Source organism: Pseudomonas putida (assembly GCF_050989985.1).
GTDB classification, from domain to species: domain Bacteria; phylum Pseudomonadota; class Gammaproteobacteria; order Pseudomonadales; family Pseudomonadaceae; genus Aquipseudomonas; species Aquipseudomonas putida_AI.
On the sequence record NZ_CP158815.1, the window covers coordinates 4,558,564 to 4,671,452 of the forward strand.

Annotated in this window: 106 protein-coding genes and 3 pseudogenes (2 of these 109 only partly in view); 26 read left to right on the forward strand and 83 right to left on the reverse strand. The window is 60.3% G+C overall.

Features of this window, described 5'->3' with window-relative positions:
• From ABTV29_RS20775 to ABTV29_RS20785, 3 genes are all read right to left on the reverse strand, one after another.
• Positions 1 to 604: the 5' portion of an SCO family protein gene (locus tag ABTV29_RS20775; protein WP_433766556.1), read on the reverse strand. 533 nt of this gene lie to the left of the window's left edge; only the first 604 of its 1,137 coding nucleotides appear in the window; it begins with the start codon at positions 602 to 604; the stop codon falls past the left edge of the window.
• Between the two features lie 17 nt (positions 605 to 621).
• Positions 622 to 3,420 carry a multicopper oxidase domain-containing protein gene (locus tag ABTV29_RS20780; RefSeq protein ID WP_433766557.1) on the reverse strand — a complete coding sequence of 933 codons (2,799 nt, stop codon included), beginning with the start codon at positions 3,418 to 3,420 and terminating at the stop codon, positions 622 to 624.
• Positions 3,421 to 3,618: 198 nt separating this feature from the next.
• Positions 3,619 to 5,067: a sensor histidine kinase gene (locus ABTV29_RS20785; RefSeq protein ID WP_433766558.1), complete on the reverse strand. Its 1,449-nt coding sequence runs from the start codon at positions 5,065 to 5,067 to the stop codon at positions 3,619 to 3,621.
• Positions 5,068 to 5,378: 311 nt separating this feature from the next.
• On the opposite strand from ABTV29_RS20785, the gene ABTV29_RS20790 reads away from it, so the two are divergent.
• Genes ABTV29_RS20790 through ABTV29_RS20805 form a run of 4 tightly spaced genes read left to right on the forward strand, consistent with a single transcriptional unit; the run spans position 5,379 to position 11,016 of the window.
• Complete coding sequence (locus ABTV29_RS20790) at positions 5,379 to 6,734, forward strand: hypothetical protein (RefSeq protein WP_433766559.1); 1,356 nt, start codon at positions 5,379 to 5,381, stop codon at positions 6,732 to 6,734.
• A gap of 35 nt (positions 6,735 to 6,769) precedes the next feature.
• Positions 6,770 to 9,019: an Ig-like domain-containing protein gene (locus tag ABTV29_RS20795; protein ID WP_433766560.1), complete on the forward strand. Its 2,250-nt coding sequence runs from the start codon at positions 6,770 to 6,772 to the stop codon at positions 9,017 to 9,019.
• Between the two features lie 59 nt (positions 9,020 to 9,078).
• Positions 9,079 to 9,540 (forward strand): curlin, encoded by a 462-nt coding sequence (locus ABTV29_RS20800; RefSeq protein ID WP_433766561.1) that lies wholly within the window; start codon positions 9,079 to 9,081, stop codon positions 9,538 to 9,540.
• Between the two features lie 27 nt (positions 9,541 to 9,567).
• On the forward strand, positions 9,568 to 11,016 hold the full coding sequence (locus ABTV29_RS20805) for a curlin (protein WP_433766562.1): 1,449 nt from the start codon (positions 9,568 to 9,570) through the stop codon (positions 11,014 to 11,016).
• A 567-nt stretch (positions 11,017 to 11,583) separates the two neighbouring features.
• On the opposite strand, the gene ABTV29_RS20810 is transcribed toward ABTV29_RS20805, so the two are convergent.
• From ABTV29_RS20810 to ABTV29_RS20915, 22 genes are all read right to left on the reverse strand, one after another.
• Entirely contained in the window at positions 11,584 to 11,901 is a 318-nt protein-coding gene (locus ABTV29_RS20810) for a DUF6124 family protein (RefSeq protein ID WP_433766563.1), read from the reverse strand.
• A 455-nt stretch (positions 11,902 to 12,356) separates the two neighbouring features.
• Positions 12,357 to 12,674 (reverse strand): DUF6124 family protein, encoded by a 318-nt coding sequence (locus ABTV29_RS20815; RefSeq protein ID WP_433766564.1) that lies wholly within the window; start codon positions 12,672 to 12,674, stop codon positions 12,357 to 12,359.
• Positions 12,675 to 13,772: 1,098 nt separating this feature from the next.
• On the reverse strand, positions 13,773 to 14,633 hold the full coding sequence (locus ABTV29_RS20820) for a CsgG/HfaB family protein (RefSeq protein ID WP_433766565.1): 861 nt from the start codon (positions 14,631 to 14,633) through the stop codon (positions 13,773 to 13,775).
• Between the two features lie 31 nt (positions 14,634 to 14,664).
• Entirely contained in the window at positions 14,665 to 15,081 is a 417-nt protein-coding gene (locus ABTV29_RS20825; protein ID WP_433766566.1) for a curli assembly protein CsgF, read from the reverse strand.
• On the reverse strand, positions 15,078 to 15,467 hold the full coding sequence (gene csgE, locus ABTV29_RS20830) for a curli production assembly/transport protein CsgE (protein WP_433766567.1): 390 nt from the start codon (positions 15,465 to 15,467) through the stop codon (positions 15,078 to 15,080). Before csgE ends, ABTV29_RS20825 begins: the two co-directional genes overlap by 4 nt.
• The gene (locus ABTV29_RS20835; protein WP_433766568.1) at positions 15,464 to 16,003 is read right to left on the reverse strand and encodes a type II secretion system protein; all 540 of its coding nucleotides are present in this window, start codon (positions 16,001 to 16,003) and stop codon (positions 15,464 to 15,466) included. Before ABTV29_RS20835 ends, csgE begins: the two co-directional genes overlap by 4 nt.
• Entirely contained in the window at positions 15,978 to 16,352 is a 375-nt protein-coding gene (locus ABTV29_RS20840; protein ID WP_433766569.1) for a type II secretion system protein, read from the reverse strand. Before ABTV29_RS20840 ends, ABTV29_RS20835 begins: the two co-directional genes overlap by 26 nt.
• A 4-nt stretch (positions 16,353 to 16,356) precedes the next feature.
• Positions 16,357 to 16,830: a type II secretion system protein gene (locus tag ABTV29_RS20845; RefSeq protein WP_433766570.1), complete on the reverse strand. Its 474-nt coding sequence runs from the start codon at positions 16,828 to 16,830 to the stop codon at positions 16,357 to 16,359.
• Positions 16,831 to 16,832: 2 nt separating this feature from the next.
• Positions 16,833 to 18,689, reverse strand: coding sequence for a secretin N-terminal domain-containing protein (locus tag ABTV29_RS20850; protein WP_433766571.1), 1,857 nt, complete (start codon positions 18,687 to 18,689; stop codon positions 16,833 to 16,835).
• Positions 18,686 to 19,204, reverse strand: a complete 519-nt coding sequence (locus tag ABTV29_RS20855) for a hypothetical protein (RefSeq protein WP_433766572.1) — start codon at positions 19,202 to 19,204, stop codon at positions 18,686 to 18,688. The genes ABTV29_RS20850 and ABTV29_RS20855 overlap by 4 nt, the downstream gene beginning before the upstream one ends.
• Complete coding sequence (locus ABTV29_RS20860; protein ID WP_433766573.1) at positions 19,204 to 19,752, reverse strand: GspMb/PilO family protein; 549 nt, start codon at positions 19,750 to 19,752, stop codon at positions 19,204 to 19,206. Before ABTV29_RS20860 ends, ABTV29_RS20855 begins: the two co-directional genes overlap by 1 nt.
• Complete coding sequence (locus ABTV29_RS20865) at positions 19,739 to 20,290, reverse strand: PilN domain-containing protein (protein WP_433766574.1); 552 nt, start codon at positions 20,288 to 20,290, stop codon at positions 19,739 to 19,741. Before ABTV29_RS20865 ends, ABTV29_RS20860 begins: the two co-directional genes overlap by 14 nt.
• A gap of 1 nt (position 20,291) precedes the next feature.
• Entirely contained in the window at positions 20,292 to 21,095 is an 804-nt protein-coding gene (locus ABTV29_RS20870) for a hypothetical protein (protein WP_433766575.1), read from the reverse strand.
• Complete coding sequence (locus ABTV29_RS20875; protein WP_433766576.1) at positions 21,076 to 22,782, reverse strand: GspE/PulE family protein; 1,707 nt, start codon at positions 22,780 to 22,782, stop codon at positions 21,076 to 21,078. Before ABTV29_RS20875 ends, ABTV29_RS20870 begins: the two co-directional genes overlap by 20 nt.
• Positions 22,783 to 22,866: 84 nt before the next feature.
• A complete protein-coding gene (locus tag ABTV29_RS20880) occupies positions 22,867 to 23,403 on the reverse strand; it encodes a response regulator (RefSeq protein ID WP_433766577.1) in 537 nt (178 codons plus the stop codon).
• A gap of 224 nt (positions 23,404 to 23,627) precedes the next feature.
• Entirely contained in the window at positions 23,628 to 24,611 is a 984-nt protein-coding gene (locus ABTV29_RS20885; protein WP_433766578.1) for a peptidylprolyl isomerase, read from the reverse strand.
• 13 nt (positions 24,612 to 24,624) lie between these two features.
• Entirely contained in the window at positions 24,625 to 26,175 is a 1,551-nt protein-coding gene (locus tag ABTV29_RS20890) for a cytochrome c/ABC transporter substrate-binding protein (protein WP_433766579.1), read from the reverse strand.
• Positions 26,176 to 26,184: 9 nt separating this feature from the next.
• Positions 26,185 to 26,814: an SCO family protein gene (locus tag ABTV29_RS20895; protein WP_433766580.1), complete on the reverse strand. Its 630-nt coding sequence runs from the start codon at positions 26,812 to 26,814 to the stop codon at positions 26,185 to 26,187.
• Positions 26,811 to 27,467, reverse strand: coding sequence for an SCO family protein (locus ABTV29_RS20900; protein ID WP_433766581.1), 657 nt, complete (start codon positions 27,465 to 27,467; stop codon positions 26,811 to 26,813). The genes ABTV29_RS20895 and ABTV29_RS20900 overlap by 4 nt, the downstream gene beginning before the upstream one ends.
• Before the next feature lie 13 nt (positions 27,468 to 27,480).
• Positions 27,481 to 29,433, reverse strand: a complete 1,953-nt coding sequence (locus ABTV29_RS20905; protein ID WP_433766582.1) for a cytochrome D1 domain-containing protein — start codon at positions 29,431 to 29,433, stop codon at positions 27,481 to 27,483.
• A 178-nt stretch (positions 29,434 to 29,611) separates the two neighbouring features.
• Positions 29,612 to 35,437 carry a manganese-oxidizing multicopper oxidase MnxG gene (gene mnxG, locus ABTV29_RS20910; RefSeq protein ID WP_433766583.1) on the reverse strand — a complete coding sequence of 1,942 codons (5,826 nt, stop codon included), beginning with the start codon at positions 35,435 to 35,437 and terminating at the stop codon, positions 29,612 to 29,614.
• 205 nt (positions 35,438 to 35,642) lie between these two features.
• Positions 35,643 to 36,251 (reverse strand): lytic transglycosylase domain-containing protein, encoded by a 609-nt coding sequence (locus ABTV29_RS20915; protein ID WP_433766584.1) that lies wholly within the window; start codon positions 36,249 to 36,251, stop codon positions 35,643 to 35,645.
• A gap of 221 nt (positions 36,252 to 36,472) precedes the next feature.
• Between ABTV29_RS20915 and gspG the strand changes: the two genes are divergently transcribed.
• The 3 genes from gspG to ABTV29_RS20930 all read left to right on the forward strand — a co-directional run bounded on the left by gspG (position 36,473) and on the right by ABTV29_RS20930 (position 38,833).
• Positions 36,473 to 36,922: a type II secretion system major pseudopilin GspG gene (gene gspG, locus ABTV29_RS20920; protein WP_433766585.1), complete on the forward strand. Its 450-nt coding sequence runs from the start codon at positions 36,473 to 36,475 to the stop codon at positions 36,920 to 36,922.
• 14 nt (positions 36,923 to 36,936) lie between these two features.
• Complete coding sequence (locus ABTV29_RS20925) at positions 36,937 to 38,124, forward strand: type II secretion system F family protein (protein WP_433766586.1); 1,188 nt, start codon at positions 36,937 to 36,939, stop codon at positions 38,122 to 38,124.
• 91 nt (positions 38,125 to 38,215) lie between these two features.
• Positions 38,216 to 38,833, forward strand: a complete 618-nt coding sequence (locus tag ABTV29_RS20930) for a hypothetical protein (RefSeq protein WP_433766587.1) — start codon at positions 38,216 to 38,218, stop codon at positions 38,831 to 38,833.
• A gap of 190 nt (positions 38,834 to 39,023) precedes the next feature.
• On the opposite strand, the gene ABTV29_RS20935 is transcribed toward ABTV29_RS20930, so the two are convergent.
• The gene (locus ABTV29_RS20935) at positions 39,024 to 39,908 is read right to left on the reverse strand and encodes a LysR family transcriptional regulator (protein WP_433766588.1); all 885 of its coding nucleotides are present in this window, start codon (positions 39,906 to 39,908) and stop codon (positions 39,024 to 39,026) included.
• A 225-nt stretch (positions 39,909 to 40,133) separates the two neighbouring features.
• Here ABTV29_RS20935 and ABTV29_RS20940 point away from each other — a divergent pair, with 225 nt between their 5' ends.
• Positions 40,134 to 41,153 (forward strand): alpha/beta hydrolase, encoded by a 1,020-nt coding sequence (locus ABTV29_RS20940; protein ID WP_433766589.1) that lies wholly within the window; start codon positions 40,134 to 40,136, stop codon positions 41,151 to 41,153.
• A gap of 234 nt (positions 41,154 to 41,387) precedes the next feature.
• Here ABTV29_RS20940 and ycaC read toward each other — a convergent pair whose 3' ends face one another.
• From ycaC to ABTV29_RS20960, 4 genes are all read right to left on the reverse strand, one after another.
• Complete coding sequence (gene ycaC, locus ABTV29_RS20945; RefSeq protein WP_433766590.1) at positions 41,388 to 42,014, reverse strand: isochorismate family cysteine hydrolase YcaC; 627 nt, start codon at positions 42,012 to 42,014, stop codon at positions 41,388 to 41,390.
• Between the two features lie 85 nt (positions 42,015 to 42,099).
• Positions 42,100 to 43,938: an amidohydrolase gene (locus ABTV29_RS20950; RefSeq protein WP_433766591.1), complete on the reverse strand. Its 1,839-nt coding sequence runs from the start codon at positions 43,936 to 43,938 to the stop codon at positions 42,100 to 42,102.
• 24 nt (positions 43,939 to 43,962) lie between these two features.
• Positions 43,963 to 44,574 (reverse strand): antibiotic biosynthesis monooxygenase, encoded by a 612-nt coding sequence (locus ABTV29_RS20955; protein ID WP_433766592.1) that lies wholly within the window; start codon positions 44,572 to 44,574, stop codon positions 43,963 to 43,965.
• 528 nt (positions 44,575 to 45,102) lie between these two features.
• On the reverse strand, positions 45,103 to 46,029 hold the full coding sequence (locus ABTV29_RS20960) for a LysR substrate-binding domain-containing protein (protein WP_433766593.1): 927 nt from the start codon (positions 46,027 to 46,029) through the stop codon (positions 45,103 to 45,105).
• 157 nt (positions 46,030 to 46,186) lie between these two features.
• Between ABTV29_RS20960 and ABTV29_RS20965 the strand changes: the two genes are divergently transcribed.
• Positions 46,187 to 46,654: a helix-turn-helix domain-containing protein gene (locus ABTV29_RS20965; RefSeq protein ID WP_433766594.1), complete on the forward strand. Its 468-nt coding sequence runs from the start codon at positions 46,187 to 46,189 to the stop codon at positions 46,652 to 46,654.
• 114 nt (positions 46,655 to 46,768) lie between these two features.
• Here ABTV29_RS20965 and ABTV29_RS20970 read toward each other — a convergent pair whose 3' ends face one another.
• Positions 46,769 to 47,341, reverse strand: coding sequence for a flavodoxin family protein (locus ABTV29_RS20970; protein WP_433766595.1), 573 nt, complete (start codon positions 47,339 to 47,341; stop codon positions 46,769 to 46,771).
• Between the two features lie 355 nt (positions 47,342 to 47,696).
• On the opposite strand from ABTV29_RS20970, the gene ABTV29_RS20975 reads away from it, so the two are divergent.
• Positions 47,697 to 50,501 carry an ATP-binding protein gene (locus tag ABTV29_RS20975; protein ID WP_433766596.1) on the forward strand — a complete coding sequence of 935 codons (2,805 nt, stop codon included), beginning with the start codon at positions 47,697 to 47,699 and terminating at the stop codon, positions 50,499 to 50,501.
• A gap of 158 nt (positions 50,502 to 50,659) precedes the next feature.
• Here ABTV29_RS20975 and ABTV29_RS20980 read toward each other — a convergent pair whose 3' ends face one another.
• Positions 50,660 to 52,054, reverse strand: coding sequence for an ATP-binding protein (locus ABTV29_RS20980; RefSeq protein ID WP_433766597.1), 1,395 nt, complete (start codon positions 52,052 to 52,054; stop codon positions 50,660 to 50,662).
• A gap of 183 nt (positions 52,055 to 52,237) precedes the next feature.
• Complete coding sequence (locus tag ABTV29_RS20985; protein WP_433766598.1) at positions 52,238 to 53,188, reverse strand: GlxA family transcriptional regulator; 951 nt, start codon at positions 53,186 to 53,188, stop codon at positions 52,238 to 52,240.
• Between the two features lie 314 nt (positions 53,189 to 53,502).
• Here ABTV29_RS20985 and ABTV29_RS20990 point away from each other — a divergent pair, with 314 nt between their 5' ends.
• Positions 53,503 to 54,225, forward strand: coding sequence for a pirin family protein (locus ABTV29_RS20990; protein ID WP_433766599.1), 723 nt, complete (start codon positions 53,503 to 53,505; stop codon positions 54,223 to 54,225).
• Between the two features lie 97 nt (positions 54,226 to 54,322).
• Here ABTV29_RS20990 and ABTV29_RS20995 read toward each other — a convergent pair whose 3' ends face one another.
• Positions 54,323 to 55,198, reverse strand: a complete 876-nt coding sequence (locus ABTV29_RS20995) for a LysR family transcriptional regulator (protein ID WP_433766600.1) — start codon at positions 55,196 to 55,198, stop codon at positions 54,323 to 54,325.
• Between the two features lie 111 nt (positions 55,199 to 55,309).
• Here ABTV29_RS20995 and ABTV29_RS21000 point away from each other — a divergent pair, with 111 nt between their 5' ends.
• The 3 genes from ABTV29_RS21000 (at position 55,310) to ABTV29_RS21010 (ending at position 58,760) form a co-directional block, all read left to right on the forward strand.
• Entirely contained in the window at positions 55,310 to 56,539 is a 1,230-nt protein-coding gene (locus ABTV29_RS21000) for a YbfB/YjiJ family MFS transporter (protein WP_433766601.1), read from the forward strand.
• A 48-nt stretch (positions 56,540 to 56,587) separates the two neighbouring features.
• Positions 56,588 to 57,586 carry an NAD(P)H-quinone oxidoreductase gene (locus ABTV29_RS21005; RefSeq protein ID WP_433766602.1) on the forward strand — a complete coding sequence of 333 codons (999 nt, stop codon included), beginning with the start codon at positions 56,588 to 56,590 and terminating at the stop codon, positions 57,584 to 57,586.
• Between the two features lie 217 nt (positions 57,587 to 57,803).
• On the forward strand, positions 57,804 to 58,760 hold the full coding sequence (locus ABTV29_RS21010; RefSeq protein ID WP_433766603.1) for an alpha/beta hydrolase: 957 nt from the start codon (positions 57,804 to 57,806) through the stop codon (positions 58,758 to 58,760).
• Here the strand turns inward: ABTV29_RS21010 and ABTV29_RS21015 are convergent.
• Positions 58,737 to 59,777 carry an AraC family transcriptional regulator gene (locus ABTV29_RS21015; protein ID WP_433766604.1) on the reverse strand — a complete coding sequence of 347 codons (1,041 nt, stop codon included), beginning with the start codon at positions 59,775 to 59,777 and terminating at the stop codon, positions 58,737 to 58,739. The genes ABTV29_RS21010 and ABTV29_RS21015 overlap by 24 nt on opposite strands.
• Before the next feature lie 166 nt (positions 59,778 to 59,943).
• On the opposite strand from ABTV29_RS21015, the gene ABTV29_RS21020 reads away from it, so the two are divergent.
• From ABTV29_RS21020 to ABTV29_RS21035, 4 genes are all read left to right on the forward strand, one after another.
• Complete coding sequence (locus ABTV29_RS21020; RefSeq protein ID WP_433766605.1) at positions 59,944 to 60,795, forward strand: 3-hydroxybutyryl-CoA dehydrogenase; 852 nt, start codon at positions 59,944 to 59,946, stop codon at positions 60,793 to 60,795.
• On the forward strand, positions 60,782 to 61,411 hold the full coding sequence (locus ABTV29_RS21025; RefSeq protein ID WP_433766606.1) for a TetR/AcrR family transcriptional regulator: 630 nt from the start codon (positions 60,782 to 60,784) through the stop codon (positions 61,409 to 61,411). Before ABTV29_RS21020 ends, ABTV29_RS21025 begins: the two co-directional genes overlap by 14 nt.
• Before the next feature lie 130 nt (positions 61,412 to 61,541).
• Positions 61,542 to 61,955, forward strand: coding sequence for a VOC family protein (locus ABTV29_RS21030; protein WP_433766607.1), 414 nt, complete (start codon positions 61,542 to 61,544; stop codon positions 61,953 to 61,955).
• Positions 61,956 to 62,096: 141 nt separating this feature from the next.
• Positions 62,097 to 62,534 (forward strand): hypothetical protein, encoded by a 438-nt coding sequence (locus ABTV29_RS21035; RefSeq protein ID WP_433766608.1) that lies wholly within the window; start codon positions 62,097 to 62,099, stop codon positions 62,532 to 62,534.
• Positions 62,535 to 62,660: 126 nt separating this feature from the next.
• Here the strand turns inward: ABTV29_RS21035 and ABTV29_RS21040 are convergent, their stop codons facing one another.
• The 4 genes from ABTV29_RS21040 to ABTV29_RS21055 form a co-directional block, all read right to left on the reverse strand.
• On the reverse strand, positions 62,661 to 63,437 hold the full coding sequence (locus ABTV29_RS21040; RefSeq protein ID WP_433766609.1) for a hypothetical protein: 777 nt from the start codon (positions 63,435 to 63,437) through the stop codon (positions 62,661 to 62,663).
• A 33-nt stretch (positions 63,438 to 63,470) separates the two neighbouring features.
• A complete protein-coding gene (locus tag ABTV29_RS21045; protein WP_433766610.1) occupies positions 63,471 to 64,361 on the reverse strand; it encodes a hypothetical protein in 891 nt (296 codons plus the stop codon).
• Positions 64,362 to 64,386: 25 nt separating this feature from the next.
• On the reverse strand, positions 64,387 to 65,820 hold the full coding sequence (locus tag ABTV29_RS21050) for an MBL fold metallo-hydrolase (RefSeq protein WP_433766611.1): 1,434 nt from the start codon (positions 65,818 to 65,820) through the stop codon (positions 64,387 to 64,389).
• A gap of 164 nt (positions 65,821 to 65,984) precedes the next feature.
• Positions 65,985 to 67,442, reverse strand: coding sequence for a hypothetical protein (locus ABTV29_RS21055; protein WP_433766612.1), 1,458 nt, complete (start codon positions 67,440 to 67,442; stop codon positions 65,985 to 65,987).
• A gap of 411 nt (positions 67,443 to 67,853) precedes the next feature.
• On the opposite strand from ABTV29_RS21055, the gene ABTV29_RS21060 reads away from it, so the two are divergent.
• The 4 genes from ABTV29_RS21060 (at position 67,854) to ABTV29_RS21075 (ending at position 72,951) form a co-directional block, all read left to right on the forward strand.
• Positions 67,854 to 69,080, forward strand: a complete 1,227-nt coding sequence (locus ABTV29_RS21060) for a hypothetical protein (protein WP_433766613.1) — start codon at positions 67,854 to 67,856, stop codon at positions 69,078 to 69,080.
• 202 nt (positions 69,081 to 69,282) lie between these two features.
• Entirely contained in the window at positions 69,283 to 69,489 is a 207-nt protein-coding gene (locus tag ABTV29_RS21065; protein ID WP_433766614.1) for a hypothetical protein, read from the forward strand.
• Between the two features lie 149 nt (positions 69,490 to 69,638).
• Positions 69,639 to 70,169 (forward strand): DUF3016 domain-containing protein, encoded by a 531-nt coding sequence (locus ABTV29_RS21070; RefSeq protein ID WP_433766615.1) that lies wholly within the window; start codon positions 69,639 to 69,641, stop codon positions 70,167 to 70,169.
• Positions 70,170 to 70,641: 472 nt separating this feature from the next.
• Entirely contained in the window at positions 70,642 to 72,951 is a 2,310-nt protein-coding gene (locus ABTV29_RS21075) for a class I SAM-dependent methyltransferase (protein WP_433766616.1), read from the forward strand.
• 41 nt (positions 72,952 to 72,992) lie between these two features.
• Here ABTV29_RS21075 and ABTV29_RS21080 read toward each other — a convergent pair whose 3' ends face one another.
• The 3 genes and pseudogenes from ABTV29_RS21080 to ABTV29_RS21090 all read right to left on the reverse strand — a co-directional run.
• On the reverse strand, positions 72,993 to 73,931 hold the full coding sequence (locus ABTV29_RS21080) for an NAD-dependent epimerase/dehydratase family protein (RefSeq protein ID WP_433766617.1): 939 nt from the start codon (positions 73,929 to 73,931) through the stop codon (positions 72,993 to 72,995).
• Positions 73,932 to 73,937: 6 nt separating this feature from the next.
• On the reverse strand, positions 73,938 to 76,985 hold the full coding sequence (locus ABTV29_RS21085; RefSeq protein ID WP_433766618.1) for a glycosyltransferase: 3,048 nt from the start codon (positions 76,983 to 76,985) through the stop codon (positions 73,938 to 73,940).
• A 99-nt stretch (positions 76,986 to 77,084) separates the two neighbouring features.
• A pseudogene (locus tag ABTV29_RS21090) lies at positions 77,085 to 77,240 on the reverse strand (helix-turn-helix domain-containing protein); the annotation flags it as partial.
• 1,258 nt (positions 77,241 to 78,498) lie between these two features.
• On the opposite strand from ABTV29_RS21090, the gene ABTV29_RS21095 reads away from it, so the two are divergent.
• The gene (locus ABTV29_RS21095) at positions 78,499 to 79,611 is read left to right on the forward strand and encodes an acyltransferase family protein (RefSeq protein WP_433766619.1); all 1,113 of its coding nucleotides are present in this window, start codon (positions 78,499 to 78,501) and stop codon (positions 79,609 to 79,611) included.
• A 113-nt stretch (positions 79,612 to 79,724) separates the two neighbouring features.
• Here ABTV29_RS21095 and ABTV29_RS21100 read toward each other — a convergent pair.
• From ABTV29_RS21100 to ABTV29_RS21115, 4 genes and pseudogenes are all read right to left on the reverse strand, one after another.
• Positions 79,725 to 80,322 (reverse strand): annotated as a pseudogene (locus ABTV29_RS21100) (glycoside hydrolase family 19 protein).
• A gap of 61 nt (positions 80,323 to 80,383) precedes the next feature.
• Positions 80,384 to 81,550, reverse strand: a complete 1,167-nt coding sequence (locus tag ABTV29_RS21105; RefSeq protein WP_433766620.1) for an acyltransferase family protein — start codon at positions 81,548 to 81,550, stop codon at positions 80,384 to 80,386.
• A gap of 75 nt (positions 81,551 to 81,625) precedes the next feature.
• Entirely contained in the window at positions 81,626 to 82,009 is a 384-nt protein-coding gene (locus tag ABTV29_RS21110; RefSeq protein ID WP_433766621.1) for a hypothetical protein, read from the reverse strand.
• A complete protein-coding gene (locus tag ABTV29_RS21115) occupies positions 82,006 to 82,776 on the reverse strand; it encodes a hypothetical protein (RefSeq protein WP_433766622.1) in 771 nt (256 codons plus the stop codon). The genes ABTV29_RS21110 and ABTV29_RS21115 overlap by 4 nt, the downstream gene beginning before the upstream one ends.
• A 184-nt stretch (positions 82,777 to 82,960) precedes the next feature.
• Between ABTV29_RS21115 and ABTV29_RS21120 the strand changes: the two are divergent.
• Positions 82,961 to 84,139, forward strand: a pseudogene (locus ABTV29_RS21120) (tyrosine-type recombinase/integrase).
• Between the two features lie 374 nt (positions 84,140 to 84,513).
• Positions 84,514 to 84,885: a hypothetical protein gene (locus ABTV29_RS21125; protein ID WP_433766623.1), complete on the forward strand. Its 372-nt coding sequence runs from the start codon at positions 84,514 to 84,516 to the stop codon at positions 84,883 to 84,885.
• Here the strand turns inward: ABTV29_RS21125 and ABTV29_RS21130 are convergent.
• The 10 genes from ABTV29_RS21130 to ABTV29_RS21175 are packed head-to-tail and all read right to left on the reverse strand — an operon-like array spanning position 84,813 to position 93,539.
• Positions 84,813 to 85,376 carry a DUF2514 domain-containing protein gene (locus ABTV29_RS21130; RefSeq protein WP_433766624.1) on the reverse strand — a complete coding sequence of 188 codons (564 nt, stop codon included), beginning with the start codon at positions 85,374 to 85,376 and terminating at the stop codon, positions 84,813 to 84,815. The two genes, ABTV29_RS21125 and ABTV29_RS21130, sit on opposite strands and share 73 nt — an antisense overlap.
• Positions 85,373 to 85,906 (reverse strand): glycoside hydrolase family 19 protein, encoded by a 534-nt coding sequence (locus tag ABTV29_RS21135; RefSeq protein WP_433766625.1) that lies wholly within the window; start codon positions 85,904 to 85,906, stop codon positions 85,373 to 85,375. The genes ABTV29_RS21130 and ABTV29_RS21135 overlap by 4 nt, the downstream gene beginning before the upstream one ends.
• A gap of 57 nt (positions 85,907 to 85,963) precedes the next feature.
• Positions 85,964 to 86,239, reverse strand: a complete 276-nt coding sequence (locus ABTV29_RS21140) for a tail fiber assembly protein (protein ID WP_433766626.1) — start codon at positions 86,237 to 86,239, stop codon at positions 85,964 to 85,966.
• Positions 86,236 to 86,565, reverse strand: a complete 330-nt coding sequence (locus tag ABTV29_RS21145; RefSeq protein WP_433766627.1) for a hypothetical protein — start codon at positions 86,563 to 86,565, stop codon at positions 86,236 to 86,238. Before ABTV29_RS21145 ends, ABTV29_RS21140 begins: the two co-directional genes overlap by 4 nt.
• A complete protein-coding gene (locus ABTV29_RS21150; protein WP_433766628.1) occupies positions 86,565 to 87,776 on the reverse strand; it encodes a phage tail protein in 1,212 nt (403 codons plus the stop codon). Before ABTV29_RS21150 ends, ABTV29_RS21145 begins: the two co-directional genes overlap by 1 nt.
• A gap of 21 nt (positions 87,777 to 87,797) precedes the next feature.
• Entirely contained in the window at positions 87,798 to 88,457 is a 660-nt protein-coding gene (locus ABTV29_RS21155; protein ID WP_433766629.1) for a hypothetical protein, read from the reverse strand.
• Complete coding sequence (locus ABTV29_RS21160) at positions 88,454 to 88,810, reverse strand: hypothetical protein (RefSeq protein ID WP_433766630.1); 357 nt, start codon at positions 88,808 to 88,810, stop codon at positions 88,454 to 88,456. The genes ABTV29_RS21155 and ABTV29_RS21160 overlap by 4 nt, the downstream gene beginning before the upstream one ends.
• Positions 88,811 to 88,813: 3 nt before the next feature.
• Entirely contained in the window at positions 88,814 to 92,398 is a 3,585-nt protein-coding gene (locus ABTV29_RS21165) for a host specificity protein J (RefSeq protein WP_433766631.1), read from the reverse strand.
• A gap of 57 nt (positions 92,399 to 92,455) precedes the next feature.
• The gene (locus ABTV29_RS21170) at positions 92,456 to 93,064 is read right to left on the reverse strand and encodes a tail assembly protein (protein ID WP_433766632.1); all 609 of its coding nucleotides are present in this window, start codon (positions 93,062 to 93,064) and stop codon (positions 92,456 to 92,458) included.
• 43 nt (positions 93,065 to 93,107) lie between these two features.
• Positions 93,108 to 93,539 (reverse strand): hypothetical protein, encoded by a 432-nt coding sequence (locus ABTV29_RS21175; protein WP_433766633.1) that lies wholly within the window; start codon positions 93,537 to 93,539, stop codon positions 93,108 to 93,110.
• Between the two features lie 123 nt (positions 93,540 to 93,662).
• Between ABTV29_RS21175 and ABTV29_RS21180 the strand changes: the two genes are divergently transcribed.
• A complete protein-coding gene (locus ABTV29_RS21180; RefSeq protein ID WP_433766634.1) occupies positions 93,663 to 94,211 on the forward strand; it encodes a hypothetical protein in 549 nt (182 codons plus the stop codon).
• 35 nt (positions 94,212 to 94,246) lie between these two features.
• Here ABTV29_RS21180 and ABTV29_RS21185 read toward each other — a convergent pair whose 3' ends face one another.
• The 27 genes from ABTV29_RS21185 to ABTV29_RS21315 form a co-directional block, all read right to left on the reverse strand.
• A complete protein-coding gene (locus tag ABTV29_RS21185; RefSeq protein WP_433766635.1) occupies positions 94,247 to 95,011 on the reverse strand; it encodes a C40 family peptidase in 765 nt (254 codons plus the stop codon).
• A 2-nt stretch (positions 95,012 to 95,013) separates the two neighbouring features.
• Positions 95,014 to 95,763, reverse strand: coding sequence for a phage minor tail protein L (locus tag ABTV29_RS21190; protein WP_433766636.1), 750 nt, complete (start codon positions 95,761 to 95,763; stop codon positions 95,014 to 95,016).
• Positions 95,764 to 95,773: 10 nt separating this feature from the next.
• Positions 95,774 to 96,112 carry a phage tail protein gene (locus ABTV29_RS21195; RefSeq protein ID WP_433766637.1) on the reverse strand — a complete coding sequence of 113 codons (339 nt, stop codon included), beginning with the start codon at positions 96,110 to 96,112 and terminating at the stop codon, positions 95,774 to 95,776.
• Complete coding sequence (locus ABTV29_RS21200; protein WP_433766638.1) at positions 96,102 to 98,795, reverse strand: phage tail tape measure protein; 2,694 nt, start codon at positions 98,793 to 98,795, stop codon at positions 96,102 to 96,104. The genes ABTV29_RS21195 and ABTV29_RS21200 overlap by 11 nt, the downstream gene beginning before the upstream one ends.
• Before the next feature lie 24 nt (positions 98,796 to 98,819).
• A complete protein-coding gene (locus tag ABTV29_RS21205; protein WP_433766639.1) occupies positions 98,820 to 99,074 on the reverse strand; it encodes a phage tail assembly protein T in 255 nt (84 codons plus the stop codon).
• Between the two features lie 29 nt (positions 99,075 to 99,103).
• A complete protein-coding gene (locus ABTV29_RS21210; protein ID WP_433766640.1) occupies positions 99,104 to 99,451 on the reverse strand; it encodes a phage tail assembly chaperone family protein, TAC in 348 nt (115 codons plus the stop codon).
• A 9-nt stretch (positions 99,452 to 99,460) separates the two neighbouring features.
• Entirely contained in the window at positions 99,461 to 99,949 is a 489-nt protein-coding gene (locus tag ABTV29_RS21215) for a phage tail tube protein (protein WP_433766641.1), read from the reverse strand.
• 59 nt (positions 99,950 to 100,008) lie between these two features.
• Positions 100,009 to 100,377 carry a DUF3168 domain-containing protein gene (locus ABTV29_RS21220; protein ID WP_433766642.1) on the reverse strand — a complete coding sequence of 123 codons (369 nt, stop codon included), beginning with the start codon at positions 100,375 to 100,377 and terminating at the stop codon, positions 100,009 to 100,011.
• Positions 100,377 to 100,862 (reverse strand): HK97-gp10 family putative phage morphogenesis protein, encoded by a 486-nt coding sequence (locus ABTV29_RS21225; protein WP_433771959.1) that lies wholly within the window; start codon positions 100,860 to 100,862, stop codon positions 100,377 to 100,379. The genes ABTV29_RS21220 and ABTV29_RS21225 overlap by 1 nt, the downstream gene beginning before the upstream one ends.
• Entirely contained in the window at positions 100,855 to 101,193 is a 339-nt protein-coding gene (locus ABTV29_RS21230; RefSeq protein ID WP_433766643.1) for a phage head closure protein, read from the reverse strand. The genes ABTV29_RS21225 and ABTV29_RS21230 overlap by 8 nt, the downstream gene beginning before the upstream one ends.
• Positions 101,193 to 101,669, reverse strand: a complete 477-nt coding sequence (locus ABTV29_RS21235) for a head-tail connector protein (protein WP_433766644.1) — start codon at positions 101,667 to 101,669, stop codon at positions 101,193 to 101,195. The genes ABTV29_RS21230 and ABTV29_RS21235 overlap by 1 nt, the downstream gene beginning before the upstream one ends.
• A 3-nt stretch (positions 101,670 to 101,672) precedes the next feature.
• Positions 101,673 to 102,062, reverse strand: coding sequence for a hypothetical protein (locus tag ABTV29_RS21240; RefSeq protein ID WP_433766645.1), 390 nt, complete (start codon positions 102,060 to 102,062; stop codon positions 101,673 to 101,675).
• Positions 102,063 to 102,107: 45 nt separating this feature from the next.
• A complete protein-coding gene (locus ABTV29_RS21245; RefSeq protein ID WP_433766646.1) occupies positions 102,108 to 103,322 on the reverse strand; it encodes a phage major capsid protein in 1,215 nt (404 codons plus the stop codon).
• Positions 103,323 to 103,336: 14 nt separating this feature from the next.
• The gene (locus ABTV29_RS21250) at positions 103,337 to 104,212 is read right to left on the reverse strand and encodes a head maturation protease, ClpP-related (protein ID WP_433766647.1); all 876 of its coding nucleotides are present in this window, start codon (positions 104,210 to 104,212) and stop codon (positions 103,337 to 103,339) included.
• 13 nt (positions 104,213 to 104,225) lie between these two features.
• Entirely contained in the window at positions 104,226 to 105,626 is a 1,401-nt protein-coding gene (locus ABTV29_RS21255) for a phage portal protein (protein ID WP_433766648.1), read from the reverse strand.
• Positions 105,626 to 107,350, reverse strand: coding sequence for a terminase large subunit (locus tag ABTV29_RS21260; RefSeq protein WP_433766649.1), 1,725 nt, complete (start codon positions 107,348 to 107,350; stop codon positions 105,626 to 105,628). Before ABTV29_RS21260 ends, ABTV29_RS21255 begins: the two co-directional genes overlap by 1 nt.
• Positions 107,351 to 107,836, reverse strand: a complete 486-nt coding sequence (locus ABTV29_RS21265) for a phage terminase small subunit P27 family (RefSeq protein ID WP_433766650.1) — start codon at positions 107,834 to 107,836, stop codon at positions 107,351 to 107,353.
• Between the two features lie 142 nt (positions 107,837 to 107,978).
• Positions 107,979 to 108,371 (reverse strand): HNH endonuclease, encoded by a 393-nt coding sequence (locus ABTV29_RS21270; RefSeq protein WP_433766651.1) that lies wholly within the window; start codon positions 108,369 to 108,371, stop codon positions 107,979 to 107,981.
• 230 nt (positions 108,372 to 108,601) lie between these two features.
• Positions 108,602 to 108,925, reverse strand: a complete 324-nt coding sequence (locus tag ABTV29_RS21275; RefSeq protein WP_433766652.1) for a phage holin, lambda family — start codon at positions 108,923 to 108,925, stop codon at positions 108,602 to 108,604.
• A 230-nt stretch (positions 108,926 to 109,155) separates the two neighbouring features.
• Entirely contained in the window at positions 109,156 to 109,539 is a 384-nt protein-coding gene (locus tag ABTV29_RS21280; RefSeq protein ID WP_433766653.1) for a hypothetical protein, read from the reverse strand.
• Positions 109,540 to 109,589: 50 nt separating this feature from the next.
• Entirely contained in the window at positions 109,590 to 109,943 is a 354-nt protein-coding gene (locus ABTV29_RS21285) for an antiterminator Q family protein (RefSeq protein WP_433766654.1), read from the reverse strand.
• Between the two features lie 3 nt (positions 109,944 to 109,946).
• Positions 109,947 to 110,261 (reverse strand): hypothetical protein, encoded by a 315-nt coding sequence (locus tag ABTV29_RS21290; RefSeq protein WP_433766655.1) that lies wholly within the window; start codon positions 110,259 to 110,261, stop codon positions 109,947 to 109,949.
• 2 nt (positions 110,262 to 110,263) lie between these two features.
• Positions 110,264 to 111,550, reverse strand: coding sequence for a tyrosine-type recombinase/integrase (locus ABTV29_RS21295; protein WP_433766656.1), 1,287 nt, complete (start codon positions 111,548 to 111,550; stop codon positions 110,264 to 110,266).
• Positions 111,547 to 111,978 (reverse strand): VRR-NUC domain-containing protein, encoded by a 432-nt coding sequence (locus ABTV29_RS21300; RefSeq protein WP_433766657.1) that lies wholly within the window; start codon positions 111,976 to 111,978, stop codon positions 111,547 to 111,549. Before ABTV29_RS21300 ends, ABTV29_RS21295 begins: the two co-directional genes overlap by 4 nt.
• Before the next feature lie 112 nt (positions 111,979 to 112,090).
• The gene (locus ABTV29_RS21305) at positions 112,091 to 112,393 is read right to left on the reverse strand and encodes a nuclease domain-containing protein (RefSeq protein ID WP_433766658.1); all 303 of its coding nucleotides are present in this window, start codon (positions 112,391 to 112,393) and stop codon (positions 112,091 to 112,093) included.
• Positions 112,384 to 112,593: a hypothetical protein gene (locus tag ABTV29_RS21310; RefSeq protein WP_433766659.1), complete on the reverse strand. Its 210-nt coding sequence runs from the start codon at positions 112,591 to 112,593 to the stop codon at positions 112,384 to 112,386. The genes ABTV29_RS21305 and ABTV29_RS21310 overlap by 10 nt, the downstream gene beginning before the upstream one ends.
• On the reverse strand, positions 112,586 to 112,889 hold the final stretch of the coding sequence (locus ABTV29_RS21315) for a replication protein P (RefSeq protein ID WP_433766660.1). Its footprint extends 356 nt past the window's final position; the window shows 304 of its 660 coding nt (coding positions 357–660); its start codon lies beyond the right edge, outside the window; it ends in the stop codon at positions 112,586 to 112,588. Before ABTV29_RS21315 ends, ABTV29_RS21310 begins: the two co-directional genes overlap by 8 nt.

Here is a 112,889-nt window from a genome sequence, read left to right on the forward strand (position 1 = left end):
CGGTTTGCTGGTTGCCGACGATCAGGCTCAGGTTGTGGTCCTTGCTGCGGCCGTTGTCGACGCCTTCGATGAACAGCCCGAGCTTTTTGCGCAGCTCCGTGACATCGGCGAACTCCCCGGTGAGGAACAACCAGCCAGGTCCCACCTGGAAGCGCTGCGAATAGGCCTTGAGCACTTCGGGGGTGTCACTCAGGGGGTCGATGCTGATGGAGTAGAAAAAGATGTCCTTGCCGACCCGGTCGCCGAGCAGTTTCTGCACCTGGCGCAACCGCGCGGTTTCCAGCGGGCAGGAGTCGCTGCAGGAGGTGAAGATGAAGTTGATCACCACCACCTTGCCCTTGATCAGGTCATCGAAAAAATGCACCTGCCGACCGTTCTGGTCGGTCAGCAAGGTGTTGGGGAAATAGTCGCCACCCCACGGGGTGGCGGATTCAGTGTCGGCGGGTTTTTCCGCCGGTACGGCGACAATGGCCTCGGTGGATGTGGGGGCGGGTGCCGACGGCGCCTGGTTGGCAACCAGCAGTTGGCTGGCCAGTAAGCCGGTCACCAACACCAGTATCAAATGCATGCCCAAGGCGCGTGTGCGTGGTGTATGCAACTTCATGTCGACACCCTCCCGTTTCATTGTTTGACAGTCACTTGTGGACCCATGCCGTCGCCATTGCGGAAGGTTGGCAGTGCGGCAGAGTTCACGTAGCGCACACCATCCCAGCTGGGCAGCGGTGTCGGCATCAACTGGAACTGACCTGGATGCTCGATATCCCAACGCAGCAGCATCGAGTTGTCCTCATGCTGGGTGTTGTGACAGTGCTCCATGTAGGTCCCGGCAAACTCGCGGAAGTTGATCGCCATTTCGATGTTGTCCAGGCCATCGTTTTCCGAACCGATGCGGTACACATCCTTGCGTGCCCATTTTTCCCATTCCGGTGGTGCCTTGCCGCCACGGCTGAGAATGATCCCTTCCTCGAAGTGCACATGTACCGGGTGGCTCCAGCCCTTGCCGCCCAGCTGGATTTTCCACACTTCCAGGGTGCCGAAGCCGGTGGTGCCAGCATCGGTAGGACCGGTTTTCAGCTGGGTGGCCGCGCTCAGACGACGAGGGTCCATGTTGTAGCCGAAGCCGCCATCGCTCTTGACTGTCCACGGTGCCTCATCAGTGCCGTCGGAACGACCGAAGATGAAGGACCGGTGACGGGCGTTGGCCAGCAGCGCCTTGTCGGCTGCGTTGTCGCGGTGAATCTTCAGCGGAATCATCACCAGGCCTTCAGCCTTGCCCGGTTTGGCCGGTTCATACTTCGACGGATCCATGGACAGGTCCTGACCGGAATAGGCCTTGACGTTCAGTTGCAACACCTTGCCTACCGCCGGATCGCCCCTGTCCCATTGTGGACCGTTGCTGGTCTGCTTGATCACCGCCAGGTATTTTTCCGACAGCACGTCAGCCAGAGGGATAGGCTCTTTCGGGCCTTTGCCGTCGTCGTGGGCCAGCAGGTTGACGAAGAAGATCTTGTCCCCCGGCTTGATGCCGTTCTTGGCGAAGTTGACGACGATGTCGAAGCGCTCGGCGATGCCCTGGGTTGGCAGGATGGCGTTGTGGTTCTGCTTGTCGCCATCGTTGTCCAGATCCATGGTGCCGTCGAACGGTACGGCGTGTTCCATGATGTTGCCGTCGTTGGCGATCATGTGGAACGGCACCCGGGCATAGGACACGCCTGAGCCTTTGGGTCCCTGGAACTCACCGCTGGTGCCCTTGATTTCCCGTACCAGGGCGAACTTGTAGTAGCGCGATACCGAACCGTTGAGCATGCGGAACCGATAGCTGCGGGCACGCACGTCCAGGGTCGGTTTCCAGCCCCAGTTGACCACCACCTGGTCACCGAGGAAGCCGTCGGTGTTGAACGGGTTGAACCACAGCTGGCCGTTCTTATCCCAGGCCTTGTCGGCGAACAACAGGTTGACGTCGTAGTCGCGGTTACCCCACGGCAAGGCGCTGCCGCTGGGGAAACGCAGGTTGACGCCGTCATCGACCGACTCGTTGCCACGGTCCAGGGCGCTGTAGTAATTCATCATCGCCGCGTTGCCCTTGTAGACGTTCTGCGCGGTGAAATCGAGCATGTGGTCGTGGAACCAGTGGGTGCTCATGGTTTCGCGCCAGTCGCCACGGATCTTGATCGTGCCGTGATCGCACGTCTTGAGGCCCGGGCTCATGTCGTTGGTCCACAGGGTTTCGCCCGGCGAGCAAGGGAACGCCGCGCGCGGGTCTTCAGCCTTGGTGTTGATGCTGTCGTAACCGGCGAGCTGCACCGGCCAGCGATAGTCGTAGTACTGCCCCGGGAAGAAGAACGCGTTGGCATAGCCGTCGCTTTCCGCCGGTGCGTGCCCATTGTGTTCATGGGTGGTGATGGTGTGCAGGCCAAAGCCCATGTTGGCTGAAGGGTCGATAGGCAAGCCGTTGTAGTGGCGCATTAGAAGCGGTTGGCCATAACGCACCATCAGCAGTTTTGGCGGCAGGGTGCCGTCGAAGGTCCACACCGAATTGTGGTTCTGCACTGGCATGAGCGGGTGCAGGCGCGGTTCGACGCCCTTGGAAGTGCCGTCCGTTGCCGGAATGCCGGCGACGTTGTGATACAGGCCGCCAGGGCCGAACTCACCCACGGCGTAGTGGTGCATTTGCCGATCGTCACGCAAGCCGCCGTTGGTCCGGATACCGGTCTGCACCGTCTTGTAGGCGTTCTGCGGGTAGAACTCGTTCCAGCGCTGGTGGGACCAACCCTTTCCTGGTGGACGGCCCTCGGCAGACGAGCCGATATGGCGGTTGAGGAATTGCTCGATCTGCGCCTGCCACGGGTTGCGGTCCACCGCGTTGGAGAACTGACTGGGGAATGGCGTCAGCCCCGGTTGGCGCAGAAAGTTATCCAGCGCCAGGCTTGGCGGTGCACTGCGGGCAGCGCTGTTGGGATCCTGGGCCGGCAACGGACCGATCCCCGGCGGTGGAAACGGCAACTGCCCCGCCGGCGTGGTGGGGTCGAGTTTTTCCGGTCCGAATTCCTCGAACAGCATCATTTGCTGGGTAAATGGCTGAGCCCCGAACAACGGGCTGGGCTTGCCATTGGTGGGGTAGTTGAAACTGGTTTGCTGTGACGGTGGCAGTTGGTTTTCCACGCGCTCGGTGTCGCGGGAGCCCTTGACGCCATTGGGCAAATCGAAGGCATCTTCGTTGGCCTTCGGCATGGTCAGGATGGCATTCAACCCTGCTGGCTCAGCCGGTTCGTCGTAGTAGGCCGAAGGGTCGGATGGCTCCGGCTGTCGCTCATCGTCGATTGGGCTGGCGCGCAGCATCCCTGTGCTTATCGTCATTGATAGAACGACGCTCAAAGGCGTCAACAACCATTTGAAGGGGTACCGCGCTTTTTTGTCCATCACCTGCCGCCTCGTATGTGTGAAGGGGGTGATGGGGGTTTTGCAAATCCCTCGCCAAATTTGTAACTAATTTATACAAAGATGGGAAAGCTTGGAAAACAATGGCTTATCAACATCAAACTGCCATGACTGGGGAAATACGACTGGGGAATGACACCCGGTAGCGGGGAAAGTTCGCACCCACTCTGTGGGAAAAGCTCAGGGAACCAACTTGAACGACAGACGGACAGACGTGCCCTCGCCTTCACGGCTGTCGAGGGTCACGGCACCGCCAAAACGCTCCATGATTCGTTTGACCAGGACCAGCCCGACGCCGAGCCCGCCCTGCTTGGTGGTGAAAAACGGCCGGAAGGCCATTTTGCGTTGCTCTTCGGTCATGCCCTTGCCGGTGTCGCTGACCACGACCACCACGCCCTGGGCATCGGCCGGCGTCATGCTGATGGTCAGCGTGCCGCCTTCGTCCATGGCCTCCAGCGCATTGGCCAGCAAGCTGTTGAGGATCTGTGTCAGCTGCACCTGCTGGCTGAGCACCATGGGCGTCTCTTTGGGCTCGAACACCACATTGATCCGTCCGTTGGCGATCTGTTGTTCGAAGGCCATGAGGCTGTCGTACAGCGAGGCCACCAGATTCACGGCTTCGGCATCGTCATTGAGTGGGCGCAACGATTGCAGCAACTCGCGTACCCACTTCGACATGCGATCGACCTGGCCGATGATGTCCTTGATGTTCTTGTGCGCCGCGCCGCTGTCGAACTCCAGGGCCAATTCGGCACTGGAGCGAATGGTCGCCAGCGGATTGCGCAAGCTGTGGGCCACCGCCGATGACATCTCGCCCAGAGCGACGAAGGTTTCGTTGGTGATCAGTTGTTTCTGCTGGGTCGCCAGCAAAATCGCCGCGCGCCGGACGATCCAGTACAGCCCGAAATAAATCAGCGCACCGCCCAGGGCCGTGGCCACCCAGATCAGCACGAGCCCGCGCTCCATGCGATTGATCAGGTCCTTGGGCTCCTTGTAGATCTCGACCATCGCCGTGACGTTCTTGCCCTCGGCGTCGAACAGCGGAATGTAGTTTTCGATGAAGATGTATTCCGGCTGCGTGATGAACTTCTGCTCCATGCGTGACTTGTCGACATCGTGATAGCTGGCCGACACCGGGGTCTTGTTGGCGAAGGCCTTGTCGAGGTCTTCATCGGCATGGATCGTGGTGCCCATCAGGGCCGGGTTGGTGGACCAGATCACCATGCGATCGGGTGCATATATATTGGCCAGGATCACGTCCGGCAGGTGTTCGATGTGATCGAGAAATTCGCCACGGGCGTTGGCCCTGGCCATCGGGTCGACGTCGGCAAAGTCCCGATCCTTGCGCGGATCGAGCAGCTCGCCCATGGTCCGCACATTGGGTACCGCCACATGGCGCAGCTCGGCCGAGGCGATCGCCTGAATGAACTGCGAGGTCAGCAACGCATCGCGCTGAACGCTTTCGGTAATCACGAATTTGGTCGACACCGACCCCAGTGCCACCGCCACGGTACCGATCACCGCCATGCTGATCAGGGAAAACCAGCGCAGCAGATTGAAAGGTTGTTTGCGATTGCTCAAGCGGATATCGCCCTTGTCGGATTGAAGTGTCTTGGCCAGCGTGGTCATGAATACGCCATCCCCCGGATGCGGCGCGAATGCCCCCTATAGGTTTATAGCCCACCGATGGCAGTTTGCCCGACTGCGGGTAATTTTCCCCATTTCCCCCATTTTTTCCCCCACCCAATCCTGTTGCCCCATCTACCCCCAATCCTGGGGAAAAAGGCCCGTTCTCAAATTAGGGAATCTTTCCCAATTATTCGCTCAACGCCTTTGTGCCGGGCCTCTCATAGCCGTTTTTGCCAATTGGCATGGGAGTTGCCGAAGACCTGCCAACTGACCCATCCCAAGGGGCAGGTACTTTGATAGAGGGAATACTCATGCACCCTTTACTGTCCAAAACCGCGATTGCACTGGCTGTGACCGCTCTGGCCCAAGGCGTCGCCCACGCGGCGCTGTTTGCTGTAGATCCCGGAGATGCCGGCGTTTACCTTCCAGCCAACGGCAACTTCGCCTCTTGGTATCAGGACACCCACGGAAGGACCCTTGACTTGTGCCTATCAAAGGCTGTCAGTTCCAGGGTTGCCGGCGCACCCGGCGCACCTGCCTACATGTGCCTTCTGAACCCGAATCCAGGTATTTTCGACGACACCCAACCCATCGTTTTCCCAACCAACTTTCCCGATGAAGCGTTCTGGTTCACTGGCGACGGGGCCATCACCGATGCGGCGCGGGGCATCGACCTGACCTATGTCAGCGCCGTTGAAGCGGCCTTCAGCGGTGGCGACCCGCTCGACGGCGACCAGATCAGTTTCGCCCGCATCCGGATCCGGGTCGACGTCCCCACCGCCGGTACCTATGTGATCACCCACCCCTACGGTGTCGATGTGTTCAACGTCGACACCCCCGGGCGCAAGGCGATCAACATGACCCGCGACATCGGGATCGGCTCGCCGAAAACCTACGATGGCGCCCTCAAGGGTGACGTCGGTCCGTTCCTGCGCAGCCTCAATGGTCCCTACACCGAGACCAACCCGGTCAACGGTGCGACCGAGCAATTCGTTGGCGATCCGAACCTGGAAGAAGCCTTCACAGGCAGCCCGTTCAACACCAACTACATCCGCATCGAAGGCCCTGGTGGAATTGACCTGCGCACGACGGTGATGGCCATTTCCGGCAAGTTGTCGACGGTGGCTCGACCCACCCCGATCATTGCCCAGCGCAGCACTTACTCGCGCAAAGCCGGGACAAGCGCCCCGGTGGCCCAGCAGGACGTGTTCGTGATGGCCCCGCCACCACCGGCCACCGTGACCCTGGACAGCAACACCCCGGCGCTGAAACTCACCGAGGCTGACACCACGGGGCACTGGTACGCCCAGTCCGCGACCAACCCGACGTTGCCCAACAGCCTGTTGGTGACTGCCGACAACCACCTGGCCATTCCCACCAGTTCGCCGACCCCCTTGTCCATGCCCCTGACCGACCTGGTGGTGATCTCGCGGGCCGAATACAACACAACCAACGGACAACTCACCATCGTTGCCTCCACCAGCGATGAAACATCGCCACCGAGCCTCGTCGCCACGACGGGCACTGGTGTTGCCATCGGGTCCCTCAGCGGCAGCGGCGCGGAGAAAACCCTGTCGACAGGCATCACGCCGATTCCACCGGCCAAGGTTCAAGTGACGTCATCCAATGGCGGCACTGACATCGAAGAAGTGGTCATCGTGCAATGAACGCACTCATGCCCAGATCCGTACCAGGAGGCATCATGAACAAGTGGCCACGCTTCGCACTCAACGCGCTCGGGCTGACTATCTCGCTGTCCGGCAGTGCGTTCGCGCAACTCGCCGCCGTCGATACCGGCCCCTACACCTTCGCCACGGGGAAATTCCCCATGTGGTATCAGGACAACAATCTGCTGCAGCTGGAACTGTGCCAGTCACGGGCTACCAGCACACGGGCACCCGGTGCCCCTGGCGCTCCCGCCTACATGTGCATCCTGAATCCGGAACCCGGGATCTTCGACGACACCCAGCCGATCGTATTCCCCGATAACTGGCCTCCGGAAGCGTTCTGGTTCCTCGCCGAGACCACCATCCCCAATAACGCCGCCGGCTATGGCGTGGACGCCTACGTGGCCGGGGTCGAAGCGGCATTCGCGTCCGAAAACCCTATCGATGGCGACCAGCAAAGCTTCGCCCGGATTCGCATGCGGGTGAACATTCCCGTCGCCGGGGTCTACACCATCACCCACCCGTACGGTGTGGAAACGGTCAACGTCACCACACCGGGCCGTCGGGCGATCAACATCACCCGTGACGTCGGCATCGGTGCACCGGGCAACTTCAGCGGCGCACTCAACGGCGCGATCGGGCCGTTCCTGCGCAGTGCCAACGGTCCTTACACCGAGGTCAATCCGGACACCGGCGCCCTCGAGAAATTCGTCGGTGACCCGAACATCCCCGAGCCTGTCCTCGGCAGCCCGTTCAACACCAACGTGCTGCGTATCCAGGGTCCGGCCGGGTCCATCGAGACCAACCTGTTCACCGTCTCCGGCAAGATGCTGGACAGTCGCGCCCAAACCCAGGTGGACATTAGCCGCGCCACTTACCGCCGCACGTCTACAGGTCCCGGTTCCAGCAGTACCCGGGTGGAAGTATTTGGCAGTGCGGACACCAGTTCGAGCCTGTGCTTCCGTGAAACGGTCGCCCTCTTTCCAGGCCCACCGGCATCACCGTGCCAGATCGGCATGCTCGGCAGTGCCGGCCAGTTCTTCGGCAGCGATGTAATCACAGGCCCCGTGCCTCCGGTCGTGGTGGTCACCGCCATCAACCCGGCCGGCACAACCCAGCCAACCGCCGTATCGCGCAAGCTCACCGACGTGGTGAAAATCCAGACCGCACGCTACAACTGGAGCAACCACAGCCTGCTGATCGAAGCCACCTCGTCTGACGAAGTGGTGGTGCCGGACATGGTCACCCAGGGCTACGGGCGGCTGACCAAGGCGGGGATCGTGCAAAGCGTGACCGTCTCCGACCTGCCGCAGCCACCGGCCACCGTCACCGTCAAATCCGCCGCTGGCGGCAGCGATACCGAGGCTGTCGTAGTGGTCGGCACCGCACCGGATAGCGGTGAGAACCAGGCGCCGATCGCCCGTGCCGATGCCGGCAGCACCAGCTTCGGGGTGCCAATCACCCTCAGCCCGCTGGCCAACGACACCGACCCGGACGGCAACAATCCACTGACCATCACCGCGCTGACCCAACCGCCTACCGGCCAGGGCACCGTGGCGTTGAACGGCACTACAGCGGTTGTCTACACCCCACCGGCAGTGGTCAACACACTGCTGACCACCTCCTTCACCTACAAGGCGCAAGACGCCAAGGGCCTGGCCTCGACCACTCCGGCGACCGTGACCATCACCGTGGCGCCTAACCAGGCACCAACGGCTGTCTCAGACGCCGCTACGACCCTGGGCGTGGCCATTCCGATCAACGTGCTGGTCAACGACACCGATCCGGAGAACAACCTGCCGCTGGCGATCAACAGCTTTACCCAGCCACCAACCGGTCGCGGCATCGTCTCCAGCAATGGCACGGCCCTGACCTACACCCCACCGGCCTCGATCCCGGCGGCCTTCACCACGACCTTCAGCTACTTCGTTCGGGACAGCTTCGGTGCTGTGTCGGCAACCCCGGCGACGGTCACGGTGCAAGTCTCGCCACGGCCTGCTGCGGAAACCTTCGCGGTGACCACGGCGACGGTGTCGGCCCGCTCCAATAACCGCTTCACCTGGGACTTTGCAGGGACCTCGTCGGTGACCACAGGCAACACGATCACCATCCAGGTCACCACCCCGACCGGGCTGCAGACCCTGGGCACCACCACAGTGCCGGTGACCGGTCGCTGGAGGTTCACGGCCAACAACATCACCAACGTGATTCCGTCGGCGAACCCGCAAGCCACCATCACCTCGTCCCAAGGCACCGTGCGCACGGTTCAGGTGATCTCCAACTGAGCCCACTCCCCCTCCACTCGATGAGTGGAGGGGCCAACTTCTTGCGAAAGGAAGACGCCATGAAAAAGTCGACCGCCGCCCTGCTCTGCCTGCTCCTGCTTTGCGGCAGTGCCGGAGCGCGGGCCGACGATTTAATGGAGAACGATGACCTGGCGCCTGGCGCCGATCTCGGCGAGTTGCCACCTCCGGTGGGCCAGCACGCACTGATCGACCAGAACGGCCAGGCCAACATCGCACTGGTGCAACAGAACGGCCAGTCGCTGCTCGGCCAGATCGTGCAGCAAGGGAGCAATCAGGAAGCGTACATCCTGCAACAAGGCAGCGACCTGATGGCATTGATCAACCAGCAAGGCTCTGGCAACGCCGCGTCAATCACCCAGACCGGCAGCCACAACCGCGCACAGATATCCCAGAACGGCAACAACAACGACGCCAACATCGTCCAGGCTGGCACGGGACAGCAGAGTGCTGTGACCCAGGCAGGAAATGGAATGAGCGTTTCGGTCACCCAATATCGCTAAAGCACTGCACTTCTTGGAGGTTTCATCATGTTCAAATTGACGCCCCTTACCGCCGCTATCCTGGTTGTTGTCAGTGTCCAGGCATTGGCCGATGAAAGCATTTCCACCCAGGACCAGTTTGGTACGGCCAACATCGCCAATGTGAAGCAGACCAACGCGCCCGCCAGCACCGCGACCCAACTGCAGATCGGCACAGGCAACGACGCGGCCTCCGTTCAGGACTCCGCCACCAGCACCATTACCCAGAACCAGACCGGCGACTACAACGCCGGCTACGCCGAGCAACTGTTCGAAGACAACAGCACCATCACCCAGAACCAGATCGGCTCCCTCAACACCGCCCATGCCAGTCAATCCATCGGCGTCGGTGCCGGCGAGGTACTGCAACAGCAGGAAGGCAACGGCAACTTCTCGTTCGTCTACCAGGACAGCCAGGAAGGTACCTCCGGCAAGACCTACCAGTATGGCGACAGCAACGAAGCCAACATCGAACAGATCCAGCTGGGTGGCGGCAACAGCGCCGTGATCATCCAGTACGGCGACACCAACTACGCCACCGCCGAACAGATCAACCAGATGGGCGGCACGATCGGCATCAACCAGTCCGGCAGCACCAACTACGCCTACGGCGACCAGCGTTACGGAGCAGACAGCACCCTGACCGTCAACCAGTCAGGCGACAACAACGGCACCGAAGTCTGGCAAGACACCCAGACCGCCAGCCAGGCCACCATCAACCAGTTCGGCAGCACCAACGAAACCATCGTCGACCAGAGCTTTGGCGAAAACAACGCGGCCAACGTGATGCAAATCGGCAACGCCAACGCCATCTATGCCGACCAGTTCGAGTCTGTCGGTTCCACCGTCGGGATTTACCAACTGGGCGACAACAACGTCCACTACACCTACCAGAGCGGCGACAGCCACGTGCTCAGCACCAACTCGGTGGGTAACGACAACAAGGTCTACGCCAGCAACTGGAAAGGCCCGCAACTGGGCGGCCAATTCGGCAGCAGCCAGAGTGCCACCGTCAACCAGACCGGCGACGGCAACATCGCCAGCTTCAAGCAAGACGGTGTGGGCCACATCATGACCACCAACCAGACCGGTTATGGCAACAAGACCACGGTCAGCCAGGCCGAGAACTACAACGAGCTGTACTTTGAGCAGAACGGTACCGACAACATCCTGATCTCCGACCAGCGCGGCACCACCAACCTGGCCCAGGGCAGCACCTACGGCACCGGCAACAGCACCGAGTTCAACCAGGACGGTACCGGCAACCAGGCGTACACCCAACAGGTGTATGGCGAGGACAACATGATCACCGTCAAACAGGCTGACACCATGAACGTGGCCTATGTCACCCAGGGCGGCACAGGCAACATCACCAGCGTCGACCAAAGCGGCAGCTACCAGACCGCCAACGTTCAACAATACGGCGACGCCAACCAGGCAACAGTGTTGCAAAGATAATCGCGCGGCACGAAAAACCGCGACTCTTGGGGGAGGGTCGCGGTTTTTTTATGGCTGAAGGCATGCTTTTTTTGTAGGAGCGAGCTCGCTCGCGATGGCGGCCTGGCAGCCGGCCATGCCCTTTCAGGTGTACATATCCATTGCTGCGGTAACGGCCGCTTAAGGTTCCGCCCTTACGGCGGGTTACTTGGAAAAGCGCCAAGTAACCAAGCGCTTTTATCCCCTGACGTACGGCCCTTCGCTTAGGCTCAGGGTTCCCTCGCTCCGGTATTCATCCGGGGGCATCGCCTCCGGTTTGCTGCGCTGCACCTCCTCTCGATGTGTGCGGCTTCGCCGCACGGCGCTACGCGCCTACCCCCCGGATGAACACCTCCACTCGGCCTTCCGACGGGGCAGATCAAAATCAAAAGCAGGCGAGGCGAGCTACCGCTCGGCCTGATGGTTGGCGCAGTTCCCTGTAGGAGCGAGCCTGCTCGCGATGGACGACGGAACACCGCGGGGTGTCAGGCTGCCAGCGTTATCGTTGACGACCATCGCGAGCAGGCTCGCTCCTACAGGTGACCGGGGTCAGCCCGGCGGATCGAGATTATCCAGCGCCCGATTCACCGCCAGATCCGCCAGCATGATCACCTGCTGGATGCCCAGCATCGTGCTGCGCTGCGGGCCGTCGAGACAGGTGGCGAAGTCGCTGGCCATGACGCTGGCTGAAGCGAGGGACTCACAGGCGTGGGCCAGCAGGTCTTCGGTTCGGATGTCGGCAGTGATGGCGAACATTGTGCTGGGGTTGTGCGCGGTGGTGGATTTCAGGAGGGCGGGTTTGAGGTGGAGTTCGCGGGCGGGGGTTTCGGTTGGGGACTCTGGGGGATTTGGTGATGGTTTAACCATGGTGAAGCTCCTTGATCATCAATGGAGCCGCCACACATCGCTGCTAAACGATGAGGTGGCAGCTGTACGCGGGTTAGCAGACCAGGGATCAAGGAACTCGGCGCACCGAAGTGCCCCACGCACAGCCACCATAACGAGGTGACACTGGCGCGCCTTGATTTTGGCCGGGCTGCTAAACCCGATCGCTGAACTTTCAGCGACGCACAAACCATAGAGACCAGGGCCAAGGCACACAAGCCGGCGGATTCTGGCGTAGGTGTAGGCGACGACGCAAGGCGATGTAGCCTCGCTCCGAGTCCTACAGACATCCCAAAGATGTAAGTATTTTTCTGTAGGAGCAGCCGGTTGGCGCTCGAATGCTCGCGATCGAGGTCAGAGCACCGCGGGGTGTCAGGCTGCCAGCGTTATGGTTGACGACCATCGCGAGCAGGCTCGCTCCTACAGGTGACCCGGGGTCAGCCCTGCGGATCGAGATTATCCAAAGCCCGATTCACCGCCAGATCCGCCAGCATGATCACCTGCTGAATGCCCAGCATCGTGCTGCGCTGCGGGCCGTCGAGACAGGTGGCGAAATCGCTGGCCATGACACTGGCTGAAGCGAGGGACTCACAGGCGTGGGCCAGCAGGTCTTCGGTTCGGATGTCCTCGGTGATGGTGAACATTGTGCTGGGGTTGTGCGCGGTGGTGGATTTCAGGAGGGCGGGCTTGAGGTGGAGTTCGCGGGCGGGGGTTTCGGTTGGGGACTCTGGGGGATTTGGGGATGGTTTAACCATGGTGAAGCTCCTTGATTGATGGAGCCGCCACTGTTCGCTGCGAAACGAAGAAGGTGACAGCTGTACGCAGGTTCGCAGACCGGGAATCAAGGAACCCGGCAGACTCGAAAGTCTCCCGCGCACAGCCGCCATAACGCATTTCAACAGACGAAAAAAACGCCAACTGAAAGGAAACGGTGGCGCTGAGCGCCTTGATTGATCCGGGCTGCGAAACCCGATCGCTGAATTGGCAGCGACAGGGAAACCATAGAGACCAGGGCCAAGGCACACAAGCCGGCGGATTCTGGCGTAGGTGTAGGCGGCGACGCAAGGCGATGTAGCCTCGCTCCGAGTCCTACAGACATCCCAAAGATGTAAGTATTTTTCTGTAGGAGCAGCCGGTTGGCGCTCGAATGCTCGCGATGCAGGCCAGAGCACCGAGGGGTGTCAGGCTGCCAGCGTTATCGTTGACGACCATCGCGAACAGGCTCGCTCCTACAGGGGATTGGGTACATCCGCAGACTTGTAGGAGCTGTCGAGTGAAACGAGGCTGCGATCTTTTGATTTTCAAAAGCAAGATCAAAGGATCGCAGCCTTCGGCAGCTCCTACAGGGAACCGCGCCAACAATCAGGTCGAGTGTCAGCTCGCCTCGGCAGCTTTTGATCTAGATTCACCCGCCCCTTCGGCAGGCTGAGTGGAGGCGTTCATCCGGGGGGAAGGCGCGTAGCGCCGTGCGGCGCAGCCGCACACATCGAGAGGAGGTGCAGCGAAGCAAACCGGAGGCGATGCCCCCGGATGAATGCCGCAGCGAAGGAACCCCGAGCCTCAGCGAGGGGCCGGACGCTGGGGCGAGACCTTTGCTTCCTTTGGGGCGTTTGCCAAAGGGAGTCGACCGTCAGGGCGAAACCATAAGTGGCCGTTACCGCAGCAATGGATATGTACACCATCAAAAAATACGTCGCCTGACGCGAAGCCATCGCGAGCAGGCTCGCTCCCACAAGGGATTGAGTACACCCGCTAAATCACGTCGCCTGACACGAAGCCTTCGCGGGCAAGCCCGCTCCCACAGGATTGGTGTACTTACAGAGCCCCAAGGTCGGCCCGTAGGCCGCCTCGGCTCACTCTTCCTCAGGCTCCACCTTGTTCTGGGTCAGGTACCGATCCAGCGTTTCATTCTGCTCGGACACGGAAGTATCCCCGGCCACCTGCCACAAGTGCCGCTCGATCCCCTGCGCCAGCAGATGCCCCACCGCCGCTTCGATCGCCGACAGCACACACAGTTGCGCCGGTTCGTTGGTGGTGTAGCCGGCTTCGGCCTCCAGCAGTTTCTTGAACTCGATGAACTTGAAAATACCGGCACTGCGGGCCACGGAGTAGATGGTCTTGCTGGTCATCACGTTGGCCAGCACCTGGCCGCTGCGCACATCCACAGCCCGCAGGTTGACGGTGACCTGGTCCACGCGGTATTCCCGGGAGATGTCGATGCCCAGGTAACGCGCCCCTTCCCCGCCGCTCTTGACGTTGGTGTCGTAGGCGATGATCCCGCCCTCGAGCATCATGTTCGCCGCTTGCAGCGGTGGCAGTTCGGCCTGGATGTTCACCGGCGTATTGGGTTTCTTTTGCGAGGCGCGGATGATCTTGCGTTCGGTCAACAGGTTCTGCAGCCCTTCACGCTCCAGCACCACAAACCAGCCGCTGGCCTGCATGGCGTCCATCAGCATGCTCGCCGCGCCCTGGGTGACGCTGGTGGAAAACGAGCTGGCCGGGGTCGGCTTGTACTGGCCGGTCTGGTCGCGGAAGCCATACACCACTGCCATCAAGCGTCCCTTTGGCCGTGGCATGTTGATCAGGTCGTAGTAGGTCGAGGCCCTGGGGGTCAGGGTCGGGATTTTCGGGTCCTGCTCGGCCGACAAAGGCTCGCGCAGTGCACACCCTTGTAGTGCCGCCAACATCAGCCCCAGCGCAATTATTTTTTTCATGTCCTTAACTCCCCAACGACCCGAATCCCTATCAATTCAGACCATTCACCTTGATTTCCGAAAGCTCGCCAGTAGCCCGGTCGGTCACTTCAATCGTCAATTGCCCTGAGTCGTCGACGACGTTGACGATAAATGCATCAGTAGAAAGACTCCCGGTGTTGCCGGTGGAAATGTTGTCCATCAACTGCCCCAGCAACCGCGATTGCAGCTGCGCGGTGAACCGCTCCAGGGCCGAAGTGCCGGTCGTGGCGGTGCGGTTCTTCAAATCCGGATCGTCGTAATCGTTCTGCGCCTGGGCGTTGTTGAGCAGCCAGGTGCCGTTCAACGGGTTGCCGCCGAACGCCGGGTTGACGGGGGTGTAGACCAGCTCCGTGGCCTGCACCAGTGCACAACTCCCAAGACCCAGCAGGCACCAGGCGGCGCGTTTCAACATCATTTTTGTTTTCATAGTTCGTCCCTCTCAAGGTCCGTGGTGTCCTGCAACAAGGCTTCCAGCTTGCGCTGCACAATTTGCCCGCGTACCCAGTCGGCGGCGTCATAAGCGTCGTCCTTGAGCTCCACGGTGTTCGGCGGCAGGAAGCGCCGATAAACCAAACGTTGTTGAAATTCCACGGTCACCAGGCTGCCCCAGCGAGCCGATGGCCGTTCGCGTACCACCAGGTTGAAATCCATCGGGCTGGTGGCCCGCAGGCGTTCACTGAACGAGTAGTAAAAGTCGTGGCCGATGTGCGAAATCGTGTCGTCGATGATGAAACCGAGCATTTCGTCTTCTTCGGCGGCCGCGGCCGCGCCGGCGCTCAACACCAGGATCAGCGCCAGGCAGAAGCGGTTCATGGCTGCAACGCCTGTGGTGCGGTGGACTGGCCTTTGACCGGGCCCGAGGCGCCGTCGGTAAAGGCTTTCTCGGCCACGAACTGCCAGTCCTTGTAGCTGGCCATGCCGTTGAAGTCCGACCACTGGGCCGGGAAGTCCACTTGCTTGAGCGGCTTTTCAGTGCTGCTGCTGGCGATACCGGTAATGCGCCCGTCGAAGCCGCGCATCAGGAACCACTCGCCGCCCCCCATCGGGTCCGGATAGAGCTGGCGCAGATGATGTTTGGCACTGGGAAAACGCTCGTCCTGCAACAGGTCGACGAGTTCTTTCGGGTACTGGGCCAGGCCTGGGGAGCTGCGGTAATAGCTGCGCAGCGCCTGGGCGTACTGGGTACCGACCCACAGCAATTGGCGTTCGCGGTCGCGGCGCGCGGCGGTGGCCCACAACTCGCCGGCACTGGCCAGGCCCATGCCCATCACCATGATCAGAAGCAGCACACCCAGGTAGGTGAAGCCGTCTTCCGACGAAGGTTTACCACTCGGAATAAAGGCTGCCATCACGCGCCCTCCCGGTGGCACCGCTCTTGATATCCGCCACGCCGCCGGCTACGTCTTCGGGCGGTGGCACCATGACCCAGGTGTCCTTGCGCTCGGCGATCGGGTCCATCGGCGGGTTGCGCAGGTAACGCAATTCCACCAGTTGTTCGAGGGAATCGGGATAACGCCCGGTGTCGCCGTAGTAGTGATCCAGCGCTTCGCGCATGGCCGACAGGCTCTGGCGCAGCGTGGTCTCTTTCGAAGCTTCCAGGCTGTTGAAGTAGCGTGGCAAGGCAATGGTCATCAGGGTTGCGATGATTGCCATGACCACCATCAGTTCCAACAGGGTAAAACCCTTTTGCCGGCGCATTTTCTCACCACTCCCGGTAGGCGATGCCATTGAGGCCTTTGCCACGGGCCTTGGAGTAGACGTCGAAGACGTCCTGGCCATCCCGTGGGTTTTCAGCCGAACTGTCATAGGAGCGCAGTCCCCAACCACCCTCGTCGTCACGCTTGACCGTCGCCAGCGGGTCGTGGGGAATGCGCCGCAGGAAGTAGAACTTCGCCCCCTTGGCACTGCGCACATCGCGCACACCTTCGACCAGCACCTTCAGGTTAGGCGGGTAACCGTTGCTGTCGAGCGTCTTCTCGATATAGCCCGCATCGAACGCCCGTTTGTAGGCGTCGATGGCATCGCGGATCTGGTACAGCGCGGTGCGCAGATCCTGTTCCTTGCCCCGGCGCACCACAGTCTCGGTCAGTGGCGCAGCCATGCCGGCCAGCAGGCCGATCAGGGCCAGGGTCACCACGACTTCGATCAGGGTAAAACCGCGCTGCGAGGCTTTCATGATCAAGGCTTCCCGACGCTGATTTCGACGTTGGTGTTGGGGTTCACGCTGGTGTTGGTGGCAATCGGCCGATCCAGGTGCTCGGTCTGTACCGTCGACTGCAGGCTGCGGTCCGGTGCCTGGATGTGCATGCTGGTTTCCGTGCCGGTGGTGAACTCCATGTCCGACGGGCTCTGGTACGGCAGGTTGCGCACCACACGTGGGGTGATCGACAGCACCAGTTCCGATTTGCCCACGGTGTCCTTGTTGCTGCCGAACAGGCGGCCCAGGCCAGGAATATCGCCAAGACCCGGGATCTTGTTGCCGGTGGCTCCGTGGTCGTTACGCATCAGACCGGCGAGGATCTGGGTTTCGCCATCGTGCAGACGCAGGGTGGTCTGGGCGTTGCGGGTATCGACCTGGACCGGGATGGTGCCCTGGCGGGTCGGTTCCAGCGGCGTGGCGTTACTCACTTCCAGGGCGACCTTGATCGCCACTTCGTTGTTCAGGTGCACGGTTGGCTGCACTTCCAGTTTCAGACCGACATCCAGGTAAGTCACGCTTTCGGTGATCACCGGTCCTTGGGTCGACGGCACCGAGGTGGCACTGATGATCGGTACGCGCTGACCGATGTGGATGCGTGCCTGTTCACGGTTGCTGACGCGGATCACCGGGCTTGCCAGGGTGTTGATGTCGTTGTCCTGGGCGTTGATCTTGGCCTGCGGCGATGGCGAGATGGTGATCCGGCTGGAGTTGATGCCTTTGAGCTGGTCGAGAATGGTCACGGCCGAACCGTCGCTGTTGACCACACCGAAGGTGTTCGGCCATTGCAGGCCAAGGTCCAGAATCCGCTGGGTGGCGACTTCCATCACTTCCACTTCCAGCACCACTTCAGGGTTGGACTGGTCTTGCGACTGCAAAAGCTTTTCCGCCATGCGCACGGCGTCGCCGGTATCGCGCATGGTCAGGGTGTTGAGGCGCTCATCGACGAACACATCGCGGGTCTTGAGCATGGTCTTGACCATGTTCAGCGCGGTGTTGGCATCGATGCTGGTCAGGTAGAAGGTGCGCATCACCAGCTCCTGATAATCCTTGAGCTTCTGCGGCGAATCCGGGTAGATCAGCAGGGTGTTTTCGTTCACCACTTTCTGGTGCAGCTGGTTCTGTTGCAGCAGCAGTTCCACAGCGTCTTCGATGCGCACGTCACGCACGAAGATGGTGGCTTTCATGTCCGGACGCAGGTCCTTGTCGAAGATGAAGTTCAGGCCGGCGACCTGGGACAGCACTTCGAAGATGGTTTTCAGGTTGGCATCGCGAAATTCCAGGGTCACCGGCTTGTCCAGGCGGGTGCGCAGCTGCGGGTACTGAATCACGTTGCGGCTCTGCACCAGGCGGATATTGCTTTGCAGTTCCAGGGCGCCTTCGTTGTTGGGGTCCAGTTCAAGGATCTGTTTGACCTGACGGTCGGCACCGTAGATGTCGCCGCGACGCAGGTCGCCGCGGGCCAGTTCGAGTTTTTCATCGAGGCTGCGCATGTGATCGAGCTGTTGGATGGCGTCCTGGGCCCGACGGTTGTGCGGCTCGATGGTCAGCACCCGGCCATAGGTCAGGCGAGCCGTGGCGAAGTCACGTTGTGCCCGGGCCATGTCGCCCTGGCTCAGCAGCGCCGTCACCGCGCGGGCGCGGCCACTGGTCAGCGCCAGGTGCAGTTCGGTGTCGCGCGGGTTTTCCCGAATGCCTTGTTCGATGCGGGCCAGGCCGGCCTCGTACTGACCCGACTCCATCAGGGTAGTGCCTTCATCCTTGGCAACCTGTGCCGAGCTGCAAGCAGCCAATCCTGCACACAGGCACATGCTCATAAACAGACGGGATTTGTTCATTGCGCGCTCCCTACAGACAGAGTCTGGGACAAATGCAGAGGCAGATAGACCAGGCTCAGTTCCATGTCGGAAATCCGCTCGATCTTCCATGTTGCGTCGATTACATCCCCTTTGCGCACGACGTAAATCTTCTCGCCGCTCTGCAGGAACACCTGCAGGTCGGAACGGTCATCCATCCTGCCGATGAACTGGAACGGCATGGGTGGTGCAGTGGGGGCCTGCACGACCGGGGCTACGTTGACGGGTTGCTCGGTGACGGTGGCCAGGGTCGGTGCCGGCTTCCAGCTGCGGGCGGCGAACAGATCGCCGGCCGGGCTCAGGTCCTTGATCACCGCTGGCGCCGCGGCAGCCTTGACGGCCGGCAGCTTGCCGTCGCCGGTGGCCTTGGCGGGGGTGGCCACGGCGGCCACTTCGACGCCAGCCTCTTCGCCCGGAGTGAAGTAATCGGAGAACCAGGTCAGCGCTGCCGCTGCACCCAGGAACGCCACCCAACCCACTGCTCGTTTGTTGTTCATCATGACCTCGACAGGTAAAGGGTCATGCGGATCCGTCCGTTGAGGTCGGTGTCGGCGATTTTCTTGCGTTGCAACTCAAGGTCTTCCACCACCACCGCCGGCAACTGGCCGAGCAAGGCGTGCATGAAGCGCCGCAGTTGCGGGTAGCTGCCACGTACCGGCAGCAGGATCTGATAACGGGCCAGGTGGGTCTTGGGGTCGATACCCAGGGAGTACTCGCCCCGCGACAGGGTGATGCGCTCCTGGGCGGCCAGGGCGTAGATCTTGTCGATGGCGACGGTCGCCTGAGGCTGCGCCGGCAGCTTGCTGCGGAAATCATCGAGCTGGCGCTGCGGAACCACGGGGGCCGCCACCGTGCCGTCTTCGACCTTGGCCAGGTACTCGCGGGCTTCCTGAGTCTGCTGGCTGAGGCTTTGCAGCGACTGCCAGTCCGGCAGTAACCCGGCCAAGGCGTAAATCACCGCCACCACGATCAGGGCCATGCCAGCCAGGCCGGGCACGCCCAGGCTTTGCAGGTATTCGCGAACGATCAATTTAGGGATTTGCATCGCCAATCTCCCAGGTAGCCGACAGATTGAAACGCACCGGTTGCTCCGGCACGTTGGTGACGATCTCGTGGCTCAGCAGCGACACATCGGACAGCTCGTCGGTGGCTTCCAGACGCTGGTGGAAATCGAGCATGGCTTCCAGGTCCCGTGCTTCGGCGCTGATCCGCACCTGGCCCTTGCGCGCATCCGGGGTCAGGGACAGCAAGGCGATGTTGTCGCGGGGCATGGCTTCGAGCGTAGCGAACAGGCGTTCCCAAGGGCGGCGCAGCTGTTGCGAGACCTTGCGCATTTCCGCCAGGTTCTGCGCCTGTTCGCGGGTTTCGGCCGGGGTCAGGGCGACTTTGCTGCCAGTGCCGGTGTCGCCGCTGAGCACACGCTGGGTGGTCTGCAGGTGGCCTTGCTGTTGTTCGGCCTCCCCGCTCAGGTGTTGGGCAATCACCATGCAGGTCAGCGCCAGCACCACGCCAGCGCCCAGCAGGCTCCAGCCCAAAGGGGTCGAACGGCTGCGAGGTTGGAAGTCGAGCATCAAGGCGCGCATGTCAGGCCACCGCCCGGGACATGACGTACAGGCAATCGTGTACGGATGTCCGGTCCTCTTCGAGGGTCCGCAGGTGCACCCCGTGAATCTCAGGGTGCGATTCGATGCGCGCCGGGGCGTGCAGGTAAACGTTCAGCGGGCGTTCGCTGGTGGAAGCCAGCAATTGGCTTTCCCGGCCGATCAGCGCGGTCAGCGCGGTATCGCTATCGTTGCTGCCCACCGAGCGCACCGAGGTCCAGCGACCTTCGCGAGCCACCAGCAACACGCTGCGCACCGGCTCAGCCACCACGAACAGGAAGTCGCCTTCGTCAAAACTCTTGTCGAAGTGATTGAAGGCCGCCATCAGGTACGGCTGCACCGAGCGCAGGCGCAGGCCGCGACCGCTGACCAGGCTGCGCAGACGGTCCAGCAGATCCTGTGGCAGCGCCGTGGCGATCCGGTCGTAGCCGGCAGGTTCGGCCGAGAGCACCAGGCTCCAGGGCTGGTTCGCCACCCCGTACAGGTCTTCGAAGCACAGCTGGGCAAAGCCCTGCAGTTCGGCGGGGCTGCTGATCTGCTCGCTCCAGGGCACCAGGCAGTAACGGCTGAAGTGGCCGGAGATCACCACGGTCAGCTCGGAGCCTGCGCGGACATGTTCGCCCAGCAGGCGGTCAAGGGTTTCCAGGGCCACGGTCCAGGCGCCGAAGCCTTCGTCGATGTAGCCGACGCTGCCCAGCCACAGGGTTTGACTGCCCTGGCGCTGGCCGAGGCCGACACCACTGGCGCCGATGACGGCGACATAACGCTCACGAGATAAAAGTGACACGATTGATCTCCTCGAGAGTGGTCCGGCCTTGTTGCACCAGTTCCAGCGCGGATTCGCGCAGCAGGCGCAAGCCACGTTTGCAGGCGTGGGCCTTGATTTTCGAAATCGGTTGGCGCTCGACGATCATCTGCCGCAGTTCGTCGTCCAAGTGCAGCAGTTCGGCGATGGCGCTACGGCCGCGATAGCCGGTGCCGCGGCAATGGCCGCAACCCTTGCCATGCACGAAGTGGTAGTGGCCGACCTGTTGCGGATCGAGACCGGAGGCTTCCAGCTCTTCTTCGCTCGGGGTGTAGGGCGCACTGCAAGTGGCGCAGACCAGGCGAATCAGGCGCTGGGCCAGCACGGCGTTGAGCGCGGAGACCAGGCTGTAGGGGTCAATTTCCATCTGGGTGAAACGGCCGATCACGTCGAACACGTTGTTGGCGTGGATCGTGGTGAATACCAGGTGACCGGTGAGGGCCGATTGCACGGCGATCTGCGCGGTGTCCGGGTCGCGGATCTCACCGACCATGATCTTGTCCGGGTCGTGACGCAGGATCGAGCGCAGGCCACGGGCGAAGGTCAGGCCTTTCTTTTCGTTGACCGGGATTTGCAGCACGCCCGGCAGTTGATATTCCACCGGGTCTTCGATGGTGATGATCTTGTCCACGCCATGGTTGATCTCGGTGATCATCGCGTACAGCGTGGTGGTCTTGCCGCTACCGGTTGGGCCGGTCACCAGCACCATGCCGTAGGGTTCGGCGGCCAGGCGACGCAGCTGGCGCAGGGTTTCCTCTTCGAAGCCCAGGGCCTGCAACTGCACGCCGCAGACCTTGTCGGCCAGGTCCTGTTTGTCGAGCACCCGCAGTACCGCGTCCTCACCGAAAATGCTCGGCATGATCGACACCCGAAAGTCGATCTGCCGGCCGTTGATGCCGATCTTGAAGCGACCATCCTGGGGTACGCGTTTTTCGCCGATGTCCAGTTCGGCCATGACCTTGACCCGGGAAATCACCTGTTCGGCGAACTCGCTGCCCTGGATCTTGCTGATGTTGTTGAGCACGCCATCGATGCGGTACTTGATCACCAGGCCACTGCCGGTGGTGCCCAGGTGAATATCGCTGGCGTGCATTTTCAGGGCGTCGTACAGGGTCGAGTTGACCAGCTTGACCACTACGCTTGAGTCTTCGCTGATGCTGGTCAGCGACAGGGTTTGCAGGTTGTCGATTTCGGTGTTGGCGTCCGATTGCGCGTTGAGCGATTCCACCGCGTGGAAGCTCTCTTCGTGGCGCGCCAGGTAGGCCTTGAGGTCATCCGAGTGCACCAGGTACAGCGGCGCGCCGTGCAGGCAATCGTCGATCCAGGCCAGGCGGGCGGTGTCGAAGGGGTCGGCGAACACGCCGATCACTGTGTCGCCGTGACGCAGCAGGCTGAATTCGCGCTTGAGGCATTGGGCCAGGGTGACCCGGTCGAAAACCGGAGTGGCCTGGAACAGGCTGTCGGTGTCGAGCACCGGATAATGCAGGGTGGCGCCCAGGCACTGGATGAACGGCATCGGAGCCAGTTCGCTCAGGTCGGCAAGGGCATTGAGGACTCGTTCGCCAGAACTGGCGGCCAGGATCCGCGCCTGGGCTAATTGTTCACTGGTAAACCGGGTCGGTACGCAGTCCAGCGGCACAGCATCGACGACAAGTGATAGACGGTCCATGGCTTGCTCTCCAACGCCCGGGGCTTTGAGCCCTGTCGGCGCGGCGAGCAATTGCGGCGGGTGCCGGAACGTCTTGTCGCGCCATTACTCCCCGGTGAGCAATTGTTCGTCGTCTGGCGCTTTGGAAGTCGTCGAATTTCGTCGGCGATCCGCAAGCACCCAACTACCGTCGTACAACTGCAGCGGGAAACTTTCGGTCCTGCTCTGGCGTCGTTCGACAAAGCCTTCGGATGGGCTCACGTTCGCGTTGGGTTCGCGCTGCACCCCCAGAAGATCACAGACTGCACGGGCCAATTCCGCCAACGGAAAGGGTTTGAACAGGATATGGCTGACTCCCAGTTGCCGGGCCCTTTCGCAAACCTCTGCGGTGGGGTGCCCCGTAATCAGCACAAAATGGCAATTCCTGTTCTGGCGGACGGCATCGAGCACCTGAAAGCCTTCCATATCGGGCAAGCGGTAATCGAACACCATCACATCAGGTGAAAAGGTCATCGCTTCGCCGATGGCCGTCTCACCGTTGTGAGCTATCCGGACTTCCAGCGCTTGCGCCTGCAGGTACCCCTGTAGGTTCTCCGCCAGCAGCTGTTCGTCTTCAACAACCAGTACTTTTTTGTTTAACAAGGTGGACTCCTTGAAACCGCAGGTCCGAATACCGAACCTGGCGGAGTGCGCGCCTTGATAGGTCTAACGCACACTTCATGCCAGGCTGAGCGCCGGTAATTTTAAGCTTTCATGTCCTTGAATTTACTGACAATGCCTTTTCGTCCACGTACCCCATCCCCCAAAAACGGGGAAAACCGAACGGGTGCGTGTCGAAGCCATTCCCCACTTTTGGGGGGGATCCTTCATTCATCGTCAATCCGTTCGATCCGGTTGCCGGCACGCAACTGCGCCAGAACCTGTAGACGAGCCTGGACCTGTTTCTGTCGGGCAAGGTACGCCCGTACCATGTCAAGTCCTTGCTCTTGTGTGACATCGCTTGCCTCCATTCGGTTCTCTAAGTAGATCAAATGCCAGCCGACCGCCGTGCGCACCGGCTCGCTGATCGCCCCCGGTGCCAGGGCGAAAGCCGCTGCCTCGAACTCAGGCATCATGCGTCCACGGGGGAAGTAGCCCAGTTCGCCACCCTGACTGGCGGATACGTCCTCGGAAGTCTCGCGGGCGACGCTGGCGAAATCCGTACCCTGTCCGATTTTTTTACGGATTGTCTCCAAGCGTAGTCTCGCAGCCGCCTCAGTGGAAGCCTCCGCTCCCTGAGGCACCTTGATCAGGATATGCCTGACCTGTACCTGCTCGGGCTGGTTCATCTCGCCGCGATGTTCTTCGAAGAACGCCCGGACCTCTTTCTCGTCAGGCGTACCGGACTTTTCGATCTGGGCCTGGTTGAGTTCGGCATACACCTGCTGGGCCGCCAGCTCGCGGCGGGTGTAATCGATGTAAGTGGCTTCATCGAAGCCTGCGTCCTCCAGGCGCCGGGCAAACACCTGCGGCCCCCCCATGGCCTGACGGGTCTGGTCGACCTGGCTTTGCACGGTGGCATCGCTGATCTGCACCCCGCGCTTTTGCGCTTCCTGCCAGAGCAGTTCCTTGTCGATCAAGGCATCCAGCGCGGCCTTGCGCAGATTTTTGTAGGCCGTGGGATTGCGGATGCTGGCCACCGCCCGGCCCTGATCCTCCAGGTACTCGGCGAAATAACGCTCCAGGCGCATCTGGGTAATTTCCTTGCCATTGACCCGTGCAGCAATCGGTTCATTGCTGCTGAACGCATTGCTGCTGAACACCGCGGGCATCCACAACGTCAACAGAACCAGCACCGTGTTGAGCTTCATGTTCGACCTCCGGTCAAGGCATGGCAGTAATGGGTTTGTAAGGGGCGACCAGATAGAAGTGCTGGTCGGGCAAGTCCACGGTGACCACATGAGCGCCACTCAGGCCCAAGCGGCGGCCCGGGCCGAAGCTGATCAGCGGGGTCAGGCCGGTGTCGAAGTCATGCAGGTTCTCCAGGGCGCTCACCAGTTTTTCGCGGCTGGCATCGCGCCCGGCCTGCTTCATCCCTTCGCTGAGCAGCATCATTGAACTGAACGCGCCGACCTGCAGCACCGCATGCTCCCCACCCAGGCGCTGGCGTTCGCGCAACTGGGTCAGGGCCATGCGCCCGGCCTGGGTCCAGTCGCTGGGCACGAATGGATACGCCAGGAACACCCGCCGGGAAAAGCCGCTGGGCACTTGCAGCAAATCACCCGCCACCTGATTGGACGCAGCGAACAGGTAAGGCACCTGCCCCGCCGTCTGCAAGCGTTCGGCCAGGCGGCTGAAACCGCCACTGCTGCCCAGGTAGAACACCGAGCGCGAGCCCAATGGCAAGTCGTCCTGCGCCGACTGATAGGTTTGCAGGCGCACTTTTTGCCAGGCGTTGTCTTGCAGGTACTGGGCGAGTTTCTCCGCCGCCTGTCGCTGGCCGGGTTCATCCGGGTAGGCGATCAGCGTCGGCCCTTGCAGCACCCGCAGGCTGGCAGCGGCGTAGTTGGCCAGGGCGATCATCTGTTCACGCAACCCCGGCAGCGGCTCGAATATCTGCCGGCTGACCTGGGCCGAGCCCTGCAACGACAATGGCCCGATCAGCGGCACGCCCGCCTGTTCCAGGCGCGACGCCAGCTCCGAATCCAGCGCGGGCACCAGCGGCGCAATCAGGGCGAACACCTGCTCCTGTTCGATCAGTTGATTGAGTGCCTGTTCGGCGCTGGCCCGGTCGGGTCCGGGATCGAGAATGGTCAGGCGCAACTGCCGACCATGAATCCCGCCCGCCTCATTGATTCGCGCCACACTGCCGCGCAGCACCGCCGCCACCGTGGCGCCCTCTTCGCTCAAGGCGCCGGTGCTCGGCAACAAGGTGCCCAGATGCAGGCTGTCGGGGCTCAGGCCCGGGTCGCGGTCGTCGGCCAGGCGCTTGAGGTACGCCGTGAGGTTGCGCTGATCGCTCATCGACAGCACGAAGCGCGGCATCGCCGGGTCCAGGTGATTGTTGGCCGGGTCGCGCCCCTCCTGCACCGCCCTGGCCAAGGTGCTTTCGGTGTAGGCCGGGTAAGTGCGCCCGTTGATCTGCTGCTGGCCATAAGTGCTGGTCAGCCGCGACCAGCTCAACTCCGGCGGACGCACCCCGCCTTCCGGACGCCCCAGCCCATCGGCGCCATGGCAGTTGGCGCACGGCAGGCTGGTCGCCGGCAGCAACATGCCCGCCGCCCCTATGCGCGCCATGATCGGCTCACCGCTGGCCGACACACCCTCGCGATACAGCCGCTTGCCGGCGCTTTCACTGGGGGTCAGCGTCAGCGCCTGGGCAGTCAGGCCAACGTTTGCGAGCAGCAGCAGACCGAGGATGAGGGCGTTTTTCATGGCGCTAACTCAACGACCGGCCACGGGCATTGTCAGCAACTGCAAGCGCTGGGCAATGGCGGCGGCCGGGGCATCGGGACGGATCTTGCTCCAGCGCTTGTTGGCCACATCGCCAACAATCAGCTGGGTTGAATGTTGTTCCGGAGTCGGCACGATCTGGCCGATGCGGCTCAATACAAGGTCCATTTGTGCCTTGTCGCCGGTAAGAAAAAGCCAGTGGGGCCCATCGACGCCCTGCTTCAAGGTGTAAGCCTTGAGTACCGCCGGTGTATCGCGCAGCGGATCACTGGTAAGGGAGATAAAGGTGATGCCGTCCGCCTTGTCGCCCAGCACTTCACGCACTTGCTTGAGTTTCTGGGTGATCAACGGGCAGGCATCGTTGCAACTGGTGAAAATCACATTGAGCAGCACCACGCGGTTCTGCAGGGCGTCGCTGTAGAACCGCAGGGTATTGCCGTCCTGGTCCTGCAGGGGCGTATCGGTGAACCAGGTTTTGGCGTCATGGGTGCCGCCCGCCGGTTGTGCCGCGGGTGCGGCCGCCACCGACGGCGCCGACTCTTCATGCCCTTCATGGGAGAAAGCCGTGGAACCGAAGAGGCACAGGCACAGGCTCAGGGTGATCCGGTTCAGGGCTCTCATGGCTGCTGCTCCATGGCGATGGCCGTGTGCTTGGCGTGGACGTTGCGTTCGCCGCTGAGTTTCTCCACCTGGCGGCTGAGCACCGTGGGGTCGGTGAAGCCGTAATAGCGGGTCCAGTGGCGGCTGTTGCCGTCGCCCACCAGGATCAACGGTTGATGGTTCTTGAAGTCACCGCTGAAACTGCCCAGGCCCTTGAGGGTTTCGTTGACCGACTGCGGCGAGCCGGTGAGCCAGCTCCAACCCGGGCCCTTCTGGAAGGTGCGGGCGTACTCGTTCAGGCGCTTGGCGTCGTCGCGCTGCGGGTCGATGCTGATCGACACCAGCTGCACTTCCTTGCCCACCCGTGCCCCCAGCTTCTGCTGCACCTTGCCCATGATCGACGACACCACCGGGCAGACCGTGGTGCAGCTGGTGTAGATGAAGCTCATGACCACGATCTTGTTGCTGACCAGATCCTTTTCCAGGCTCACGCTCTTGCCGTTCTGGTCCACCAGCGTCACGTCGGCGAACTTGACCTGGGCGCTTTCCGAGGTGGCGCTCTTGGCCGACATGTCGTGGCCGGCATGTTCATCCGCCGAGTGAGCCATGGCCTGGCCGATACCGACAGCCAACAGGCAGAGCGTCAGCAGTCCACGATGTGCAAATCGGTTCATGTCAATGTCCTCTTCAATGAGCGTGCTCGGGCACTACCCGAACGCTGGCAAAGGTCTGGTCGCCGAAGGTCGCGCCAAGGGACGGGGCACGCACGTGCACGTACCAGGCACCTTTCTGGTCAAGGGTCACCGGGGCTTCATAGACGCCGTCGCCGACGTCCCGCGCGGTCACCAGTTGTGGCCGTGAACTCGGTGCCAGGAAGTAGCGCACCTGTACGTCCTTGATTCCGCTGCGGGCGGTCTTCTGCTTGCCCTGGACGATGCGGAAACGCACCGTGTAGGGGCTGCCCAATGCAGCAGTGGATTTGTCGAGCAGAAATTCCACTTTCGGCACGCCAGCGGTGTGCACAGGCGTGTTGCTCGCCTCCACCACGGTGCTGAAGCAATGGACGATGCTCGGTTGATTGAGCAGGAACGCCACGTCGAAACGCCCGGCGGCTGGCAGCTTGATCCGCGCGCTGTACAGGCCCGGCTCGACTTCGCGCAGGCTGCGGTCGATGACCATCGCCGCCCGTGCCACTTGCCCGCGATTGGCATAGCCGGACATCGGCGCGTTCATGCCTTCGGCGTAGAAGTAGGTGGTGTTGTCCACCGGGTTGACCACGTACACCGAGTTTTCGTCCCGCGACACCGCCAGGCTCGACGCCAGTGGCAAGTCACCCGCCAGGCGTGGCGACTGGGTACCCGCCTCGAAACCCTGGGTGATCGGCTTGCGACCTTCCCCCAGCGACGCCAGGTTGATCATGGTCACCTTGGACGACGCCAGCCCGCGAACGTAGGCGTAAGCCTTGGTGAACACCACCTGATAGGGTTCGGTAGACACGTCCAGGTCATGGATCAGCGAATCGGTGGCCGCGTCGATCACCGACGCCTGGTTCTCCAGCGTGTTGAGCACGATGCCGAAGCGACCGTCGGCGCTGAAGCCCATCGGGCCCAGGCCCTGCTTCAACTTGATCACCCGCCGCACCGACTGGCTCGCGGCGTCGACCACGGTAACCGTGCCGTCCTTGCCATCGGCCACGTAGGCGGCGCCTGACAGCGGCGAGTAGACCACCGACAACGGGTGCGAACCGGTCTTGAGCTGCTTGATCAGGGTCAGGCTGGCGATGTCGATGATGCTCAGGGTGCCGTCATCGCGGTTGGTGACGAAGGCGAATCGGCTGTCCTTGCTGAAGGCGATTTCGTGGTGACCACCACCGGTCGCCAGGTGCATGAGGGTTTTCAGGCTGCTGGTGTCGATCACCGTGACCCCGGATTGCTCGGCGGCGCTGGCGTTGTTGCCGACCCACAGCAGGCGCTCGTCCGGTTGCAGGGCCACGCGCACCGGGTTGCTGCCGACCGCTACCGAATCGACCACCTTGAACTGTTCGCTGTCGATCACCGCGACTTCGTCAGCGGTGGGCATCGACACGAACACCCGCTTGTTGTCCCGTGGGGTAACCCAGTCCATTGGCGGTTGCTTGATGTCGATCCGGGCCATGGTGCTGGTGATGCCGCCCACCGACACCGACGGGTCCACCACCATGACGCTGGCATCGCGGTTCATCACCAGCAGGAAGTAGCTGTTGAGGTCGAGCAGCGGCCGCGCGCCGATGTTCGATCGCAGGAAAGTGCTGACCCGGGACTTGCAGCTCTTGTCACGGCCCTGGGCCTGGTCGGCGGCGGTCACTTCGGGATCCACCCAGGCACCGGGGGCAACGCCCGCCAATGGTTGACCCGAGGCTTTGTCGGTGACGCGGAAACGCACATCGGCAAACTCGCCTTCGCGCAGCACACCGTCCTTGGCCAGGGGTTTGACTTCGAGCGCCACCGACACGCCGTCGCGTTCAAGGGTCTGGCCGGTCCAGGTATTGGGCAGCGCCACTTCGCTGAGCATGCTCGGCGGCGTCGTGCGCGATACCCCCAGCCAGATCAGCGCAGCCCCGACCACGAGCGCACAACTGGCGATTTTGATGGTCCTGTTCATTGCAAAACTCCCATTTACAGATCCATGTCTGCCTCGCCCCTACGGGCCGGTGTTGCTCTTTGTGGGAGCGAGCCTGCTCGCGATGGCGTCATCCGCCGCGCCACACAAAACCGAGGTGGCTTCATCGCGAGCAAGCTCGCTCGCACAGGGGGCTGTGTCGCCCCCTCATTTCCCCGCCCTACGGCACCGGCGCCGGTTCAGGCTCGTTGGTCACCCGCAGCAAGCCCCACAGCCCGGAAATGTTTCCGTAGGCGCCGTAGTCGCGGAACAGGTAGTCCCCCGGTATCGCGTTGACACCCCCGGCGCTGGGCAGCATGAAGCTGAAGTGCGCCGCCGGCAGAACGCTTTCGTGGGCGCCGATGTACATCGACATCGGGTTGTAGCCGAACTTCACCGAACCCACGCCCGGGGTGCTCATCGGATAGCCACTGGTGTCGCTCTTCTCCGACAGGAACGGGTTGGCCGACCAGACATGACCGTCAAGCTGGAAGGTGGTGCCGCGACTGCCGCCGGTTGGCATCAGGATGTGGGTACGGAACGGTTGCCCTGGCTTGGCGTACAGCACCGGCGTTTGTGGGTCCCCGCCCACCAGTGCGTTGCTGTAGGCCATGTGCGCGTTCGTCATGTCGCCGTAGCCGGCGCCGTCGGCGTGACCGAACGGAGCATCCGGGGCCAGGCCGAAGCGGTACCACAAAGGTTCGGTCCGGTAGTTGATGGCCATGCTGGAGTTGTCCTGCGGATCGGTCGGCACGCCGAAACCTTCTGCGGCAATCCCTTCCACCGGCCGCCCGTTGGCCCAGCGAGTGTTCAAGGCTTTCTGCCAGACCATCGCAAAGTCGCGGTAGGCGGTTTGCCCCGGCGCCGTGACGGTGGCGTTGACCTTGCGCGTATCTTCAACCCAGGTAGCGCCCGCCGGCACGATGCTCATCGCAGCCGCCAGGCCTTTTTGCGACTGTTTGATCACGTCGGCCGGGGTGATGTTCAGGCCGCCGAACTCCACCGCCGTGGCGTTGATGTTGTCGACATTGCGCCCCAGTTGGGTGATCGGTTTGCCTTCACGCTCCAGGTGCCCGGCGTAGTACTGGTAGGTACGGGTCGGGTACGCGCCGCTGTTGCCGACCCGTGGTGGGACGGTCTGGATCGGGTTGGCGCCGACGTTGGTGCCGTCGGATTTGGTGATGTCGTACGCCAGCAATTGCGCGTGCAGACCCACATGGCTCGACGGCCGCATCAGGTTGTTGCTGAAGGTGGTCGAACCGGTACCGCTATTGCGGTCGCGCTTGACCATCCCTTGCATCACCGCAGTCTGGGTCAGGTCCGGCATCACGCTCGGCAGACGGTTTTCCAGAGTGATGTTGATGCAATCACCGGCCGCCGCACGCAGCACCAGCGGTTCGACAGGCACGCCGGGCTTGAGCTTGCCGGTGGCCGGGTCGAGGTCGGCCTTGCGCACATACAGGATCGCGGTCGGGTCATGCAGCGGCCCGCTTTGCCCGCCGATGGTGATGGTTTCACCGTCTTCAGGGTCGGTCACGGTGACCTGTGGAATGCTCACCGTGCGCGAGTTGAGCACCAGGGTGCCACCCGCCGGATTCAGCGGTCCACCCACGTGCTGTCCGATGCCGGCCGGATCGCCGATGGTCAGGCCCAGCGGATTGGTCAGGATGTCGTTGGCCAGTGCCGCGACCACTTCATAGTTGCGCTGCGGGGTCGGCCGGGTGCCGATGCCGGTAGGGTTGGCACCGATCCGTGGGCAAACGCCATCGAACGCCACGGTGTTGCGCATGCCGGTGGGCCGCGCGTTGTTCGGCAAGGCGAACAGGTCGTTGCGTTGCGCGGTGTAGTTGCGCATCACGCCCCAGATACCGCTCCAATAGCCTTCGATCGAAGCGTCCATCGAGTACAGGTAGTCACCCGTGGTCGCCGCCGAACTTGAGAGCATCGAGACCGGTGCAATGAAGCCCATCTGTTCGGAGATCCCGATCATCTGCGACGCACGCCAGCCGGAGTTGGAGCTGTTGCCGAAACCGGAACCGCTTTGCAGCCATTTCACGCCGTGCAGGGTGACGTTGTGCTCCTCCTCGTGGCCGCCGGCATGCACCCGCAGCCGCACGTTGTCACCGGTGTAGGTACGCAGCATCGGGGTGAACGGATCGCCCGCTTCCGCGCCGCCGGTGTTGATGTGTGGCGGGAACAGCGTGGTGCCGCCAGTCGGACCGGTGGCTGCGGTGATCATGTTCGGCGCCAGGTTCATCGCCGGGATCGCACGGTCGGTACGGCTTTGCATGGCGTACGCCAGGTCGCCGCCCAGGCCGTCGGCCTGCATGCCGCGCTTGCCGTCCGGGCCGACCTTGTTCGGGTCGTACACCCGCAGGGCCAGCGGCTCGTTGCGGTAATTGACCACGAACATGCCCGGGTCATCCACCGAGATCGCCTGTGGGCATGGCCGGGTCGGGCAGCCTGGAACCATGCCGCCCTGAACCTCGAGAATGCCGTCCAGCAGGGTGCTGGCGTTATTGCGCACCGGTGGGTTGATGGCGTAGCGGAAGCTGTCCGCGGTGGCCGGGAAGGCTTGTGGGTTCGGCACGCCGTTGGGGCCTGCGCCGACGTACACACCGGCTTCATAGGCATGCTGGAAGTCGCTGTACTCGAGGAAGAACTCACGGAAGCTGTCGTTCTTGCCGTCGCCGTCCAGGTCACCGGTGGAGATCACCGCCTGCCAGGACGTCGGCCCGCCATCCTGCCGCGCGCCGCTGTACAACGGCTCGCCGGTTTCGGCATGGAACCAGGTGGAACCGGCCGGTTCAGCCAGCACGGTGGCATAGAGGCCAATCTGTTGGTGCGTCGATGGGCCGAGGTGGTCGTGGGTGAAGATGGTGCCCAGGCCACGGTCCACGCCTTTGCTGTTGACCACAGGGTCGACGAACCAGCGTTGCATGGCTGTCCGCGCGCCTACCCAGTCGGCCCGGCCGTACTGGCCGAAGAACGGATGGTTCTTGGCTTTCGGGCAAGCCGGGGTGCCGTCCCGTGGGTCGGTGCCCTGGCACTGGTTGTACTCGCGGATGGCATGGATACGCTCTTGCACGGCACCTGGGGAAAGCACGCCGTCTTCATAGTTCCAGCCGTTGGCCGAACCGTCGGCTGCGGTCAGGTCCCATTTGGGCAGGTGAATGTGCTGGCCGATCACGTCGGTCGGCGTGCGCACTTGATAGTCGTCCATTTCATAGGTGGCCGGTACCAGGTTGGTTTGCTGGTACTGCACGCAGTCGAAGGTGTTCATGCGCATTACCAGAGGCTCTGGCGGACGCTGCTTGGTGATCACCGGCCAGGCGTCTTCCCACAGCGCCAGGATGCGCGCTTGCGGGAAGTGGTAGCCGACCTTGTTGTACACCGCGTCGAACTGGATGTTCGCCGCTTTGTAGATCCGTGGGCGGTCGGCGGTGAAGGTCGAGGAACCGATGAACGACATGCCGTCGATCCGCTCGCCACTGGCGAACTCACCGGTGCCGGCGCTGCTGGTCAGGCGTTTTTGCCGGTCATCCATGCAGGGTTCGTAGTACGGCGCGCCGGCCACCGGCAAGGCGCCGTTGGTGCGGAAGTTGCGCGGTACGATCTGGTTGCCCGGCAGCAAGGCATAGCTTGGGTGGTCCTTCTTGGCATGGAAGGCCATGGCCGCCTGTTCGACTTCGGTGCCCTCTTCCGGCAGGTAAAGCGGCTTGGCGCGCGTCACTTCCTTGGAGAAATCCAAAGACGTGGTCACGGTATTGGCTTCGCCCCCGGCGGAGAAACCGTCCAGGGAATGGCGGCCCAGACCACCGTCCCAACCGCCGGACTGATTCGGGTCGAGGTTGGCCCACAGGGCTTTGCCCGAGGCCTTGAGGCTCTGGGCCTTGGCGGCGTCGAGCATGTCCAGTGGCGGGGTCGGTGGGCGCTGGCCGACCGAGGTTTCCATGCCGCCGATCCAGAATGGATAGCCCGGGTTTTTCAGGGTGCCGTCGGCGTTGCGGTTGGCCTCGCTGCGATCGACCAGGGCGAGCGAGCCGATGGCCTGTGGTCCACCGCTGTGATGTTCGCCGTCATCGTCGCCTTCCCCATCGTCGTCATTGGCGGCCACCAGGGCTTCGCCGATTTTCGGTACGACCGCGACTTTGCCGGGCATCGGCGGCATGGCTTTGCCTGGCAGCGGAACGACGGCCGGGATGGGCGTACCGGCGACGATCTCGCCATCGGGCAAGGCCCGTGCACCGGCTGCCGGTTTACCCTGGCGCAGGGCAAAGGGTTCGCTGTGGTAGCCGTCGTTGCCCTGCTGCGAAACTTCGAGTTTGGTGCCTTCTTCAAACACATCGTGCACCCGCCACATGGCCCACATGCCCTGGGCGAAGTGCGGATAGAAGTGGCAGTGATAGATCGCGTCGCCCGCTACCCGGTTGCGGTTGCCCGAGCCGCCGTTGGCGATTTCATAGGTGTAGCCGGCACCCGGCCCGATGCCCTGGGCATCGACATAGTCGGAGTTGTCGTCATTGGGGTTGAACAGCCACTGATGCCCGTGCAGGTGGAAGATGTGCTGCTCATGACCGTTGTGGGTGTTGCGGAATTTGACGAAGTCACCGATGTAGCTGTGGTTGACGTTGGAAGGCTCCGATGGATACAGCGCCATGGTCGCCTTGACCCCGACCTGATCGGCCCTCGGCACCTGGCCTGGGGTTATGCCTTCCAGGCCGGCGTTGGCCGGTACGTCCACCAGCATCGCCACGTCGCCCACGGTGTGGGAACTGAGGAAAAACTCTTCATAGGCGCAGGACAGGCAATCGTGCATTGGCCCGACGCCCAGGCGGTTGGCGACCACCTCGGCACCCATGCCGCCGGAGCCGTAGTTGATCATGAACGAATCGCGGGTCGGCTCCAGCACGTGGGCCATCACCGGGTCGGCCCAGTACGCCGGGAAGGCCTGGGTCGCGGCGGTCTCATCCTGGAACTGCGAGGCGAAATCGCGGAAGGGCTCCAGGCGGTTGGGGATGGCCGGGTTGCGTTTGCCCACCGCTTCCAGTGCATAGGTCGCGGCCGGGAAGCTGCCATCGGCATTGCTGCCCATCACGATCGCATCGCTTTCGCTGGAGATGATTTCGTTGCCGTCGACCATGTTGATGATCATCGAACCGGCCTTGCCTTCACGGATCCACGGCTCGCGCTGCGGGTAGCGCGCCTGGTAGTCGACGATCGGCTGGCCGGCAGGCGTGCGGCCAGTGGTGGCCAGACGCATTTCTTCTTCGGTCACGGTGTTGCGATAGCTGCGAGCGCCCTTGGGCAGCACCACGACCTGACCGAACAGACCGTTGGCGACGTTGCCGGCCGCCCCTTCGCCACCGAAGGTCGCGCCACGGCTACTGACGGCGAAGACGCCTTCACGTTCGGCGTACAAGGTATAGGAGCGGGTGGCGCCGGGCAGGATCAGCGTGTTGGCGTTGCGCCCGGTGAACGACGAAATGTCATCGATGCTATTGACGGCCTGCAGGCCGTTGACCTGAAAGCCCACATGGCGGTCGGCGACCTGCTCGTCGACCTTGAATTGATCGTTGTTGCCGACCTCGATACCACCTTCTTCCTCGCCTTCCTCTTCCTCGCCGCCTTCGTGCGAACCCGGGTTGGCCTGATAGGCCAGCAGGTTCTGCAGATTGATGGTCAGGCACTCGCCGGCGGCAACCCGCAGCACCAGCGGGCGTGGTCGCTTGTCAGGCCGCAGCGAAACCTTGCCCGGCACCGCCGCGCCGCCCTGGGCCAGCGAGACATTGTGGTCGTCGACCACATCCCGGCGCAGGGCGTACATCATGCCGTTGACGTTCTGCGCCCCCAGGCGGTTGAACATCAGCGGCTGGTCCAACGCCACGACGTTGGCCACCAGGTTGCGTTCACAGCGCGCAGCTGCTTCCGCGAATTCAATGCCGAACACCGATGCGGCTAGTAGAAGCCAGGGGAGAATGTTTGGAGCATGGTGTATTCCGATCATGATCTCGGGCCTCGAAGTGGGGGCTCTCAGGAATAATTCTCGACAAATCCCCTTGAGCAATCCGCATGCCACAAAAATTTCACATAATTTTCAGATAGTTATGATTGCCACTTAATTCATCGGGGGAAATTCCCCACTTTTTCCCCAATTTTTCGCCGGGGTCATTACCCCCCAATGTTGGGGAAAATCCGCCCCGGTTTTTCGCTTACAACGGGGCGTCCGCCGACAGGCCTTGCAAGCGCCGGTACTGCTTCAAAACACTGGGCACATAACGCTGGGTTTCGGCGAACGGCGGGATCACCCCGCCACGGCTGAGCACGGCCTGTGGGCCTGCGTTGTAGGCGGCCACGGCGAGGGCCATGTCGTTGTCGAACATCGTCATCAAGCGCTTGAGGTAGCGCGCGCCACCCTGGATGTTGGCCTTGGGGTCGTAGACATCGGTCACGCCCAGCTCGCGGGCGGTGTCGGGCATCAACTGCATCAGGCCACCGGCGCCCTTGGGCGACACCGCACTGGGGTTGTAGCCGGACTCGTTCTGTATCACCGCATGCAGCAGCGCCGCGGGCAAATGGTTGGCCTCGGCGGCCTTCGAAACCAGCTCGGCATAGGGCCTGGCGGCAATCATCTGCGGCTGCTGATCAAGGCTGACCACCGCCGCTTCGGGCTCGCGAATGACCCTTTCATAATGGCGACCAGGGCGGTGGACGTTCGACAAGACGAAGTTGCCCTTGGCGTCTACCGAAACGAACACATCGGCCTGTGCGACGCCGCCCAGCAAGGTCAAGCCGAGCAATCCCGCGGTGAGAGTTTTCATTGTTCTACCTCCCCTGCCCGGCCCTGAAAAATTGGGGGAAATGCCCCACTGACCGGTCGTTTGTCAGGCATACGCAAGCACTGTGCCGAAAGCGCAAAGGGCCGTAGTACGGGGGGTTGGGGAGTACGTCGCCGACTTTGCCGGTGCTGTGCATGGCAATTGCATAAGCCCTCATTACAAAAATCAGCTGCGACCCTTCCTGCCGACTAAGTGAGGTCATCATGAAACAGCGACTGTCATTCGCCCCGCGTAGTTGTTCGCCAAGAGCCCAGCGCGGGTTCACCCTGCTCGAACTGTTGGTGGTGCTGGTGGTGCTCGGGCTGCTGGCCGGCATCGTCGCGCCGAAGTACTTCGCGCAACTGGGCCGCTCCGAAGTGAAAGTGGCCAAGGCGCAAATAGAAGGCCTGGGCAAGGCCCTGGACCTGTACCGCCTGGAAGTCGGTCATTACCCGTCCACCGAACAAGGCTTGCAGGCGCTGGTCACCGCGCCCAGCGACGAAGCCCACTGGACCGGCCCGTACCTGCAGAAAAAACTGCCGCTGGACCCATGGGGCCGCGCCTACACCTACCGCTACCCCGGTGAACACAGCGAGTACGACCTGCTGTCCCTGGGCAAGGACGGACAGGCCGGCGGCGAAGGCGAAAACGCCGAAGTCACCAACTGGAATTGACGGGAATGGCGACCATGCGCTTTCACCTCAAAGCAGTCGGCAAGGCCGGTGTGGTTTCAATGACCGTCGAAGCACCGGGTCATAGCGAAGCCCGGCGCATTGCCGAGGACCAGGGCCTGCGGGTGGTCAGCCTGCGTGCCGAACGACATTGGCGGGCCATGGGCCTGAAGCAGCGCGAGACTTTCAACCTGGTGCTGTTCAGCCAGGAACTGACCACCCTGCTCAATGCCGGCCTGCCTTTGATCGATGCGCTGGAAAGCCTGGCGGAAAAGGAAAGCGCCCCCCAGGCCCGCAAGACCCTGAGCGAACTGGTGCGCCTGCTGTATGAAGGCAAATCGTTCTCCCAGGCCCTGGGCCAGATGTCCGCGGTTTTCCCGCCGCTGTATGTGGCGCTGGTGCAGTCCAGCGAAAAAACCGGCGCCGTGGGCGATGCCCTGGGCCGCTATGTCAGCTATCGCCAGCGCATGGACGAGGTTCGCCAGAAGATCGTCAGCGCCTCGATCTACCCCATGCTGTTGCTGATCGTCGGGGGCGGCGTGGTCCTGTTTTTGATGGGCTATGTGGTACCGCGCTTCAGCCTGGTGTTCGAAGGCCTGGGGGAAAACCTGCCGTGGATGTCGCAGATCCTGATGAGCAGCGGCATGTTCCTGCACGCCCACCAGGGCGAATTCTTCGGCGCCTTTGCGGCCTTCATCGTCAGCATCGCTTTGCTCCAGCGCCAACCGTCCTTTCGCCGGGGCGTGGACCGCCTGATCGAGAAAGTCCCGGCGATACACCAGCGCATCTTCATGTACGAACTGGCGCGCTTCTACCGGTCCCTGGGGATTCTGCTGCAAGGCGGTATTCCCCTCGTCACCGCCATGGGCATGGTGCGCAACCTGCTGACCCCAGCCTCCCGCGTGCGCCTGGACCAGGCCTGCGAGCGGGTGCGCGAAGGGCAATCGCTGTCTGCCGCGCTGGAACTCAATCACCTGGTGACCCCGGTGTCCCTGCGCCTGCTGCGCGCGGGTGAACAGTCCGGCAACCTGGGACAAATGATGGAACGCAGCGCCGACTTCTACGACGAAGAAATCAGTCGCTGGATCGAATGGTTCGTGCGGCTGTTCGAACCCCTGCTGATGACCTTCATCGGCCTGCTCATCGGGGTGATCGTGATCCTGATGTACATCCCGATTTTCGAACTGGCTTCGAGTATTCACTGACCCCGTTGAACAGGGGCTGGCGGGTTGCACTGTGACGCCTGTCGCAGTGTTTTTTGTAAGTTGCACCCCGAAGAAGAAAGCGGAGAACGACATGCACTTCAACAAGCTTTTACTTGCAGTAGCTATTGGCGCGGTTTTGTCGGCGTCTACCGTATTGATTCCGGACAGCCTGTCAGATATGTCGACTGCCCATGCCAGAGAGGGAGGTAGTGGCGGCGGTGGCGGTGGCGGTGGCGGTGGCGGTGGTGGCGGCGGTCACGGTGGCAGTGGTGGTGGCGGAAGCGGCGGCGGTGGTGGCGGTCACGGCGGCAGTGGTGGTGGCGGAAGCGGCGGCGGTGGTGGCGGTCACGGTGGCAGTGGTGGCGGCGGAAGCGGCGGCAGTGGAGGTAGCGGCAGTGGTCATGGCGACAGCGGCCATTCCGGCGGCAGCGCCTCGAGCTCCGGCCGCAGTGGCACCCATTCCGAACCGGGGAATGATCGCGGCATTCACCGTGCAGGTGATGACAATGGCGTACACCGTTCGGGCGACGACAACGGTGTGCATCGCGCCGGTGACGACAACGGTGTGCATCGCGCCGGTGACGACAACGGCGTGCATCGCGCCGGTGAAGTCGGTGACGATCGCGGCCTGCATGCCGCTGGCCAGCCAGGCGACGATCGCGGCGTCCACGTAGGCGGTGAGCCGGGGGACGACAAGCGCTCGAACTGATCTACCCCCATTTGTTTTGGGGTGTGAATGCAAATGCATCTACAGAGCTAAACCCTGTGGGAGCGAGCCTGCTCGCGATGGCGGAGTGTCAGACAACATCAATGTTGAAGACCTGCCGTCATCGCGAGCAGGCTCGCTCCCACAGTGATTTTGGCAGCCTGAAGATTGTGCATCCAGGCACAGGCCCCGCCTACGTCTGGTCCAGCCGCTCGCGCAAAAACTCGATCAACGCCTGCACCGGTCGCGACGATTGCCGGTGTTGCGGATAGACCGCCGACAGGGTCAGCGGCTCCGGCCGGAACTCGTCCAGCACCCGCACCAACTTCCCCTCCCGCAGTGCTGCGCCGACGATAAAGGTCGGCAGGTAGGTAATGCCCATCCCGGCAACCGCCGCGTCCTTGAGCAACTCGCCATTGTTGACCCGCATCCGCCCGGTGACGTTGACGGCCAGTGGCTTGCCCTGGCCCGCGAAGCGCCATTGCACCTGGCGTCCATGGCCATAGGGCAGGCAGTCATGGTTGAGCAGGTCTTCGGGTTTGTTCGGTGTGCCGCGCTCGGCGAGGTACGTGGGGCTGGCGCAATACACGCGTTCGATGGCGGCGATGCGTCGGGCGATCAGCGTCGAGTCTTCCAGCGTGCCGATGCGCAACGCCAGGTCGTAGCCCTCCCCGAGCAGGTCCACCGGACGATCGCTCAGGTCCACTTCCACCGTGACGTCACGATAGCGCTGCAGGAACAGCGGCAGCAGGCAGCCCAGGTGCGCCAGCGCAAAGGACAGCGGCGCGCTGACGCGAATGGTGCCTCGCGGCTCGGTGGTCTGCCCGGCGATGCCCTGCTCCACCTGTTCGACTTCACCCAGCAGGCGCAAGGCCGATTCGTAGTAACTGTGGCCCAGCGGCGTGACGTCCAGGCGCCGCGTGGAACGGTTGAGCAAGCGCACGCCCAGGCGCTCTTCGAGCTGCATGAGGCGGCGGCTGACAAATTGCTTGGACAGGCCCAATTGATCGGCAGCGGCGGTGAAGCTGCCGGAGTCCATGACTTGGCAAAAGATACGCATGTCTTCGAACGGGTTCATTGTCACACCTTGGTTGACAGTCAAACGCTTTATAGCGGCTTTTTCCCTTTTCAGCACCCAATTAATCTGTGCCCACGGTGCATCTGAAACCCACCGAATACCTATGTAGGAGCTGCCGAAGGCTGCGATCTTTTGACTTTGCCTTTCAAGATCACAAGCAAAAGATCGCAGCCTTCGGCAGCTCCTACACAGCGACCACATCACTAATGAAAAAGGAATTACACAATGAACATCGCCAAGAAAACCCTGACCACTACCCTGCTCGCCCTGGCTGTCGGCAATGCCTTTGCCGCAGGCAGCCCCGGTGTCGAGCACAACACCCAGGCCTTCCTCGACGCCCTCGCCGCCGGTGGCGGCAAGCCCCTTGAACAACTGAGCCCGAAAGACGCCCGGGCGGTGCTGACCGGTGCCCAGGCGTCGGTGAAGGTGGACCTGTCCGGTGTCGAGGTCAGTGACCGCGCGATCAAGGTCGGCGAGCAGACGATCAACCTGAAAATCGTCCGCCCGGCCAAGGTCAAGGGCGAGCTGCCGGTGTTCATGTTCTTCCACGGTGGCGGCTGGGTGCTGGGGGACTTCCCGACCCACCAACGGCTGATTCGCGACCTGGTGGTGGGCTCCGGCGCCGTCGCGGTCTACGTCGATTACACGCCGTCGCCGGAAGCGCAGTACCCCACCGCGATCAACCAGGCTTACGCCGCGACGCGCTGGGTGGCCGAGCATGGCCAGCAGATCGGTGTCGATGGCAAGCGACTGGCGGTAGCGGGCAATAGCGTGGGCGGCAACATGGCCGCGGTGGTGGCGTTGATGGCCAAGGAACAGAACGCCCCGGCCCTGCGCTTTCAACTGCTGATGTGGCCGGTGACCAACGCCGGGTTCGACAACGGCTCGTACCAGCAATTTGCCGAGGGCCACTTCCTGACCAAGGGCATGATGCAGTGGTTCTGGGACAACTACACCACCAACCCGGCCGAACGCGCACAGATCCACGCCTCGCCGCTCACGGCCAGTGCCGAACAGCTCAAGGGCCTGCCGGCGGCGCTTGTGCAGACTGCTGAGTTCGATGTGTTGCGCGATGAAGGCGAAAGCTATGCCCGCCACCTGGATGCGGCCGGCGTGCCGGTGACTTCGGTGCGTTACAACGGGATGATCCATGACTTCGGCTTGCTCAATCCGCTGAGCCAGATACCGGCGGTGAAAGCGGCAGTGCGCCAGGCGGCGCTGGAGCTCAAGACGCATCTGAACTGAATCAAAAACCTGTAGGAGCGAGCCTGCTCGCGATGGTCTCTCGAACGCCGCGGTGATCCAGATATCCCGCGTCATCGTTGACGACCATCGCGAGCAGGCTCGCTCCTACAGGTTTTGGTGAAGCGCAAAAGATCGCAGCCTGCGGCAGCTCCTACAGGGAACGCATTCTCATGCAGGAGCTACCGCAGGCTGCGATCTTTTAAAGGCTGCCGACCGAAGCCGGCAACCGATCACTTACTTGGCAGTAAAAGTGGTGTAGCTGTTGATCAAGTTGCGGTAGTTCGGCATGCGCTCGGACAGCAGGTTGGCCAGGCCTTCCATGTCGTTGCGCCAGTCGCCTTGCAGCTCGCAGGCTACCGAGAACCAGTTCAGCAGTTGTGCACCGGCTGCCGTCATGCGCGCCCAGGCCGCTTGCTGCACGGTGGTGTTGAAGGTGCCCGAAGCGTCGGTCACCACGAACACGTCAAAACCTTCGGCAATCGCCGACAGGGTCGGGAACGCCACGCACACGTCAGTCACCACACCGGCGATGATCAGTTGCTTGCGGCCAGTGGCTTTGACGGCCTTGACGAAGTCTTCGTTGTCCCAGGCGTTGATCTGGCCTGGACGGGCAATGAACGGTGCGTCCGGGAACTGCGCCTTGAGTTCCGGCACGATCGGACCGTTCGGGCCTTTGTCGAAACTGGTGGTCAGAATGGTCGGCAGCTTGAAGAACTTGGCGATGTCGCCCAGGGCCAGCACGTTGTTCTTGAATTCGTTGGGCGAGAAGTCCTGCACCAGCGAGATCAGGCCGGTCTGGTGATCGACCAGCAGCACCACTGCATCGTCTTTGTTCAGGCGCTTGTAAGGAACGTTGCTCATGAAAAAACTCCTTGGTGGATGGTTATTGCTTTTGGCGCCGACGGATCACGCCGACGCTTTTTGGTATTCGTCAGAAAGCTCGTCATCAAAAAGCAAAGCACGAGCAGCCAAAGGCGCCCCAGAAACCGGCAAAATCGCTGACTGGCGCGTTCGACAGGCGTGCCCGTTCGTGGCTGTGGGAATGCACCGCGCAGGGTCCGCTGCACTGGTGAACCTGGGCCTGCAACGGTGAGTTCGGCTTCCAGTGCCCTGGCACCTTCACCACCGGCGACCAGTCCGGCAGCACCGGCACGCTGGCCGGCCCCAGCTTCTCGAAATCACCAGCGGCGTACACGACCTTGCCACCGACCACGGTCAGCACCGACTCGATCCACTTGATCGCTTCTTCGTCGACACTGAAAAAATCCGCGCTCAACGCTGCCACGTCCGCCAGCTGCCCAACCTTGATCTGGCCTTTCTTGCCTTGCTCGGACGAGAACCAGGCACTGCCGTGGGTGAACAGTTCCAGCGCGGTCAATCGCGACAGGCCTTCGGCGTGCAACGCCATGCCGCCGACGGTGCGACCGCTGACCATCCAGTACAGCGAAGTCCACGGGTTGTAGCTCGACACCCGCGTCGCATCGGTGCCGGCGCCCACCGGCACGCCTTCGGCGAGCATGCGCTGGATCGGCGGCGTGGCCTCGGCGGCCTTGGCGCCATAGCGCTCGACGAAGTACTCGCCCTGGAAGGCCATGCGATCCTGAATCGCAATCCCGCCACCCAATGCCCTCACCCGCTCGATGTTCTGCGGGGTGATGGTTTCGGCGTGGTCGAAGAACCACGGCAGGCCGTTGAATGGAATGTCGCGGTTGACCTTCTCGAACACATCGAGCATGCGGCTGATGGATTCGTTGTAGGTCGCGTGCAAGCGGAACGGCCAGCGCTGCTCGACCAGATGGCGCACCACCGGCTCCAGTTCGTCTTCCATGCTTTGCGGCAGGTCCGGACGCGGCTCGAGGAAGTCTTCGAAGTCCGCCGCCGAGAACACCAGCATCTCGCCGGCGCCGTTGTGTCGCAGGTAGTCATCGCCCTGATGCAACTTGACGCTGCCGGTCCAGTTCTTGAAGTCGGTCAGCTCTTCCTTGGGCTTCTGGGTGAACAAGTTGTAGGCAATGCGAACCGTGAGCAATTGCTCCTTGGCCAGTTGCTCGATCACCTGGTAATCGTCCGGGTAGTTCTGGAAACCGCCGCCGGCATCGATGGCGCTGGTCAGGCCCAGGCGATTGAGTTCGCGCATGAACTGGCGGGTCGAGTTGACCTGATACTCCAGCGGCAGCTTCGGCCCCTTGGCCAGGGTCGAGTACAGGATCATCGCGTTGGGACGCGCCACCAGCATGCCGGTGGGGTTGCCGTTGGCATCACGAACGATTTCGCCGCCCGGTGGGTTCGGCGTGTCGCGGGTGTAGCCGGCGACTCGCAGCGCGGCACGGTTGAGCAAGGCGCGGTCGTACAGGTGCAGGACGAACACCGGAGTGTCCGGCGCGGCCTGGTTGAGTTCTTCGAGGGTCGGCATGCGTTTTTCGGCGAACTGGAATTCGTTCCAGCCACCGACCACCCGCACCCACTGCGGGGTCGGCGTGCGATCGGCCTGCTCCTTGAGCATGCGCAGCGCATCGGCCAGCGACGGCACGCCTTCCCAGCGCAGCTCCAGGTTGTAGTTCAGGCCGCCACGGATCAGGTGCAGGTGCGAGTCGTTGAGGCCGGGAATCACGCAACGACCCTTGAGGTCGATCACCTGGGTGCCGGAGCCGCGCAACGCCATGGCTTCGGCATCGCTGCCAACGGCCACGAAGCGGCCTTCGCGGATGGCCACGGCGCTGGCGTGCGGATTTTCCCGGTCAACGGTATGGAACTGGCCATTGAACAAAATCAGATCGGCGTTCATCGCGTTTTCCTTAAGGCTGTTGAATCAGGGCTGAGAGGAATGGGACTGGCCGGCTTCCAGCCACGGAGCGAACAGGCGCGTGGCCAGCGGCATGAAGACGTAGACCACCGACAGCACGATGGTCAGCGTGATCAGGAACGTGGCGACCACATAGCTGGAAAGAAAAGCATTGAGTTGCAATAACGGCCCCCAGAGCAGTGGTACCAGCAAGGTATGCGGCAGGATCACCAGCAGCGTCACCACGGCCTGCTTCCAGCGAGGCGGTGGCGAAGCCGCATCGGCCAGCGGCGAAAACCAGAATTCATTGACCGGGTTGACTTCAGTCTGGTCGCCGTCGGCCAGCATGGGAGCTGCTTCCTCCACCAGCGCCCGGCGTTGCGGCGAATCGAGCCAGCGCTGCATGGCCTCGGTGGAGCAAAAGCGTAGTACACAGGTGAACAGGTGCAGACCCGCCTGCTTGCCACGCACCACATCCACTCCCAGGTGCCCTTCGCTCTGCGCGGCGACCTTGACGATGTTGCGCAGCCAGGCTTCGTAGGGCACTTCAAACCCGGCCTTGATCCGGTGCTTGATGATCAGGGTGACGACTTCACCCGCCCCGGGGCTGGTCGGTTCAAGTCGATTGAATTCAGACATACGCAAGGCTCCGGCAAATCGAGTAGTGAGATTGCCGGGATGGGGGAAGAAAAAATTGGATGTACGTGCTCTTTTTGCGAGGGCACCCGGATCCTTGGATCCTCATTGGTCACTGTGGGAGCGAGCCTGCTCGCGATAGCGGTGGGTCAGTCGCCATTGATGCTGGATGTGCCAGCCTCATCGCGAGCAGGCTCGCTCCCACAGGTTCTTGTGTCGGGCACAAAATCCGCGATCACCATTGTGACTACTGTGGGAGCGGGCTTGCTCGCGATGGCGGTGTGCCAGTCGCCAATGATGTTGGATGTGCCTGCCTCATCGCGAGCAGGCTCGCTCCCACAGGGACTGGCGATGAACACAAGATCCAGAAACACCACAAATCCCTTGTAGGAGTGAGCCTGCTCGCGATGGCGGTGTGTCAGTCACCATTGATGCTGGATGTGCCGGCCTCATCGCGAGCAGGCTCGCTCCTACAGGGTTTTGTGTCGGGCACAGAATCCGGCGATATCATTTGCCCGCGATGGCGGTGTGTCAGGCGGTCCCGGAGGTGTCGAGCGGCGCGGACATGAACTGGCTGATGCGCGAGCGCAGCCAGCGCTCCGCCGGGTCGTTGTCGTGGACGCCGCTCCAGGCCATGGACAACTGCGCGGCTTCGATTTCAAAGGGCGGGTCTTCAGCGCGCAGGCCACATCCCTCGACCAGTGCGCAGGCGGCATAGTCGGGCACGGTGGCGATCATCTCGGTGCCCGCCAGCAACGCGCGCAGGCCACTGAATTGCGGCACGCCCAGCACCACCTTGCGGCAGCGTCCGACCTTGGCCAGGTCCAGGTCGATGTTGCCGCTCAAGTCGCCGGAAAACGACACCATTGCATGGGGCCTGGCGCAATATTCGTCGAGGGTCAGCGGGCCCGGCCGGGTGTCGCCGCGCAGCACCTTGCATGGAATGTCCCGCAGTTTCTTGCGCTTGGCATTGGCCGGCAATTCCGTGGTGTAGCTCACGCCCACGGAGATTTCACCGGAGGCCAGCAACGCCGGCATCAGCAGGTAATTGGCGCGGCGCACCACGACCACGATCCCCGGTGCCTCTTCCTGTAACTGACGCAACAAGGGTGGAAACAGACCGAACTCGGCATCGTCCGACAGCCCGATGCGAAACACATCACTGCTGGTCGTCGGATCGAACTCCTTGGCCCGGCTGACCGCACCGGAAATCACGTCCATTGCCGGCTGCAATTCCTTGAGAATCGCCAGCGCCCTCCCCGTCGGCTCCATGCCGCGACCGTTGCGCAACAGCAAGGGATCGTCGAACAGATCGCGCAACCGGCCAAGCGCGGCGCTCACCGCCGGCTGGCCCATGAACAGTTTTTCCGCCACGCGGGTGAGGTTTTTCTCGAACATCAGTGCTTCGAAAATCACCAGCAGGTTCATGTCGACGCGACGCAGATCATTTCGATTCACAGGCACGGGTTCCTTGTGTGACAGGCCAGGTACGGAGGGCGATTGTGGCTGACTTTACGCCAGACGTCCCCGCAGTGGGCGTGGAATTAACAACGTTTAACTCGCAAGCCAGAGCGCTCGGCTTCAAGAATGAGGCCTACCGACACGGACATTCGCCATGGCTCAATCACAGCAAAACGCCGTCCGCGCGACAGTCGCACAAACCCCAGGAAAAAACGCCGGGGGCCTCAGCCCGCAGCGAGAGCGATTGGTCAAGCAACTGATCCTCGAACGCCTCGGTGAACCCCTCGAAGTGACCGAACTGGCTCATGCCTGTTCGCTGTCGCGCAGTCATTTTTCCCGCGCCTTCAAATGCAGCACCGGCCTTTCCCCCCAGGACTGGATTCGCCAGCAGCGCATTGCCCGGGCCAAGCTGTTGATCCAGCACACGGACCTGAGCCTCACGCAAATCAGCCTGGAGTGCGGCTTTTGCGATCAGGCGCATTTCTGCCACATGTTTACCCGCAGCGAAGGCATCAACCCGTTTGCCTGGCGTTGTCGGGTCGTAGGTGGCCTTAAAAGCAAAAGATCGCAGCCTTCGGCAGCTCCTACAGAGTCCGGGGCTGCCTACAACATCTGCGTGTGAGCCAAAATCCCTGTAGGAGCTGTCGAGTGCAACGAGGCTGCGATCTTTTAAAGGCAAGATCAAAAGATCGCAGCCTGCGGCAGCTCCTACAGGGGACTGCGTACCTGTTTGTTCTTAATCTTCCCTTCTCATTCGCGCCGCCAGTCGCGCCACCCGCTCTCCCAGATACGCGGCGGTGCAGCGGTCCTCGGCGGGGGGTGCCTGCTCGGGGGATAGCTCGACATTCGACTGGGCCATGGCGCCCAGCGAACTGCCCAGGCGATTGAGCTGCCCATCGAAGCCCCCAGCGCCTGCGCGGGCGGGCAGCAGGTCGAGGCCGACCCAGATCATCGAATGCTGGGCAGCGAACACCGCCATCTGCAGCAAGGTGTTGAGTTTGTCGCCGCACAGGCAGCCGGAGTTGGTGAAGCCGGCGGCCAGCTTGTCGCGCCAGGGTTGCGCCAGATAGAAGTCGGCAGTAGCTTCCATGAAGCCCTTGAAGGCCGCCGACGCGCTGCCCATGTAGGTGGGGGCGCCGAAGATGATCGCGTCGGCGTGGTGCAGCAGGTCCCAGTGGTCTTCGACGTCTTCGACGGTTATCAGTCGGCAGCGACTGTCTGGATGCCGTTCCACGCCTCGGGCCACCGCCTCGGCGATGACCCGGGTATGCCCGTAGCCGCTGTGATAGACCACCACTACGTTGATCATTACGGCGTCCTTCCGATGAATGAGATCCCTGTAGGAGCTGTCGAGTGCAACGAGGCTGCGATCTTTTGATTTTTCAAAGGCAAGATCAAAAGATCGCAGCCTGCGGCAGCTCCTACAGGAGTTGAGTGTTGAGTTAGAACGGGAGGACGACGAGTTAAACGTTGTTAATTTTCCACGGCCACCCACCGCCTCGACCGAGGCGGCGCCCAATGTTCACGGGACCGACGCGATCCATTGATACGCTACAGTCAATCCCTGCCCCAGGAGTCAATCGAGCAACGCATTGCGTTGACGCCAGAACCTGAGGAATATGCCTGAAACCCGCGTAACAGACGGCTGCAACAGGAGCGACCCGTTGACCCTTTCCCTCGACCAGGCGGTGCATTTCGGCCCCTACAGGATCTACCCCGCACAACGCCTGGCGATGGAGGCCGACCAGCCCCTGCGCCTGGGGCGACGAGCCATGGACATCCTGTTGATTCTGTTGAAACACGCCGGGAACGTGGTCAGCAAGCAACAACTGATGGCTGAAGTCTGGCCCGACACCGTGGTCGAAGAGATCAACCTGCGGGTGCACATGGCCGCCCTGCGCAAGGCCCTCGGCGACGGTCAGGCCGGCCAGCGCTATATCGTGACCGTGGCCCAGCGCGGCTACAGTTTCGTCGCACCGTTCTTTCTCGAACAAAACCAGCCTCGCCCGCCCAGTGACCCGATTGAGTCCCGCGGGCACAACCTGCCCCTGCGCAGCACCCGCCTGATCGGGCGCCAGGCGCTGGTCGACAACCTGATGACACAGCTGCCGCGCCAGCGCTTCATCACCCTGGTCGGCCCCGGGGGCATCGGCAAGACCACTGTCGCCCTGAGCGTCGCCGAGCAGTTGATCGGTCGCTACCGTGACGGCATCCGTCTGCTGGACCTGGCCCCAATCACTGACCCGCTGATGATCACCGGCCATCTGGCCGCGCTGCTGGAACTGTCCCTGCACGACGGCGAACCGCTGAATAGCCTCGCCCGGTTCCTGCGCGAGCGGCAGATGCTGTTGGTCATCGACAACTGCGAGCACCTGCTCGACGACGTGGCCCTGCTGTGCGAGAGCCTGCTGCGTGGTGCGCCACAGCTGCACATCCTGGCCACCAGCCGCGAGAGCCTGCGGGCCGAAGGAGAGTTCGTCCAGCGCCTGGAATCCCTCGACTGTCCGCCGCCCATCGCCGTGCTGGACCGCGCCCAGGCGCTGGGCTTTTCCGCGTTGCAGCTGTTCATCGAGCGGGCTATGGCCAGCCACGACAGCTTCGATTTCACGGATGCGCAGTTGCCGCTGGTGATCGATATCTGCCGACGCCTGGACGGCATTCCACTGGCCCTGGAGCTGGCGGCGGCGCAAGTCACCAGCCTCGGCCTGGACGGTTTGCTCGGGCAACTGCAAGACAGTTTTCGCCTGCTCACCCACTGCAGCCAGACCAGCCTGGGCCGCCATCAGACCCTGCGCGCCACACTGGACTGGAGCTTCGAACTGCTCAGCGTCTGCGAAAAGACCTGCCTGCGCCGACTGGGCATCTTCCGTGGCGGCTTCACCCTGGCATCTGCCGCGGCGGTGATCGTCGGTGAACACATCGAACCGCGCGAGGTATTTGGCTCGATCACGCAACTGGTGGCCAAGTCCTTGCTGAGCGTGGATGTGGGTGACGAAGAGGTGTTCTACCGTCTGCTCGACACCACCCGCCGCTACGCCCTGGAAAAACTCGAACAGGCCAGCGAACTGCCCGCCACCCGGGAGCGTCACACCGAACGCTGCCTGATCTTGATGCAGCAGGCGCAGAAAGAATGGGAGCGCACGCCAACCACGCTGTGGATCGAGCGTTACGCCCGTGGCCTGGAAGACATTCGCGCGGCCCTCGACTGGGGCCTGAACGCGCAGGGACCGCAGGCCCTGGCGATCCGCCTGACGGCGGCGTCCACGCCACTCTGGCAGGAGCTGTCGCTGCTCAAGGAGCACGGCGGTTATGTGCGCAAGGCCCTGGCTTTGCTCGATACCGCAGCCGAGCCCTGTCCGCGCCTGCAAATGACTCTGAAGCTGGCCCTCGGCAGCGCCTGTTACCACGTCCAGGGCGGCACTGCGGAGACCATTGGCGCCTTCGTCACCGCCAGGGCCTTGGCCAGGCAATGCAATGACGTTGTCGGCGAGTTGCGCGCGGTCTCCGGGCACATGGCGGTCAACCTCAGTTGCGGCCAATATCAGCTGGCCCTGGATCAGACCCGGCAATTCGACCAACTGGGCTTGCACGGCGACCCGCTGCTGTCGCTGAGTACCCATCGATTGCGGGTATTGGCCCTGCACTTTGCCGGCGACCAGTCCCGGGCGCGGCTCAACGCTGAAGAGGTGATCCAGCGCATGGCCCACAGCGGCCACCTCAACCGGTTCACCCATGGCTTTGGCGTGCAATACGACCAGAGCGTGGCCGCCCTGACCATCCTGGCGCGCATTCTATGGCTGCAGGGGCAACCGGAGCAGGCCTGGCGCACGGCACGGCAGGCCCTGGACATTGCCCTGCAGATCAACCACGGCACGTCGATCTGCTACACCCTGGCACTTTCGGGTTGCCTGATCGCCCACTACAACGGCGACCACGACACCGCCCGCCACCTGTTGCGCATGCTGCTGGAGCAGGCACAAAAACATTCGGTGCTGCTGTTCTACACCTGGGCGCAGCACTATGCGCAGGTCATCGACGCTGACGATGGGCAGACCGCGCCGCGTCCGGGGCTGGGGTTGATCAAGGACATCATGGTCACGCTCGACAGCACTTTCGTCGACGACCACCTGCTCACCCGCGCCGACAGCGGCGCGGCAGGCTGGAGCACGGCGGAGATTCTGCGGGCCAGGGCCGATGCGCTGCTGGCCGAAGCGTGCCCGGTCAAGGATTGCACCGCCGAAACCGTACTGCTCAAGGCGCTCAACGTGGCCAGGTCCCAGGGCGCACTGGCCTGGGAACTGCGTAGCGCTACCTCCTTGGCGCGACTATGGCAGCGCCAGCGGCGCTACCGGCAAGCCCATCAATTGCTGGCGCCGATCTACCAACGCTTCACGGAAGGCCATTCAACTCCAGACCTGATCGCCGTGCGCCATTTGCTCGATGAGTTGCATGACAACGTTGCTTTGTAGGACCTCCTACTGGAGCTCGCATTCCCTTGTAGGAGCGAGCCTGCTCGCGATGAGGCCGGCACATTCAACATCAATGGCGTTTGACATACCGCCATCGCGAGCAGGCTCACTCCCACACGTCACGCATGTGTACGCAAAAAACTATGGCCAAACCAAAATCACTGTAGGAGCTCGCTCCTGCACTCGAGCATTTCCAGGGCATAGCGACGGGTGGTGTTGAGCAAGCGATAACGGCTCACGCCCTGGGCCTGTTCCAGCGACAACAGCGACTTGAGTGTCAGGCTGTCCAGCACCTTGGTCAGGCTGGCGGTGACCTGCGTGTCGCAACTGACCACCCCTAGCGCGGCGTCCAGGGTGAACGCCGATTTGAACACCGCAAGCCGCTGCAGCACGGTCTGTTCCACCGGGCTCAAGCGCTCATAACTCCAGTCCAGGGCCGCCTTGAGGGTCTGGTGCCGGGGGATTGCGGTGCGCCGGCCCTGGGTCAGCAACTGAAAGCAGTTATCCAGTTGCGCTTGCACCCCCACCAGCGCCAGCGCGTCGATCTGCGCTGCCGCCAGCTCTATCGCCAGGGGCAACCCATCGAGCCGCCGGCAGATGTCGCGCACGATCCTCAGGTCTTGCTCGCGCAGGGCAAACCCCTGCTGGCGAGCACGGGCACGGCTGACGAATAGTTGCACCGCCGAATACCCCATCACTTCATCGACACTGCGCAGCGCCAACGCCGGCGGCACCACCAGTGGCGGCAATGGCAGCAGCATTTCGCCAGTGGCCAGCAGCGGCTCGCGGCTGGTCACCAGGATCGACAGGCGTGGTGCCGAGGCCAGCAGTGATTCGACCAGCGACCGGCAGCGCTCCAGCAGGTGTTCGCAATTATCGAGGATCAACAGCGCATGCCGTTGTTCCAGTGCCTCTCGGGTGAGATCCAGGCTGTGGGTCAGGTGATCGAGCAACTGCTGCGGGTCATCGATCAACGCCAGATCCACCCACCACACACCGTCGCGGAAATGCTGCAACAGCAGCTCGCCGGCCCGCAGCGCGACGGTGGTCTTGCCGATCCCGCAGGGCCCGACCAGGGTCATCAGGCGCCGCGTTGGCAGCAACCGCATCAAGTTGCCCACCACCGCATCGCGCCCGATGATCGGGGTCAGCCGCGCCGGCAGGTTGTGTTGGGGTTTATGCAGGTGTTCGACGGGGATCGGGTTGATTTCCGATGCCTGTTGCACAGGCGCGACGAAACTGTAGCCGCGCTGGGGAATGTTGATGATGTAGCAGTGGCCGTCCTGCCCGTCGCGAAAGGCCCGGCGCAGTGCGGCGATGTGCACCCGCAGGTTGATTTCCTCGACCACCGAGCGCGGCCAAACCCGGGCGATGATGTGCTCTTTGCTGATGACGGCGCCTGCGTGTTCGACCAGCACCTGCAGGATATCCAGGGCCCGCCCGCCCAGGCGCATCGGCTGATCGCCTTCCAGGACCAGTCGCTGCTGCAGGTGGAACGTGTAGGGGCCGAACCGCAGCACCGTGTCGCTGTGTGTATGTCCAAGGCTGTTCATCTAACGTCACCCGCCAGGAGCCTGCCCGGCACGCGAGTCCATCCAGGCTCCGTACCTTCCTTGCAATGAGTTCAAGGTTATCTTGGCAGGCTCTGATGACGGTACAACCACTTCGGGGGGAGCGCCACGGCCATTCGGATGCCCGACTCGGCCATCAGGGTACTTCGCACGGCGCCACAGGCCTCAGCTGAATTGTTCGCGGTACTGGGTCGGGGTCAGGCCAAGTTTTTCACCGAACAGAAAACGCATGTGGCGCACGCTGCCGAAACCGCTCTTGAAGGCCACGGTCTTGAGCGGCAAATCGCTGGTCTCCAGCAGCGTACGTGCGCAGTCGATCCGGGCGCTCTGCAGGAACTCCATGGGTGTCATGCCCACTTCACGGGCGAACACCCTGGCGAAATGCCGCGCACTCATGGTCGCCAATGCGGCCATGCGTTCGATGCTGAAGCTTTCGTCGAGGTGTTCCAGCACATGGTTCTGCACGCGGGTGATGGCCGTTTCCTGAGGCGCCACCGTCGCCATCAACGGGCTGAACTGCGCCTGGCCGCCCTGGCGCTTCATCACCACCAGCAACACCTTGGCCACGTCCTGGGCGACCTTCTTCCCGTGGTCTTCGGCGACCACCGACAGCGCCAGGTCGATGCCGGCGGTCACGCCGCCGGAGGTGATCAGGTTGCGATCCTGCACGTAGATCAGGTCGGTCTCGACGATGGTTTTCGGGAACGCCTTGATCAGGCGTTCGGTGTAGTGCCAGTGGGTGGTCACGCGGTAGCCGTCGATCAACCCGGCATGGCCCAGGACAAAGGCGCCGGTGCAGATCGAGCCATAGGCCCTGGAGCGATGGACGTTGTGCTTGAGCCAGTCCAGCAACGGTGGATGTTTTTCGTTGTAGGCACCGGGCCCGCCGGGCACCAGCAGCAGGTCGAAACCGTCACAGGCCTGGTCGATGTGCAGGTCGGCCTGCACGCTGACGCCATTGGACGCACGCAACACACCGGGCTCGGTGCCGATGGTCGTCAGTACATAGTGGTCTTCGGGCTTGAGATAGCGATTGGCAATGGAAAACACCTCCATCGGCCCGGCCATGTCGAGCAGGAGGAAATCGGGGAACAGCACCATTGCCACGGTTTTCATGGGTTGGATATCACTGGATTCAAAGGGATGACTGACTGGCATCTATTCCATGTGGGAGCGAGCCTGCTCGCGATGACGGTGTATCAGTCACCAACGATGTTGAAGGTGATATCGCCATCGCGAGCAGGCTCGCTCCTACAGGTTCGGTGCTGTGCATTATGACCAAGTATGAAGCAAGCGTCGGTGATTCATTTCACACAACTGTCAACCTGAGAGAGACAGTATTTCAATTTTCATCTACTTATTGCACCTGCGAGTAACCATTAACCTTCTCCTCACTCGGACGAATTCACGTCCCCACAGGAGATTTCATCATGCTGACCCTTCGCAAAGCTTCTGATCGCGGCATGGCCAATCATGGCTGGTTGAAGTCGTTCCACACCTTTTCCTTCGCCAACTATCGCAACCCGAAAGAACAGGGTTTTTCCGATCTGTTGGTGATCAACGATGACCGTGTGGCGGCTGGCAAGGGTTTTGGCCAGCACCCGCACCGCGACATGGAAATTTTTTCCTACGTGCTTGATGGCGCCCTGGAACACAAGGACACCCTGGGCACAGGTTCGGTGATCCGCCCAGGCGACGTGCAATTGATGAGTGCCGGCAGCGGCGTGGCCCACAGTGAATACAACCACTCGGACAAGCGCCCGGTGCACTTTCTGCAAATCTGGATCGTGCCGGAGGTCAGCGGCGCCAAGCCGCGCTATCAGCAGGAGCATTTCAGCCCGCAGAAAAAACGCGGCCGCCTGCAACTGATCATCTCCCCCGACGGTGCCAAGGGTTCGCTGAAGGTGCGCCAGGATGCGCGGGTGTATGCCGGCCTGATCGACGGCCAGGAAAGCGCCACCCTGGAACTGGCCGCCAATCGTTACGCCTATGTGCATGTGGCGCGGGGCAGCGTTGAACTCAATGGCCTGAGCCTGAAGGAAGGCGACGGCGTGCGGGTTCGTGACGAGCAGTTGCTGACCTTGAGCAACGGGGTGGATGCCGAGGTGCTGGTGTTCGACCTGCGGCCGCAGGAATTGCCTGAGATGCCATAACCCCCTGTAGGAGCGAGCTTGCTCGCGATGGCGGTGACACATTCAACCTTTGTGTCGATTGATCCACCGCTATCGCGAGCAAGCTCGCTCCTACAGGTTATTCGCCGGTTCCGGAAAACCCTTCGACAATCTCATCGATCACCACCCGCACCCTGGCGGTATGCCGCAGGTCGGCGTGGGTCACCAGCCACACGTCATAAGGCAACGACCGGGTGCGCTCCGGCCATAGCCTGACCAATCCATCTCTCTGCCCCAAGTACACCGGAATTTCGCCAATCCCGATCCCCGCCGCGATGGAACGGCGCACCAGCAGGCTGGAACTCAGGCTCGAGACTATCCGTCCGCGCCCCAGCGGTTCACCAACCTGACTCATGTCTCTGCCACTCTGCAAATACGGCTGATACACCACCAGATCATGCCCTTCGAACGCCGATCCCGGCTCCGGGATGCCATGGGCGTCCACATAGTCCTGTGAGGCGAACAGGCCGACCGGCCAGCGGGCGATGCGCCGGGCGATCAGGTCCGGGTTGTCCGGCCTTGTGTTGCGTACGGCGATATCGGCCTCGCGCTTAGCCAGGCTGAGGAACTGTGTCGAGGCGTCCAGTTGCACCCGCACATCAGGATGTTTGCGATGCAGGCGGGCAATGGCCGGAATCAGGAAATCGATCGCCATGGAGTCGGTGGTGGTGACGCGCACCGTACCGGTCAATCGATCGTCCAGGCCCTGGATCCGCCGCTCCAGTTCCAGTGCCGAATGCTCCATTTTCTCCACAGTACGCATCGCTGCTTCACCTACAGCCGTCAGCGCGTAACCTTCGGAAGTGCGCAGGAACAGCGTCGCGCTCAGTGACTTTTCCAATGCCGTGATCCGCCGGCCGACCGTGGCCTGATCCACCCCCAGCACCCGCGCGGCACCGCGCAAGGTCGATTCGCGGCAGACCGCGAGAAACACCCGTGCGTCATCCCAGTTCATGGTCCCTCCATCTGATGCATTTATGCATCTCTATCAAGAGTAATCGCAGCATTATTGCATCGTAGAACGCGGATATGCTGGGCGCCATTGAAACCTGACAGGACAACGTTCATGGCCAGCCCTTCACGTCCTCCCGAACTCCCCCGCAGCAGCATCTGGTTGCCAATTGTCGCCGGCCTCTGCGCCAGCCTGGTCAGCATCGGCCTGGCGCGCTTTGCCTACACGCCGCTGATCCCCTCGCTGATCCAGGCCCACTGGTTTTCCGCCAGCGACGTGGTGACCCTTGGCGCCGCCAACCTGGTCGGCTACCTCATCGGCGCACTGATCGGTCATCCGCTGGCTCGCCGGACCTCGAACAAAACCGCACTGCGCCTGATGATGCTGGCGGTGACCCTGGCGTTTTTCGCCTGTGCCTTCCCGCTGTCGGTCAGTTGGTTCTTTGGCTGGCGCCTGCTGTCCGGGATTGCCGGTGGCGCGATCATGGTGCTGGTGGCGGCGACGGTGCTGCCCCATGTACCGGCCGCGCGCAGAGGCCTGGCCAGTGGCGCGATCTTTCTCGGCATCGGCCTGGGCATCGCCGGTTCAGGGACCCTCGTGCCGCCACTGCTGAGCCTGGGCTTGCAGCAAACCTGGCTGGGCCTGGGCGTGCTGGCGTTGCTCCTGACGGCGGTCAGCTGGTTTGGCTGGCCCTCCTCCACGCCCCATGCAACAGCCACGACGCCAGCCACGGTCACCTCCAAGCCGATGAATCCGGGCGTCTATCTGCTGTTTGCCCAATATGCGCTGATGGCGGCCGGACTGGTGCCGGCCATGGTGTTCCTGGTGGATTACGTGGCTCGCGGCATCGGTGCCGGGCAGCAGGTCGGGGCGATGGTCTGGGTGATGTACGGCCTGGGCGCGATTATCGGGCCGGTGAGCTACGGGTTCCTGGCCGACCGGCTCGGCGGCAGGCTGAGTATTCGAGTGGTGCTGGTGGTGCAGGCGATTGCGCTCGGCCTGCTCTCGGTTTCCAGCACCTTCGCGGCACTGGCATTGCTGGCGGTGATCATCGGCTCGTTTCCGCCGGGCATCGTGCCACTGGCCTTGGCCCGGGTTCATGAACTGATTCCCGAGCATCATCAACAACAGGTCGCCTGGAGCCGCGCCACGGTGTCGTTCGCTACCTTTCAGGCACTCACCGGGTTTGCCTATTCGGCGCTGTTCAACGCCAGTGGCGGACAGCATGCGCTGCTGTTCGTGATTGCGGCGGGGGCGATTGTCCTGGCGTTGCTTCTGGAGTTGGCGGCTCGCCTTCTGCGTCATCCGGATAAACATTCCTGTGGTCGCCCGGCGACCGCATGAATCCATCACTCCCCTACTGAATCGAATTTTTCACTACAGGTATCCAGCATGAAACTGCCCCAAACCATGATCCAGATCGAAATCACTCAGCCCGGCGGCCCGCAAGTCCTGCAACCGCGCCAGGCACCGGTCCCCACGCCGGATGCCGGTGATGTGCTGATCCGCGTGCACGCTGCCGGGGTCAACCGTCCCGATGTGCTGCAACGCGCCGGCCTGTATCCGATGAAACCCGGCATGAGCCCGATTCCGGGGCTGGAGGTGGCGGGTGAAGTGGTGGCTGTCGGCGCCGGTGTCAGCGAATTCGCTATCGGCGACAGGGTCTGTGCGCTGACCAATGGCGGCGGGTATGCGCAATACAGCGCGGTTCCGGCCAGCCAGACCTTACCGATCCCCGAAGGCATGGATTGGCTGCACGCCGCGGCGATTCCGGAAACCTACTTCACCGTCTGGGCCAACCTGTTCGAGATGGGCGGCGCACGCAAGGGCAAGCGCGCCTTGATCCATGGCGGTACCAGCGGCATCGGCACCACCGCGCTGATGCTCTGCCGCGAGTTCGGCATCGAAGCCTTCGCCACGGCGGGCAATGCCGAAAAATGCGCGGTCGTGCGTGAGCTGGGCGCCGAAGCGATCAACTATCGCGAGCAGGATTTTGCCCGGGTCATCGCTGAAAAAACCTCGGGGCATGGCGTCGATGTGGTGCTCGACATCATGGGCGGCTCGTACCTGAACAACAACGTCGCGGCCCTGGCGATGGAAGGCCGGCTGGTGATGTTGGGGTTCCTCGGTGGCGCCGTGGCCAAGGAGATCGATCTGCTGGCGATCATGGCCAAACGCGCCTCGGTCACCGGTTCGCTCCTGCGTTCGCGGACCCGACAAGAGAAAGCCGAGATTGCACAACAGCTGCGTGAAAACGTCTGGCCCGTGCTGGCGGCGGGTCGGTGTCTGCCGATGATCGACACGGTCTATCCACTGGCCGATGCATCGCTGGCCCATGCGCGGATGGAGGCTGGCGATCATGTGGGCAAGATTGTGCTGAGCGTGGATTGATCCCACTGCCGCCGCCCATCCACTGTGGGAGCGAGCCTGCTCGCGATAGCGGTGTGTCAGTCGACAGAGATGTTGACTGTACTGCCGTCATCGCGAGCAGGCTCGCTCCCACAGGGGTTTTGGGCCAGACACAACACTGCGGATTGTCGAAATTATCCCCACCCCCGGCACACATCTGTTAAAACGCGCACTTCCTCTGCGTGCCGGTGCCCTCCCCATGCCTGCTGCCCTTTTCACTCGTCTGCGCCGACGCTGGCTGCCGCTGCTGTGCATGGCTGTGCTGGTGCTCGGCCTGCCGGTGAGTTGCGGCGCGCTCAAGTACAAGGAGCGCGAGCTGTTGTTCCGCATCGAACCGGGCACGGCGAGTTGGTATCGCGGCTTGCCGCAGGATGTTCAGGAGTTCGACATCAAGCCTGCCAGCTTCAAGGCCGGACAAAACCTGCATGCCTGGTGGTGGCCCGCCGCCCGTCGCGATGCACCGTCGATCCTTTACCTGCACGGTGTGCGCTGGAACCTCACCGGCCAGGCGTTCCGCATCGAGCAATTGCGCGCCATGGGGTATTCGGTGCTGGCGATCGACTACCGCGGGTTTGGCCAGAGCAAAGGTGACTTGCCATCGGAAGCCAGTGTTTACGAGGACGCCCGGGCCGCCTGGGAGCGCTTCACGGTGATGCAACCGGACGCCGGCAAACGCCTGATCTACGGTCACTCCCTGGGGGGCGCCGTGGCCATCGATCTCGCAGCGGACCTGGCCGCACAAGCGAAAAAGGAAAAGACCGCGGTGCCGGTGCGCGGCCTGGTGATCGAATCGACCTTCACCTCGCTGGGCGATGCCGTGACCGAAGTGGCCGGCAACAACCTGCCCGTCAACTGGTTGCCGGTGCGTTGGCTGCTCTCGCAGAAATTCGACTCCATCGACAAGATCGTCGACATCGATATGCCGCTGCTGGTGGTCCACGGCCTGGCCGATCCGTTCATGCCATCGCGCTTCAGCCAGCAGTTGTTCAATGCAGCCAACGAACCCAAGCGCCTGCTGCTGATCCCCGGCGGGACGCATAACAACAGCATGAGCCTGGGCGGTAGCGCGTATCGCCAGGCGCTGGAAGGCTTGATGAAAAACAGGCCGCCACAGATCGCGGGACCGAGCGTTTCACGGCCCGCCCAGGACTCCTGAGGCCTGTCCCTCGTCCTGAAACCGCGCCCGATAGCGCCCCGGGCTCTCCCCCGTCCACTTCTTGAACGCCCGATGAAATGCGCTCGGCTCCTGAAAGCCGAGGTGTTCGGCGATGTCGCTGATGCTCGCGCGGCTCTGGCGCAGTTGTTCGAACGCCACCGCGCGGCGCACTTCGTCCTTGATCTCCTGGTAGGAGCAGCCTTCGCGCTCCAGCTTTCGGCGGAAGGTGCTGGGGCTCAGGTGCTGTTCGAGGGCAAAAGCCTGCAGGGTCGGCCAGTCGCTGTAATGGCTTTTACGCAGGCGTTGATGCACCTGTGACGCCAGGCCGTGCTGATTGCGGAAGCGGATCACCAGCCACTGCGGTGCCGTGCGCAGGAACACTTTCAGCGACGCCAGGTCCTGAACCACCGGCAGACGCAGGTAATGACTGGCGAACTCGATCTCGGTGCGCTCGGCGCCAAAGGTCAGGTTCGGCCCCCAGAGCAAGGGATCGTCGCTCAGCGGCAGGCGCTGGTGACGAAAATCCGCACGATCGATGGGAATGCGCCGCCCGCCCAGCCAGCACAGCAGGCTGATCATCAGCACCAGGAAAGTTTCTTCGCCGAAACGGCTGACATCATCGTTCGCCGCGTGGCTGTCCAGACTGATGACCGCGCGTTTGCCGCGCACGGTCAGGGTGCCGCGATAGTCGCGCAGGAACAGGGCGAAATTGGCCAGGCACTGGCGCATGGCTTTATGCAGATCGGGCTCCTGGATCAGCGCCCGGCAAATCAGGGCAAATGCGCCCGGCGGCATGCCATGGGAGTCGAGTCCGAAGAACTCGTCATTCAGCTCACGGATCTGTATCAGCCACAACGCCGCAAAAGCGTTGGCCGGCACCCGCGCCGTGGGCTGCTGCATCAACGCCGGATCCACGCCGGCCTCTTCCAGCACGGCCTGCACCCGCTGCGGCTGATTGCCCAGCCCGTGAATCATTGCCTGCACGAAATAGGCGGCCACCGAGTCCTTTTCCCGCATGTGAACGCAACTCTCCCGATCTTTGGAAATGGCAAAAAACGCCAGCGCCGTTGAACAGTTTCGGCATAGGACAACCGACCTGCCAGCTCTAGACTCGCGGCAATAGTACGCTTTCGACCGCCACCACGGCGAAGGTATCGCAGAGGTTTGAACGAAGGACGGCAACATGAATCTGCAAAACATCGGCGTGATCGGCGCTGGCACCATGGGCAACGGTATTGCGCAAGTCTGCGCCCTGGCCGGTTTCAACGTGACCTTGCTCGACATCTCCGAGAAAGCCCTGGAAAAAGCCATCGCGACCGTCGGCAAAAACCTCGATCGCCAAGTTGCCAAAGAGACCCTGACGCCTGAGCAGAAAGCCGAAGCCCTCGCAAGGATCCGCACCAGCACCGATTACAGCAATCTGGGCCATGCACAGATGGTGATCGAGGCGGCCACCGAAAACCTCGAACTGAAACTGCGGGTGCTGCAGCAGATCGCCGCGCAGGTCAGCGCCGAATGCGTGATTGCCTCCAACACTTCGTCGCTGTCGATCACCCAGCTCGCCGCCAGCGTCAGCCAGCCTGAGCGCTTCATCGGCCTGCACTTCTTCAACCCGGTGCCGGTGATGGGCCTGATCGAAGTGATCCGCGGCCTGCAAACCAGCGACGCCACCCACACCCTGGCGCTGGACATGGCGACGGCACTGGGCAAGACCGCAATCACCGCCGGCAACCGTCCGGGCTTTGTGGTCAACCGGATCCTGGTGCCGATGATCAACGAAGCGATCCTGGTGTTTCAGGAAGGCCTGGCCAGTGCCGAAGACATCGACGCCGGCATGCGCCTGGGCTGCAACCAGCCGATCGGCCCGCTGGCTTTGGCGGACCTGATCGGTCTCGATACCTTGCTGTCGATCCTGGAAGCCTTCTACGACGGCTTCAACGACAGCAAATACCGCCCGGCGCCACTGCTCAAGGAAATGGTCGCCGCCGGTTACCTGGGACGCAAAACGGGGCGTGGCTTCCATGCCTATGCCTGAGCGCTGCTCGCGTTTCGCCGAGTACCGGGACAAGGTGCTGGAGCTGTTTGCCAGCAAGGGTTTCGGCCAGGTCGGCATGCGTGAGCTCGCCACGTGCCTGGGGTTGTCCCCGGGCTCGTTGTATCACCATTACCCGAGCAAACAGCACCTGCTGCTGGACCTGATCGAAGAGTTCTACGAAGAATTGCTGGCCACGCTCGGGCGTATCGAACAGAAGGCGCCGGCCAAGCGTGACCGGCTCAGCAACCTGATCCGCGCGCACCTGAACCTGCACCGCGACATGCCGTGGCACTTCCGTCTGGCGGAACGTGACGCCGGTTGCCTGAATGAAGAACAGCAGGCTCGGGTTCGGCAGTGGCGCGAGCAGTACGAACGGCGATTGCTGAAGATGCTGGTTGCGCGATCCCGCCTGGAGGAGCCGGGGCTGCTGGCCGCCGGGCATGCCATTGCCGCCCTGCTCAACAATGCGCCGAGCTGGATGTCAGCTCACGTTCTGGATGAACAGGCGCAGGACGAGCTACTGGAAAATATGCTGAGTGGCGCGATCGAGCGCGTGCTCGCGCCACGGCGTGCACCTGAAACACTCAAACTGGCAAAACCGTGCCCTATCCTGTAGGAGCGAGCTTGCTCGCGAAAAATCCGCAGGCGCTGCGGGGCATCTGATTTCCCGCGTGATCGATCACGACCATCGCGAGCAGGCTCGCTCCTACGGATCGGTATAACCCTCAACGACCGGGAGCCGAATCATGAAAATCAATCCCTATCTCATCTTCAACGGCGACTGCAAAGCCGCGTTCACCTTCTACGCCCAGTGCCTCCAGGGCCAGCTCGAAGTCATGATGACTTTTGGCGAATCCCCTGCCGCCGAGCATCTCCCCAAGGACCTGCATAACCTGATCATCCATACGCGCCTGTCCGTGGGTGACCAGGCGATCATGGGCTCGGACACTACGCCGGACCGGCCGACCGATGACATGAGTGGCTGTTCCATATCGCTGAATGTCGACAGCATCGCCGAGGCGGAACGGGTGTTTTCGGCGCTGGCGGAGGGAGGCAGTGTGCAAATGCCGCTGGAGGCCACCTTCTGGGCGGCTCGCTTTGGCATGCTGGTTGATCGCTTCGGTGTGTCGTGGATGGTCAATTGCGAGAAAGATCAGTAACGCAGCTCGCCTGTTCGACGATGTTCCACCCGTGATACAGCCCAACCTGGATGGTTGGGCTTTCTGGCAACTCCCCGGTCGTCTGCTAACGTCAACCGTACGCCTCTTGCCCAGCAGCCGATAGCCCGGAGGAGATCCACCATGCCCGCCCTAGCCCCTGCCGCGTCCTGGTCTGCCCGCGTCAAACTATCGCTCCTGGCTGGGGGGCTTATCGCCACGCTGCTCACGCTCAACGGCTGCGCCACCGTCGATGCCCAGACCACCGCTTACGTCGGCGTCGAACACCCGGCACCTACACTGCCCAGCGAGGTCACGGTGCTGCGCTCCGAGCCCCTGCGCCCGCACATTCGCCTGGGTGAAGTGCTGATCGATGCCAGCGTCGACCCTGCCCCACCGATTACCGAAGTCGAGCAAAAACTGCGCGAGGAGGCCGCCAAGCTGGGCGGTGACGCTGTGGTGGTGGTCTATGACCATATCGGTACGGTCGGTGCGTATGCCAGCGGGCCATTGTGGGCGCGGGACGTGAGAGCGGTTGAAGGCCGCAAGCTCAAGGGGATTGTCATCAAGTACAGGTTGTAAGTATCTGGACTGCGACGGGACGGATTACAAAATTTTAAACATGAGCAAGCGGCTGAATTTCTCCAGCCGCTTACGTCTGTGGTTATCCAGTAGTTTTATTTCGGTTTTACTGTGCCACTGATTCAACTAAATATCAGCTGTGTCAACAAAGCCCTTGCTTCGACCAATAAGCTTTTCGCGCAGATTGTCACGAATCCCGGTCAGCACAGCATCGTTGACGGTAATCTTTCCCGAACAGTCCTGAAGTTTGAATTTGTCGGTATGAAACTTGAAAAATAGAACCTGCGTTGTATCCATATTGGCTGTCAGTTCGAATGCCATCAGGGTTATTGCGAACTCGCCTGTCGGCTCCTCCTGTGCAAGGCCGATTTGAAATCTCGAGACCTGGGCGCGCTGACTTTCGCGATTGAAGATGGTTATCCATGGATCATCTTTTTTCATGGATTTCATCGCTTTGATAGTCGCTTCAACGATAAGCCATGCTGTTGAGCCACCGCCAAGCGCCACTGCCGCTACCGCCAGTATCGCATCATGAGTTTCCAGCCCCTCGGTTTCCCCGCTGTAGGATTGAAAATCCTTCGACTGTATGACCCACCCCAGATTCTCCAGAACTTCGAAATAGGCGTTGTACCAATCGAAGACTCCAGTACTGACCGAGGCCTTTTTGTTTGCTGCCAATTGGGCCAGCAACGCGCAATCCACAATATCCTGTCGACGTTCAGCCGATACTCCTTTAACAAACGACAACACCTCGGAACCGACCACGGTTGCCTGGTTTTTTCTGGGATCAAAGCTCAATTGGGGCGCGGCTGCAGCGACCATTCCTATTTGATGCGGCGCTTTCCTGGGTAGCGACAGTTCACTGAGGTACAGGCGGGCAGAACCAACGGTGGTTACACTCATTTCCATGCTCCTTTTGCTTGCGCAAAAAATAAATCAGGGATGAATCCAGAATGAAAATCGCCTGAACTTCGCAGACGTCCACCAAACGCTGCCGCCATACTTGAAATTGCTCGCACCCGCCTGACTTTGCAGCGGAGTGACGACGGCACCGCTCTTCCTGGTTGCAGAGTGTGCTGCCGTTTCCGGAACGACCGCACAGATATGGCCTGACTCGTTCAAATCCACGCGTTGACCCGAAATCAGGCACACGCTGCCCGCATTGGCAGCTTCCTGGAGTTGGTCCACATCGAATGTTCGTGTCCAGCCAAAATCGCCGCCGAACTCTTCAAACCAGTTATTCAGGCTATTGGCGTTCAATTCGCTGACCGTCTGATCGTACTTGACCGGCACGGGATTACCTTTTGCGAGGTCGGATATGGCTTTGCGCGTCCACCAGACCCTCGGAATATAAACACCCGCCAGGCAGCAGTAGTCATACGCATAGATATTGCAGAATGTGACCTTGGTTTTTGTATATCGCGCGTTAGTATCGACCCCTAGCCACTCGATGATCTTCTGCAGGTCTTTGACTTTGGTGCCGTCCTTGCGGGAGGGCATCTGGCTTTCATTCAACGGAAAAGCTCGCCCCTCCGGGGCCGAACGTAAAATCTTGTGCTTTGTCATCAGATGCACGGCGCTGATGTCCGTGACTGATTCTGGCTCCGCTACGGTGCTTTTGGCCTTGAGGAAGTTGCTGTTGACGTACCCGTTTACCGCTACGCCATTGAGTAGCGTACTCACCTGCCACCAGCTTGGGTCACTGCCATCGGCCCCGAGTTTTTCCACAACTTGCCCCTGAGGCAAGGTGGCCAGCCGGGTCTTGGGAGCGACAATCGGCTGACTGCGCAAATTGAGGGAACTGGCGATTACAACGTACGAAGACATACGCACCTCCTGCGCACTTTTGCATTCAATAGGAGATCAGCAACTCCACCCACAACTCGTCCGCGGCATAACTCAGAATGGCGGGTTTGTCGGGATCTGTCGGAGCGGCCTTGAAAGCCTTCAGTTCAGTTGCAGGCTGACCGTCCCCTGAAACAATCCGCTCCCGTGTGCGTTTTTGCAGGGCGCTCAGCAGATCCGGATAGGGCATGTTCCATTTATTGCCCTTGGCAACTTCCGCAACTACGGGAATCATTGCCACCAGGCGGGTGTCGTGCATTTTCTCCAGCCCTTGGGCACGGGCCGTAGCGTTATGGCTGCAATGGTGACCCACTTTGTAGAGTGTGACTCGCGCGAGAATGTCATCGCGGGTCAGCGGTGTGGCGTCCCCGGCAACGACGTTCTTCGGATATGTCTGATCTCCCCAGGAAATCCAGTTCCCGACTTGCGCATCGCCGGGAAAGAGCAGGATCTGTCCATCGGGCAGCTCAAAAGCCAGGACAAGGCTCGTATTGTTGGTATCCGAATCCATTTTCAGGGCCAGGGTTTCCGCCCCGTCGAGCCATTCATCCTCGATGCAACGCCACTGTTCTTCATCGTTGAAATAGCGCTGTTCGATGTTGCCCGGCTCTGCACTCCCTCCACCCGCGCCCATCCGCCCTTTCACCTCTGAGAAAGTACGCTGGTAAGGCCTGGCAAATGGCATGTCGACGTCGAGCAAGTCCTCCCCTTTGAGCCTTAAGGTCCTTTCCTCCAGCGCCACGGCTTCATCCAGGCTGGTCAGGTAAACCTCTTTGCCCGCTCCCTTGCTTGGCAGATCCTTGCGCAATCGTTCTTCCGATCGCGGTGGACCCATGACATAGGTCTTGAGCATTGAAATTGCCTGCGGCCGCACGACATCCCCGGGTTCCAGGTAGCGGGTCGCTCTTACTCCCGCCTTGGCCTTGAGCTTGTCGACCGTGCTGAGTTTGCCTTTGCCGGCAGCCGGTTCAATAAACGCAGACAGGCCACGCACCGTATTCATGCGCGGTTCCATGTGTAGTGCGCTACCACGCTTGCCCAAGGCAGCGACACCGGCCAAAGCCGCTTTGGCCTTCTTGAAGCGGGCATGCAGCGCCACGGCCTGGGGATCATTCAGATTCTCGGTCCAGGCCAGCCAAAGCTCACCGAAACGAAAGTCGTCACCAAAAAAGCGCGCCTGTTCATAGAGAAAACCGGAGAGGTGATCGTGATGCTCATGGGTCAGCACCACCAGATCCAGTACACCATCCGTGGTTTTGTGGATGTCATCGACAATGCGCGTCATTGTCTCTTTGGCACCTGTGACCCCTTGAAGGACACCGCAATCGATCAAGACATGGCGAGTAGATTCCTCCTCTTGAAAGCGCAGCAAGAAGCAATCGCCAAGAATTCCCCGATACATGCGTATCGCCACTTCGCCATGCACATTTGAATACGTCATGGCGTCACACTCCGCGGTGGGTCATGGCAAAGGGATTGTCTCCCGGGCGTGGAGCCCGATAGGTCAATGCAAGCCCGTCGTTTCCGCCTTGCAGGAAGTTGCGCTGAGCTTCCAGGCGTTGCTCGTCATCAATACGCTTGCGGATGACATACCGCAGGGAGCCATCACGCAGATCGATTATCAGCGTGGCTCCTCCGCGGAAAACGAAATCCGGAGTGCCCTGGCGGGCGCGCTGTAAAGCCTGACTGTCTTCCTTGGCTTGCCGCTCGCCATCCAGGTAACCGCGACGCCGCTGAGTAATTTCCACTACCAACTGCCTCAGATCCTGCCCGTCGGGCCCCGCCCGGCGACAGCTGCGCACCGAGTGAACCTCCACCGCCGGTCGAACACCATCGCCTCCCACAAACAACGAACCCTGAATTGCGCCTTCCGCCGGGCGAGCCATGAAATAAAAGATCGGTATCAGCCGTGACTATCGCCCGCAGAAATTCGCCAAAGTGCACATCAACCGGGGGCAAGTAGTCCAGTGCCCTTATGCACATGCGTAATACATGGTCCGCTGCCTTTACCGCTTCGCGGGTCAGGCGGGCGATGAGCTCTGCCGACAGATTGGCCGTTGACCCCTTGTCGAGCCCCGCGATGCGAAAGAGATCTGTCGTGCGTTGCTGATAGATGGTGACGAAGGCATCGAAAACCGCGGCCACAAGGATAGCGCCGCGCTCATGGGGTTCGCTCAACTGCGCCAGTCGTGCGGGGTCAGGCAAGCCGTCCGCGCCCTTTTCGTCGATGGCATCGCGCAGCGCTGCATAGCGCCCTGAAGCCTCTCCGAACTGGCGAGCCAAACCGCTCAACCAGGAACGCTCACTCAAATCACCACGACGTGCTGCCAGTTGGCTGGACACGACCTCCGGCAAGGTGAAATGCATCAACAGGGCGACAATGTCAGCAAAGGCTTCGTGAAAGGCCAGGCTATCGACACTGGTTGACTCGATGTAACGCCGATGCAGCCCGTCGAGGATGGCATGGGTCGTTTCATGCGCAACAATGTCGTGGGACAGCGCCGTGAAGATCCAGCCGCCAGGTAGATTGACCCCGGCGTCACTCAGGGACGCCTTGAAGTAGCCAAACAACAACGCCTTCTTGTCCGGGCTGTAATAGGCATTAGCCTCACGCAAGGCATGGGGGTAGATGCGCAATCGACGTACAAACAAGTACTCCGACTTGCCCGTTTTCTTGTCCTCAACCCATCTGGGCGACCAGAACACTTTGCGCCCCAACGCCCGTTCAAACACCCTGATCGTCTTCATCGCCACGGCGAAAACCATCTGCTGGTGGAATCGCGGGTCGCCCTCGGAAGGTGCCAAGCCGTCCTGAGCCAACAAATGCGGGTCATTGAGGTCCACCGGCTTGTAGAACTGGCCGCTGGTTGGATCGACATCGATGACTTCCAGATACTCATTAACGGGCCCCGGTAAAACACTGGCCTCCCAGCGCTCCTCCCAAGGCAATTCGATGGTGGCATGGTTGATCCGCACCGTTTCCATTTGAGTGGAAGCCTGTGGATCGAAGGCATATACCCGCAGCCTGCGCAGCGCTGGCGGAGCGTAGTCGGACCTTTCCACTCGAGATCTCCTTTTCTACCAAGGAAGCTCGAACTACGATCGCGAGCCTGCTAACGAATTCAATCAGTGCGATAATTTCAAGAGTTGACGTTTGGTACTAGTGCTCATAAGCATTATTTCTAAAATATCCAACTATCAATAAACCACCACCCGTCATTCAAGTTGCCGAGCTGATAACTGTCAAAGAAAACAACATATGAAATTTCGCTATTTATATTATTACCAGGCAACCAAACTAACTTACAAGTGATAACTTATCTTTACACCTGTCTCACAGCAATTACGAAACTTGCCAATTCTCCACTTGCGATTATATTTCCATGAACTTCATACACCTCCACGCGTATGAATTTCGACCGTTTCTTCATCGGTTCCACATTCACGTGCAATGGGTAACGCAGGAGAAAAATCATGGCAATCACAGGGCAAGGATGGGAGCTGCTCGTCCAGCGTGAAAGCGTGCAGAAGTCAGGCGGCAAGAAACGCACCTATGGTCGCTACCAGGTTTTTCTCGATGGTGCAGAAGTGGCCGAACTTTCAGGGAACATGTGTGAAAGTCCGGGGCCTGGCGATAACAAGCGTGCCAATAACGGCAAGCGTATCGAACCGGGTCGCTATCCCATCTGGACTCAATTTGGCCGCTATCGCTCTATAGGTTATTCGCAGAATTTGTCCGTTCCGGGTGACGCCCCGATGCCGGCCATTCTTATCGCGGCTACCGAGAAAAGGACGGGCATACTGATTCACCCTGGCCATCCGCCGACGCTCTATCTGTCCAGCACAGGCTGCTTCAATCCGACCAGCCCGCTGACTGCCGACCAGACGATGGAGTACTTTGACTCGCGCCGCCGTGTGGTCGATCTGATTGAAAGCCTGCGACAGTTCGCCCCCGATGCTTTCAAACATGAAGTCATGTCGCGCATTCAGGGAGCGTATCTGGTCGTCGAAGGTGAACCAGCGGAGTCCGTGGCCGCCCCACCCGCCCGGCGTGTAGGCGCAGCTCTCGCGATTGCCGAGCCGGCGTCATTGCCCCTGTCAAAAAAAGCAGCATTGGCCTGCGCCGACTGGTTGATGACGAACTTCGGCGAGCAGTTGAAGGCCGCCGTTCGGGCCAAGCCATATAAAACTGAACATCTATGCGCGATCGTCTGCCAGGAAACGGCATTCAAATGGCTGAAATGGACCGATACACACACTTCTGAAACGATTATCGAGCGCTGCGTGTTCGATGCCAGTGGTGATTTCCCTGGCTCACCGCGCGGTGCCTTTCCCAAGAACACCGCTGAATTCGAGGCACGTTACGGTGCTGATCTGACAAATATGTTAATCGAAGAAGCCAATAAATCACGCCGCCTGCAGGGCTGGGGTGACAAGCCCTGGGTCTATAAAGGTTACGGAATTTTTCAGTACGACCTTCAACACATAAAAAATGCTCCGGACTTCTTCCGTGAGAAACAGTGGTACGATTTTTCAATATGCCTGAATCGGGCTTGCATGGAGCTCGATGAAAAACTTGTCGCTAGTGGAGGTGAACTATGGGGTGCGATACGACGCTACAACGGACAGGGCAAAGCCGCTGAACAATACGCAAGTAATGTAAAAGTCTTCACAGCGTACTGTAAGGAAGTAACGGGGTAACTAAGACCCAATAGCAGCCCGGCACAGACAGATCCATTCGTCGCAACCCCAATCCGCTAGCGGAATTAACGGCCATGCTTGGCTTACGGCTTGCACAGGCGGGCGTAGCGGCCACAGAACGACATATTTCTGACACGGCAGCACTTCAAACTAACGCTTAAGGACACCAGCAGCACGCTTGGTCAGTCACCGGAGATGTAACGTGTCAACTCTCAATGAAATCGCAGCGAACCACGCGAGAATGGCCAGGGCAAAGGAAGAGGAGGCGATCCGGTTGAACGAACGACCGCTTCAGATTGTGGGCAACATTGAAGTCCCGTCGCTGGAAAATCAGCAGACGGTACCGTTGCATTTGATTGCCGGGGCGCAGGATGGACTGAGTGCGCAGGTGGTTGGGTTTTTGATCTGATCTACACAGCCGCACGGAATATGCCGGGGTGGCGCATTTCGCTGGCTTTGGCGGTTTACGCAATGCTTCACTTAAGCGCCGCGACATACACCTTGAGCGTAAAATGAACGGGTGCAGCACGCATTAAATGCTGCACCTGGAGATGTGTCATGCGCCCAACAATCACTTGCACCCTGATCGCACTGCTACCGCTGCTCATGGTGCCAATTGCCAATGCAGCGTCTTCGGTTGAAGTCGACTTCAAGAACCCCGAAAAATTCACCGATGCCAGCCTCGACAGCCCGGGCTATGAACGGGGTGCAGATACTTATGTCATGAAAGAGCTGCGCAGGTACATCCAGAAACTGGGCGAGCGCTACCTGCCACCGGGTCAGCAGTTGCAAATTGAAATACGCAACATCGACCTGGCCGGTCGCTTCGAACCCTGGCGGCCCTATGCCTATGAGGTGCGCTTCATGCGCGACATCACCTGGCCGAGCATCGACCTGCATTACGTGCTCAAACAAAATGGCCAGATCGTGAGCCAGGCCGACGCCAGGGTCATTGATCAGCTCTACCTGCAACGCCCGGGGCGCGCCAACAGAAGTGACCGCCTCTACTCCGAGAAAGCCATGCTTTCGGACTGGTTCCTCAGGCAATTCGCCGGACAGCATCAGGTCACGCAAATGCCACGCACATGAAAAAGCCCAACCTGAAAGGTTGGGCTAAGTCATTGAAAAATATGGTCGGGGCGGAGTGATTCGAACACTCGACCCCTAGCACCCCATGCATGAAAATGGGCGCAAGGCCCTGTATTTACTGGCTCTCTCTGGTGCTCGCTGCAAACGGTGCCTTACTGAGCCAAGCAGGAATTAGTCAATCCCCGAAAAAGTCCCCATGCCTTTTGGCTCATCTCCGGCTTCCTGCCGACCTTAAAAAGTTTAAGGTGGTGGCCCGTAGAGGTGGATTTTCGCAGCCATTTACCATCTATACCTCACGTCCCATTGTGGTAACTTTCGTCTTCCAAAACATTCGCTCGCAGCGACGGAGAAGTATGAAATAGACGGCAGATTTGATCGTACTTTTGATCTGCTGCCGTTAATGACAGCGCTGATGAAGTAGTGGCTGAAAAATATCGGGCTACTTCAGGCCATCCTAAAGGGGGACAATTGATTGAACTTAGAATACAAGCGGCTTTCCATTGAAATGGTCGGATCGCAATTGGCACAGTCGCCTTCGTTTATTAGCGAAGACTACTTAAATCGCCTAGGGGCATATCTTAGAGCGTCTCCGTCCGTCGTCATCGTCGATTTGGGCGTTCACGCCAGCCCAACCAGCCATCCCTCGTTCGTGCATTTCGCCCGAAGCGTGGGCAGTATTCTGAAAGGCCGTAGTGGTGTGCTAGCCGTGTGGTGCGACGCGACGACCGAGTGCGCAAAGCTCGAGGCGGTGGCAGAATCGATCAGCCCGATCTTAGCTGTGCCTCTTCCGCACGCAAACCGACTGGATTGCGACGCACTTGCGACAGGGCGCAATGTTGTAGTTTTCGACGCGGATTGTCCTGACTCGCACAGCCTTGGCGTGCCTTTCGCTGTGCGCCCAGACACTTCCGTTTTCGCACAGACTGAAGCAATTCGGGGTGGATGCCCAATCGTCGAACAAAAAGCGCTGTTCATCGACGTCGACGGGAGCGAATTCGCATGTCCTCGCCAAATGTGGATGGCAGATCCGTTGCTGGCACAACCACAAGACGGTCCTTCGAATCAAGCATCCACCGCGCGATGGCACGCGTTGCGGCATTCGCTGCGCCTCGACAGGCGCGACCAGGCTATGCGATCCTGCGCAGACTGTTGCTTTTCGTATCAAGAATGGATTGACGACGCGCAGCTCCGGTCGTTTTGGATGTCCCAAGATGACAGCGGCGAACTCGTGGACGCGGATGAACGCGAGCACCTGTTCGGCAAAGCCATTCCAACGCCGCAACGTATCGTCAAGGTCGACCTCGGTTGCGGGCCGGTGAAGCGCCGTGGCTTCACCGGCATAGACCGCTTTCCGCTTCCAGGCGTCGACATAGTCGCTGATATAAACAAAGACATCCCACTGCCAGATGACTCCGTCGATTATCTCGTGGCTTCGCATTCACTCGAACACTTCGATGATTTGCCCCACGTGATTCACGAAATACATCGCGTCTGCAAAGACCGGGCGCTCGTCACTATCGTTGCGCCCTACTCCGCCACAGGCCTCAATCTCGCCAACCCATACCACACTCAAGTCTTCAACGAACATACCGCACGATTCTTCACCAATGCCACCGAGACCGCACTGGAGCGCTCCGAGTTCGACTTCCCATCTGCGAAAGACTGGGGGCTCGCTTCTTCGGACCATAGCAACTGGAGAGCGGATCTGCGGCTATTGAAGTGCGAATTCTTCTATATGCCTGCTTACCGTGGCCTCGACGAATCTGCAAAACGAGTGTTACGGCAATCGCTTAACGATGTTTGCGAGCAGATGCTGCTGCAGTTGCTAGTCGTCAAGTCACCGATCAGTAAAGTTGAGTTTGAGGAGCTGTCGCGCACGACCGTATTCCAGGAGCCACCGGCCGTTACGGCTCGCCGTAACGAAGAGAGGGTGTCCGGTGCGCCGAATCATTTTACGCAGTTGATGGAAGTGCCTGATTCAGTATCCAAACTCCACAGCGACCTGCAGGCGGCCCGATCCGAAGCCTCACTCGTTTCGAAGCGGGTCACGGCTGTCAACGCAGAACTCATTCGACGCGACCAGGCGCACGGCAAAAAAATCGGCGAGTTAGAGCAAGCTGTCGCAGCATTACGCAAACTGTGGGACGAGCGCCAATCTGCGTTAGGCGGTACGACCGCGCCGTCGGCCGATCACGTCGGTACGCCCGTTTATGACCCTGCCCAGAGCCAAGTTGTTAGGGCAATGCTATGGCGCGAACACGAAAGCGGGCCATTCAGCCGCCGCGTGCGCCTGTTCCGCCAACGCGCCCAGAATCTGGCTCCTTTGATCGCACCAAACTTCGAGCCGCTGAAACAATTCGGAAATTGCCAAGGCTGGATCGAAACGGGCCTTCGTTTGCAGGAGAGCGAGCTTTGGCGTAGTGGACAGGAATGGATTTACGATCTTCCCGTTGATGGTGGCTCTCTCGCAGGCATCCGTTTAGCGTTGACTACACGCTTCAAGCCAACCGTTCCAACGCCTTTATTCGAATACGCGATTTGGTCCGCAGACTCCACTATGACTCTCGCGAGAGGACAGTTGATTGCTTGCGGCGACTTGTCGCTCGCGCCACTGATGCTGCATTTCGCACCAATCAACACCGTTCCCGGCTTCGTTCGAGTTAGACTACTTGGGCTGCCAGCGGTCGAATCGCTGGGTATTCGCACGATCGAGTGGCGCGAGCTAACCACATTGCGGCGGGTCCGCTCCAGACAGTTGTTCGCCGAACCGCTATACGACTGAACATGAACGGCGGCGACGTGGAGAATGTCGCCGCCAATTTATTACCTGGCCCAGGCTATTTTCCGTTGATACGTCATGGCAATGCCCTCCTCCAGAGTCACCCTCGGTGCCCACCCTACGGTCTCACGCAACAGCGAACAATCAATCGAGCTCCGGGCGACGCCTTGATAGCAGTTCTCCGTAAACTCATATCGGTGCCTTCCCTCAGTGATAAGTTCAATGATCGTCAAGACTTCGCGCAACGAGTGGCTTTCGGACTGCCCGACGTTAAAGATCGAACTCGGTCGCTCGTCCTCCGTTAACAGTGCCAGCACCGCGCGCACGATGTCATCCACAAAAATGTAATCGCGCTGCACGTCGAGACTGCCCCAGACCTGCGAAACCACACCACGAATGGCGTCATCGAGAAAATGGTCGATCACGCCCTGCGGTACTAGGCGAGGGCGGGCGTTTCCATACACATTGGAGATGCGGAGGATATCACTGCGAATTTTGAAGACGTCATTGTAGAAGCGAATGGTTTGCTCAGCGAGGACTTTGCCGAGCGCGTACGCGGAAAGCGGCTGAACCGGCGTCGATTCGCGTGGCGCGCTTTCGCATGTGCCGTAAATTGCCCCCCCAGTCGAGGGAAAGACAAATCTCGCAACCGGATTGTGGTGAACAAGCGCGTTCAAGACATTCGACAGCGGCGGCAGCGAGTCCCTAAATTCGATCGCTGGATCATTGCCTGAAGTCGCCGGAACCGATGTTCCCGCAAAATACAGGACAGCCACCACGCCTTTCACCGCATTTTCGAGTCCGTGTCCAGTCACCAGGTTGCCGGGGGCCAGCTCGCTCACCCACTTCTGCGCGTTGGGTTGCGCGCCATCCTCGCGAATGAACGCGCGAACGAGGTAGCCGTGAAGCGGCAACATTGAAGCGATAGCGGTCCCGATCATGCCGGACGCGCCAATCAACAGCACGGTTGGTTTATCTGTCATCGAAGATTACGCCTCTGACATACGTGGAACTGCCTTTGGCCGTAGTGCCTCCCCAAAATTGCTGCCCTCGAACATCAGAGACACAAGTGCGCTCGTTGTCGCGTGTTGAGAGTAGTCTCGTGCGAGGATAGCCTGAGTTTGGCGCACACGATCTGCCCAATTTGCGCGGTCGTCGATTGCCCGACGCAGCACAGCCACGATGCCATCCACCGACGCATCGTATGTCAGGTAGCCGGTTTGCCCGTCCTTCAAGATCTCATCGATGCCACCGCTGAGTACGGCGACCCCCACCAACCCACTGCGCAGCATCTCGAGCATCGTCTGAGGCATGCTTTCGTCAAGCGAAGCGGAAAGAATGATGTCGTTACCTGCCGCAACCTCCCCCAGTTGGACGAGCCCAAACCGATGCACCCGCTCAGCCAGACCCAGTTGAGCGATCTGTTCGTCAATCTGGCAAACGTAGTCGTCGAGCATCGACAGAGCGTATCCATAGATATTCAACGTGATGTCGTAACCAGCATCACGTAGCTTCGCTGCGGCCAGCACGGCTTCAAGTTGCCGCTTTCGCGGTTGCAGCGTTCCGCCGATGGCGATGTGCACAGTACCGTGCCCTGGCAACGCCCGGGTCGGAGCGGCGATACTCGCATCGAGCGGAAGCGTGGTCCGAACAACCTGCGCGGGTCCTTCGAGCACCTGCGACAGATAGCCAAGTGACCAATCACAGTCTGATAGAACACCATTGACTCGTCCGCGCAGGTATGACAAGTCGGTAATGTCATATGCGGACGGCTGAAAAAGCGCCATATAAAGGCTCCCGGTCCCCGCAAGTAGTGTGCGGACCGCGGCAAACACCGGCATAAACCCGGAGCACATCACCGTTTCGATCCGAAGTTCGTCTAGGAACGCTCGGAGGCGCTCAGTTTCCTGAGTTCGCTGGCTGTCATTGCGATACAAGAACGAATTTCCCGGCGCATATGGTGCGCGCTCCGCGGCCGCCAGTCCATTTCGCTTGAGCCAGCCATCGATTTCGGCCAACCCGGACTCTGAGCCGTACACGCTCTGCTCTGGAACAAATACACGAACGTGCGCCCCAAGGCGCGAAAGGTTACTCGCAAGGCTCAGCCCATAAACCTCTGAACCAGAGAACATTTCGCTGTTCAGAAATACGCCGATTGTCGGCACATTGGTGGCATTCCGATGAATCGTGACAAGGCGGACGAAGTTACGCATCCATTCCCCGAACGCTTCGAACTCCGCTGCGTTGGCGTTCAAGAAACGCCCCGTGGTCGACATCAGCTCTACACGATTGTCCAGAGCCATCGAGGCAATACCGAAGCGCTCTAGCGCAGGAAGCCGATCATAGTCCGCCATATCGATAGCGACGCAGACGTCTTCGCGCACCTGAACCAGCGCTCCTAGCGATTCCCAGCTGGGCCGCACATGGGCATTAGCAGTTACGGCATGATTCGGGGGAACGACCCGCTCTCTTGCGTCCGGCAGGCATCCCTCGGAAACATCGAATGTGACTAATTTGTCTTGCCGCAAACCCACCGCCTGAGCATCGGACATTTTCCACAAAGTAGCGGGTAGCGTGGGCAAATCGACGCGGGCACAGGAGGCGTCCAGTGAAGCATGCTGTGCCTCGGAACCAATGAACATCGTCGAAGCGGTGGCGAGTTGGCGCGCGACATTTCGCTGATCATTGGTCATGACGGTTCGCTGCTGTGCGAAGTAGGCGTATCCTTTAAAAGTCGACGCCACATCACTGTTGCTGCCAAAGTCGCGCAAATTGACTTCATTCTCGCCCGCTTCGTCAGCTACAGCCAGCCCGTGTCCAGCAAGGTACACAATCGGTACACCCGCGTCCTGGAATGCCCGCACGCACTGCACGGCTGAGACATAGGCGCAATCGAACAGCATCAGCAGGTCGATATCCTTCGGCTTGAACGCCGAAAGGTTCCACTCCGGCGTGTTCAGCACGATCAAGCCGGGGTCTCGCCGCAATTCACTAAGCCAAGTTCCCACCCATGCGTTCGCCACATTGCTGACAACGAGGATGCGCCGGCGCGCTGGGCCATCGAACCTGGCAAACTTCGCGTTCGGCATGATTACGGATTGTCGATTGGTGAGCGCGACAACACGGTCACTGTTTTTCCTTCGGTAGAACGGCTCATAGAACGTCTTGACCACTTCCAACCACTCGCCCGTATCTCGCAGATAAGGGAAAAATGGCGTCGGATCGAGCACATCGATATCTACGATACGCTCGGGCGTCAGTTTCTTGCTTCTTTCCGAAAAATACCTCTCGTCCATCATATAGCCATAGGCGACCTTGACGTCCCAGGCGATGGTGTTGCCAAGTGAATTGGGAGATATTAGTCCGTATTCAACCGCGCTGATCGTGTCAAGATGGACGAACTTCGCACCAAGGCGCAACGCACGAAGCCAAAGGTCCCAATCGCAGACACGGCGTAAAATCAGGTGCGGATCGTACAAGCCAAACCGCTCGAAGAACGAACGGCGCACCAACACCCCGCCGTTCGGAATCGTATTCAGGTTGCGCATCAACTCGATGGTCTGTGGCCATCCACCGAGAAAAAATGACTCGCCGTTATTAGTCAGCATCTCGACATTCGTGATGATCACGTCAGCGTCGCTGGACTCAAGTATCTGCCAAGCCTTTTCGAGAAAGTCCGGCGCCAATACGTTGTCATCGAACAGGAATGCGATCGCGTCACCTCGCGCACGCATGATGCCTTCATTCGTGCGCACGCCTGGAAGACCGCTATTCAGGTCATGGCGGATGTAGACGATGCGATCGTCGCGTAGCGCCGCATCGGTCAGAACGGCCTGGGAGCCGTCGGTCGAGCCATCGTCGATGATGATGTGCTCGAAATCGGCGAACGTTTGCACAGCAGCGGAGTCCAGGCACCGTAGCAGCAGACCCTCGGCATTACGGCAGTATGTTGGTGTAACGATGCTGATCTTGGGCTGGTAATGCGAGCGTCCAGCGCTGATCACCTGAGCATCAGCAATGATGCTTGAGACTTTCATATCTTTAAGTCCAATCGAAAAACTGTAATGGAGGTATGCCCGATTCGGAGCCTCTAATCCTTTCTGGCGGACTCTGCGACTGGCGGCGAATCATGATAGCTTACATTGCAGATCCGCTAGTATACGAATGCCCGTTGCAGCGTGGAATGCATCGGCTAATTCAGCTTGGCTGGAGAAGGGATGAGTATGTGCAAGCTTGACCAGCAGTGGATACTGCTCTGCAGCAATCGCGGGAGGGCGTCCGGTTCGAGGCATGACTTCATGGCCATCCAGGCAGAAGGAGCACTGAGTTTAGTTTATTTTGTCTACACCCTCTTAGGCATAGATAAAGTCAAGGCTCAGCGATTGCACTGAAATGGTCTCTTCGAGTCGTGAACAAATCCCCAAAAAGGGGTTAACGCACCCTACATTTGAGGCTCAGCCACCCTAAGGCCGATTCACCTATCGAAGTAATGAATTACCGATCCAACGCTGGTAATCTCGCCGCCACGTTCGCCAGACATTAAGGGATGGAGGCGAAAATAGAAGCCCCGAGGCCGCGAACCTTCGGTGCTTTGCATTTCTGCCCCATGACGCAGGAGTTACTTTGCGACATCAAAGTCTGGGATGCTGCATAAGAATCTTCAAGGCCCTTTTTAATCGAAGCCTTGAGCTACAAATCAGCCCCGAAAAGCAGCACCTTTTGCGAGTCTTTAGAACCCAATAAACATAGGTCCAAACGGTTGCGTTTTGGGGAAGAATTCCCCCGCTGCAAATCTCACCTCCGGCGTCTTGCCGACCGAACACAATCCCAATCAATGCAATCGAGGCGCCGGATCCCCTAGCGCCTGGCGCTGATACTCGTTGAGTGCAGTGAATAATGCTTCCACTTCTAGACGCAGCTTCTCTACTTCCTCTGCTGGTTGCGGGCACTGAACTTCGCGGTACCGCCGCAAGGCTTCCACTGCACGCACCACCCACGGCTCGCCCGCCTTCATCCTGTCGCCCAAGCGTGGACCCTCCTTATTTCGAAGGATTCGACCGAGAGGCTTGCTGCATAAGGCTCTAATCGCGCAGAGCCTTATGCAGTAAAGGTTTGATGGCGATACTTAGACCACTCATTCGTTTTCGTCGAAGATACGTCCACGCGAATACAAGCAGCCGTCCATTTATCCTCCTACACCCAAACCTACGCCGCGCTGTTTTGCGCGGGCCATAGAAATACTGTTCGTCTACACAGCATAGAAAGGGGGCGTCGATGAGGCTTTCCAATCGGATCTCGGGAAGCATCATTGCCAGAAATTCGAGCATTAGGACGGCGATGTCGCGGGCGGAAGACACGCACTTTGCGTGCGAAGCTGAGGGAGTCAGGTGACGGCGATGCCCGAGCGCGGATGTGCGAGCGACCGGCGCCGAATTCAAAGAGCAACAAAGCGTTACGGATTCGACAAAAATAGAAGCTCGTTTTGCCGGTGCTGATATAGAATCCGTACGATTAAAAACACTTAGAAATATTCTGCGAGAGACGGAGAGAATGACGGATAAAGGCAAAATCGGTGGCCTGCAAGGCCTGCGCGCCATCGCAGCGGTTCTCGTCGTTCTTCAGCACAGCATCTATTTTGCATGCACCGCCAAGGGCGTTGATTTCCTACCCTTCCTGCCGATCGGATTCGGCCAAATGGGCGTCGGCATCTTCTTCGTGATCTCCGGCTATGTCATGACCCTGTGCCTGAAGCAGGGCGCAATGTTCATGCCGCAGCGCATCGCACGCATCTATCCCGCTTTCTGGGCGTCCATCGCGCTTAGCGGCATTGTGCTGCCGATGCTCGGCCGCGAGTGGCATCTCGACGCCTACTCCCTCACACTACTCCCTGCCTCTGTTTTCAACGAGTTCTACGCCGTCCCGTACTGGACGCTCGTCTATGAGATGGTCTTCTACGCGATCATGTATGTACTCATTCTGGCGCGGTTGTCGCGGCGGGAGATCTCATTCGCGCTCGGCGCGTGGGCCGCGCTGATCATAGTGTCGTGCCAGTTCGGCGTGCACGAATTCCCGAACGATGTCTCCGCGATGCTCGCCGGGAAATGGATTCTCCTCTCGCCAGCCAATCTCGAATTCATCGCCGGCGCGCTCTATGGTCTGGTCTGGAAGGACGCGCTGAAGGGTGCGAACCCGATGATGCTCGCGATCCAGGCACTGATCCTGTTCCTGATTGCGCAGACGGTCGGGCCGATGCCCTACTACGTCCGGTATGCGCTTTGGGGCGTTTCGTTCATGCTCGTGCTTCACCTCGTTCAAGGCGTCAGCTTTGGGCGTGCGCTGGAGCGTGCGGGCGATTATTCCTACGGGCTCTATCTGGCGCACACCATCTTCATCGGCGTGGCGATGTATCTGATGGTGCGCTTTGCGGCAGGCGCGCCGCTGTTCGCCTATTTAATTACTGCGATGGGAACGGCGCTCGTCGGTGGATTCGCTTTCGGGAAGGTCGAGTTCTGGTTTCACTCGACCGTCATCAAGGACGCTTTGCAGCGCCTGCCATCACGGAAGCTGGTAAAAGCTGATCCAGTTGTAGCCAGTGGAAGCGGAAAGGACGACGCTGCTGCCGCTGTTTTGGAAGGCGTTCAGGACAATCGCCCGGCCAGCTGACACACTTACAATCCCGCTTACCAACACAGAGTTCGTCTGCTGCGTCGCGTTGATCATCGGTGCGACGCCGTTCAACGCTGTCGCCGCGCCGTTCGCAAACACCACCGCTTTGATCACACCAGCACCCCTGCTGCATAATCGCGCAACGCCACCCGGTCAGCCTGTCCTGTAAGGCCGCCATTGAGCCGTTTTGTGATCTTCTCGAACTGGCCGGCATCCGCGAGCTCATTCAGCCCATTGGCCGACCAGAACCAGGCGGCCGACATGGCGGCGCTCTCCGGCTGCTCGAGCAGTTCTGGGTGAGGGACCAGGTCCAATCCCATGGCCTCCCCGCACTTCCGGTAGTTGCTCTTGCCTGTTAACTGGATAAGTCCCCTGCCCCGGTACTTCCAGCCATCACCGGGCGCGGTATTGCCCAGGCGCGCATTGTAGACCACGTTGGCGATCCGCTCGGGCTGGCGGGCGTATTGTGCGGCCAAGGCTGCATCGAACCGGCCGGGCCAGGTCGTCTGCAGCGCTGTAGTTCAAGTTCTCGACCACGCGCGTGAGTTGCGCCGACTCATGGCCGACCTGCGCCAGGAAGGCCGCGATGCGCGCAGGGGTGACAATGGCGAACTTGCCCATGGCCGTATTCAGCGCGGGAACAAAAACGCCGGCAACTGGGCCGGCGTTCGGGAGGATCTGCAGCAGCTGCTGCGTGGTGATGGGCATCGCTTTTCTCCAGGCGAAAAAAACCGGCGCAATGGCCGGTTCATTTGAATGCTTTAATTATTTATAACGATGCGACTCTTCGACGGGAGTTATCGAAAGCCGCGTTCCCAATATAAATAAAAGGTCTCTCGACATACATATAAGAAAGCCACGACAACGGCAAAACTAAAATCACAGTGGCCGAAGCTACTACAATCATCACTGGCAACGGGTAGGCAATTAAAAACTGATCTGGGACCAAAACAAACACAGCATTTGCAGTCCAATATAAGACCATGAAGTGCAACAGATAGAAACTATACGAAATCCTGCCAACAAATCGGGAGACAGGGTTATCAAGTATCGCAATTTTTTCAGGAATGGCGCTAGAGCCTAACAGCATAACGAGCCACGCAGCACCGACAACAAACAATATATCCTGTGGAAGTACATGTACCAATGGAAAAAAGGCGCTTCCCGCCAATATGAAAAAGATCGCGACAATGCCGGTCAGCTTCGCCACCTTGGGTTTGAGTAAGGAGACCACAGCGTCACCATGTTTTGCAGCCGCTACACCCGCCGCAAACATAAAAAAATAATAACTCCAAGTTAATCCAAAATACGACCCGTACGCCGAGATCGCAATAGCCACCGCAAGCATGGCAATCGTACTCGCTAAACCTTTTCGCCATCCAAACATCAACAAAAATGGCAACAAAAGCGAACCTAAAACCTCGACCGTTAGAGTCCAAGAGTTTGGATTCAAACTAGGAGTTTGCATAAATACATTACTTGCGATAACCGATAGTGAGAGTGGCTCCCGATACCAGCCGTTAAACCAAATTGTCCCCCCCTCTTTCGGAACGTAACCGGTTGAGAACGCAAGTAGACACAGCACTGCCAGCGCCAAAGACGCCCAGAACGCCGGAACGATCCGCAACATCCTTTTTACTGAATACTCAAAGATCGCTGGAAGACTGTTTGGCCTTCGAGAGATTGACTTTGCAAGAACATAGCCACTTAGCACAAAAAAAATGTCCACAGCAGCAGCACCACTGAAAATGGTGATCAATGCTCTCGTTAATGTCGCCTGGATGCCATTTACATCAAAAACCGACTTCGCCCAAATGGCTGGTTCGGATATGAAACGCAACCATATCAGCGAATGGCCGACTGCGACGCAGATCGCCGCCAGCCCGCGCAGTGACTCCAGTCGAGTGGAGAAGTTTTTTACGTTGCTACCGCTCACGAGGATTCCATCCACTTTGAATGGGGGGGATGGTATCAGACGACTTACGGAGCCAACAGAGGCGCCAACGGCCAGCTAACGGAAAGCGGCCCCCTCCTGGCTAGTGATATCGCGGAGTTTTTGTCTATACAGCAGCCAATGGTTGTACTCATCAACGGTCAGGGTAGTTTCACCCCCCTTATCCATCTGGTCGCGGTGTCTGGTGACCAAAAAGTCTGTAGCGTTGAGTTCTACATTTCCTCGCGCGCGACCGTCTACGTCCTCCCGCGCTTCCATCTCCTCTTTGCTCGGCTTCGGCGGTGGGAAATAGGAATCGACAACAACTTCACCCGCGCCGATTAGGGCTTGAATCTCTAACCATTCATCCGGGGTATCCGCCTCGGAGATCTGGAATGGCAAGCCACGGAAGACACACACAATTGCACCATACGCATCGTATTGGCAGTCAGAAAATTTCATTGAAGCCTCCAGGCAAATCCATACCAGTACTGGGTAGCGACCGCTGCTGCATTTATTGTCCCGCCTGCTGCTACTCCTGTGAGTGGGGAAACGGATGACTGCGAAGACCCGGACGAAGCAAACGGCAGAGCGAAGTACGCCCAAGTTCCACCCGCCGGCAGTGCAAGCGCCGTGTTAACTACTGCAACAATTGCCTGCCAGGCGCCTCGACCAGCAACAGCGATCGGCTTAAGTGCAAGGCCTGAGTAGACGGAAGAATAGGGAAACTGAGCAGATCCCCACATCGCCACCCATGCTCCGGCTGGCGAAGACTTGCCAATCACCAGCGTGTCGCCGTTGTTTATGGCAATAGAGTTGGCTGTGTTTCCGTTGACAAAAATCTGGTCGCTCCCTGCCCTTAGCACGTTAAATGCTGCAGCTGCGCCCGACCAGATGTAAAAGGTTGCCCCATCAGGGACGCCACTCAGCGCAGGAAGCGCGATGTCGCCAGTGTACGCAGATGCTAGGTCGATAAATGATCCTGCTTGCGATGCTGTCAGAGTTCTCGGACCTGAGACATATTGTGTTGTCTGAGAAAATTGAAATCCTGCATTTTTCACAAACTCAGTCGTAGCGAACGCTTTGGAGCTGTCGGACTGCGGCTGAGTAAGGCCAACTACCGGCACAGAAAACGTCGGCGCAAGCCCATGAATCGTCGAGTTTATGAGCGGGGCATTCGTGGCAAGGGAAATGTTGGCAGCCGTAATTGTCGTTTGGCCAAACGCCACTGTTACTGCATACAGGCCAATGTAGCCTGCGTCTGGCGCCGGAGTAACTTGGCTGCCAGTGGCGGCTGATGCGCCGGCTTTGGGCTAATGCCTACATCGAGAGCAAGTCGATTGAAAAGGCAGCCAATCAGGACAACAATCGCCCTCGCAGCGAGCGCCAGGGTGATGCCAAAGGAGGCAAACCATGGCAAGAAAGGCGATCTCCGGTCTCTACCAGAAAGGTGGCGTCTGGCAAATCGACAAAGCTTTCCGAGGCGAGCGCCTTCGAGAAAGCACTGGAACTAGTGACCGGCAGGAAGCCGAGTAGTACCTGATTCATCGGCTGGAGCAACTTCGACAGCAGAAGGTATACGGCGTACGCCGCACCAGAACCTGGGAGGAAGCGGCGACAAGGTTTCTGATCGAGAGCAAGGATCAGCCTTCAATCAAGTTGACGGCGCATCACCTGAAGCAGCTTCACCCTTACCTCAAGGACCTGCCATTGACGCATATCGATGATCAGGCCCTTGAGCCGTTCGTGAAGGTTCGTTTGAAGGGAATGGTGTTGCCGTGCGGGAAGCAGCTGAAGCCGGTAGCACCGCGCACAATCAACATCTCGATTGAGCGGGTGATTCGGGTTCTGTCGCTGTGTGCAAGGAAGTGGCGGGATGAAGAGCGGCGGCCCCGGCTTGATTCGGTGCCAATGCTGGCGAAGCTGGACCTGAAGAAATAGGTGCGGGAGCCCTACCCCATGACATGGGAAGAGCAATCGATCCTTTTCGGAGAGTTGCCGGCGCACCTGCAGACGATGGCCCTGTTCAAGGTGAACACGGGTTGCCGCGAGCAGGAAGTCTGCAAGTTGAGGCGGGACTGGGAGATTTCGGTGCCGGAACTTGGCACAAGCGTGTTCCTGATCCCGTCAGACTTCGGCGGCCGGAACGAACGGTCAGGTGTGAAGAACGGCGATGAGCGATTGGTCGTCCTCGACACCGTGGCGAAATCGATCATCGATAAGCAGCGGGGCCTGAGCAAAGACTGGGTTTTCCCTTACAACGACGACGCGATGCATCGAATGAACGACTCGGCCTGGAAGAAAGCGCGGGTGAGAGCGGCGAAACTCTGGCAGGAGGAAAACCTTCGCCCCGCTCACGCTGGGTATGCATCCATCAGGATCCATGACCTCAAACACACATTTGGTCGTCGGCTTCGCGCAGCAGGCGTTACCGAGGAAGACCGCAAGGCACTTCTGGGCCACAAGAACGGCAGCATCACCAGTCACTACTCGGGCGCCGAGCTCGGGCATCTGATTGAAGCTGCGAATATGGTATCAGCAACGGACTCGCGGGGGCCGGTGCTGACAATTTTGAAGAGGAAGCAAGCGTGAAAAATCGAGAAGTCACGCAAAAGTCACGCACATGAAAAAGGCCAATGCTGTGAACATTGGCCTAAGTCATTGAAAAATATGGTCGGGACGGAGTGATTCGAACACTCGACCCCTAGCACCCCATGTTGGGTACTGTAGCCAGCTAAGCTATTGTTTTAAAACGGATATAGCCCATTTTTAGCACGGCAAAAAATCCGTTTTTTTGTGCTTTTGCAAACGGAAACACGCGGCCTCCAGAGGAGGTTTTGCGCACCCTTCTCCGGCGTCCTGCCGAACGAACGACATTCCCAAATCCTACTTCTCGTCGAGACCCCCTCGCCGAATCCTCATGCCTCGATTACTGTATATACAAACAGTGCATTTAAGGCCCGCCAATGGACCCGCTTGAAATCGAAAACACCGACGACTGGCTCGGTTGCCCTACCCCGCTCGAAACCTGCCGGCACCAATTGCGGATATACGAGAACGAATTCGAAGAGCTGAACCTGCAACTGCGTGAGGCTCGGGAGAAAATCTTCACGCTGGTACAGATGAACGATGAGTTGTCCGCGGCCAAAGGCAAAATGGAAGTCGAACTCAAGAGCGCCTTGACCAACATCGGACAACTCAATAGCGAGTGTTCCGATCTGAAAGGTCAGGTCCGCAGCCTATTAATGGTTTCTGACCAGCGAGATTACCTGTTTCGTGAAAACCAGAAGCTGCTCATGGAGAAGCGCGAGAGAGAGTTGATGTGCAGGCCGTCATAGGCCTGCTCACAGGTCATGCCCCTGGCTCGGGCCTGGTCAGCAACTTCAGCCAACTCGCCCGCTCGCTGGTCAGCGCGCTTGAGCACGTCGGCAAGCACCATTGCGGCGCGGGCAGCTGCCTTGCTTGCGGCGGCAGTGCAGGAATTTCTACTGGCTTCACTGGCTGCGAGCTGAGCGGCAAGGCTGTCGGCTGCACCGCGCAGGCTGTCAGCAGAAGCGCGAGCGGTAACAGCATCAGCCGTCGCTTGATTGATAATGCGTTGGCCATCTTGAACCGCCTTGTTGATTGATTGCTGGTAGGCCTGCTCCCGAACCCGGGCGGCGGCTTCGTTTTCTGCCTTGGCCTCTGCGTCGCGGGAATCTCGATCGTTCCAGGCCGACTGCCACTCGGCATCTTTCACCGACAGGCCGTGGTGGTAGGCGCCGTAGAGCGCAGCGGCGACCAGGGCAATCGCTGCTATGTAAGGAAGGATTCGCAGTAACAATTTCATGCCAGCACCGCCGTAGCCTTCTCCCAGAGTTTCAGTCGGTCAGCCTGGCCATTGAGCCCGCCATTGATACGGCGGGTGATCCTTTCGAAATCACCGGCATCCGCCAGGGTGTTCAATCCTTTGGTCGCCCAGAACCATGCGGCAGACAGGCAGGCGTACTGCGGTTGTTCCAACAGTTCGGGTTGACTGACCAGGTCCAGGCCCAGCGCCTCGCCGCAGGTCGCATAGTTCGCTCGACCAGTGATCTGGATCAGGCCGCGCCCGCGGTACTTGGAGCCGTCGCCCTTCACCGTGTTGCCAAGGTCTGCCCGCCCCTCGTATTTGGCTTGGGCAGGTGTCGGCCCCCAGATCTCACGCACGTACTGCAACTGGCCCGACTCATGCCCGATCTGGGCAATGAACGCGGCAATCCGTTTGCTACCCACGATCTGGTACCGCTGCATTGAGGTGTTGAGGACAGGAACAAAAACGCCGGCTTTGGCGCCGGCGTTCGGGAGGATTTGCAGCAGTTGCTGCTGAGTGATGGACATACTTTCTCCAGGCAAAAAAATACCCGCTCGATGGCGGGTGACAGTGCTCGTCGAGACTCAGGCCGGGACTACTGGCCAATCAATCGTTCCTGGATACCCGGACTGCTCGGGCACTCGATTCAGCGCTACTCGATATTTTTTCCAGGCCTTCAACAGCAGCAACTCAGCATCTGTGGCCTCATCGATATCCACGGCATCTTGAAGCGGTGCAATGGCTTTATCGGCGACGGCTCGACGTTTCGCGCTCTCCGCTACGGCGACAGCCAGCACTTGGTCATTCGCAGCCTGCTCTTTCATTGCTCTGGTGATCAGCTGATTCCAGTCGATGTTCATTGAGTCGCCTCCCCGGTTGCGGCCGGGCCTGGCAAAGGTTGCGGCAGATGAACGTCGCCGTCAGGAACGTTGAGCAGAGGAACAGGGTATGCCTGCTCTTGGCTGAAGTTCGCCGGCAGCGGAAGAAGCAGTGTCAGTTCAAGCTCGCCGGCGATGTTGCTCACCTCGCCCGAAAACCACGATGAACTAATTGCAGACGCCGGCAGCGTGTCACCGGCAGTCATCGGCGAGAAGTCGAACGCCTCGCCGTTGACGGTCAAAACCGCGCCCGCACGAGACAGTTCAAGCGTATCGTCGCGGCGCTGAGGACTCAGAAAAATTTTCATTAGAACCATCTCCCCACCGCGAGCCCGTAGATTGTCTGGTTTCCCGCAACGCTCTGAGGGTGATAAAAGGCGAACCCGGCACCCGTGAGTGATGCGCTGAGCGTAGTCACGATCAGTTGCACGCTGTTTGCGGTTGTACCAGTCAGCGCCGGAACCGTACCAACGAAAGCCGCCGGGTATGTCCACGTCAAAACGCTTGGTGAAATGTACAGCGCACCAAGCAAGACGGTCGGACCAGGGCACGTTAGTTGAGGTGAGACGCATATCATCGTCCCATCGGCGAACTTGATGGCGCGGCCGTTGGCATTGACGACGTTCTCGATGATTGCTCCCGTCGGCACCCCACCGGACTGGGATACGGTGCCGACGATAGCTGCAACTGCTGCAGATCCAAGACCAAGACCTGATCGCGCAGTAGCTTGAGTAGTGCCGCCGGTGCCGCCCTGCGATACCGATAGCGCGGTGGTCAAACCGCTCAAGCTGGTGATGTCGGAATTTGCGCCAGCCAGAGCCTGCCGAATCCAGCCCGACCAAACTGTCCCGTTATAGTTTTGGGTTAGATACTGACCTTGGTTGACGGAGGTCATGCCGAAGGCCTCCAAAAGAATCAGAGCTCCATGCCTGCAAACTCGGATATACCAAGCCTGACCCGCCACCGGCAGGTCTGTACCACCGTTCCCGAATGCATAAACACCCGGAACGGTCAGGTCTCGAACCAGCGCAGTGTTGGGCAGTGATATGGCAGTACCGCCGTTCCAGCCAAATGCTCCAACCGGCAAAACTCGACCAGCTGTCGCGTCGCTGGGGCCGCTCTGTAGCACAAGCCCAAGACTTGCGCGTGCCGCTGCTGCGGTATCCCCTCCGGTCCCCCCCTTGGTAACCGGCAGCACGTCATAGTTACCAGTCGTGCCCAGGGCGGCCAACTTTACGCCATAGGTGTTCACCAGTGCCCGCAGAGCGTCGGCCGAATCTTTGACATAGCCCTGCATGGGCGCAAGGGCATAAGCCCCCGCCGCAGCAGTGGCCCCTTTGTATATCGGTGAGATCGACATCGCCGTGTCGCTGGCGATGTTGGTGATTTCATACCACCCACCGTCCGGGCCGCGAAAGGCATCGCCTACACGGCCATTGGAGAGAAAGGCAGTGCCCGTGCCTATCACGGCGTTCGAATTCAGGGTGACAGAGACCGTTCCTGATTTGTACCAGGGCATTGAATATCTCCAGAAAAAGAGTCAGGCCAGTAACTTGGCGCAGAGGAATGGCCGGTGGCCTTGATCGGTCCAGGCGTTTGTGGCGAGGCTGTACATCAGGATTCGGCCATTGGCGTAATCCACCGCCAGCGCGCAGCCACCGCCAGAGGAGGCGTTGTGGCAGTTCATGGCGAAGGGATTCAGCGAGATGTACTCCCCTGCCCCGAGCGCCTTGCCGATGGTCCAGATGTAGCGCCGGCCCACGGTCAGCACCTCGTCGCCGAGATAGGTCCAGTTACCCGCGGCGTAAGTCACCACGACTGCCGGCGCGCCGCTGTCGTAGACCAGCGCGCCGTCCGGCCCCCACAGGCGCATGCCATATGCCGCGGTCCCCATCGAAGCCCAGGCCGCAACGAAATACTGACCACTGAGCGTCGCAGTTACAGCCGAGGCTTTCATCGAGAAACCCGTCCAGTTGCCTGGGCCGCCAGTGAACCAAATGGATATCGGAACTTGCACCACGCCCGCATCTGGTCGAATAAACACAATCGGCGGATCGACGCTGGTAATGGGCCGGGCAAAAACTCCAGAGGCGTCACCGCTACCGGCGTACGCGCCTTTCGTCAGCATGCACAACCGTGGTGCCTCGGAGTCGATCTGCACAAATGAACTGTCGTTGATGCTTTGAAAGCCATAACTCATGTTGAAAACCTTATCGCGTAGCCCTTGGCGACAATCCTTGTCTGGCCAATGGCTGCGCTGGCTGAGGGGTTTTTCGGCAGCACCGTCACCACTCCCAGGCCGGTGGAGACATAGGGGTAGGACTTCGAATTTCCCAGCCCGTCGTTCTCCGCCGATTGCACGTCCTGTGCCCTCGTGGGAATGATCATGAACACGCAGTTTGCCGGGTTGAAGCCCGGGATGCTGATTGTGTAGCTGGGCACGGCGCCGCTGAAATCGATCACACCCTGCCACAGCACCTGGTAGGTGAATGAGTTCGTGTCCATGGCGAGCTGACCGCTCTCGTTAAAGACACGCAGACCAAATAGAGCCATGAATTACCCCAGATAGCCGAGACGGACGCGCAGCACGTTGTTGGCGTCGTAGACCGAGACGTTCAGCGAGTTGATCACCAGCCGCCCCTGACCCGGGACGATGCCGTTGATCTCGAGCGTTCCGTCTTTGTTGAGAATCCAGCCTTGCTGACCGGCTATGTAGTTGGTCGAGCTGATGTAGCTGCCGATCTTGGCGTTGGTGATGGTGCCGTCTTGAACGAAGGCGGAGTTCATGAACACCTGGCCGCCCTGCACCGCAAACGGTACCGAGATGGCCCCGCCAGCGATGGTGTTTACGATGGCGAACCGATCCGCGCTGACCAAAAACTGGCTTTGCAGTCCGGCCCCAGTGTTCTCGATGCCGAGACCGATACCCGCGGCGACGTACTGCCCCCCTGCCGTGACCTGCATCTTCACCGACCACATAGTCGACAGCTTGCCGCTCGCGTCCGCGAATGCCGTGGCCGTCTGTTGAATCGCCGCAGTGTTCTGCTGCGTTGCATCCGCGTTTTGCGCAACAGAGACGCTCAACTGATCGATTTTTGTGGCCGTTGCGGACTGGTTTGTTACCACGACCTGCTCAAGCGTCGCGATGTTCGCCTCGTTCTCACCCAGCTTGGCGTCAAGCGTGGTCTGCCGCTGGGCGAACGCCTCATTTTCCGAGGCCCTGACCTTCTCTTCGGTGGCAATCGCCGCCGTACTGGTCCAGCCCTTCAGCGCATCAGCCAGATCACCCTCCCCGTTGTCGTCGCGGTAGGACGCTTGCAGTGCCTGGAAAGCCGTGGCCTGCGCCGTGACCACACCGTCGAGCTCAGCGATTTCGGCGGTATTGAAGGCGACCTGTGATGCCAGGCCATTCGCCGTCTCGATTGACTTGCCGATGTCCAGCCAGTAAGCCGGGTTCGGCGGTGGCGTGTGGATCGGTACCGCCCCAGTCGCTTGATACAGCCGCTGGCCCAGCCGGACCATGTCCTCATCAACATAGGTCTTTTCGGGGTCGTAAAGCAGGATGTCGTCCAGAGCGTCGATCTGGTCCTGCAGGCCGGGAATCTTGTCGATCTCATCGAGGATGTCCTGGCCCAGCTCCGTGCGGCCGATCTGTCCGGCAATCAACTCCAACACCGGCGCAGCCTCGGAGCTCGACTGCCCTTGCACCCCAAGGCCTACCGGGAAGAACGGGCCGATGTTGCCGATCCGGTCCACCAGACGCGCCCAAAAGTAGAAGGTAACGCCAGCGGCAAGGCCGAGCATGGAAAAGTCGCTTTGCGGATACGACAGGTCGGTGAGCTTGGTTGCCGCCCCAAGGCTGGTAGTTGGCCCATACCAGAGCTCCGTCCGCTGGGTGTCCTCGGCGCCAGCCGGGAAGCCCCACTTCAGGTAGATGCCGAACAGCAGCGGTGTTGCTGTCAGGTAACTGACTGCCGGCGGCAACCCAACCTTCCCTTTGAGATTGGTCAGGATCGAGTTGCGCCAGATCGACGAGATGTCGAAGGCACTCACCGCGCGTACCCTGGCCACGTAGGCGCCGGCGTAAATCCCGACCACATCCACGCTGGTCATGCCGGTGCGCTGCAGCTTGATCCAGTTGCCGCTGTCCTTGCGCCATTCCACGTCATAGCCAACTGCGCCGGGCACGGCCGGCCAAGTAATGGTCATGGTCGCCACGGCGAGGCCCTGAGACACCGCCGAGGTAGACGTCAGCGTCACGCTTGCCGGTGGAGGGACAACGGTGATTGGAATGACGCTGATTGGCCGCTCTTCCAGGCGAGCACCGGTATCAATGTGCGCGAACTTGCTCGGGTCGTACTGCAGCGCGCTGATCTCGAAATCGCCCTCGGTCGTGCGCCTGGTGCGCAGCACCCGGTATAGAGGGATCGCCAGATCATCGGCATCCAATGCCCATTGCAGCTGCGCGATCGGCGGCTCGCTGTAGGCGACGGTGACGGTCAGCGCTCTGCCGTTCACGCTCTGGACCGTGCGCCCTTCGGCGCGGCCGCCCGGCAGGTTGATGATCAAGCGGTCACCGGCCTTGGCTTGGGTGTCGCGGTCCAGGGTAACAACGCGACCGGCAGCGGCAGAGATTCGACCGCCGAGCTCGCGGCCGGCCAACAACGAGTCTGCCACCGGGATGATGTGGCCAGGCAGCGGGATCACGCCTTCCATGCCGGTCTTGAACGAAACGGTGCGGTCCTGGTTGTTGCTGAGGATCGCCCACTTGCCGCGGCGCTGGGCCTCGGATGCACGGGTGCAACCGATGGCACTCAGTTCCGTCGGTCGGTCACCGTAGCGGCGTTGTAGATCCAGGTCGGCGAACGGAATGACGTCGGTGTCGTAATTGTTCGCCGGGTTGTCGTAGCTGACCAGAGCCCGGGTGTACCTTGTTTTCGCCGACGCGCTGCCGTAGGAGAACTTGCCGTCGATAACGTTGGACCGGGTGAAGACGTAGTCGAAGTCCTGCGCCCGCGGCATGTCAGCCTGCATGACCAGTTGGCCCTGCGCCCAATAGGTCATGCCCCGGTAAATACCGGCGATGTCGCGCAGCAGTGACCAGGCATCGGCCTTGCCCTGCAGGTTCATGTCGCAGAGAAAGCGCGGTTCTTGGCCGCCGAGCCCGTTCGGTACCAGCTGGTCGCAGTATTGCGCGATCCGATACAGCTCCCACTTGTCTACCATGAACGGCTTGATGCGCTTGCCCAGACCGAAGCGGTCCTCGGTGCACACCCCGTAAGTGATCCACGCTGGGTTGTTCGTCCAGGCCGACTTCATGCTGCCGTCCCAAGTGCCGGTGTAGGTACGCAGGATCGGGTCGTAGTTGCTCGGTACCATCCAGCGGCGTGCTTTGCACTTCACCGTGACGGCTGGGATGTTGCTGAACTGCTCGGCATCGAATTCGATGTAGAGCAGTGCGGTGTTTGGGTAGCGCAGCTTGGCATCGATGACTTCGGTGTAGCCGGCAACCAGCATGGTGTCGGCGATGCGGTTGCTGTTCTGGTTGGGCGTGAGGCGGCGCACGCGGATCTGCCAGCCGGTGGTCGCGTTTGGCAGATCGATCCGGCGCGAGCGCTCATAGCGCGTAGTCGTCTTGCCGTCGACCGCGTCCACAAGCACCTGCTGGTAAGCACCGCCGTCGGTGGCCACGTCCACGGCATAATCGATTCGGTAGCCGGCAACGTTGCCTTCATCGTCCTGCTGCTGAAGCGCTGGCCACGCGAACCGAAGACGAACCGCCGACAACTGGGTGTTGGTGATCGAACGAACCCACGGCGCATCACTGCGCAGCTCGATGTTCAGGGACGTCTCGTTTTCCACCGACGGAATGCCCGGGATGTAGGTCTGATCCACGGAGCCCGGGCGCCAGTCCCACTTCACGTTCGGGAAGTTGTAGTTACCGCTGGCATCGCGGATCGGCGTGTTGTCCAGGAAGATGTCGTAATCGGTCGGAATGCCGTCGAACTCACCTTCGCCCACGGCGATCAGCAACTTCGCCAGGTTGGTCGAGCGCAAGCTGTCGCTGGCTTCGGTCGGCGACTTCGGTTTGCTGCTGCCGCCCTTCTCGCCGTGGATGTCGATCTTCCGTGCTGCGCCCATGCTTTCCTCCAGGCATAAAAAAACCGCCTCTCGGGCGGCCTGCTTGCTGCGTGCTGCTTACACTTTGTCTTCGGCGTAGATCGAAGCGGAGATGATCATTCCGCCCCAGCGCCGGTCACCGATGCAGATCGGTACCGGGTTGCCGCTGGCTGTGGTGTTCCTGGCGCTACCGAAGGCGTAGGAAGGCGCGTTTTCTGGGGAAGAACTCTGCTTCAGACCTGAGGCTTGAGGGCTGAGCATTTGGATAACACCTCCGATCACCATCGCCGCCCCCACCTGGTACAGATAGGGCGAGGCCGCTGCGAAGGGGGTAAATGAAAGTACGAAGGCCGCAGCGATCAAAACTGATCCGATGATTGTCTGAAGCCCTCCTGCGCGCTTGCTTCCCGAAACTACAGGAACGATGCGCACCTCTCTTGTCCCCCCAAGGTCCAAGCTATCTGCCCCAACATTTTTGCGATTCCGAAAAATCGCGAATGTCATGCCCAGCCGCTCAAGCCTTTTGATTTCCTCAGCGAAACCTTCAATCGTCGCATTCAACGCACGGAGCACTTCAGCGCCCGATCCGCCATCAAGTAGAAAAGGCTTGCTCCGGAAAAATTTCTTGGCAAGGGAGCCGGACAACATCACTTTCGTGGTCGGCGTGTAGTGAGCAGCTGAAGCCATGCGTTTCTCCGGACAATAAAAAACCGCCCGGAGGCGGCCTTGTTTATAGCGTCGTGGGGAGGATGTCTATTTGACCATCGCCCCCAGTGAATACCCGATATTTCTTCACAGCACCGTCTTTCACAACTGCCTCACGCTCAACTCGCTCGGCGCCCATCGAGCAGATTCCAGAACCGGTATAAGCGGCCCCCACAGACACGGAATCAGGCGGTAAATAAAAGGCAGCCTTCTGTCCCGGGTCGAGTTTGGCAACCTGTTTGCCGTCGATGAAAACGGCCATCGAACAAAGGCTACCAGTGTGGCCAGAGTCGCGAATGATCAGAAGAGTGCCGTATGCGCCTGCTGGCTTGGCCTGGTAAGCCAGCACCTGACTTGGCGGCGCCTGACGCGCCTGCCCCGAAGGCGTTGGCGATGTTCCGCACCCCGCCAGCAACGCCAGCAACGCCAGCGCCACCGCTCCTACGATCAATTTCATGCAGGTCACTCCTGTGCAAAACGTTCACCATATCACCGGTTACCGCCTGTACAAATCCTCAGTAACACTATGGCTACCGCCGTAGTAGCCTCCCGCATTCTCATGGATGCTATGGAAAAAATAATGAGCAACTGGAAAGCGGTTGAAATCAGGCTAAGCACTCAGCGGAAGAATATTCCTTATGCGACGGATCCGGAAAACGACGTCCACCCCGTGATATGGATTTCCAAGGAGCCGCACAGGATTGACGAGATTCCTGAGCTAAATCGAGATCCAGAACTGAAATCAGCAATCCAGAGTCTGAACTCACCAGGATGTAGGTTTGAAAGTTTTCGATGTGGCTCAATCGATGAGGAAGACGATGGAAAGTTCTACTCGAATTTCAATATCGGATTGATCTACCGAGACCGAGAAGCGTTCGCGAACTATGGCGCTCAGCTCATGATTGCTGGAGAGGTCTTGGGTTTTTCGACGGATAGCGACATTTTCCCAGAAGGGAGTCGCATGTTTTTGATTGAAATTGAATCAGTTCTTCTAACCACTGAGAGCGTTCACGGCTGGACCGTTGATCTCTGGCACCGGAGCGAAGGGCGAACCGCCCAAGAGGCCAAGGGCAAAGCGAATCAGGCACTGAACCTCCTGAAAAACGTTCTTTCGGCAAAATATTCATAATCTACCCTATAACACAGCAGCTACTGCCGACCACGTCATGTAGCTGACTGTGCACGTGTGTGCCTGAGGATTAGGCGCGTCCGGTCAAGCCAGGGCCCGCCGAACACAATCACTTCCGATGGCCTGCCGTACAGGTGATGCAGCAGAAAAGGACCAGGTCCGAATGTTGCTGCATCCTCTCCCGGCAACGCCGGATCGGCACCGAGGAATATCCCGGCATGGTTCGGGTGAACCGTCCGGCCCACCTCCATCACGATCATGTCGCCGCGCTGCGGATGGTCGACCCGGTAAAAGCCGGCGGCCTCGTAGTTCGCTTCGTACAGACTGGCACTGTCCTTGCTCTCCCACCAGCCGTCGGTGCGCTTGAAAGCTTCGAACTCCAGCCCCCACTCACGCTTGTACCAATCGGCGCAGACCTGCCAGCAATCCCAGGCGCCGTGCACAAATGGACGCTTCAGCAGCGGCACATCACCAGCCGGCACCACCGTCCGTAGGTCGCCCTCCGGCCAACTCAGGATGTGCCACGGCAACGCGGTCGCCTCGCACATGGCCAAGTCGCGCGGTGACGGCCGGCTGGTTGCATCAGGGTGCGAGTGAACGATGCCGATGACTTCGCCCAGGTCTTCCGCCGTGGCGTACTGCTCCGGGTCGATTCGAAACTCTTCATTCGGCTCGGTGGAAGTGTTCTGGCACGGGAAGTACTGCTGCTTGCGACCGATGCCCAGCAGCAAGCCGCAACACTCTTTCGGGTACTCGGCTGCCGCGTGCGCCTGGATCGCGCTCAAGATGTGCTTGCGCATGGTCAACTCCGTGCGATCAGAGAAACGGCAGGGAAGCCACCGAACGGCAGCGGATTGCCCTCGCCGAAACGCGGTATGCAGCCACGGCCCAACGTGGCATCACACTCATCGAGTTCGGGGTTGTCGGTGGGTACGCCGTCCTTCGTGACGTATCCGCCGGTGTACCCGCAATTAGGCCCCCGGTAACCGCCGGTGAGGCACCAGTGGCACAAGGTCGTCGCCTGCCGGCCTATCGACTCGCCGCCGACATCACCCGGACTGGCAAGCTCCCAACTGACCGTCTCCCCGTCCTCGTTCGTCTTCTGGTCGATGTACCAGGCCTCGATCGTCTCTTGGGTTGGATCGGCTGTTGGGTTACCGGCCGGGAAATTTTCCGCATCCAGATACGTGCCCAGCGTGTGGCGCACCGTCAGCTTGAACTCGAGCAAGTCGTCAAACGCCAGACAAAGCGCGGTGATCCGTCCATTGACGTTGCCGACCGATAGCGTCGGGCGTACCGCGGTGCCGTCGCCGTTCGCTTCGATACCATCGATCTGCATAGGCCAGGCGCCATACTCATTACCTTGCCAGTAGATTGGTTTGGCCGGCAGCTGATCGGCATCCGCGCCAGCAGCGATGATCTCGGCTGCAGTGTGCGGAATGGAGTGACCGTGGAAGCGCAGGACATCGGCACCGTAGTCCGTGCCATCCAGTTCGAAGAGCAGCACTTCGCTGCCAGGCTCCAGCACCTGGATATCGCTGATCAGCGGCATGAGTAAAACCTTATGGGAGAAATGACTGTGTGAAGGTGGTCGTGAGGGTGAAGACGCCAGCGCCGTTCGGGGTGACCGTCGGCGCCGTTGCTCTGAAGAAGCTCAGTTGGCCGAGCGGCGGCGTCCAGAGAAAAGACCGGAAACCGCCGTGCCGGTCGAGGAACGCCTTGATTTCAACGGCAACTGACTCGCCGACAACAAATGTCAGAGGCCAACTGTCCTGCTTGTTATTGATTCCGTCGCCAACGACCTGCTCGTAACCATCACCAAACTTAGAGGTGCGCACCCGATATTCCGGTGCGCTGGTGGGCTCGACTTTCGGGCACCAAGTGAAGGTTTCAACGGCCATTTATCACCCTCCAGATTTGCCCGCCTGGTTGCAGTTCTTGAGCAATGGCCTGCTGCGCGCCTCGCTTGGCGACATCGGCATATGCTTGCCCCACAACCTGCATGTCTTTCTGAGAGGACGACCCTTCTCCAGAACCTGAAACCTCAATCGTTTGCTGGATCAGCACCTGGTTAGCGCTGATCGAACCGCCGTCCGTCCCACCAATCGCTTTGACGCCCAGCGATCCGTCGGCAGTTCGAGTCAGCGGCATGATCGCCTCCGGGCCGGCCTCCCCCATCAAGCCAGTACCGCCAGCCATCCCGAAGGCCGTTGGCTGGGTAACGACGCTGTTGGTGAAGGCACCGCCTTTCGCGAACATTTGAACGCCGGAGGACCAGGCTCCGCCCTTCGCCTGAATGCTTCCAGGAGTGAACCCAGAAAGATCGGTGCCGGTGTAACCGGCCTGGGTGGATCCGGCAGAAGCACCGGCACTCCCGCTACCGAAATAGCTCACACCGGCACTCACCAGGTTACTGAGCAGGGCTGAGCTCGCCTGTCGCGTTGCAATGCGCGCCATGTCCGCCAGAATCGATTTCGTGAAGTCTGAGAACGAGAGCTTCCCGGTCATTGCGAAATTCACTACTGCGTCTTCCATTGAACTGAAAGCATCACCAAACAGGCTTCGCGTTTGCCCGGCCACATCCCGGGCACTGTCGAGATAGTCCTGCCATGCGCCCCGGGCGCCATTGGTCCAATCACTTTGGGCCGCGTCCATCTGGGCCCAGCCCTCCTTCATCGCCTCGATCTGCTTCGGCAGGTACGCGTTGGTCAGGTCGATCTGATCCTGAAGCGCCTTACGCTGCTGATCAGTCGTGGCTGTGGCGAGCTCGGTTCGCAGCGAAAGCACCTGGTCATTGGTTTGCCGCTCCAACTCAAGCCGCTGCAGGTAACGGTCGGAATCCTTGCTGCCCATCCCAACAGCCGCAGCCTGCGCGGCGTACTGCGCACGCTGATTGTTCAGTTGCCGCTCCAGATCCGCCTGGAATTGGAGCGCCTGGGACAGTCCGTTTGCCGAGTTGACTGCTTCATTGAACTGATTGGCGAGCCAAGCAGTGGCCTGACCGTATTGCTGCTGGGAGATTTTCCCGTTCTTGAGCAGCAGATCAATCTGGACGGTCTGCTTGGCGAACTCACTGGCCGCAGCGCCAACCGGGTCGTAGGTCTTGCGCAACTGATCGAAAGCGGTGGCGGCCTGTTTCAACTGTTCCTTGAGCTTGTTTTGGGCGTCCGTCGCGGTTTTGGTGGTGCCATTGAGCTGGGCCATCTGCTTGTCGATTGCAGCGATGGCTCGCTGATATCGGTCCGAGTTGCCGGGATCCTTGGCCATGGCTTTCACCAAGTCAGCCCGATCCTCTTGCAGCTTGTTGATGCGATCGTACGAATCGAGCAATTTCAGCGAAGCTGCGGTCGTTCCGGTGAAGGCGGTGGCTACCTTCTGCTCTTGCTGTTCTACCTGTTTATTGCCCTCGACCAGCTTTTTGTCACCCCAGCCGCGCAGTTCGCTGTAGGCCTTGTAACTGGCCAAACGGTCGTCGGATGCTTTCTTGGCTGCCTGAAGGTCTTGCCCGAAGAGATCGCCGACGAACAAAGTCGGGTTGGCAGCAAATTTATTGAGGCCACCTTCCGCTTTGTTGTACGCATCCAGCGCGCGGTTGGTGCTTTCTTCCTCGGCAACACCAGCAAGGTGCTGCTTTTTTCTGTCTCCTGAAAAGAACGACGTGACCTGTTCCAAATCGGCCATCATCGCCCGGAGGTCGTTCGGCAACTGAGCCAGCCCCGTAGCCGCTGCGCCGGTCAACTTGACCACCAGCGCGGCAAGGTCCGACATTCCCTGCTGAAAGCCTGGATCCTTGACGATGTCGCGCAGGCCGTCGAGCGAGTTCTGTAACGGACTCATATCGACACTGGCAAGGCCAGAGACGAATTCGTTACGGAGACCCTCAGCCTGAGCCTGCAGGTCCTGGATGATCTCGTTCGCACGGACCAGGTTCGCAATCTGCTGAGGATCCATCGCGATGCCGAAATCTTTGGCTTGCGCGAGATATTTCCGCAGGCTCTCACCGCCATGATCGAGCAGCGGCAGAAGGCGAGACAGGTCGTTGCCGAGACTTTCGAGAATGTTGATCTTTTCAGACTGGGTGGAAACGGACTTGAGCCCATCTGCAATGGCCAGCAGTTGCTTGTCCGGCGACATGCGGGCCAGGTCCTCGGCGGAAAGACCAAGCTTCTTCAGCCCGTCGATCGCTTCGCCGCCACCGGTGATGACCGCATCGCCGATCTTGTCACCGATATCCTTGAAGATATCGGCCATCTTGTCACCGCTCAGCCCCGCGCGCTCAGCCGCGTACTGCCATTGCTGCAAAACAGTGGTGCCGATACCGAGCGACTTCGCCCACCGATCCGTCTCGGTCGTGGCTGCGGCTGTGTTTTTCAACATCACCAGCGAGGCGGTGCCCACACCGAGGGTGGCGGTCACAACCGTGGCCAGGGCTCCGCCGATCTTCTTGCCCGCCTCTTCAGCCCGGGCCTGCATTTCCTTCATGCGCTTTTCAGTGACACGGCCCGCCTTGTCCATGCCCAGCTCGAAGCCGCCGATGCGGGCGATCAAGTCCAGCGTCAGTGTGCCAAGCGAGCGAGTTGCCATGGGTCATTCCTGTTGAGATCGAGGTCAAGTCCACTCGGCCATCGCCGTTTCGAGCGAAATGCCAGCTTTGGGCTGGTGGGGCATGAAGTCGGCCAGGTCGGCTTTGCCACCGCCCATCCGATGGACCTGAAGCGCGACAATGGCGCCCATTTGCTCGGAGCGAGTGGCCAGATTGAAGGAGCCGTATTTATTGCGGTACGCCACCCAGGCCATCGCTTCGGGGTAGCTGATACTGGCTTTGGCCTCGGCCACTGTCCTCCCGCCGATTCCGTTCAGCACCAGTTCGTGCCAGAACTCATCGGCGGGAGTCAGTTTTTTACGCGATCCGCCCCGGTGTTATTCACCTCATGGACAGCGCCGAGGATTGCCCAGCCAAGGCCTGGGTCCAGTCGATAGGCATCTTCATAGGGGATGGACTCTTCACCCTTTGGACCGAGCGTCACGCAGGCGGAGATGTACTTGGCATTGCGGCTTTGCTCCGAATCAGTGGAGGAAAAAAGCTGCTCGACCATGCCGAAGGATTGCGGCATGACGTGGATGAAGAATTTGTCCTCGAGCGGCTTGCCCTTGGAATCCTTGTGTTTCCAGACCACGGCCTTCTTCACCATGGCGCCGCCAACAATGCCGCCGGCGGCTTTCAGTTCACTCAAGTTCATGAGGCGCCCTTACGTTTTCTTGATCCAGGCGGAGCCGCCCGAACGCTGAATGGTTGCGGTGGTGGTCACGACGGTGTTGGCTGCGAAGGAGAACGGGAAGTCCGAAACGTAGCCTTCGAACACGAACCATGTGCGAGTGGCCGGCAACTCGAAGTCATCACCACCGGTATCAACGGTCGGAGCGGCGGTGCCGTCAGACCAACCAACCGCCCACTTCACAGTGGTATCGCCGTCGGCTTCGGACAGCTGATGCAGTCGAATGTGACTGGCGTTGTTCGGATCGGCGTTCAAGCCGAGTGAAGCCTGGCCCGGAGTGCGCAGACCTTTTTTGTAGCTGCGCTCCTTGGCGCTGAGGCAGGTGTCCTCGATCTGGTCGGCCGGCGCACCGCCCGGGTCAAAGCTGGTGGCGCACTCCACCTCCATTACGGTCAGAGGACCGTTACCAGTCAGCGGTGGAACAAGGGCAAACACCTGCGTGCCCTGAGTGAGAATGGACATAGCGGTCTCCTGCGGACAAAACAAAGCCCGCTCATGGCGGGCCGGGGATTGGCGTGTTGTTACCTGGGCACTAGCCAGTCGACGTCGAAGCTCGACCGGTAGAGATTTGTTGCGGTGTCTTTACTCTCGCCGCCCCAGCTCACAACGTTGGCTTTGAGTTCGATGGCATGAACAATTGCTTCGGTAACGGCCCTTGCGGATGCGCCCGTCGCGCCGTAAACGTCAACCTGCAGCGTATACCCGTCCATGTCTGGCCGGCCCGCCAAGTAGTTTTCCGGGCTGCCGGTAATCAGTTGCCAGACAGCGTATGGCTTGGCGACGCCCTCTGGCGCTTCACCGAATGGAAACAGCCTGAGGGGTGAAACCCCAAGCAGAGCGCGGACTGCGGCATCAGCCGAGCAAACGGCAAATATTGGTGCTGCCGGCATCAGCCACCCCCTGCGGTTTTGGCGGTGCGCTTGATCGCGCGGTCAATAGCCTTCTCGTACTCCGTGACGAACGCATTGGTAGCCAGGCTGATGTTGTCAGCGAGCGCCTTGCGCGCGAACGGCTGGGCGCGCATTTTCTCCGTACCGAACTCAATCAGGCGCCAGTGTGGCGTCGGCGAGTTGGCCGAGGTGTCGCCACCGTTTTTCAGCACGGCGCCGTGCAGAACACCAATCCTGAACCCAAGGTCACCGGTAGACTTGAACAGTTTGCCGTTCCAACGCAGCGCCACATTGTTCGCGATCGATCGGCCCGTTTCGGGGTCATCGATCCTTTCGGCGCCCTCCTTCATCTTTCCGGCCACAAGTTGCGCAGCCTTGCGTAGCGATGATCTGCCACCCTTGCGCTTGAGGTCGTAACGGATGGATTCGAATTTCCCAAGCAGTGCATCCAGCCCGGTAATGCTGAACTCGACCCCGTCAGCCATCATTCAACCCCTTCGCCACCAGAATGGTGAGGTATTCGAGACCGGAGTCGGGATCGGGAAGCGGAGAACCTTGAACGTTGTAAACGTCCCCGCGGTGCAGAATGCGCATCGTAGGCAGCACGCCGTCTCGGTACCGGATCACCATCCTGCCCGACGCTTCGGACTGGCCCGCCTGCGCCGCGATCAGATCGCGGGCACTGAGCGGTTCGACCGAGGCTGGAACCTTATCCCAGACGGTTTCCCATCCAGGTAGCATTTCGCCTGATGCGGGATCCTGCACCAAGCCCGGCTCCTGGAAGGTGATTCGCTGACGCAAACGACCGGCGCGCATCAAACACCCATCCGGATGCGATAAGGCATCAGCAAGTGTTGCGAAGCCAGCGGCAGCTCGGTCGCAATGGTGCCGGTGACGACATCCTCGCGGTTGGCAAATAGATGCCCGAGCTTGAGTAGGCAGGCCGCCTGTATAGCGGAGTTCAACACCATGCCATAGGCGATGGAATCGGCCTGATCGTAAGCCTCGGCCAGTGCTTGGCGGGCGTGCTCGAGCAAGCGGCAGCGCAGAGAGTGGTCCCGCTCCGTCTCAGCAGCAGCTATCGACTCCACATGCACCGCTTTGGCTTGCTGCATGAATGGTTGAACGCCGGCGCGCGCACCATCGAGAGACACCTGGTCCAGGAAGAAGCGACGGTTGAGGAACTGCATCGCCGCCTCCTCCGCCGCATCGAGTTGAGCCTGGACCAAATCTTGGTCTTCAGGCTCGGCCAGCAGGTGGTGCATGGCCACGTCGATTGCGATAACGGACATTGTTTACTCCTTGGCTGGTTCAGGCTCACCGCCGGCAGTCAGGCGCTCAACTTCCGCGCTGGCTGCTTCCTGATTACCAGAAAACGCGCCTACCTGATTTCCTTCAGAGTCCACCACGATCCATTTACCAGCGCCCTTGTGCTTCGCCTTGAAGGCTTCAGCCGGCGGAGTGATCGGCAGAGTGACGGGATTCAGTGAACCGCTGGTGAGCACACCGGCGCCGGCCGCGTCGTCGAGGGAGATGGTCACAGCCACCTCGCCTTCGGAGGTGTCCTGTTCGGCATAGCCCTTCTGGATAAGCTCGCGACCGTGCTGCTCAATGGTCTCGAAAGCCGTACCTTCGACCAGGGTCTGGCCGCCGAGGTATAGAGGCTTGAGAGTTTTAAGTTTCATGATCGACTCCTGTTGGGCCGCCGTTACGGCGGCCCTGCGTCAGATTTACGGAGTGGTTGGAGCAGTGAAGTTGCCGTAGATGAACGCCTCCGGACGCTTCACTGCCAGCGCCAAGCGCTCTTCGCAACGGATCGAGATCAGGTTTTTCTCGAAGTCGTCGGCGTTCTCGGTGGAGATCACCACGTTGGCATCCTCACGATCGAACAGTTGCGCCCCGGTCTGGAAAGCACCAGTCAGGAACTTGCCCTCGAAACCGACCGCCTCGGTAGCCACCACCGGCAGTCCCCACAGTACTGGACCGGCGAGGCCCAGCGGGTTGGCCAGGATGTAGCGACCCAGGGTGTCCTTGGTCAGCTCGATCTTCGCCCAGTCGATGAAGTGGAGGACATGCCCTGAAGCAGGCAGCCGCGCCAGCTGGGCCTGCAGCATGGCAAGCCGCAGATCGTCGATGCCAGACTGATTCTCGACCTCGAACGCGGGATCGAATGCCGAGGCCTGTGGCACGATGCCGTGCAGGTGAACACCGGAGCCATCGCCGAACAGGATTTCGCTTTCTTCGACGTACTTCAGGCCATAGCGCATTTCGACGTCGATGGTAGAGCCCAACTGCGCGAAGTCGTCCAGGATTTGCTTGGATGCCTTGAACATGTGCGCGATGGTCGATACTGCGGTGAGTTTCGACGCGAACGTGATGTTCGAGTAAGGCTTGGCGGTGCCTTCAGCCACGACTTTGGCGGCGTTGGTGAAGCCAGTCTGTTGCACCCAGAAGATGGCCGGTGCAGTAGTACGGCCAGGTGCAATCAGGTCGCGAATGAACAGGCGCTGTTTCGGCGCTACGTCGATGCCTGGAAGACGCTGCGGCTCGACAATGCCAGCCGGCACATCAGTCGACAGCAATGCGGCGCTCACCGGAATGTTCACGCGCTTACCGCCCTCAACGCTGGCTGCGAAGTTTTTCAGCGCTTCGCTCTTGATAACCACGCCACCCAGGCTGTCGCGGATCTGCGGGGCGCTCGCGGAAGGAAGGCGTGCGAACTCCTGTTCTACCTCACCGAGTTTGGCTTTCAGCTGCTTCTCAGCCTCGGTCAGGGAGTTGAATTTCAACGCCAGCTCATCGACTGCTGCCTTGGTTTCAGCGGACAAGGTGCCCGCCTTTTTTGCTTCGTCCAGTGCGTTTTCAGCTTTTTTGCTGAAGTCGCTGGATGCCTTTTCCAGTTCGGCGGAAACCTGCTTGAGCAGGTCGGCGGTGTTCTCTGCCATGGTCGTTTCTCCGGTTACTTGAGAGCTGCTGCCGAGAACCGCGACAACGCGGCCTGTAGCTCGGCAAAGTGATTGGCCAGATCGGCCTGGTTGTCGGCAGCGGTGCGCGTACCGGAGGGGGCAGCGCCTGGCATACCTCCCTTGAGTTCTTGAATCAGGGCTCGGCGCTCAGAACGGGGCATTCCCTGTTTTGCGAGAATCGTATCCATGCGCCGGGCCGCGATTTGCTGCGGAGCCAGCGCATTCGCATCTTCCTTCACCGCATCGGACGGCAGCAGGCCGTCGGCAAAACCTGCATCAACCGCGGCGCTACCGCCCATCCACGTCTCAACGTCCATCAGGCCGCGAATGACCTTGGTATCGTCGCCGGTGCGGATCGAGTAGATGTCGGCCAGCGTGCCGTCGATCTGGTCGAGGAAAGTCGCTACCTCGGTGAAGTCGTTGCGGTCGCCGGCGGCGATGGTCCAGGCGTTGTGGATCATGAAGAAACCGGCGCGTGCGATCTGGATCTCATCCGCCGCCATGGCGATGAACGATGCCGCCGATGCGGCTAGACCAAGCACCTGCACGGTGACTTTGCCTTTGTGCTCGCGCAGGAGGTTGTATATGGCCAGGCCTTCGAAAACGTCGCCGCCTGGGCTGTTGATCTTCACGGTGACGTCCTTGTCGCCGATGTTGCGCAGCGCGGCACTTACACGCTTGGCGGTCACGCCCTCGCCCGTCCACCAGTCCATACCGATCGGGTCGTACATGGTGATAGTGGTGGCGTCGTCACCGGTTGCAGCCTTGATCGCCGGGTTCCAGTGCTCCATGGCTTTAGGCAGTAGATCGGATTCGACGCGCGCGTGTGGCCGCACCCCCGGCGCTGCCGGCAGGGACTTGAGTGTCATGGTTTACTCCAGGTCAGGCCGCTTTGAGCAGCGGCATCGATATCAGCGCATGGGCCATCATTGGGCCGTCTGGGTTCCCGGCTTCGAGGGCCTCGGAGGCCAGTTCGACCGCCTTATTGATAGCGTCTCGGTCGCCGTTATTACGCGCCGATACCAGCCGCAGCATGAATGCCGATGCCGCTGGCGATGCGCCCGCGGTCGGTTTTCCGAGTTGATCCAGGGGAACCAGCGCCGACTGAACCGTATACGTGTCGCCACCTGGGATCGGAGGCAGGTTTTCCAGCCGACGCACCTCGTTGCGAGACATCCATCCGTTCTGCAGTGCCGTGTTGTACCAAGCCCCTCGGCCAGCACTGTCGGCCCGCAGCAATCCCTCCACCGCGAACTCGGCGAAGTATTCGTCTGCGTCGGCTTCACCGATCAGGCATCGAGTAATTTCCTGCTCGATGTTTACCAGCAGTGGACGCAGGCTGTTGGTGAGGAAGTGCAGGTTTTGAGCCTCTACCGAAGATGCCCAACTGGACTGCTTGTCCATGTGTCCGACCATGAACGGTGGAACACGGAACCAGCGGCAGATTTCCTCAACATTGAACGACCGAGATTCAAGCATCTGCGCCGCTTCAGGGTTCATCGTGATGCCCTGATACTTCAGGCCGGCCTCGGCCACCATGATCTTGCCGGCGTTGGTCGAGCCCATGAAAGCGGTGAGGCTTGCCCGCAGTTGCTCGCGCTGATGTGGTTTCAGATCGGCGTCACTGCTGAGGATGCCGGAAGCCTGCATACCCTGGGCAAAGACCTTGGCTGCGGCCTCTTCTGCCGCCATCGCTGAACCGAGGATCTCACGCCCGGTGGTGATGGGGAGCATCCCGCAAACTCCATCCAGGCCGAACGCTCGAATGTGCATTAGATTTTTCTCGGGAATCTCCCGCTCTGCGCCGTTCTCGCTGTACATATACTGAAGCCGGCCATTGTCCAGGCGCTTCACGGATATACACTGAGGAAGCAGAGGCACCAAAGCGACAACGCGCTGCCCGATCATCCTCTTCTCGACAAACGCGTTACCACGTAGACACAGGCTCGCCACCACCAGCAGCATGAAGCGCTGAGGGGTCATTTCTGCGTTTGGGACCCGGCATAACAATCGATACAACGGATGATCTTTCGCCTGTTCCCGTGAGCCGTCCGGAAGCCGCCTGTAGAACCGCAAGGGCAAGGTGGAAACCGACTCCGAAAGAAGCCTGACGCATGCCCAAACTGTCGATAACTGCAGCGCCTTGTCGACGGTGACGTGCTTCCCACTGGCAGACGTGCCAAACCATTCCTGCCAAAAGGCGCCGGTGTTCAGGCCGATGGGCACGCCCAGCCAGTCCAGCAGTGCGGTCTTCACCCGCCCTGGTTTTTTATCGCGCGCCATTAGATTCCTACCATGATGGGGTTTTCGAAGAAGCCGTCATTGCTTGGCACATGAGCCAGACGCATCACGCTACCGACCGCCATGATCGTGGCGACCGCGCCGTCAATCTTGTTGTCATCGCCCTGCTTGATGGGCCGCACGACATCATCGTTGCCCGGCAGAAACTTGCCGATCACGTTGCCGATACACCAGGTCATGATCGGGTTTCCGTCGTGATGGAATCGGCCGGCTGTGATAGCCGCTTCCAACTCCTTCATGGCGTCCGACATGTTGGTGTAGTTCTGCGTGATCGTGATCGGATTGAAACCCTCATCGTCGAGGTCGTGGCTCAGGCCCGTAGCACCATGAGGGTCAATTGGTGACTCTCGTAGCGGCGCTTGATGGTTGGCCTCCTTGGTGTCCTCAAGGATCTCGCGGTAATCGATCTCGGCACCGTCGGTAACCTCAAGATGCTTGGAGTTGATCCACGCCTGGAACCGCTCGGACATTCGCTTGTTATCGGTGTTATAGGCCGTGTCGTATGGCACCCAGAACTTGGGGGCAACGCTGTAGTAATGGGTCTTGCCGTCGATGACGCGCCAGAAAATCCGCGCTCGGGAGTTCATGTCGAGCTTGCGCGCCAGGTCGAAGCCTGCAATCCACTCCTGGCCCTCGAACTGCTCCAGGGTCAGCGTGGTGTCTTCGCACGCCTTCCAGTCTTCCATGTTGAAAAAGCCGGCCTTCGCGCTTACCCACAGATTCAGGTGCTTAGTTTTGAACGTGTTCGTGAACCGCGCAGAGCGGATCGCCCGGGCCTGCTGGCTTTCCAGATACTCCTGGAACACGGACACCCCATGGTTAGGGTTTGCCTTGGCAAGCATCTTCGGGTCTGTCCAGTCGTCGCCCTCGTCGAGCGTCCAGATCCAGCCGAACAACTCATCATCAGGCACGGTGCCTTCGAGCATCTCGATCACCTGGCGCCGCTTGTCGTAGCACGGGCCCTCGATGTCGGCCCCGGCGGTGGTGATGATGAACATCAGCGGCTGCCGGCGGGCACCCATGCCGGTCAGCATGGTGTCGTACTGGGCTGACGTGGGGTGCTCATGGTATTCGTCGACGATGGCGCAGCTGGGTGAAGCGCCGTCGCCCGGGTTGCCAATCAAGGGCTCGAAGCGACTGAAGTCGGACGGTATGTTCATGTTCGAGGCATTGACCTCAATCCCCGCGGCCTGCACCAGCATGGGCGATTTGCTCACCATCAGCTTTGCCGGTCGGAAAACCTCCCACGCCTGTTTCTCAGTGGTTGCACCGGAATACACCTCGGCGCCGAACTCGCCGTCGGCAACGAACATACTGATGCCAACGCCGCCGGCCACCACAGACTTACCGTTCTTGCGAGGCACTTCCCAGTAGCTTTCGCGGAAACGACGGTGACCGCCCTTCTTCCTGACCCAGCCGAAGGTTACGGCCAGGCCGAACAACTGCCACGGCTCCAGGCTGATCAGTTGTCGCTTGAACGCCCACTCACCCTTGGTGTGCGGCAGCAGTTGGATCAGCTTCAGTTTCTTCTCGGCCTTCGCCGGATCAAACTTGAAGCGGTAACCGCGCTTGCGGCTGGCGGTCAGGTCGTCGAAGTGACGCTGCACCGCCTGGTGAATGTATCGGCAGGCTGGGACCTTTCCACGGAGCAAAGACCGGCCCCACGCCATCGCCTTGTCGACGTTTGGGTGTAGGGCTTTGGTCATTTATGATCTCAGTAGTTGGGCAAATTCGTTGGTTTCCTTCTGCTTGTTACCGCCGATCAGCCGGGTTCTGCTGGAAGGATCCAGGCCTAGCAGCGACCCGAAGGTCACCATCTGGCGCATTGTTTCGTTGGCCGCTGTCAGCGCGGGATTCTTCACCGGCCCACCGGTCGCTCCGGCCACAACAATGCCGTTGTCCCTTATCGACTCTTGAGCCATCCGCCAGTTGTCATAGGCGGTGCAGAAGGCCTCGACGTTGTGCAGGTCCGTGAGGGCCACGACGTTCTCGCGCAGCAACTCGGGAAGAATCATTTTCCACATCACGGCAGCGCGCTCGCTCAACCACTCCGGCGGGTCAACGTCGGTGATCTTGGAGAACTCAGGTTCAGCAGTATTCAGCGCTCGCTTACCTGGGTTGCCGGCGAGCTGTTTCTTGGCCGTCGGCTTGGGTTTGCGACCACGGCCGGCGACCGTGGCGGTGCCTCCCATCGCGCAACTCCTGAATTTTTAATTTCGCGGGTGTGAAAAAACGATTGAGGGCGCGGTCTAGAAGCGAAAAGGCCCGGACTTTCGACCCTCCCCCTCCCCTCGAGCGAGAATCGCTCTCATTTGTCTCGATTTTTCTGTTTTTTCACGGTTTTTCTGCTTTTGCCCGGCCGGCGTTGCCGAATCCACCGTCCTCGCCTGCGGTCTTCACCGAATGGCAGGGGTGGCACAGGGACTGCCAGTTGGTTCGATCCCAGAACAGGCTCATGTCACCACGATGCGGCTCGATGTGGTCAACGTCGGTGGCCACAACTACCAGGCCGCGTGCTTCGCAGTGTCGGCAAAGCGGATGCTTGGCCAGCCATCCAGCACGGGCCTGCTGCCATTTGTATCCATAGCCACGGGCGGCGCTCGTCTCGCGAGGCTTCTCCCGCGCATGGCTCTTGAGCAGGTGCGCGTGCGCTTCACAATAGCGAGGGTTGCGGGTCAGCACATTGCAGCCCTGGGCATTGCATGGCTTCTGTGGCCTCAGCGGCATGGCGTGCCGTCCATATATGTCAGAGGCGGCGCATCCGGATCCTCTGGCTCATCAGCGGCCATCGCTTGGATCAGTAGGTCCAACCTGCCGGCTATCTGGTCCAGAGACCGAGCCGTGTTCTCTTGGGCGATTACCAGTCTTTCCAGCAATGAGATCAATGGATCGCTCATACGCTACCTTGCTCCACTTCTTGATCCAGTCGCGCCGAGCGGCGCATCCACCGCACGCCATCAACCCTCTACCTTGCGAGCAGCCGCACGATCGTAATAGCCGCGAACTTTCTCCACACCGAGGAAACCAACAGCGCCACCTGCGAACGTGGCCATGCTCTGCGGCAGCCCCATCCACTCAAGTAGGGGCACCAGTGAAAGCGTGACCAACCCACACAGCGCTCCCTCCAGATACATCTGACGACGTGTGCCACCGCCATACATCACCCGCAACACCGCGATGCCGACCGATAATCCGGCAGCGAAGAGTTGTGGCTGATGCATCACCAACCAGGCAAGCACAGCGGCCCACAGGCCAGGATCCTTCTCAGGCATGTTTGGCATCTCGATACCTCCCTTGCGGGGAGTGCATTAGGTCCGGCCCCAACAGCACTCCCAGCTCGGAGCAATGGGTGGTGGAGCCGAAAACGAAAAAGCCCCGGCAAATGCCGAGGCTCATGGAATGGTAGAAAGCAAAAAGCCCATCGTAACGACGGGCTTTGCTCGCGGAAAAACCGCAAAGTAACGTGAAAACTATAGATTCAAATCGATGCTGTCAAGCGTCGGCAAGATGATTACCCACCAAACCCCATTGCTTGCCTCAGCCCTGCCGCTCCTTCCTGCGTGAGCAGGTAACCACCTCTCGAATCGGAGGATAAAAAACCTTTCTTCACAAGCGAATCGACAGTCCGCAAATTGAAACAAGATGCACCATTAGGCATCTGGCCATGCATGAGTGATGGGTTCTCTGCGTAGATCGGCGTGTCGAAACTTGCACTGGTCAAACAAACGATTTGATTGTTCGTGAGCTTTACCTGACCGCCCGCTGCAGAGGTTTTCGGTTGAGCATCAGGCTTCGCAATCGATGGAGTGGCAGGTGCTTTCCCTGAACGTCTGAAAGCACCCTGAATCATCCCAACAACAATCAAAACAACGACAACTATTGCTATCCATTTCACAAGCAGTCTCCGGCCAAAAATCCAAGCTTAGCTTTTCCTTTTACCGCTTGCTACGCAGCCTCTCGACGAAGATCAAGCGCGCCGTCTATCCATGCAATACCGGCCTTCCAGAGCCCCTGAGTCTTCCCATAGCCAAAGCCCAGGCGCTTACCTACAGTCATCAAGTCGATGTCACGCGACGTGTAGTACTTGATGATCACGTTCCCCGCCTCGGGGTAGCGATTGCGTAGCCGGCCAATCAGGCGATCCATCATCAGTGCATCGTCGTCGGTGATCATTGGATCTGCGAGGGTGTTCTCGCGTGATGCGCAGCAGGACACACCGGAGCCCAGCACCACCCAGCGCCCCCAATGCTCCAGCAGATCCTCGGCAGTGCGTTCGGTGAAATTCTTTGTTCTCGCCATGAATCAATCCCCCTTGAAAGACGAGCGGCCGGCGCCGCGACTATTGCGCTGCTGGTACTGCTCGACGGTGTCGTTTGCCGCCGGTGCCAGGGACGAGAAGTGACGCTCCCGGCGCAGCAGCATGCCCAACTGCACCACCAGGTCTTCCACCGACAACGGCTCCAGCGTCACCGCATGGACCTGGCCGGAGGCGTGGCAGCCGATGCAGTCGAGTTCATGAAACACCCCCTTGACGACCCCTTTTCCGGCGCACGACGGGCAGTCGGTGAGCGGGATCAGGCAACGCACAAAGGCGGGTCCGTGAGTCCTTTTTTCCATTTTTAAACCTCGCCTATGGTTGATTCTTGAAGAGCCTTGCAGGCCTTGTGTTCTGTGGCTTCCAGCGCATTACCCGAATTTTCGTTTCTACCTTCCTTCAACCCATGAATCAGGGAAAAACCCTTGCCGTCTAAATGGCTGTGCCACAGTTCGAGGGCAGCGCGCTTACGCTCTTCAACCGTGGTGTGGATGTAGGCCTGCACGTTGTGGCCCATCGCGTGATTGATCAGCATCTCGCCAATCAGGAAGTCGATCCCGAGGTCTGCCCATCCGGTCCTGGCCAACTTGCGCAGGTCGTGGCTGCTCCATTCACCCTTCCCCAGCCCTGTGAACACGGCACTGGCTTGCCCTTCGCTCATGCCCTTTCCACTGTGGGAGCGAAACAGGCAATCGCCGTCGTAATTGCTCGCCTGTTGTGCCGCGCGGTACCGGATCAGAAGGGTGCAGACTTGATCGGTCAGCGGGAGCGAGTGCTCGACGCGGGTCTTGGTATTGCCCACCGGCAGATACCAGGTGCGCTCGGCGATACTGATGTGCGACCACTGAGCCTTGCGGGTTTCACCGATGCGTGTGCCGTGACAGAGCATCATCAACGCGAGCATGGCCGGCTGTGGATCGACCTCAAACAACGCATGCAACTGGCTCAACAGAGGCTCGATCTGCACACCCCGCAGGCGAGCCGGCTTGGCCTTGATTTTGGTCTTGGAGAAGTCACTGAACTTGATGCCTGCCATTGGGTTGGTCGGGATCAGGCCCAGCGTGTGAGCCTGGCGACAGGCGACCACCAGCAGGCCGAAGATCAACCGTACGAACTCCAGCGACAGAGTCTCCTGAAGCGGCCACATCAGGTGAGTGTCGAGGGTGCCATGGCGGATATCGGTCAGCGGTAGATCACCCACGCGAGGGATCAGGTGGCAGGCAATCGCCGATTTGCCCGTGGCCTTGCGCTTGCCGGAGAGGTTACGGTCGCGACCCATGCGGTCGGCGTACCACTTCAGCAGCTCGCCCAGTGTTGCCCAGGGCGATACGGCTGCCCCTGCCTCCGGATCAGTGCCCAGTCGCATGCGCAGGTCGGGCAGCGCGGCCAACACGGCCTTCGCCGACAAGTCGGGATAGGCACCAATCCGGTTCCACTTCTTGCGCACCACCAGACTCCACGTCCCACGCGGGCGCGCCTCGGTGAAGCGAAAGTACAGACCCGGGTGCCGAGGATCACGCATCAGCACCGCGGCAGGGTCATCCGCACGACGGCGCAGCTCTGCATCAGAAAACGCCACGGTCATGGTCATGCGGCCACCACTGTAGGAGCGAGCCGCAGATAGGCGCGGATCTGCTCCATCGCGTCGAAGTGGCCGTAGCACACCACTGCGAGATAGCCCTGGGCATTGAGTTTGCGGATGCGTTCGTGCTGGCTGTCGGAGATCGCGGCGTCATTCGGTGGCGTGGCCTTGAATTCGACGTACAGACCGAAGTACCCGCCGCGGGCCATCGGCAAGACCAGGTCGGGAATCCCGGCCTTCACGCCCTGGGCCTTCAACTTCGCCGCGACGGCTTTCACCCGGTGCCCACCGTTCGGAACGTGAAAGATCAGATCAGCGACTTCCGGCATGCGGAGGCGCAGCTCGATCATCAACACCGCCTGCTCCTGCCCTTCACGGTCGACGGACTTCCTGCGAACAGGCTTTACAATGAATGGTTTGATGGTCAGTGGCTTCAATTGCGCTCCCCTCGCGCCACCCGCTCACGGCGGCTCAAACGGCGAATCCCCTCAAGGCAGCCACCGAAGGCAACCAGCAGAAAGGCCAACCAGAGGTGAACCAGAATGTCGTTCATGCAGCCCCCTTTACGCTGAGTATTCCGGCCCGGATCAGGGCCTCATGTGTTTCGGCGATAGCGCGCGGCATGTCCGACCAGTCCACGTCGCCGACAGCGCGGCCGTCGATAACGTCATGGCAGGCACTGCACGCGTAAACCGCGACGGTGTCGAATCCCTTCATGCCCATGCCCTTCTGCCCGCACGGCAAATGCGCAAGCACGGTGGTTGCCGGGTTGAAATTGCATGTGCCTGGCAAACGGACGGTGCATTCCTGGCCATTGGCCGAGGCGCGGAGTTTCTTCGAGGTCACGCGCATACCCGCTCCCCCGTGGTGCGATCGATGACTTCATAGGTGGATGGCCACATCACCTGGCCGAACTTCAAGGCGGCCGATGCGTGCTCGAACAACGCGACGGCGCGGTCAGGCTTGTCGGTGAGCTCCCACTTGTAGCCGCAGCAATGCACGGCGAACCGGTACGCTGCTGGGTCGACCTGGGCAAGACGCGAGTTAGGCACGGGCGCCTCCAGCGCGACCGGCGCGCAACTCGGCCAAGGCCTGGTTTCCGATTTCGGGGGTGCGACGCCCTTCTGCCCGAGCAGGAAGCGCCAGCGGCATTTTTTGCAGCGGCAGCCCTTCGACCAGGCGGCGCACGGTGATCACGTAGTTGCGCTCGAACAGCTTCCGGGCGAGCGAGGTCTCCAGGCGGTTCAGGTTCTCGAAGCCGGCTTCCTTGGCCGTGTGCCAGACAGCGTCGTGCGACCAGCTCGCCTGGCCCGCCATTGCCGGATGGGCATTGCGGCAAGCCTCACGG

What these genes read in the sequence shown, in the direction of transcription:
- ABTV29_RS20780 (WP_433766557.1), bottom strand. Translation starts at nt 3,420, where the DNA reads ATGGACAAAAAAGCGCGGTACCCCTTCAAATGGTTGTTGACGCCTTTG.
- ABTV29_RS20785 (WP_433766558.1), bottom strand. Translation starts at nt 5,067, where the DNA reads ATGACCACGCTGGCCAAGACACTTCAATCCGACAAGGGCGATATCCGC.
- ABTV29_RS20790 (WP_433766559.1), top strand. Translation starts at nt 5,379, where the DNA reads ATGCACCCTTTACTGTCCAAAACCGCGATTGCACTGGCTGTGACCGCT.
- ABTV29_RS20795 (WP_433766560.1), top strand. Translation starts at nt 6,770, where the DNA reads ATGAACAAGTGGCCACGCTTCGCACTCAACGCGCTCGGGCTGACTATC.
- ABTV29_RS20800 (WP_433766561.1), top strand. Translation starts at nt 9,079, where the DNA reads ATGAAAAAGTCGACCGCCGCCCTGCTCTGCCTGCTCCTGCTTTGCGGC.
- ABTV29_RS20805 (WP_433766562.1), top strand. Translation starts at nt 9,568, where the DNA reads ATGTTCAAATTGACGCCCCTTACCGCCGCTATCCTGGTTGTTGTCAGT.
- ABTV29_RS20810 (WP_433766563.1), bottom strand. Translation starts at nt 11,901, where the DNA reads ATGGTTAAACCATCACCAAATCCCCCAGAGTCCCCAACCGAAACCCCC.
- ABTV29_RS20815 (WP_433766564.1), bottom strand. Translation starts at nt 12,674, where the DNA reads ATGGTTAAACCATCCCCAAATCCCCCAGAGTCCCCAACCGAAACCCCC.
- ABTV29_RS20820 (WP_433766565.1), bottom strand. Translation starts at nt 14,633, where the DNA reads ATGAAAAAAATAATTGCGCTGGGGCTGATGTTGGCGGCACTACAAGGG.
- ABTV29_RS20825 (WP_433766566.1), bottom strand. Translation starts at nt 15,081, where the DNA reads ATGAAAACAAAAATGATGTTGAAACGCGCCGCCTGGTGCCTGCTGGGT.
- csgE (WP_433766567.1), bottom strand. Translation starts at nt 15,467, where the DNA reads ATGAACCGCTTCTGCCTGGCGCTGATCCTGGTGTTGAGCGCCGGCGCG.
- ABTV29_RS20835 (WP_433766568.1), bottom strand. Translation starts at nt 16,003, where the DNA reads ATGGCAGCCTTTATTCCGAGTGGTAAACCTTCGTCGGAAGACGGCTTC.
- ABTV29_RS20840 (WP_433766569.1), bottom strand. Translation starts at nt 16,352, where the DNA reads ATGCGCCGGCAAAAGGGTTTTACCCTGTTGGAACTGATGGTGGTCATG.
- ABTV29_RS20845 (WP_433766570.1), bottom strand. Translation starts at nt 16,830, where the DNA reads ATGAAAGCCTCGCAGCGCGGTTTTACCCTGATCGAAGTCGTGGTGACC.
- ABTV29_RS20850 (WP_433766571.1), bottom strand. Translation starts at nt 18,689, where the DNA reads ATGAACAAATCCCGTCTGTTTATGAGCATGTGCCTGTGTGCAGGATTG.
- ABTV29_RS20855 (WP_433766572.1), bottom strand. Translation starts at nt 19,204, where the DNA reads ATGAACAACAAACGAGCAGTGGGTTGGGTGGCGTTCCTGGGTGCAGCG.
- ABTV29_RS20860 (WP_433766573.1), bottom strand. Translation starts at nt 19,752, where the DNA reads ATGCAAATCCCTAAATTGATCGTTCGCGAATACCTGCAAAGCCTGGGC.
- ABTV29_RS20865 (WP_433766574.1), bottom strand. Translation starts at nt 20,290, where the DNA reads ATGCGCGCCTTGATGCTCGACTTCCAACCTCGCAGCCGTTCGACCCCT.
- ABTV29_RS20875 (WP_433766576.1), bottom strand. Translation starts at nt 22,782, where the DNA reads ATGGACCGTCTATCACTTGTCGTCGATGCTGTGCCGCTGGACTGCGTA.
- ABTV29_RS20885 (WP_433766578.1), bottom strand. Translation starts at nt 24,611, where the DNA reads ATGAAGCTCAACACGGTGCTGGTTCTGTTGACGTTGTGGATGCCCGCG.
- ABTV29_RS20890 (WP_433766579.1), bottom strand. Translation starts at nt 26,175, where the DNA reads ATGAAAAACGCCCTCATCCTCGGTCTGCTGCTGCTCGCAAACGTTGGC.
- ABTV29_RS20895 (WP_433766580.1), bottom strand. Translation starts at nt 26,814, where the DNA reads ATGAGAGCCCTGAACCGGATCACCCTGAGCCTGTGCCTGTGCCTCTTC.
- ABTV29_RS20900 (WP_433766581.1), bottom strand. Translation starts at nt 27,467, where the DNA reads ATGAACCGATTTGCACATCGTGGACTGCTGACGCTCTGCCTGTTGGCT.
- ABTV29_RS20905 (WP_433766582.1), bottom strand. Translation starts at nt 29,433, where the DNA reads ATGAACAGGACCATCAAAATCGCCAGTTGTGCGCTCGTGGTCGGGGCT.
- mnxG (WP_433766583.1), bottom strand. Translation starts at nt 35,437, where the DNA reads ATGATCGGAATACACCATGCTCCAAACATTCTCCCCTGGCTTCTACTA.
- ABTV29_RS20915 (WP_433766584.1), bottom strand. Translation starts at nt 36,251, where the DNA reads ATGAAAACTCTCACCGCGGGATTGCTCGGCTTGACCTTGCTGGGCGGC.
- gspG (WP_433766585.1), top strand. Translation starts at nt 36,473, where the DNA reads ATGAAACAGCGACTGTCATTCGCCCCGCGTAGTTGTTCGCCAAGAGCC.
- ABTV29_RS20925 (WP_433766586.1), top strand. Translation starts at nt 36,937, where the DNA reads ATGCGCTTTCACCTCAAAGCAGTCGGCAAGGCCGGTGTGGTTTCAATG.
- ABTV29_RS20930 (WP_433766587.1), top strand. Translation starts at nt 38,216, where the DNA reads ATGCACTTCAACAAGCTTTTACTTGCAGTAGCTATTGGCGCGGTTTTG.
- ABTV29_RS20935 (WP_433766588.1), bottom strand. Translation starts at nt 39,908, where the DNA reads ATGAACCCGTTCGAAGACATGCGTATCTTTTGCCAAGTCATGGACTCC.
- ABTV29_RS20940 (WP_433766589.1), top strand. Translation starts at nt 40,134, where the DNA reads ATGAACATCGCCAAGAAAACCCTGACCACTACCCTGCTCGCCCTGGCT.
- ycaC (WP_433766590.1), bottom strand. Translation starts at nt 42,014, where the DNA reads ATGAGCAACGTTCCTTACAAGCGCCTGAACAAAGACGATGCAGTGGTG.
- ABTV29_RS20950 (WP_433766591.1), bottom strand. Translation starts at nt 43,938, where the DNA reads ATGAACGCCGATCTGATTTTGTTCAATGGCCAGTTCCATACCGTTGAC.
- ABTV29_RS20955 (WP_433766592.1), bottom strand. Translation starts at nt 44,574, where the DNA reads ATGTCTGAATTCAATCGACTTGAACCGACCAGCCCCGGGGCGGGTGAA.
- ABTV29_RS20965 (WP_433766594.1), top strand. Translation starts at nt 46,187, where the DNA reads ATGGCTCAATCACAGCAAAACGCCGTCCGCGCGACAGTCGCACAAACC.
- ABTV29_RS20970 (WP_433766595.1), bottom strand. Translation starts at nt 47,341, where the DNA reads ATGATCAACGTAGTGGTGGTCTATCACAGCGGCTACGGGCATACCCGG.
- ABTV29_RS20980 (WP_433766597.1), bottom strand. Translation starts at nt 52,054, where the DNA reads ATGAACAGCCTTGGACATACACACAGCGACACGGTGCTGCGGTTCGGC.
- ABTV29_RS20985 (WP_433766598.1), bottom strand. Translation starts at nt 53,188, where the DNA reads ATGAAAACCGTGGCAATGGTGCTGTTCCCCGATTTCCTCCTGCTCGAC.
- ABTV29_RS20990 (WP_433766599.1), top strand. Translation starts at nt 53,503, where the DNA reads ATGCTGACCCTTCGCAAAGCTTCTGATCGCGGCATGGCCAATCATGGC.
- ABTV29_RS20995 (WP_433766600.1), bottom strand. Translation starts at nt 55,198, where the DNA reads ATGAACTGGGATGACGCACGGGTGTTTCTCGCGGTCTGCCGCGAATCG.
- ABTV29_RS21000 (WP_433766601.1), top strand. Translation starts at nt 55,310, where the DNA reads ATGGCCAGCCCTTCACGTCCTCCCGAACTCCCCCGCAGCAGCATCTGG.
- ABTV29_RS21005 (WP_433766602.1), top strand. Translation starts at nt 56,588, where the DNA reads ATGAAACTGCCCCAAACCATGATCCAGATCGAAATCACTCAGCCCGGC.
- ABTV29_RS21010 (WP_433766603.1), top strand. Translation starts at nt 57,804, where the DNA reads ATGCCTGCTGCCCTTTTCACTCGTCTGCGCCGACGCTGGCTGCCGCTG.
- ABTV29_RS21015 (WP_433766604.1), bottom strand. Translation starts at nt 59,777, where the DNA reads ATGCGGGAAAAGGACTCGGTGGCCGCCTATTTCGTGCAGGCAATGATT.
- ABTV29_RS21020 (WP_433766605.1), top strand. Translation starts at nt 59,944, where the DNA reads ATGAATCTGCAAAACATCGGCGTGATCGGCGCTGGCACCATGGGCAAC.
- ABTV29_RS21025 (WP_433766606.1), top strand. Translation starts at nt 60,782, where the DNA reads ATGCCTATGCCTGAGCGCTGCTCGCGTTTCGCCGAGTACCGGGACAAG.
- ABTV29_RS21030 (WP_433766607.1), top strand. Translation starts at nt 61,542, where the DNA reads ATGAAAATCAATCCCTATCTCATCTTCAACGGCGACTGCAAAGCCGCG.
- ABTV29_RS21035 (WP_433766608.1), top strand. Translation starts at nt 62,097, where the DNA reads ATGCCCGCCCTAGCCCCTGCCGCGTCCTGGTCTGCCCGCGTCAAACTA.
- ABTV29_RS21040 (WP_433766609.1), bottom strand. Translation starts at nt 63,437, where the DNA reads ATGAGTGTAACCACCGTTGGTTCTGCCCGCCTGTACCTCAGTGAACTG.
- ABTV29_RS21045 (WP_433766610.1), bottom strand. Translation starts at nt 64,361, where the DNA reads ATGTCTTCGTACGTTGTAATCGCCAGTTCCCTCAATTTGCGCAGTCAG.
- ABTV29_RS21050 (WP_433766611.1), bottom strand. Translation starts at nt 65,820, where the DNA reads ATGACGTATTCAAATGTGCATGGCGAAGTGGCGATACGCATGTATCGG.
- ABTV29_RS21060 (WP_433766613.1), top strand. Translation starts at nt 67,854, where the DNA reads ATGGCAATCACAGGGCAAGGATGGGAGCTGCTCGTCCAGCGTGAAAGC.
- ABTV29_RS21070 (WP_433766615.1), top strand. Translation starts at nt 69,639, where the DNA reads ATGCGCCCAACAATCACTTGCACCCTGATCGCACTGCTACCGCTGCTC.
- ABTV29_RS21080 (WP_433766617.1), bottom strand. Translation starts at nt 73,931, where the DNA reads ATGACAGATAAACCAACCGTGCTGTTGATTGGCGCGTCCGGCATGATC.
- ABTV29_RS21085 (WP_433766618.1), bottom strand. Translation starts at nt 76,985, where the DNA reads ATGAAAGTCTCAAGCATCATTGCTGATGCTCAGGTGATCAGCGCTGGA.
- ABTV29_RS21095 (WP_433766619.1), top strand. Translation starts at nt 78,499, where the DNA reads ATGACGGATAAAGGCAAAATCGGTGGCCTGCAAGGCCTGCGCGCCATC.
- ABTV29_RS21110 (WP_433766621.1), bottom strand. Translation starts at nt 82,009, where the DNA reads ATGAAATTTTCTGACTGCCAATACGATGCGTATGGTGCAATTGTGTGT.
- ABTV29_RS21125 (WP_433766623.1), top strand. Translation starts at nt 84,514, where the DNA reads ATGGACCCGCTTGAAATCGAAAACACCGACGACTGGCTCGGTTGCCCT.
- ABTV29_RS21130 (WP_433766624.1), bottom strand. Translation starts at nt 85,376, where the DNA reads ATGAAATTGTTACTGCGAATCCTTCCTTACATAGCAGCGATTGCCCTG.
- ABTV29_RS21135 (WP_433766625.1), bottom strand. Translation starts at nt 85,906, where the DNA reads ATGTCCATCACTCAGCAGCAACTGCTGCAAATCCTCCCGAACGCCGGC.
- ABTV29_RS21140 (WP_433766626.1), bottom strand. Translation starts at nt 86,239, where the DNA reads ATGAACATCGACTGGAATCAGCTGATCACCAGAGCAATGAAAGAGCAG.
- ABTV29_RS21145 (WP_433766627.1), bottom strand. Translation starts at nt 86,565, where the DNA reads ATGAAAATTTTTCTGAGTCCTCAGCGCCGCGACGATACGCTTGAACTG.
- ABTV29_RS21150 (WP_433766628.1), bottom strand. Translation starts at nt 87,776, where the DNA reads ATGCCCTGGTACAAATCAGGAACGGTCTCTGTCACCCTGAATTCGAAC.
- ABTV29_RS21155 (WP_433766629.1), bottom strand. Translation starts at nt 88,457, where the DNA reads ATGAGTTATGGCTTTCAAAGCATCAACGACAGTTCATTTGTGCAGATC.
- ABTV29_RS21160 (WP_433766630.1), bottom strand. Translation starts at nt 88,810, where the DNA reads ATGGCTCTATTTGGTCTGCGTGTCTTTAACGAGAGCGGTCAGCTCGCC.
- ABTV29_RS21165 (WP_433766631.1), bottom strand. Translation starts at nt 92,398, where the DNA reads ATGGGCGCAGCACGGAAGATCGACATCCACGGCGAGAAGGGCGGCAGC.
- ABTV29_RS21170 (WP_433766632.1), bottom strand. Translation starts at nt 93,064, where the DNA reads ATGGCTTCAGCTGCTCACTACACGCCGACCACGAAAGTGATGTTGTCC.
- ABTV29_RS21175 (WP_433766633.1), bottom strand. Translation starts at nt 93,539, where the DNA reads ATGAAATTGATCGTAGGAGCGGTGGCGCTGGCGTTGCTGGCGTTGCTG.
- ABTV29_RS21180 (WP_433766634.1), top strand. Translation starts at nt 93,663, where the DNA reads ATGAGCAACTGGAAAGCGGTTGAAATCAGGCTAAGCACTCAGCGGAAG.
- ABTV29_RS21185 (WP_433766635.1), bottom strand. Translation starts at nt 95,011, where the DNA reads ATGCGCAAGCACATCTTGAGCGCGATCCAGGCGCACGCGGCAGCCGAG.
- ABTV29_RS21190 (WP_433766636.1), bottom strand. Translation starts at nt 95,763, where the DNA reads ATGCCGCTGATCAGCGATATCCAGGTGCTGGAGCCTGGCAGCGAAGTG.
- ABTV29_RS21195 (WP_433766637.1), bottom strand. Translation starts at nt 96,112, where the DNA reads ATGGCCGTTGAAACCTTCACTTGGTGCCCGAAAGTCGAGCCCACCAGC.
- ABTV29_RS21200 (WP_433766638.1), bottom strand. Translation starts at nt 98,795, where the DNA reads ATGGCAACTCGCTCGCTTGGCACACTGACGCTGGACTTGATCGCCCGC.
- ABTV29_RS21210 (WP_433766640.1), bottom strand. Translation starts at nt 99,451, where the DNA reads ATGAACTTGAGTGAACTGAAAGCCGCCGGCGGCATTGTTGGCGGCGCC.
- ABTV29_RS21215 (WP_433766641.1), bottom strand. Translation starts at nt 99,949, where the DNA reads ATGTCCATTCTCACTCAGGGCACGCAGGTGTTTGCCCTTGTTCCACCG.
- ABTV29_RS21220 (WP_433766642.1), bottom strand. Translation starts at nt 100,377, where the DNA reads ATGCCGGCAGCACCAATATTTGCCGTTTGCTCGGCTGATGCCGCAGTC.
- ABTV29_RS21225 (WP_433771959.1), bottom strand. Translation starts at nt 100,862, where the DNA reads ATGGCTGACGGGGTCGAGTTCAGCATTACCGGGCTGGATGCACTGCTT.
- ABTV29_RS21230 (WP_433766643.1), bottom strand. Translation starts at nt 101,193, where the DNA reads ATGCGCGCCGGTCGTTTGCGTCAGCGAATCACCTTCCAGGAGCCGGGC.
- ABTV29_RS21235 (WP_433766644.1), bottom strand. Translation starts at nt 101,669, where the DNA reads ATGTCCGTTATCGCAATCGACGTGGCCATGCACCACCTGCTGGCCGAG.
- ABTV29_RS21240 (WP_433766645.1), bottom strand. Translation starts at nt 102,062, where the DNA reads ATGAAACTTAAAACTCTCAAGCCTCTATACCTCGGCGGCCAGACCCTG.
- ABTV29_RS21245 (WP_433766646.1), bottom strand. Translation starts at nt 103,322, where the DNA reads ATGGCAGAGAACACCGCCGACCTGCTCAAGCAGGTTTCCGCCGAACTG.
- ABTV29_RS21250 (WP_433766647.1), bottom strand. Translation starts at nt 104,212, where the DNA reads ATGACACTCAAGTCCCTGCCGGCAGCGCCGGGGGTGCGGCCACACGCG.
- ABTV29_RS21255 (WP_433766648.1), bottom strand. Translation starts at nt 105,626, where the DNA reads ATGGCGCGCGATAAAAAACCAGGGCGGGTGAAGACCGCACTGCTGGAC.
- ABTV29_RS21260 (WP_433766649.1), bottom strand. Translation starts at nt 107,350, where the DNA reads ATGACCAAAGCCCTACACCCAAACGTCGACAAGGCGATGGCGTGGGGC.
- ABTV29_RS21265 (WP_433766650.1), bottom strand. Translation starts at nt 107,836, where the DNA reads ATGGGAGGCACCGCCACGGTCGCCGGCCGTGGTCGCAAACCCAAGCCG.
- ABTV29_RS21270 (WP_433766651.1), bottom strand. Translation starts at nt 108,371, where the DNA reads ATGCCGCTGAGGCCACAGAAGCCATGCAATGCCCAGGGCTGCAATGTG.
- ABTV29_RS21275 (WP_433766652.1), bottom strand. Translation starts at nt 108,925, where the DNA reads ATGCCAAACATGCCTGAGAAGGATCCTGGCCTGTGGGCCGCTGTGCTT.
- ABTV29_RS21285 (WP_433766654.1), bottom strand. Translation starts at nt 109,943, where the DNA reads ATGGCGAGAACAAAGAATTTCACCGAACGCACTGCCGAGGATCTGCTG.
- ABTV29_RS21290 (WP_433766655.1), bottom strand. Translation starts at nt 110,261, where the DNA reads ATGGAAAAAAGGACTCACGGACCCGCCTTTGTGCGTTGCCTGATCCCG.
- ABTV29_RS21295 (WP_433766656.1), bottom strand. Translation starts at nt 111,550, where the DNA reads ATGACCATGACCGTGGCGTTTTCTGATGCAGAGCTGCGCCGTCGTGCG.
- ABTV29_RS21305 (WP_433766658.1), bottom strand. Translation starts at nt 112,393, where the DNA reads ATGCGCGTGACCTCGAAGAAACTCCGCGCCTCGGCCAATGGCCAGGAA.